Here is a 115,343-nt window from a genome sequence, read left to right on the forward strand (position 1 = left end):
GTCCGCGGCGAGATCACCTTCCCGGCCGGCTCGTTCAGCGACTTCGTCGTGGTGCGCCCCAACGGGCATCCGCTCTACCCCTTCGTCAACCCGGTCGACGACGCGTTGATGGGCGTCACCCACGTGCTGCGCGGCGAGGACCTGCTGTCCTCGACGCCCCGCCAGATCGCGCTGTACCACGCGCTGATCGAGATCGGCCTGACGACCTTCGTGCCGCGCTTCGGCCACCTGCCCTACGTGATGGGCGACAAGAACAAGAAGCTCTCCAAGCGCGACCCCGAGTCGAACCTGTTCCTGCACCGCGAGCGCGGCTTCATCCCCGAGGGGCTGCTCAACTACCTCTCACTGCTCGGCTGGTCACTCTCCAAGGACCAGGACGTCTTCAGCGTCGACGAGCTCGTCGCCGCCTTCGACGTGGAGAACGTCAACCCGAACCCGGCGCGCTTCGACCTCAAGAAGGCCGAGTCGATCAACGGTGACCACATCCGCCTGCTCGAGCCAGCTGACTTCGCCGCGCGTATCGTGCCCTACCTCGTCTCCGCCGGAGTCGTCGACCTGCCGCTGGGCGACGCCCGCCAGGCCGTGCTCACGGCCGCGGCGCCGCTGATCCAGGAGCGCATCGCGCTGCTCGGCGAGGCGCCGGGCATGCTCGGGTTCCTGTTCGTCACGAGCGACGCGCTCGTGCACGAGGCGGATGCCCTCGCGAGCCTCCCGAAGAATGCCGCCGAGATCCTCGCGGCGTCCGGCACGACCCTCGAGAGCATTCCCGAGGCCGAGTGGACCCACGACCGGGTGCACGAGGCGCTCACCGCTGCGCTCATCGAGGGGCTCGGGCTCAAGCCGCGGGTCGCCTTCGGGCCGTTGCGCGTCGCGATCTCGGGCCGGAAGGTGTCGCCGCCGCTGTTCGAGTCGATGGAGATCCTCGGCCGAGGCGAGTCGCTCGCCCGGCTCGGAGTGCTCTCTGCGGTCGTGGCCGCTGACGCGGCGAGCTCGCCGGTGGTCGCGAGCTGACGGGCGTGAACCGATGATTCGGGGCTCGCAACCCGCCGATGTGGCGCTCAGTTTGGCCAGCATCCGCTCTGTGGGTTAGAGTTACGAGTCGGCCGATCTTCGGAGAGGCCAACGGCCAATGGGGTATGGTGTAATTGGCAACACGACTGATTCTGGTTCAGTTGTTCTTGGTTCGAGTCCAGGTACCCCAGCTTAAAACCCCTGAGTTTCCGCGGAAACCAGGGGTTCTTTTGTTTCCAGGCACAGGTTTTTTCGCCACAAGTGCCGCTGTGGGTGCCACAACCTCTCGCCAGTCTGGGCTCGGCGACACGCCGGACAATCGGTGCCCGGATCATTGTTCGTCGCGCCCATAGGATCATGTCGATGACGACACGCTCCGGCCCGCTGCGGCCCGCACTTGTGGCACGACGAGCAGTCCTCGGCGGGATGATCGGTGTGCTCGCGCTTCTGGCCCTTTCGGGATGCGCGTGGCCGCAGTCATCTGCAGGGAGCAGCGGGGCGCCCGGTGCTCCCGATCTACACGGTTCTCTGGTCGTCGACACGGAACCGTTCAGCCAGCTCACGCCAGGACAGTGCACGGACATCTCCGCGAATACAGTCGTCTACGACACGGTCGACATCCTTGACTGCGGTTCCCCGCACGGCAGCGAGGTGTACAACACGTTCACCTTCCCTGCCGGCGACTACCCGTCGACGGCTCAGCTGAATTCGGTCGGTGAATCTCGCTGCGGTGCAGCTTTCGATTCCGGCGTGCCCAGCTGGCTGACGTACATCTGGTTCAATCCGACGGAGGAGGAGTGGGCCGTCGGAGACCGGTTTGTCGCCTGTCTCGCGATCGATGCGAACGATCGCGCGCTCTCGGCGCCGCTGGCCACGCTCGCGAGCCAGGGGCCTTTCAGCCGCTTCGATCTGGGCGCTCTCACACCGGCACTGGGCGTGGTCCTCACCGCGACCGCGGGAATCGTGTTCGTGTCGTTCCTCGCGGGCTACCTCCTCCTTGCTGCGTCGCTCGCGACACTGTTCCGCAAGACGGGAATACCCTCCTGGAAGGCGTGGGTTCCCTTCCTGCAGACGTGGACGCTGCTGCGGCTCGGCGGTCAGAGCGGCAATTGGGTGTGGCTGGGGCTTGTGCCCGGCGGCAATGTGGTTTCCTCCGTGTTCGTCTACATCGGCATGTACCGCATTGGGATCGCGTTCCGAAAAGACTCCGGGATGCTCGTGCTCGGCATGTTCCTGCCGTTCGTCTGGGCGATCATCCTTGGCGGCCGTGACGAGCAGTACGCGCCGGAGCTGCTCGCGATGCACGGCTACCCGCCTCCCCTCGAAGGCTATGGCTCGGCCTCTCGACCGGCCCAGTTCTAGCCCCTGGGCATCCCTGCAGACCCGTTTCCTGCGGCCAGAGCGCCAGACCACGGGATAGCGGTCGAATACAGCCTCCCGGCAGGGTCGCGTGTCAATGGGCCTTGGGGTGGCTCTTCTTCGTGGGCTTTGTGGCCGGCTTCGTGAGATGCACCGCTGCGGCGACTGCGGTCCAGAGGTCCTTGTAGGCGCGGGCGGCAGTCGTGTTCGGGGCGAAGGCTGCGACCGGGGCTCGTTCGGCACCCATCCGTTCGACCACGACGGTCGCGGGCACGCTGATCGCAAGCACCTCCGGTCGGGCGCCGTGCAATGATTCGGCTGCGACTCGGTGCCCGGTCTTGCGCCGATCGACCATCGTAAGGAACGCCAGGATGGGTGTGGACTTCGCGGACTCCGTGACGATCGAGACCACCTGGTCGAGCGACCGCAGGGAGAGCGGGGACGGAATCAGCGGAACGACCACGACATCGGCTGCGCGGAGGGCGTTCTCTGCGACGAGGGACGATCCCGGAGGGCAGTCGAGCACGACGACGTCATATTCTCTGGCGACCGACTCGAGTATGCGCCCGAGACGATGTGTCGATTTCTTCGCGGCGTCGAGCACGAGGTCGAGGTCACGGTAGCTGTCATCGGCGGGCAGCACGTCGAGTCGCTCGTATGCCGTGGCCCGAACGGATGCCGTTGCATCTGTCCTGCCCGTGACGAGCGAGTTCACGCCGCCCTTGACCTTGGGCTTGACGTTGAGAACGAAGGTCGCGGCTCCCTGCGGGTCGAGGTCCCAGAGCAGAACACGCGAGTTCCGGGATGCTTCCCATGCGAGGTTCACGGCCGTCGTTGTCTTGCCGACCCCACCCTTGGTGCTGTAGACCGCGATGACCTTCATTCTCCGATAGTACGACGTTGCCATTCGTGCTGACGTGAGGAGGGACGGTGCTCTAGACGCCCGCCCTGCCCCGGGTCTATGCTCTTGCCCAGATCAGTTCTCAGCTCCCGCAACGTCGCGCCACTTGACCACCCCCGGAACAACTGAATTCTCGCGATGCCCGCTGTGTTCGGGCGTCCTCCGCTCGCGCTTCGAGTCTGCACACTCGTCGTTCCGCGCCCGGAGCCGAAACGTCCGCAGCACTGCGGACGGACGCACGAAGCCAGGACTGCAGGCCAGCGCTGCTCCTGAACACAAAGTGGGACACGATGACCGACATCGGAACCGGATTCCTCAACGGGATCGAAGCTTTCGCCAATTCACGCCTCGGCGCCATGAGCGGCACGTCCTTCAAGGACACGGTGCCGTTCCTCGAGTCGATCGTCACCTTCGGCGCCGTCGGCGACGTCAAGCCGACCTTCGAGAAGCTCAAGGCCGACATCAAGGCCGCCGTCGCCCTGGTGGAACCGATTGCCGAGAAGATCAAGAAGCAGACCGAGCTCATCGCCAAGATGGTGAAGGAGTCGGCAGATGACATCGACAAGGACGACTTCAACGTCGATACCGCCGCGAGGGTCGCTGTGCGCATCGGCATGGCCCTCGCCGCGATGGACGAGGCGTTCAACATCGTCGCCAAGGAGCTGGCCAAGAAGGCGGACGGCACCGTCGACGAGACCATCCGTTCCGGCCTGATGGATCTCTGGAACCCGTGGGCGCAACCGTTCAAGAATCTCGGCGCCGGTTCCGGCAAGCTTCTGAACAGCTTCGGGAAGAACGTGCTCGGCGTCGATGACCTGGTGAAGAAGCTCGGCGACAACCTCGCCCTCGACCGCACCGACGGAAAGTTCCTCCTGGCTGCCACATTCCTCCGCTCCGGCCAGGTGAAGCTGGGCGCGATGACGCTCGACCAGGTCACGTTCGAGGCGTTCCTGCAGTTCAGCGACCGCGAGATCGCGAACCCGACGGCCGAGGAGAAGACCAGCCTGCTGGAGCGCGACGGCAAGTGGTTCATCGGCGATGTGGCGATCCTCGGTCTGCGCTTCCGCACGATCCTGCAGCCCGGCCTCACGAGCGACCCCCTGCTGGCGAAGGTCATGCCGGGCTCCGAAGACCCGAAGGCCACGACCCTCACGACGGTCTCGCTCGACACCGGACAGGGGTTCTACATCGGTGACGGCCGCGGTAATGAGAAGGCGGTTCTGCCCACGCGTTTCTCGTTCCCGGGGGTCGAACTGCGCGAGGTGGCGTTCGGGCTCGTGCGCAACCCGGCTCGGGAGGTCACCGGATTCGAACTCACCACGTCGATCGCCGCGAAGCTGGGGGATGTCATCGGGCTGCAGGTCGTCGGCTCCGGTTTCGTGGTGACACCCGAGGGTGAGGCCGAGCAGCAGGCCGTCTTCAACCTCCCCGTCTCGCCTCGCTGGCCGGATGCGATCGGCTTGCGAGTGAAGGCAGGCCCCGTCACGGGAGGCGGGTTCATCCAACGCGTCGAGCGCACCTACAAGGTCGGCGGGCAGGACGTGAAGCGGGTCGAGTTCGGCGGGGTCGTCCAGCTTCAGATCCTCAAGTTCGGCCTGTCGGCCATAGTCATCCTCTCGCCGGACCCGTTCTCCATCGTGCTCGTCATCGGCGTGCGTTTCCCCGTGGCGATCGACCTCAGCATGGGATTCACTCTGAACGGCATCGGTGGCATCCTGGCGCTCAACCGCGGTCTCGACCTCGAAGAGCTCCGCTCCGGGATGAAGGAGCACATCCTCGACAAGATGTTGTTCCCCGACAACCCCGTCGCCGAGGCGCCCAAGCTGCTCGAGAAGGTGGCGCACGTGTTCCCGCCGAAGGACGGCGGCTTCGTCTTCGGCCCGATCGTCGAACTCGGCTGGGGTTCGCAGGCGAAGTTCGTGGAGATGAAGCTCGGCGTGGTGCTCGCGCTATCCCGATCCGATGATCGTCATTCTCGGCTCCCTGCGGGTGCGAGTGCCGACAAAGGAGGCGCCGATCACCGACATCCGCGCCGACGTCTTCGTGGCGATCACCCCCGACTACCTGCTGCTGTTCGCGAGCATGCGCGACTCCACCGTGGCCGGCATCAAGATCTCGGGTGACCTCGGCCTCTACATCCAGTGGTCGGGCAACGGAGCGTTCGAGTTCTCGGTCGGCGGCTTTCACCCCGAGTACGAGAAGCTGACGGGCGGCAAGCCGAAGCTCGGTGACATGGACAGGGTCACCATCGACCTTTCGCCGTCCAAGGCGATCAGTTTTGTCATCAAGGCGTATTTCGCCATCACGGCGGGCTCGGTCATGCTCGGCGTCGATGGGCGCCTCAACGCCGACTTCTCCGTCATCGTGGCGAAGGCCTGGCTCACGCTCGACATGATCTTCATCTGGGCGCCGCGCTTCGCCTTCAAGATCACCATCGAGGTGGGCGTCGAGGTTGAGCTGCTCGGCTTCACGCTCTGCTCCATCGTCTTCCGCGGCTCGCTCGAGGGGACCAAACCGTTCCGCCTGGCTGGGCACATCAAGGTCGACGTCTGGTTCCTCCCCACCTTCGATGAGGATCTCGGTCCCGTCGAGTGGGGTGAGAAGCCGCCGCCGCTCATCGCCACGGTCGATGCCCTCCAGATCGCCGCAGCGGCGATGAACGAGCCCGACGCCTGGAAAGTACAGTTGCCCGACCACGCCGCGCAACTCGTCACCCTGGCCGAGGTCGACGACGTCGAGGGCCGAATCGGGCATCCGCTGGCCGGAGTCGAGGTGTCGCAGACCCAGGTGCCGTTGGGCGTCAAGATCGCGCGCATCGGCTCGGCATCGGTGAAGGCCGACATGGTGACCATCGGCACTCCGACGGCGACCCCAGACTCCGGGCTCGTCGGCGCCGTCAGCGAGCTCAGGACGGCATTCGCCCCCGGGCAGTTCTTCGCGCTCGAGGGCGAGTCCCTGCTCGCCCGCTCGGGCTTCGAGGACATGACCGGCGGATGCCGCATCGCCGCGGCGACCACCCCGAAGGTCGGAACCCCGACGTCGGCGACCGTGGCGTACCAGACCTACGTGCGCAATCCCGACGAGCCATCTGCGATGATCGAGTTCACGGGGACGTTCGCCACCATCGCGAACTCCTATGCCACGAAGACCAACGTGGGCAGGGCTGTGCGCGAGGTCGGCAATCCGTACACGCAGCCGGCTCCGCCGAACGCCGGTGTCACGGTCTCCGACAAGGGCTCGTCGAGGATCGCGGATGCCGCCACCGGTGCGGCGCTGCTCGCCGGCCTCGGAGAACTGAGCGCCACGCAGGCCGCGCTCGTGACAGCGGCAATCAACACCGAGAGCGCCGCAACTGCGACGCGCATGATCGTGAAGGGGTGACCTGATGGCCGACCTGGATGCCATCGCAGCGAGCGTCGTCGCGCCGCTCGACCGCACGGCCACTCATGTGGTGCGCGACGCCTTCGCCCTGGCGATCGCTCCTGAGGACGACTTCGATGAGAGCGCCGTTGCGATCGAGTCGCTCGAGTTCGCGTCGACGGTCGTCGGCGGCCTCTCCGCAGCGGCGAGCGCTCCGCCCCCGGCAAGGTGCGTTCCAGCTCCGAGGTGAAGGTTCCCCTGACCGACAGCGCCGGGGGATCGGCATCCGCAGACCTCTCGGTGACCCTGTACGGTCCGGGCGACGTGCGCGGCATCGACCCGGCGCAGATCGTGCGGCGCTTCCCCGCCCCGGGCGTTCGCACAGCCGAGGAGACGGTGCTGGCCCACATCGAATTCGATCGCCCCGAGCTGCCGTGGGCGTTCAGCGCCGCACAGCAGGCTCCGGTCATGCGTCCCTGGCTTACTCTCGTCGTGCTCGAGCGTTCGACGGTCATGCGCGAGCCGGCGTCCAGGACACTGCTCCCCGTGTTCCAGGTGGCGCTCGCGCAATTGCCGACGCTCACTCGCGCCGACCTGTGGGCGCATGCCCAGGTACCGGCCACGACGACAGGGCAGGACCTCTCCGCCCGGTTCTCACCAGCGCACGCTCCCGTCAACCTGTCCCGGGTCATCTCACCGCGCATCCTGAAACAGGACACCGACTACATCGCGGCCCTCGTGCCGACGACCGACGTGGGCGTGCGCGGAGGTCTCGGCCTCGCGGGCGGCACCCTCGACCCGGCCTGGACCAGTTCCTCACCAGACCCGGTGCGACTCCCGGTCTACGACAGCTGGGAGTTCCGCACCGGTCCCGACGGCGACTTCCGCTCGCTCGCGATCAAGCTGCAGGGGATCGCCGCACCCTACGAGGTCGGGCGCAAGTTCATCGACACGTCGCAGCCGGGCAAGCCACTGCGGGCCCTCGGTGCCGACGAGGTCGGGCGCAAGCAGGTGCTGCGTTGTGCCCTGTTCTCGCCGAGCGCGCCGTCAACTCCTGAGCAGCAGATCGCGGAGACGGCGGTCTGGCCCGCCGAAATGGTCGACGGCCTGCGCGCCGAACTCGATCTGCCTGCCGCCATCGAGGGCACGCAGGAGCAGACGGATGGCGTGCCCGACCTGCCCATCATCGGCCCGCGCATCTACGCCAAGCTGCATCGCGGGAGTGCCGTCATCGAGGGCTCCGACTGGTTCGCCGAGCTGAACCTCGCTCCGGTGAAGCGCATCGTGGGCGGGCTTGGAACCCGGGTGGTACAGAGGGACCAGGAGCGTCTGATGCAGTCGGCGTGGGCCCAGCTCGGAGAGGTGGAGGCGGCGAATCGCGCCATCCGCCTGGCACAGCTGGCAGAACTGCTCGCCACCAGGCTCCACGGCAGGATCAGTGAGCTGCAGGCCGGGCACCTGCTGCAGGTCGCCGCTCCTCTCGCCACCCGGATCTCGGTCGCTGCGGGCAGCACGCTGTTCGCCGATGTGGTCCTGAGCTCGACCCCGGTCGCAGCGACGACGAGCGCCTTTCGGCGGGTCACCCGCCCGGCCGGACCGATGATCAGGAGAACGGATGCCGCCTCCCGCGAACGCGCGGGCAACGTCGTGGGAACGGACGCGGGGCTCCGGGACTTCACCCGGGTATACGCGAACCCCGAGGGCATCGGGCGGCTCACGGCCGATGTCGTCGCCCACCTCGACCTGCAGCTCGTCAGTGCGGCGATCGGCGCTCCGATCGACACCATCGGCGGACTGTTGAAGGAGGCGAACGCACGCGTCGAGGGTACGGGCGGCTTCGCCACCTACCTCACCGAGCCGAGCCGCTGGAAGGCCGTCGACACCGGCTTCGACCTGCGCGCGGACCTCGCCACAAGGTGGAGCGAGCGGCTGCTGCGCTCGACATCCGTTCCCGCGATCGAGTCCATCCGTGCCCAGCGCATCGGCCCGCTCGCCGCCGAGCTCTCGCTCTCGAAGGCGACGATCGCCAGCCCGCTGCGCGAACGCCTGAAAGGTACGGCCGTGAACCTGAACGACCGGGTGCTGGTCGACCTCGGCATCGTCGACGTGCACCCTGTCGACGTGCACCCCGTTGACGTGCACCCCGTTGACGTGCACCCTGTCGACGTGCACCCTGTCGACGTGCACCCTGTCGACGTGCACCCTGTCGACGTGCACCCTGTCGACGTGCACCCTGTCGACGTGCACCCTGTCGACGTGCACCCCGTCGACGTGCACCCCGTCGACGTACACCCCGTTGACGTACACCCCGTTGACGTACACCCTGTCGACCTGCACCCGTTCGAGGTCGGCCCAATCGTCGCACCGTTGAACCCGCGCGCGCCGATCATCAGGAGATCACCCATCGGCGGCGCGGTGGGCCGCCTCCGGCAGGGCGGTGGCGCGGTGCGGGTTCCCCTCGGCGGCGGCGAATTCCGTCGCGTCCCGGTCGAAGGCCACGTGCTCATCGGCGGACGCGGCCTCAGGGTCATCGACGCGCAGCACCTCAAGAAACTCGGCGACATGAGGGACGTGGCCGAACTCGATGCCGGACTGGCCCAGTTCGCAGACCTGGCCGAGGTGAAGCTCACCCCCGCCCTTGATCGCATCAACGAGCTTCCGCTCGACGTGCTGCGCGCCGAGATGACGTCGCTCATCGATCCCGGGGCCCTGCTCACGATCGATGCCGTGCCGCACCGCGACGCCCTGGCCGTCGCATCCGCCGCCATCATCGGGGAGATCGATCCCCGGCACACCGTGCGCTCCTCCCTCGCCGGGAGACTTCACCTCAGCGTTGGCCTCGCGGATCGCTGGTTCGCCCAGCCGCGTATCGCACCGATCATGGCGGCGCCGCGTTTCGACCGGCCGATGTACCGCGCACTCGAGGAGTACGACCGTGAGTGGCTCGTCCCCGGGCTCGGCCTTCTGCCGGCAAACGACTTCGTCACTGTACTCTCCACCAACAGTGAGTTCATGGCGGCGTTCTTCGTCGGCCTGAGCGACGAAATGGGCCGGGAGCTGCTCTGGCGGGGCTACCCGACCGACCAGCGCGGCACCTACTTCCACCGTTTCTGGAACCCGACAGCCGACGAGCTGGCGACACCCATCCACCTGTTCCCGGCGACGCCTCTCGCGGCGCAGATCTCCCTCGGCGGTGGCGACGGCCGTGCCGTGATCGTGGTCAAGAGCGAGCTTGTGCGGCGTTTCCCTGATCTCATCATCCAGGCGGTGAAGAACCAGGGCACTGTGCGTGATCCGGTTTTTGAGAAGGTCGGCTCTCCGCAGCAGACCGCCCCCGTGCTCTTCTCCGAGGTGCTCGATCCCGACATCGCGCTCGTGGGCGTCGACCTCTCCGTCGACGAGCTCGACGGGGAGCAGTGGTGGATCACCATCGCCGAGCATCCCAGCGCCACCCGATTCCAGCGGCCGGCCGACGCCCAGCTGCCGGCCGACCAGAAGCACCTCACCGACACAGCACCGCATTCCGCCGCCTATGCCGAGAAGCACCTGCACCGTCCGGTGCGGGTCGCATTCCAGGCGACGGACCTCATCGTGAGAGAGGCGTAGACCATGCCCGTCGAGACCCCAGCCGTCCTGGCCAGAGTTCGCGAGCGCATCGCCACCCTTGCCGAGAAGCGCCGAACGCTCATCCGGCGGCCGGCCGACCACGTTCGGCGCGGCGAGATCCTCGCGCTCGACGACGACCTGCGCGAGATCATCGGCGGGTTGCGGGACCGCCTCGACCCGTGTGATGCGTCTCCCGAGGTTCCGCTGGTGCTGCTACCCGTCCGCATCGAGAGCAAGCTGACTCCGGGCACTTCGACGCTTCGGGTGCGCATCTCGCCCGACGAGGCGCACATCGACAGCCTGCTGCGCTCGGTGACGGATGCCGAGGTCGCCGCCGGAGCGGCGTACTGGTCGGCCGTCTGGACCGACGTCGCCGATGCGGTCGCCTGGCCCGCACTCAGCGCGGCCGTGGGAGAACGCCGTGCCGGGTGGGTGGCCGAAGTCACGACGCCCACCAACCTCGCCACCCGAGGACAGGGCGCCCCGATCTTCCCTGCATCACCGGAGGAGGTGGCCCACGGCGCCGTGGCCCGCTGCCTTCCCGACCAGTTCGTGGTGCGGGTGTTTCCGAACGGAGCAGCACCGATCACGGTGACCGGTTCGCCGGTGGCGACCGACGTGCCGCTCTCGCCGATCGCGTTCGGCGACGACGAGCTGAGCCAGGTAGCCGGCCTCACCGTGCCGGTCGGCTCGGAGTGGACAGTTGACTTCGAGGCGGCCAAGAAGGCGGGCCTGGGGGTGGAGGTGCAGCTGCCCGGCGGCACCACGCTCATCGACCGCATCGTGGTGGTCGGAACGCGCAACTCGGTCTCTGAGGAGGCCAACGCCGCCGACTTCGTCGACCTCCTCACCAGTCACCGGTTCAGCGACGGTGTCTCCCTGTTGGCCGCCGGAACCGCCACCAACAATGCGGATGCCGAACGCTCGCCCTATCGTCCGGCCGCGAGCGCCGGCGCCCCGCCAGTGGAATCGCGCACGCCGTCGCGGGACGCCATCCTGCTCGCGGCAGCTCTCGGTCTCGACGCCGCATCCGTCGAGCATCTCATCCCCGCCGGACCGGTCTCGACCCTGGACGAGGCTCAGGCCGCCGCCAATACCGCACTCTGGTTCGCGACCTGGGAGCCTGTGCTCGAGCGCCTTGACGACCTCGCCATCCCCGCGGTCACCCCGGGAAGCATCGAGTCGGCCCGGCGCCTGCACCGCGACTACGTGCGCGGAGCGGGGCGGCCCCCGCGCTGCGCATCGGCGCCCAGCCATACGGCGTGCTGCCGGTCACGGATCTCGACGCCTGGCAGCCGCGCTCCGGCGAGACCACGGCGCAGCTCGTACCTCTTATCCGGCGCACGCTCGCCCGTTGGGTGAGCCGATCACCCGTCGTTCCCCATGTGCGTCCCGGAGGCCAACTCGATGACCAGGACCTGCTCGACATGCTCGGCACCAGCCCTGTGTCCACCGGCGTGCGCGCCCGACCGGCGGTCGACGGCCCTCAGCTCGCGTCCTTCGCCGCCGCGACCGGAGCGGATCCCGCCCAACTGCAGGCCGAGGCTCACCTGCGCACGGCCGTGCTGGCGCAGTTCTCCGTCGATGCCGCCAAGATCCTGCAGACTCCGGCGCCGCACGACGACTCCCGCACCATCGGTCTGCCCCTCGTTTCGGAGCGCGATGCCGACGTCGTGGCCGAGATCCTGGCCGGGACAACACCGAAGGTCGACAGCGTGCTGCAGGCCCTGCTCGACATCGCATGGGACGGCGCCAAGCGACTGAGGTTCCGCGCCGCGCCCCAGGAGTTCGTCGGCCCGCTGATCGACTTCGTGGAGCTCGACCCCGAGATCAGGAGGATCATCACGGTGGCGGCATCCGCCGACGCCGCCGTCGACGATACGGCCCCTGAGCGTTTCTTCGCCGCCGCCGAGCGGGTCGCTGCCGTGCAGCACTTCGACGGCCAGCACGACCGAGCGTGTGAGCATCGCCGCCATCGAACCAGTGGCCGAGGCCCGCACCTCCCTGGCGCAGGTGGCGCTCGACCTCGGCGACACGGCGCAGGCGAGGTGGCTCGGCAGCAGCGCCATTACCGAACTGCTCTACGCCTTCGGCGTGGGCGGCGAGGTTCGCGCCGCCATGATCGCGCTCGCGGCGGCGCCGCTCGACGAGCGTCGCATCGCCGTCGCCTCTGCGCTCGATCTGGCGTCCCATCGAGTCGACGCGTGGGCGACGGGCATCGCGACGGCACGCCGGGCCACCCTGGCGGCCACCGCCCCCGTCGGAATGACCATCGGCGCGTTCGGCTACGTCGAGCAGATCCGTCTTGGAACGAACCGAAGCGATCCGGATGGCTGGATCCACGCGCCCAGCAGCTCGCACGCCGTCGCCGCCGGCGTCCTCGCGAGCGCTCACCGCTCCAACATCGGCGCACTGCCGGGGAAACAACCGTTCGCCATCGACCTGTCGAGTCGGCGCGGCGTCGAGCTCCGGCGCGTGCTCGAAGGGGTCGCGGCCGGGCAGTCGATCGGCGCCCTGCTCGGGTACCAGATCGAACGCGGCCTCGCCGGGACCTCGGCGGCCCGGTTCCAGTTGAGCCTGCGGCAGATCGCGCCTGCGGCCACCGATCAGCTCGGCAACGACGAGGCCCAGGAGGTCGCGGCAGCGCGCGTCGCCGCCGCCGATGTCGTCGACGGCGCAGAACTCCTGCGGCTGTTCCCGCTCGATACGCTCACCGTGGTCAACCCGCCGTTGCGCGCCCGCCTCAGCCGGAAGCCAGACAACGCCTTCGTCGAGAATTGGGACCCCGTGTCGAAGGCTGAGTGGGACCTTCTGGTCGCAGCCATGCGCGGAGCTGCGGCCACACTCGACGCCGTCTCGGATGCCCTTCTGAGTGAGAGCGTCCTGCAGTACTCTTCGGGCAACCCGTCGCGCGCCTCTGCCGCGATGGATGCCATGGCCAGCGGCGCCGCCGTCGATCCAGACCTCGGTATCCTGGGCGTGCGCCAGACCGGTCGCATCCTCACCCACGGCGTGTTCGCGGCCATCCCGGCCGGCGCGACCGGCTGGTCGAGCACCCGCCCGCGCGCGCTCGCCGAACCGAGGCTGGAAGCGTGGGCGGCGCGTCGCCTCGGTGATCCTGCCGGCATCACGGTGACCGAAGCCCCCAACAGTCACACCCTCGCCGAGGCAGGCTGGGCCGCCCTGGACCTGGTCTTCGCGGACGACGCGGCATCACTCGACCGGGAGCTGCGTGCGGCCATACCCGCTCTGGGCGACTCGCCGCTGGCCGACGGGCTGCTGCGCGCCGCCACTCTCGCCGGCAGCCTTCGCTCGCTCGCTGCCGGTGGAACGCCGCTCGGCCCCGACTCCCTCGTGCGCACCGGCGTTGCCCCGGAACGCCGGATCGACACCGACGAGCTGCTCGCGCGTGTGGGCGTTGTGCTCGACGCCCTCGCTGCTGTGCTCGCCTCCGGCCAGGCGGTCATCGCCGCCATCGACTCCGACGGCCTCGCGGTCGAAGAGGATGCCGTGGCCGACGTGATCGACGCCGTGCGCGGGCTCGCGGCCTTCGGCGTCCCCCTGATTCCGGATACTGCGATTCCCGCGAACGTCGCCTGGGCCGTCGGCGCGTGGCAGGCGGCGTTCGCACGCCTGGGTCAGGCACGGGCGACGCTCGTGGCCCTGCGCGACCCGGCGCGCGACGTCCCAGCGACCACCGGCGAGATCGTCGACGCCTGCCGCGCCGTGGCCGAGGGGATCCTCGGCGACGGTTTCCTGCTCCTGCCCCTGCTGACGGAGCCCGCCGGTACCGACTCATTCCACACCGCCATCGTCACGCCGGCCATGAAGAAACAGCCGGCCCATGCACACATCAACGCCTTCCTGCGTGATCACGCGACGGTCCAGGCCGGCGTCGGCCGCCTCGCCGAGGCGCAACTGCTCGGAGGGGCCCTCGGCATCCCGATCCCGCTCCGCATCGTGCAGCTCACCGAGCACGACGACGCCACCGGAGATCCGGCTGCGGGCACGGAGCGCTGGCTGGCCGGGTCTCTCCCCGACGACGTCCCCTGGCCGGCGGCATCCGCGAGCCACCTCGTCGTCGAACTCGTCGGCGGCCATGACGACTTCGCCGGCCCATTTGCCGGACTCGCGATCGACGGCTGGGCCGAGACACTGCCGTTTCAACCAGACCCCAAAGCATTCGATCCAGCTGCGCCGGACAACCCGCTGCGCGCGGCCAGGGCCACCACCGGGCTCGCCGTACACGCCAACCAGGCATCGGCCAGGGCGCCGCAGGTGCTGCTCTCCGCGGTGTCGCCAGACGGCACCAGGTGGACGACCGATTCCGTCGTGGCGACGGTTCTGGAAGCCGTGAAACTGGCCAAGGCCCGGCTGGTGACCTATGAGCACACGCCGGGGGACGCGGCCATCCTGCCCGCCATCTACGTGGCGAGCCCCTGGCTGCAGATCCGCACAGGGCTCCAGTTCACGGAGCTGGCCAAGGTGAAATGGTCCGGGGTCGGCATCCCGTTCCTGTCGGAGGTGAAGTGATGGCCGTCAAGATTCCCATCGACATGATGGTCAGCGCGGTGACCGACCAGAACCTGGCGGGGATCCTGAAGCTGCTGCAGGTTGCCGACCCGCCGGCCATGGTGCGGCTCGAGCCGGACTCGGTCACCGGCGACCCTGCCCCGGGTGCCGAGGCGCGCATCGGCGATGCCGCGTGGATGCTCGGTCGGCAGTGGCAGTTCGGCGAACTCAGCGGCGAGGATGCCGGATCCGTCGTGTCGGTGCACGTGGCGTCGAGCGCGCTGCCGATCACGGCCTGGGCCCCCCTGCCGGGCGCCGCGATCGATCTGGCAGACGCCGACTGGCGGCCGTGGCGCGAGGGGGCGCTTCTCGAGGAGCTCATCCAGGACGTGCCGGAGCTCGCGTTCGGCGACGGCCTGCGACAGCGCGCCGAGGCAGGAGCCCAGCTCGTGGACCTCCTTGCGGACGTCGGCGAAGAAGCGCTCGCACGCACGCTCACGGGTCGCCATCCACTCGCCCTCGACGACGACCCGAACGATCCACTCGGACTCGACGACCCGCAGGCCGCCCGCCTCTTCGTCGTACTCGGCGGCGCCGTTCCCGACGGGGGAACACTCGCCACCGAGCTGCGCGCCGGGGATCCCGGCTGGATCGACGAGGCGACGGATGCCGCGGCCGCACGTTCGGCGATCGCCGAGTGGCTGGCCTGGCTCGGCGGCGAGCCGGATTCCGGGGGCGCCTGGTCGACCGAACGCCTGGAGTACCGATTCGCGCTGCGCTTCGGTGACGAGGCTGACGCCGTGTTCGCCCGGGGCACCCAATTCGGCTCGGCATCCGTACGCTGGAGCGACCTCGAATGGGTCGAGGGCGCCAGCGCCGGGCTGCCGGACGAGGCACCGGCCGGCACCCCCGTCGGCAGCGAGGCGACTATGCTCGCCACTCCGCTGCGGTTCCCCGGCATGCCGGCCGACCGCTACTGGCAGCTCGAGGACGGCGCGGTCGACGTGGGCGCCATCGAGGCGCAGACGAATGACCTCGCACGGCTCTGCCTTGCCGAATTCGCATTGTCCTCGGGTGATGACTGGCTGGCCGTGCCTGTCGACGGCCTGCTCGGCGCGGTCAACAGGGTCGGAACCGTCACCCTGACCGACGACTTCGGCGACGTGGTGACGGTTCCGGAGCTCGCCGATCCCGCGTTCACCATGTTCGGCGTTGCCTCGGCGGCCGGACGGATGCTCCCCGGCATCGTGCTGCCTCCCGTGGCCGTCGGCACACTCGTGGGCGAGGCCCTCGAAGACGTGCTGTTCTTGCGCGACGAGATGGCCAACATGGCCTGGGCCATCGAGAACTCGGTACAGGGGCGAAGCGGGGATCCGCGGCGGCGCGCGAGCGAGCGTCCGCCCGTCCCCGATCCGTGGCCGGAGGGCCTCACCCAGGGGGAGCGGGCGTACAGGTTGCAATCCGTCGTGCCCGCGCACTGGATCCCGCTGGCACCCGTGGCGTTGACGCCCGGTCAGGTATCGCTGCGCAAAGCCGCACTGCTGCGCGACGGAGTTCCCGTCCTGCCGAGGGGAATCACCCTACGTCCAACGCCCCTGACGTTCCCGGGGGAAGAACTGCCGAGGGAGGGCGTGCACCTGCGTGCCGTGCCGGTGCTGGCGCGGCGGGCCGATGGGCGCTACGCGCGGTGGGCGGCTTATCGGGTGCGCACAGGTCGGGGAGAGGCCTCCAGTCGTCTCGCCTGGGACTCGGCTCTGTCGTTCACCGACATGACGCATCCGCCGACAGTGTAGGTTCCGGCCAGGCCTCAGAGCTGTGCCGATCTGATCCGCACCTCAGCGGCTACCGATGCGAGCGCAGCGGTGAACGCTTCGAGCTGCGCGGCGTCCAGTGTCGTGGTGGAGGCCGACAGCATGTCGGTGAAGTCGCGGTGGATCTCGCCCATGACGTCGTGTCCGTGGGGAGTCAGCTCCAGGTAGAGACTGCGGCGATCGCCGGGGTGGTCGATTCGATGAAGCAGGTCGATGTCGACCAGGCGGCGGGAGATCGCTGTCACGGCTCCCGTCGTCATTCCGAGGTGGGTTGCGAGGTCTTTCGGAGTGATGGACCCCATCCGTGCGATCCGGAAGAGCGCACGGAGTTCGGTTCCGGAGACGCCGGCGCGCTCGGCGATGCGGTGGCGGTTGCCGTCGAGGGCGCTCACGAATTCGGTAGCTGCGGCCGGAAAGCCACTGAGCGTGTGCGGGGGCCGTTCCGAGTGGTCCATGTTTCCTCCGGCCTGCGCTGGAGCGAGCCTTGTGTCGTCACGACTGGTGTACCTGATCCTAGCGAAATCGGGCCAAAAAGATGTTGACGATTTAGCTTACTTACTATGTAATTGAAACACTAAGTTATCTCGGGAACGCTGAACTTCTACGGAGTACGCCATGATTCCAGATATCCTCTCGCACGGACAGTACGAGACCGTCTACAACTTCCTGTCGCTCGTCATCGCGGCGCAGCTCTTCACCGCTGTCTTCCTCGTGATCGCCCTGCCTCGTATCCTGCCGCGGTACCGCCAGGCCATCACGGTGGCCATCGTGGTCTGCGGCATCGCCGCCTACCACTACTTCCGCATCTTCGACTCGTTCAAGGCGGCGTTCGTGACCGATGCCGTCGGCGGTACGGGCGACTACTCTCAGGCCGTCGGCGCCGGCTTCAACGAGGGCTACCGCTACGTCGACTGGCTCCTCACCGTTCCGTTGCTCCTCGTCGAGCTCGTCGCCGTACTCGCCCTCGTGCGGTCCGTCCAGTCGGCGCTCCTGCGGAGGCTCGTTCCCGCCGCGGCGCTCATGATCATCCTCGGTTATCCGGGGAGATCAGCGGCGACAATGGCCTTCGCGGACTGTTCGGTCTGCTGTCAACCATCCCGTTCGCCTACATCCTCTTCGTGCTCTTCGTCCAACTGAGCAAGTCCCTCGACCAGCAGCCGACCGGTGTCCGCAAGATCCTGAGCCAGCTGCGGTTCCTGCTCCTGCTCAGTTGGGGCGTCTACCCGATCGCGTACCTGCTGCCGCTGCTCAACATCTCCGGATCGGATGCCTGGGTCTACAAGCAGGTCGGCTATTCCGTCGCCGATATTCTCGCCAAGGCGGTCTATGCGTTGATCATCTACCAGGTGGCTCGCATCAAGTCCTTCGACGACGACCCCACATTCGCCGGAATCGAGCTTTCGCGGGATGAGGTCGCGACCCGCTCCTGACTCCGTCCTCGGCGATTCACCTGCGGGCATCGCTCGGTTGATGAGGGTGCCCGCACGGTCGCCACGGTGTTATTTGCCTTCGGCGAGGAGCGACACGGGGTTCCACTCGGCCAGCTCGGCGAGACGCTGGTTGAGCAGGTGGGGCACGGCCTGCGTGGCCATCTCGCCGAAGAACACCCGGCGCGGGGCGGTCTAAGCCCGTGGACGAACCGGTGACGAACCATGCGATGGAGCGCATCGTGCGGGGGAGCGCCCAGCTGAACGCTCGCTACCTCGAAAAGATGCAGCGGGTGCAGGAGCTGCTCGTCGGGCGAGTGGTCACCCGGCTCGCCGGGAGCGTGACTGCGAGCGACCCTCGACCTGCGGCCATCGTTCAGGCGGCACGCGTGGCGTGGCTTGAGTCGGATCAGCAGCGGCCATTCGGTGAGTTCCTCGACAACGCCATGGCGGCCTTCAGGATTACCTAGCGCGTGTGATCACGTCCACGTTCGCCTGCACGGCGTTGCGGGCGCCGGCGCCGTGAGCATCGTCAAGATGCGCCACCTCAAGACCCGCTAGCCGGAATCTGGGAGGATGAAAGGACGTCCGGTAGCACCGGCATCCATCTTCTGAGTCAGGAACCCCAATGACCTTCGGCCAAGCGATCTCGTCCGTGTTCAGCCAATACGGCCAGTTCACCGGAGTCGCCCGCCGCTCAGAGTACTGGTGGTGGGTGCTCTTCGTGACGATCGTCGACTTCGCGCTCAGCACCCTGGATTCGACGATCAATCCCACGTCGGCGTTCGGGTTGTTCTCCACGCTCTGGATCGTGGTCATCGTGCTGCCGTTCCTCGCAGTCGCGGTCCGGCGCCTGCGGGATGCGGGCTTCTCCTGGAAATGGCTCTGGTTCCTGTTGCTCCCGATCGTCGGTGTGATCATCCTGATCGTGCTGCTCTGCCGGCCGAGTAGATAGTCACAGGGCCCCGGGCGCTGGTGTCACCCCTGGGACAGCGGGGCGCGCTTCGACCGGACGACGAGCACGGGGCACGCGGCGTGATGCACGAGCTGGTTGGAGACCGACCCCATCAGCAGGCCCGTGAAGCCGCCGCGGCCCCGCGAGCCGACGACGAGGAGACTGGCGGATTCGGCGGCCTCCAGGAGCACGGTGACCGCACTACCGCGCACGATGCGGCCTGTCGCGGTGAGGCCGGCATCGGTCGCGGCTGTGAGAGCCTCGGCCTGGATGCGCTCACAGACCTCTTTGAAGGAGTCTTCTGGAACGATATCTCCCGGGGTCCCCGCCATGATCGGATACGACCACGTCGTGACGATGGTGAGCTCTGCGCTCCGCAGCTTCGCCTCGACGATCGCCCACTCGAGCGCCTTCACTGACGGCTCTGATCCATCCACGCCCACAACAATTTGAAACGCACCGGTGTCACTCATGGGATTCGTCCGCTCTCTCGGCAGGACGGCTCGCCCTGTGTGGCCATCATGCGGCCATTGCGTCGCGCGGTCAATGCGAGGTGCCACTGGGCGGTCGGTCAGTTGCGGAGAAAACACCTCGGTGGGGGTGGGAATGTGTTTTCTCCGCAACTCCGTGCGGAGGCGTGAGACTTACTTGCAACCCTTGTTGGTGAGGCCGCTTCCGGCACCGGAGGTCTTGCAATGCACCACGTTGCCCGCGGTCTTCGAGGCGTTGTTGACCTCGTAGCCGGGGACGCCGCCGGTGACCGTGTTGCCGGCGAAATCGTTCCCGCCGCCCCAGCCGGAGAGCACGGAGTGCACCTGGAACGCGTCCTCGAGGGTCGAGGATCCGGAGTTGCCCGAGACCGAATAGCCGTTACCCTTCACGTCGACCCAGGAATCGGCCGAGTTGTCGCCGGAGTAGCCGGAATGGCGGAAGGTGTTGCCGGTGATGCGTCCGCCGGTCGTGCCTTCCTTGATGTCGATCGCCTCCGCGGGGTTGTCCTCGATCCGGTTGTCCTGGATCAGCACGTTGTCGGACTTGTCCGGGCTGGACGAGGAGCCCATGACAGAACTCCAGTTGCTGTTCGCGCTGCCGACGTAGACGCCTTCGCCATAGCTCGCCGAGGTGAGTCCGGTGTCGTGCACGTAGGAGTTGCGCAGCACGACGTTCGTGCTGCTGTGGCGGACGTGCACACCCTCCTGGCCGATGTGTCCGACGTCGACGCTGGAAATGACCGTGTAGTCGGAATCGTCCAGAACGATGCCCTTGGCGGCCTTGTCGACCCGGAACCCCGTGAGGTTCCAGTGTCCTCCCGTGACGTGCAGAGCGTAACCGGAACCGGTCGACCCGGTGGTGAGCACGGCGGCTCGTGAACCGGTGAGGGTGATCGGCGCCGCACCTGTTCCGACGGAGGAGGCCTCGAATTTGCCGGTGTAGGTGCCGTCCGTGAGGTGGATGGTGTCGCCGGGCTTCGCGTTGCCGAGTGCGGTCTTCAACTGAGCGGATGTCGACACGTTCGTGACCGTGGCGGCGTGGGCCGGTCCGGGGGTGAGCACGACCCCCGCCACCGCGACGGCGCCGGTCAGGAGGGCGGCTGCGGCGATGCGAGCGCGGCGAAAGTCGCCGGGTGTCGGGGGAGAGTGGGAATGAGCGGGACGGGTGGGTGAATGAGTGGAGCACGAAATCAGCAGCTTCCTGTGGTGTGGAACAGGAAGAATGCCTAACCGGTCGAACCTCGGGTGGACCACGAGATCGACAACTCCCCGTCGGAGTGGACAGGGCACTACGGAACGTCGTCGACGGTACGAAAGCGTCGACAGAATAAGGCAAGTGACATCGGCAGCACCCTGTAATAAGACAGGAGCCGAACCGGTCGCGTGCACGATGGCAGAGGCGGGGCGGGGATCAACAGCAGCCTGCAGATTACGGCAAGAATGCTGCCGGAAACTTGGAACGTTTAGTTCACACGACGATACACGGTCCTGAGGAAAACTCAAATGAACATTTGGTTTTCCCGGGGGTCAACCGTCGGCGCACCGGACGTTCGAGGAACCCTCGCCGGCGTCGGCGGACGTGTTGCTGCACTCGACTACGTTGTTGTTGGCCGGCTTGAGCGCGTAGCCGTAGCCGGGGCCGTTCACCGTGGCCTCGTTGTTACGGAAGGTGTTGCCCACACCCCAGCCGTCGAGGATCTCATGCGTCTGGAACCCATCCATCGGCGAGTTGACGCCGGTGTTGCCATCGATGATCCAGCCGTTGCCCTTGACATCGACCCAGGAATCGGCGCTGGTGATTCCCGAACCGTCGAAGCTGTTCTGCTGGAGGATTCCGTTGCTTGTGCCCTCCTTGATGTCGACGCTTTCCGCGGTCGTCGCCGAGATTTTGTTGCCGATGATCGTGTTCCGGTCGCTCCGGTCCGGCTCGCACCCGCTCACGTCGCACCAGTTGCTCTCGGCCGTTCCGACATAGATGCCCTCACCGAACTTCGGCCGGCGGAGGCCGGTGTCGCTGATCTGGTTGTCGGCGACGCGGTTGTCTGTGCTGTTGTTGCGGAGGTGCACCGCCTCGTCGCCGATCTGGGATACCTGGAGGCCCTGGATGAGCGAGTTCCGGGTCTGGTCCGCCATCACGCCTTTCTGGCCGTTGCGTACGGCGAACCCGACCAGGTGCACGTAGGCGACCCGATCGAGGTGAAGCACGTATCCGCCCTGCACGCCGCCACCGTCGAGGATGCTCCCTGCCGTGCCGCAGAGCGCAACCGGCGCATCGGCGGTGCCTCCACTGCGGAGCGTGAAGGTGCCCTGGTAGACGCCGGGGGCCAGACCGATCACGGTCCCGGGATTCACAGCGTCGAGGGCCGCCTGAAGCTCGCGCGCGGTCGTCACCGTGACCGTGAACGGCGGGCAGCCGGCCACGGTCTCTGGTACCGGAGGAGCCTGTGCCGTCGACGGGGGTGAGGTGGGTTGGGTGATGTTCTGGGTCTGGCCGGTGATGGCGACGATGGCCATGACGGCGACGCCGATGATCGCAAGGCCGAGGATGCCGACGGTGAGCACCCACTGGAGGCGCGACGGCGTGCGGCGGCGCGCCGGGGCATCCGCCCGGTCGTCGCTATCGGGCATCAGGGGCGCCGCCGACGGACTCGCGCGAAACGATGCCGCGTGAGAGCGACGTGAGCGGTACACGCTCGGCGTACGGATGCCGGATCGCACCGAACTGGGGACCGCTGCGGGTGAGTGCCGTCACGAGAAGCAACAGCGCGAGCAACAGCCAGACCACGGTGAGTGGCTGGAACACGAACCGCGCAACGGTGATTGCCGTCGTCGCGCGCTGCCAGCCGGCGAGGTTGTTGCCTGCGACGACGGCCCCCGACGAGGTCTCGTCCCACACCGGAACGGCGCCGGAGCCCGAGAGCGCGTTGCTCACGACCCTCACCGACCTGGCGTCCCCGACGAGGCTCACGGCGTGGTTGGAGACGGCTCGGATGGTGTTGTCGGTGACACTGGCACCGGCGTTTCGAACGTACACGCCGGTCTGGCTGCCGCTGATCGCGTTGTTGCGCACACTCGTGTCGGTGACCCGGTCCCGGATCGCGATCGACTGGCGGGCCTGGTCCTTCAGGGTGTTTCCGGCCACGACGACACCCGATGCCCCGTCGTCGAGCACGATGCCCATATCGTTGCGTGCGATGAGACTCGAGTACACCCCGAGCGCCTGACCTCCGCTGAGTTCGATCCCGTACCTCCGGTTGTCTTCGACCGTGCTGCGGGTCACTGTACTCGAACCGAAGGATTCCACACCGGTTCCGATGGCACTCGGACCGTCGGCCAGCGAGCGGCCGTCGATCGACACTCCGTTACGCCCGTTGTCCGTTGCGGTGATCTGGTCGAACATGATCCCCGAGCTCGATCTGGCCACCGTGAATCCGTCGACGCCGCTGTTGACGGAGCTCGTCCGGGTTACCGTCGTGTCGGTAACGAACCGATGGAAGACGAGGCCGTCGACGAGGCTGTTCATGATCCGGGTGTCGGTGATGGTGACGCCGGCGGCGTGCGTGATGAAAAGACCGAAGGCGTTGCCGTCGATCGTGACGTCCTGGAACCCGGCGGACAGGGTCGCTGCGGAGGGCCCGCTCGAGGCGACGGATCCGGCGGGAGCACGCAGGAGTTCGGGAGGGAGCACGGGGGCGCCGGCGAGAGGGGCGCCTGCGAGCGGGCCTGCGCCGGCCGGGGCGGAGGTATCGGCCGTGCCGGAAGCATCCGCCGTGACCGAGCCGTCGGCTCCTGACGTGTCCGTACCGGAGGCATCCGTCCCTGAGAGCGCGAGCCCGCCCGTCTCCCCGCTCCAGAACCCGAGGTTCGCGATGCGCGCGTGCCCGACCGAGACCGTGCCGTCGATCATCCGGAGATAGGCGCGACCGTCGGACGTGTCGGTGTCGACCGCCCCGGTCCGGGTGTTCCAGCTCTCGATCGCCACGGGGGCCGTCGCCGTGCCGTTGATGAGGACGGAGCCGCCGAGTCCGATCACGGACACGAACGTGCTCGGGTCGCTGCGGAGCCGCAGGGTGAGCCCATCCGTCGCGGTCAGAGACAGGGTCGCGCCGGTCAGGACGACGATGTTCTCGGAGAGCAGATAACCGCCGTCCGGTTGCCGCACAAAGGTCGTCGGGGCGAGGGTGAGCAGGTCGGACACGAGGTAGGGCTGTGCACGGGCCGGCAGGACGAGAGTCACGGAACTGCCCGTGGTGAGTCGGTAGGGGCCCTGGATCCCGGCGACCCGCCACTGGGCGGATGCCGAGACGCTGCGGACATAACTGAGCCGGGCCTTCTCCGCGTTCACGAGGCTCGTCTCGCGGGTCGGGTCTCCGGGATAGAGCACGCCCTGGACATTTCCGTTGCGCGCGATCTCGGCCCGCCCGAAGGCGCTCGTGGGGGAGCGGAACACTCCCGTTGCGACGAGGATGAGCGCTGCCGCGAGTACCCCGGCGAGGATGCCGGCAAGCATGCCCAGCAGCACGAAACGTGCGCCGGGAGGACGCCCCGACTGGCGGTGCCTGCTCGCGATCACCGTCACCCTCGGTGTCCGGGTGCGGGGAACCCGGACCGGCGCAACCCTGGTCCGGGTCACGGGGCCACCGCCGCCTGGGTAAGGGTGCGCGCGTCCTGGCCGTCACCGCCGATGGTGTCGTTGTGGCGGGTGAGCCAGCCCTGCTTGTTCATGGTGACGAGGGCATACGTCTTGATCGGGAGGGCGACGAGGATGACGGCGAGGGCGAGCAGCGGCAGGAGCAACAGGTCCTTCGGGTGGCGGCGCAGGTGTGAGATCCCACGGATGCCGCGGCCGAGAAGCAGCCAGCCGATGGCTGCCGCGAACCCGGCGACGCTCAACTCGAGGCGACTGAAGACCAGGTAGAACAGGGTGATACCCATCGTGAGCGGGGTGAGGAGGATCTGCAGGACGGTCACCTTGGTGATGAACGGTACCCGCCAGAGCCAGCCCCTGGCCATGGCCGTGAGGTAGCACCGGTAGGAGTTGCGACTCCAGCGCACGCGTTGCTTCACGAACGCACGGAAGCCGGTCGGGAACATCGAGAGAGCGCGCGCGGATGCCTGGTGCACGGTCTTGTAGCCCGAGGCGAGCACGAGCCACGTCAGCCGGCCATCATCGCCGGAGATGCAGCGTCGGCCCAGGAAGAATTCGTTCTCGAGATGGTCGAGCACGGGCAGGACCGCGGCACGGCGGTACACCGCGGTCCGTCCGGACACGCAGGGCACAGCCCCTGCCCGTCCCATGGCGGGGACGTAGTCGAGGTAGCGCAGGTCGACCAGCCAGTCTGCGATCCGTCGCCAGACGCTCGTGCCGCTCTGGTAGACGTTCTGCCGGGTGCCGACCGCCCCGACCAAGGGGTCTTCAAAGGGCATTTGCACGTTCCGGAGCAGGTCAGGCTCCCACCAGGTGTCGGAGTCGGTCAGGACGAGCAGGGTGTGCCTCGCCTCCCTGATCCCGGCCCCGAGTGCTGACCTCTTGCCGACGTGGTGGAAGAGGATCGGCCGGACACGTGGATCGCCGATCCGGACGATGCGTTCGTAGGTGTCGACGTCCGCGACGTCGAGCACGATCAGGATCTCGTCGGGATTCTGGGCCCGCCACGTATCGAGACAGCTCAACAGGATGTCCGGATCCTCGTGGAATGAGGGCACGATCACGGAGGTCGACGTCCGGAAGTCGGTGACGATCGGCGGGGCCCGATGCGACAGAATGAAGCGGTAGAGCCAGAGTCCCCAGACGATGGTTCCCGCAATCGCCAGGGGAAAATAGGAAACCACGACTGCCGCGTCGTGCACAACCGCATTCCCGATGGCGCCCCAGTCGAACGCGTAGCCGGGGTCAGCGGACACTGTCGTTTCTGGTGGCATAGGGATCGGGTTCCTTGTGCTCGATTGTGCTGGTCAGCGTTACCACGGGCTGACTCGTCGAAGGTGTGCGGTGATTCAGTTGCGACATTCCGTTCGCACTCAGTAGCGCGGCGTGAGGTCTCTACTGAACCAAAGTAGACAATTCCTCACGTTTTGCAACCGCACTGTGTGGATACACAGGGAGCTCTTACCGTGAGCTAGTCTCTCCGAGGTTCACGGGCATCCGTTGTGAACGGATTGACCCCGGTGATGCGCTCGACGAGCCCGATGGCATGGCGCAGGATGGCACGGGGATCGGCGGAGTAGTCGGATTCCGATGCCTTGCGCATCGCGAAGCGGAGGATGCTGACCGCCAGACCGACGACCATGTGCGCCTCGTCGAGAATGTCCGGCGTGGTCGCCTCCGTGCGCCCGCGGGCCTCGAAACGCTGGAGGACGATGCCCGCGAGCCGGTCTTCGAGTTCGGCAAGACGGATGATCTCGCTTGAGAACAATTCGGGGGTGTTCTCGATGAGCGTGCGCCTGGCCCGGAGAACGTCGCGGTCCGGCTCGCTCGCGACAATCGCGGACTCGATCATCAGGACGAGTTCGGCGAGCACGGATCCACCGTTGCCCGTGATGAATCTCTTCACCGCGCCCTCGGACGGAATGGGAGGGGACGCTCCGAGGAAGGCGGCCTCCTTCGTCGCGAAGTAGTTGAAGAAGGTGCGCTGGGAGACCTGGGCTGCTTCGCAGATCATGTCGACGGTGACGTGGTGGTACCCGTGTTCACTGGCCTGGCTGATCGCGGCTGCTTCGAGCGCGGCCTGGGTGGCGGCGCGCTTGCGGGCGCGCAGCCCCTCGTCGGGCCCCGGGCCGGTGGGGGTGCTCTGCGTGGATGCCGCGGAGCTACTCATACCGCAGCGCGTCGATGGGGTTCTGACGTGCGGCGGCCCTCGCAGGCAGGGTGCCGGCGAGGAACGCGATCAGCATCACCACGCCGACGATGATGGCGATCGAGGCCGGAGCGAACTGCACGACCTGGAGACCGGGCAGGGCCGAGAATATCCCGTTCGCGAGGAGGTTGCTGATGAGCGAACCCACACCGATCGCCGCGATGACGCCGAGTGCGCTGCCGAGGAAGCCGATGAAGACCGCCTCCATGCTGAACAGGGCATAGACGCGGCCGCCGTTCATGCCCATGGCCTTCATCAGCCCGATTTCGCGGGTACGTTCCTGCACGCTCATCAGGAGAGTGTTGACGATGCCGAATCCCGCGGCGATCAGGGCGATCACTGCGAAAGCGTTGAGCACGCCGATGATGACGTTGATCACGGTCTCGAAGGCGCCGATCGTGTCGGCAACTGTCTGCGAGGAGTAGCCCTGCGCGCTGAGGTCATCCTTGATCGCGGTGATCTGTGCTTTCGTCGCCGAGACGTCGAAGTGCGCGACCGCGGTCGCATAGCCGGCGGACACTCCAGCGGGCTCACCGGTGGTTGCGACGGTGTGCAGGTGGGCGACGAGGCTCCGGTTGAGCCCGGCTCCGCTGCCGAGGAGCGTCTCGTTCTGCACGCCGACGACGGTGGCCGTGACGGTCTGCTGGGTTCCGGTGTAGTCGGTGATGCCGATGCTGACTGTTGTGCCGACGGCCGCCTTGGCGTCCGCGTAGCCGAGGTTGTCGAGGTAGGTCGTCGGCAGGAGGAGCTGGTCGCTCGAACTGCTGTTGTCGAGCTGAGCCCCCGCGGCGAGGTCTGCCGTCGTGATGGTCCCGGTCTGGCTGACCGTGAGCTCGAACTTTCCGTTTCCGGCATATTCGACGTAGTCCGGCGAAACCCGCACGGCGGGGTCGACGCTCAGGATGCCTGCGGTCGCCTTGATCTTCGCGAGGTCCGCCGTGGTCAGCGCCTGGATGGTCGAGCCGGGGCGCGACCCGTTGCCGAGGCTCACGGTCGTGGACTTGCTCGGGTCGTAGGCAGCCGGTCCGTCGCTGGCCGTGGCCGTCGCATCCGCTGCCTTGGTGATGGTGAGCACGTCGGCGGCGCCGATCGCCGAAACCTGTCCGTTGATGTAGGCGGTCACGCCGGTGCCGATGCCGCTCGTGATCGTCAGCGTGAAGGCGCCGATGAAGATGGCGACGACGGTGAGACCGGTGCGGAGCTTGTTGCGGAAGCTGTTCTGGATGGCGGAGCGGACGATATCGAGGAACTTCACGAGTGGGCCCCGCCTCTCTTGTGGGTTCCCGTGGGGGAGTCGGCGGTCTCTTCGAGGCCATCGCGGATGAAGATCTGGCGGTCGCAGCGGGCTGCGAGCTCTGTGTCGTGGGTCACGATGATGAGCGTGATGCCGTTCTCCTTGTTGAGCTTGAAGAGGATGTCTTCCACGACGGCTCCAGTGGCGGAGTCGAGGTTTCCGGTGGGCTCGTCGGCGAAGATGACCTTGGGGTTGTTCACGAGCGCGCGCGCGATGACCGCGCGCTGCTTCTGGCCACCGGAAAGGTTCTTCGCCTTGTTCTTGGCCTTGTCGGCCAGTTCGAGCTGTTCCAGTGCGGCCATGCCGCGGGACTTGCGCTCCTTGGCCCCGACGCCGGCGATCGTGAGGGGAAGGACGACGTTTTCCAGCACAGTCGCATTCGCGGTGAGGAAGAACTGCTGGAACACGAAACCGAAGTCCTGGTTGCGGAGCCGGTTGAGTTCCTTCGCCTTGAGCTTCTTGGCATCTGTGCCTTCGACGAGGAGAACGCCGGAGTCTGGATCGTCGAGGAGCGCGAGAAGGTGCATGAGCGTCGACTTGCCCGAGCCGCTCTTGCCGACGATGGCGACGGACTCGCCCGCCTGGATGTCGAGGGAAACGCCCTTGAGCGCATCAAAGCGGTTGGCTCCACTGCCATAGGACTTGCCTATGACCTGCGCGGACAGGACGGGAACACTCATGCTGGCTTTCCTTCGTTGGGTGGCTGGAGCGCTTCGCTCGACCCGCGGAAGCCGTCATGGCCAGCGGATGCTGGCGAAAACAGTGCGCAGACAATAAATTTACAGTAGCTGCACATTCACGGCGCTCGCTGGGAGACGACTGGGAACCAGCCGACATTCATCTCCCAGTCATCCCAGCGTACGACGTGCATTCCGGGTGTCACGCCAGCGGATGTCGGCCGGTGCGGTTCAGAGGTCGAGCGTCTCGTTCGGTTCGAGGGCGAAGAACTCCCCACCGACCTGTTCGGTCGCCGCGGTGATACGCAGATTGGAGAGGTCCTTGCCTGCGCGCGACAGCAGCATTTCGTGGGTCGGGAAGGTGCGGCGCGGCTTCACGGCGAGCACGTAGTCGATCACTTCACTGATCTTCAACCAGGGCGCGCCGGCCGGAACGGCGAGCGTGTCGACATCCACTCCTGCCGGGACCGTGAAGGAATCGCCGGCGTAGTACAACCGGTCGTTGACGAGCACGCCCACGTTGTCGATCACGGGGATCGAGGAGTGGATGACGGCGTGGGTGCGCCCGAAGAAGCGAAGGGTGAACTCGCCGACCGTCACGGTGTCGCCGTCGTGGACGACTTCGACGGGGTATCCCGATGCCGCTGCGACGACCCCCGCCGGTCCGAAGATCCGCACATCGGGGCTGAAGGCGATGATGCGGTCGAGCTGTTCGGGGGTCCAGTGGTCCGGGTGCTCGTGTGTGATGACGACGGCATCCGCCCGTGCCGTGTCGGTCACTGCCGTCGTGTAGGAACCCGGATCGATGTAGAGCTTGCGTCCCGCTACTTCGACGATCAGGGCCGCGTGCTCGAGCTTGGTCAGTTTCATTTCGGTCCGTTCTGTCGGGTGTCTGGACCGAGCTAATACCCAGATGGCCGGGTGATGCAAGCCGACGACGTGCCGTGTCGTCTGCTCGGTTTGGAGCGGACCCGATCCGTGTGGCATACTCGGTAAGTTGCAAAAACGGCCCCATCGTTTAGCGGCCTAGGACATCGCCCTCTCACGGCGGTAACGCGGGTTCGAATCCCGCTGGGGTCACAATTGCCCGGTTCCCTTGAAAATAGAGGGAACCGGGCTTTCTTGTTTAAGCGCCCCGGAAGGGTCGTTTTCGGGTTTGGCAATATTCTGGCAATATCCGATTTGCAGGCCATCTGATCGAGGGCCGTTGCGACACTGTCAGGCGCCCCAAGCCCAGCACGGGCGTGCAAGGCCTTGTGCCCGGCCGCAAACGAGTTCAGCGTGGGAGCATGAGACGAATTATGTTCGGTGGCGCCTCGTTCTTGACGGCAGATCGAATCGGTGACGCACTCGTTGCCCTTTTGGTCGTCCTCAATGTCAAGAGCTGCTCCGCGGTCGCGCGCATTCCCGTTGTTCTCATCAACGGCACGATCGTGACTGCAACGTTGCTCCTCGCACCGGCAAGCCCGTTCCTGGTCATTCCAGAAGAATCACCGTGGCCTGAACCCGATGCGTCGGAGACCGTCACTCACCTCTCGAATCTCGAAGTGCTGGCTTCCGCCCCGAGCCAGAACGGGTACCTGGAAACGATCGCAGTCCCGGACTGCGAATGGAGTGACCCGGACCTGGACGATCTCTGATGATGACGAAGTAGGTGCCAGACCGCGAACGGCACGTCTCCCTGGTGTAGCCAACGGGGGTCGGGATCGTGACGATGCGAATCTGTTTGTGCCGATTGATGTTATTCCGAAGTCGGTGGAGTACGTTGCGGATATGCAACGGAGGCGCGTGAACCAAGCAGGTAGTAAGAATCGCGGGTGCGATGTCGATGCCTGACCGACTAGCCGCGACGGAGGACTCGTTGAACGCTCTGACGGGTGACGAATCGCGCCTGTATGAGCCCCTTCTGGCTCTGTTGCCTGTCGACGGGCTGTCCATCTCCACGTTCGGCCACATTCTCGCCGCTGAAACAATTTCCGCGAGCGACGCGCAATCGTTCCGGCTCGACGAGCTGCAATTCGATCTTGGTGAGGGCCCGTGCTGGGACGCGCTGGAGACTGCGGCGCCAGTCCTGGAGCCGGACATCCGTGAACGGCCCAACCACGTGTGGCCGGCCTTTTCGGAAGCAATCATCGCCGAAGATTTCGGTGCGCTCTTTGCTTTTCCATTGATGCTGGGCCCGCTGCGCATCGGGGCGATCGACCTGTACACGAACCACCCGTTTCGCCTCGGTGAGCAAGACATCCGGCACATCGAGATCCTCGCAACCGTGGTGAGCCGGATGGTTCTCTCTCGAGCTCTCCGGCTGTCCGAAAGTGACCTCGTGGGTGAGGCCGACACGGCCACCCGGCGGGCATTCTCTCGTCGGGAGATCCATCAGGCCACGGGCATGGTCCTGGCGCAGCTGGGCATTCCCGCCACGGATGCCTTCCTCGTGATCCAGGGACATGCGTTCGCCGCCGGACGATCCATGCTCGACATTTCAGCCGAGATCATCGACCGTCGATTGAGCTTTGCCGTGAACGAAAAGCAGATCGAAGGGTCTCATGATTGACAGCACCCGCGAGGATCGCTTGATCGACACGTTCGCGACCCTCGCCGACACCCTCGTGGCCGACTATGACGTGGTCGATCTTCTGCAGACGCTGGTCGAGAGTTGCGCGGATCTCTTCGACATCTCGGCGGCGGGCATCCTCCTGGCGGATGCCGACGGCGAGTTGGAGGTGATCGCCTCGACCAGTGAGGCGAGCAGGCTCGTCGAAGTCATGCAATTGAGTGCCCGTGCGGGCCCCTGCGTGGAATCCTTCACGACAGGCTCTGTCGTATCGCTGCCGGACGTTGAGGACAGCCCTCCCGAGTGGCAACGTTTTCGGGACAGCGCCCGGGAACAGGGATTCGCTGCCGTCTTCGCCATACCACTGCGGTTGCGCGAGACCACGATCGGTGCACTCAACCTGCTGTCCAGCGTTCCCGGAGCCTTGCCGCCCCGAGACGTTCGAGCCGCACAGGCGCTAGCCGACGTGGCCACGATTGGAATCCTGCAGGAACGCACGCTTCGGGAAAGCATGTCCGTTCGCGAACAGCTCACCAACGCACTGACGTCCCGAGTGGTGATCGAACAGGCCAAAGGCGTGCTTGCGCACTCTCGCGGCATCTCCATGGAGGAAGCGTTCATCCTGCTGCGGACGTACGCCCGAACCAACCGCTTGCTGTTGTCGAGAGTGGCCCAAGGTCTCGTTGACCAGACCCTTGTGATCTGAGGCCTCCGGCCCGAGTTCGCCTCGGTGGCTCGCGCGCGGTGAGGGGCCGGACGCATATCGCCTGAAGGGGTCCAGGCGATGCTGTGCTCCTGGTTGGCGAGCCGAACCCGATGTGTGTCGCTCGGAAGACAATCGAGCGGGATCCGGATCGCGTTGGGTCAGGACACTTTGCCGGGACCGTCAAGGCCGACGGTGCAGGGCGAACCCGGTTCCGGAGCGGTTGTGGCCCCGCGGTACTGGGCAATGAATGCCGCGAGCCGGGGGTCGGAAGGGTCGCTGATGTCGAGCTGCGCGCCCCATGCCGATGCGACGATCGACGACGGGAGACCGGAGAACGGAGAGAGGATCGCGTATGTGGAGGGGATCACCTTGCGCAGCGCTGCGAGTTGATCACCCGTCACCGTTGAAGCGTCGTAGGCGACCCAGACGGCGCCGTGCTCGAGAGAGTGCACCGCATTCTCATTGGGGACGTTCTCGGAATACACGCCACAGTTCAGGAGAGTGACGGAGTGGTCTCCACCCACCGGTGGCAGCGGGTCGTATTTCACGGTCCCGGTGACGTGCTCGGATGTCTGGTTTGGAAAGGTCTGCACGCCGTCAACGGATGTCGGTGCCGCGGCGTTCTTGGGGGCGCCGGTGGTTGTGACGACGAGGACGATGACGATGACGACGATCCCTGCAGCGGACCAGGCTGCGGCGATTCCGATCTTCCGGTTCCGTTTCGCTTTGGATTGTTCGCGCCGTAGTGTCTCCACTTTTTCTGCCCGGCGAACGGCTCGTTGCTGTTCGACAGTCGCGGGCGCAGATTCGTGACCTTCATTGGCTGAGTGATCGTCAGAGTGGTCGGATATTTCACGAGGCATGTCAGCTGTCCTTCGGGTCAGGTGAAATATACCCGATGGTGTCCTGTAGCGCCTTGATCACGCGGTCGGTCCGGTGCCGGGGTGGCGTTCATCGAATGCCGCGGCGTGTGGACGGAGGGCGGCGACTTCGGCGCGCAGGCGGGCGAGTTCTTGTTCTTCGGGACCGTCGACGGTTTTACCGTGGCCGTGGCCGTGGCCGCGTCCGCGCATCATTAACCACATCATCAGGCCCATGCCGACGGGGCAGATCAGGGCGGGGAGGATGTACAGGAATTGCTGCATGTCAGGATCCTTCTGGTTGGGTTGGTTGGGTGGTCTTGACCATGGTGGTGAATTTCCGCCGGAGGGCGCGGGTCGACAGGCGCCCGTGCGCGATCAGCCGGCCGTCGGCTATGAGCCCGGGGGTGAAGGCCAGGCGCTGCTCGCGGGCGATCGAGCGGCCGGTGTCGCTGTTCACGTCGACCTCGTCGATCTGGAGGGCGAATTCGGCGGACAATTCGGCAAGTACTCTCTTTCCTGCGATGCAGGAGGGGCAGTCGCTTTGAGTGAGTAGGGTCAGGGTGATCATGACGTCGTATCGGTCTTCAGGTCGAGGAGAAGCTGGTCGACGGGCACGAACATGGTGTACTTCGGAGCTCCGCCGTAGTCGGCGCGCCATTTGATGGTGCCGTCGGGTCCCACGAGGATGAAGCTGTGGCCATCGGTGCTGGTGCCCATCATGCCGAATTCGTTGGCGTGGTACTTTTTCGAAGTGACCAGGTCGGGGTCGGACAGGACCGGGGTTTTCAGGCCCATGTCGGTGGTTTTCCGAGCGATTTGCTGGGCCGGGTCGGTTGTGATGGACACGACGGCGTCGATTCCCGCGGCCTGGAGCTTCGCGGCGTCCGTTTCCAGGCTGGTGATCTGCGTCCAGCATGGTTCGCAGGCCAGGCCTTCCTGAAAGAAGAGCAGCACATTCTTGCCGGAGTAGTCGGCCAGGGACACCTGGCCGCCGGAGTTGTCGGCGAGCGTGAAGCCTGGTGCGACCTGACCGATGCCGGGGGTTCCGACGTCGTACGACGACTGCGTCGTCGTACCGGCGGCTGCCGTCTTCGGGGCGTTCGCGCTGGCGAAGACGCTGTAGAGGCCGGCGAGGACGATGCCGGCGATCAGGAGCCCGGTGATCCAGCCGAACCAGCCGGGGCGGCGGGACCGGATGCTGGGGGACTGTTGCGTGTTTTTGGGGGCGGAACTCATTTGGTGGTGTCCTGTCCTGTGCGTGCGGGGGTTTCGAGGGCTGCATCGCTGCAGCAGCTGGATTCAGAGTCGGCGGACTGAGCCGGCCCGTCGGGTGTTGCCCGGGTTGGTTCCGGGGGCTTCGGCTCCGCGTGGCGGGTGGCGCGCCACACGAAATAGCCGCCGGAGGCAACCAGCACGATCGCCACGGCCCAGCCGGGAAGCCAGGCGAGCGCCTTGGTCGCGACGGAGACACTGTGTTGGAGGTCGGCGCCGAACTGGGCGAGCCAGCCGCCTGAGGTCATGCCGGGTCCGACGGCGGCCTGGATATAGGTGAGGATGGCCATCACGATGAGTAGGACGGCGGAGGCGGCACTGCCGACGGCGAGGCTACGGCTGAACCGACCCACACGCAGGGTGATCTGGCGTCCCTGAAGCCACTTGCTTGAGCCCCAGTCCCTGCGGTCCCAGATCAGCGCCAGGACGGCGAGGGGGCGACCATTCCGGCCACATACGTGAGGCCAACGGCCAGGGCGGCGGGGAACGAAGCCGTTGCGCCGGAGAGGACCGCTACGCCGATCAGTACCGGAGCGCAGCATGAGCTGGCCGCTCCGGAGAACACGCCGAGTCCGTAGACCGAGGCGAGGCCGTGACCGGCGGGAACGCGGCGGGCGAGCATCGGAAGCTGCAGCTTCCAGCCGAACAGCATTGCGATTCCTCCGATCAGCATTGCCGTGGCGGCGATCGTGAAGACGATGGCGTGCTGGCCGGAGATCAGGCCGATCAGGGCTGTTGCTCCCAACCCGATCGGCACGATGATGGTCGCGACCCCGGCAGCGAAGACCAGGGTCGCTCCCACGATGCCGGAACGCCGACGCATGCCCGACGCCAAGTAGGCGGGCAACATCACCGACACGCAACAGGGCGCGAGCAGGGCAACCAGGCCGCCCAGGAAGGCGGCGAGCAGGGTGCCGCCGAACAGTAGATTTTCCATATATTCGTCGCCTTCACTCGGGCCGCGTCTTGCGCGGACATTCACCTATCCTCCTAAGGAGATTAGGTGATGGTGATGCAGTTGTCTAGCTGGCGTGCCGAAGCTGAAAGTCAGCTGGAGAAGCGACCCTCGTCCATGCTGTCGACGGCACACGGGGCATGCGCGGCGGGCGCGGGCGCAGGCGCGCTGCCGGAAGAAGAAAGGGACGCCGACAGGCTGGTTTCCGGCTCGGCGGGGCACAACGCGTGGTCCGCGCTCGTCACGGCCGGCCAGCCGAGGGCGAGTCCAGGCGCGACCAGCAGCAGCGCGATCGCGGCCGCTGCAACGCACGCGGGGACGCGACCCAGAGACTGGCGTGGAGGGAGGAGTCGGCGAACGCGGGCCGCAGCCCCGGTTCCAGTGGCTCCGAGTGCGACGGCCGGCACTGCATGCGGCGGCACGGCTACGACGGCCAGGAGCGCCGCCGCGACCGTGAGCCGGTGAGTTCGTGCGGCAGCGACATCGTCGGCACGAAGTTCAACCAGGCGAGAAGTCTCCCGCGCAGCCAGCCGGAAAGGCGGGAGCCCGTGAAAGGCCTGCGACAGTGCCACGGAGAATGCCAGGGCGAGGTCATGCCGTTCAGTGAGGTGTGCGCGCTCATGGGCCAAAACCGCGATGAGCTCCTCGTCCGTCAAAGCGTGAAGCGCGGCCGTGGTGACTACAGTGCGCCGGTGGATTCCCGGCATGCAGTAGACCGCCGCTTCCGTGGAATCGAGGATGACGATATCGCGATCGAAATCCGGGCGACCAACCATGTCCAGAACTCGACGATGTGCATTGCGCTCCCGTGACATCCGGGCGCCCGTTGATGCCAGGCCCCAGAAGGATCGAGTGATGACGGCGCCGGCCAGCAGCGCCCCACCAATACCGACGGCGGCACCGGCCGGCGTCGAATACTGCTGTTGCAGCGCCATTGCACAAGCCTGGAGGTCGTCGATGATGCCCTGTCCGCCAAGGCCGGCGATGGGAATCGCGAAGGACAGGCCAGCGAGGGCCAGCGAGCCCACGACCGCGACCGTCAGGGCCTGCCAGGACGCGATAGCGAGCCGAGGCGCGCGATCGACCCAGTTCGCGCGCAACAGGAGCTGGGGGACGGCAAGGGAGAGCGCTATCGCGTACACGGTCAGGATGATTGCGACAATCATGACTCCGGCTCGTTGTCCTGTGCGGCGGAAAGCAAACGGCGGAGTTCGGCTGCTTCGTCGTCGGGCATTTCGTCGACGAAGCCCACGAGTGCTGCCGCCCGATCGTCGGCGAAGGACAGCGCCTCGCGGATGAGTCCGGACACATAATCGTCCCGGGTGGCCGCGGGACCATAGCGGAATGCGCGGCCGTCCCGTTCCTTGCTGAGCCAGCCCTTGCGATTGAGGATCTCGGTGACCGTCTGCACGGTGTTGTAGGCGAGCCCGCGATCGAGCCTGTCGAGGAGTTCCCGCACCAGGAGCGGGTTCTCGGCCTGCCAGACCTCGTTCATGATCGCGTTTTCCAGATCACCGAACTTTGCCATGGTCGAGCCCTTTCGAAAATTGGTGTCCCTCGCGAACCGACCGGAAATGGGAGTTCACGTCAATCGTAGTCACCTAAGGTGATTAGGCGGCCAGGAGCCGCGGAGTGCCATTGACGCTCCGCGGCCTGTCAGTGGGTCGGCTACAGGGTGGCGAGGATGTCCTGCATTTGTCTGATCTGCGCCGTCTGGTCGGCAATGATCTTCGTGGCCAATGCCTGTGCTTCCGGGTTCTGCCCGTCCTTGAGCTCGACGTCGGCCATGTCGATCGCGCCCTGATGGTGCTGGATCATCTGCTGGAGGAACAGTTTGTCCGCGGCCGGACCGGTCGCAGCGTCGAGCGCGGCCATGTCCCCATCGGTCATGGAGCCTGAGCTCATGTCCATTCCGGGCATGCTGGTGGCGGTCGCACCCCAGGCTGTGACCCAGGAGCTCATCATCGTGATCTCCGGCCCCTGGGCCGCCTTGATCTGCTCGGCGAGAGCGGTGACGCGTGGATCGACCCCGGTCTTGTCGAGCATGGTCTGGGCCATGGTGATCGCCTGCTGGTGGTGGTCGACCATCGGCATGGCGAACGAGACGTCGGCATCGTTGAACACCGCTGTCGATGCGGCGGGGGCGGAGGATGCGGATGCACTGGCGCCGCCGGCCGTGGTGGCACCGGCCGAACAGGCGGACAGGGCGATGGCTGCGGCTAGCGCGGTGGCGGTCAGGAGGGGAATGCGTAGGGAAATCAAGGGGAGTCCAATCTGTCAAACAAGGGTCGTGATTGTCGTCAGCGGAAGAAGATCCGGAGACGGCGAGTGTGCTCGCGGATGCAGCGAGACACGGAAATTGCTGGAATGGGGAGAGTCCGCCGCACCAGGTGGAGGCTCACAGCCGGTTATTGATCAGACGCGGCTAATCGACAGGGCCGTCAGCGAGGGCGGTCGTTGTGGAGGGAGGCGCAGCGGGAGAGTGGGTGCTGCGCGCACGGCGGAGCGGTCGGCAACGAGGGCAATTGCGTGCTGGGCTACAGGATTGGGGGAGTGCGCGATGAGTCCGGCGGCACACGCGGACCCTGTCATAAGGCAATCGGTGGAACACATGCCGAGACAAGTCGACGGCAGGTGCGACCTTCCAGATGCAGATGCCATGGAAATCGAGGCGGACGGCAGTTCGAAGTCCGACCCCCCTGCGCTGAGGACTGACATGTTCGAATGCGGGTCAGACATCGCGTGGGAATGCGGTGAGGCTTCGGATTCTGCCGCCATCCCTGCATGCATCGCTACCATTCCGAAAACGATGGCTGCAAGCGAGAGGATTCCGAGGAGCGAAAGACGCAGTTGCGCGGCGGCTGTGAACGCGCGACTGCACGGCTGAGCTTCCACCATGGCGTTCCCTTCCTTCCCGTGCCGTCCGGAGGCGGCAATGCTCACACTGTAGTCAACGGATGCTCCGCGCGGTCTGAGAGGGCCCACCTGATTCCGCGAAGAGACAGCCCGAGGTCACCATGGGGCTCATACCTATGGGGGGTATATGCTGATGATGTAGGCACCGAGAAAAACAGTGTCGAGTACCAGCAAATTCCTCGAGAGGATCGTTCATATGAGCCCATCGGCCGAGACCAGGATCATGCATGCGCATGCGGCAGCCACGACCACGACGAGGCAAGACGCCATGGGGCACGGCGGCGGCCATGGCACCATGACGATGAGCAGCATGATCCGGGATATGCGCAACCGGTTCCTGGTGGCCGCGATCCTCTCCGTTCCGATCACGCTTTTATCGCCGATCGGCCGCGAGGTCATCGGGTTCACTTTTCAGGCACCGTTCGGGCTCCGTGACGACATAACAGCGCTGATCCTTTCACTGCCGGTGATCTTCTACTCTGCATGGATCTTCTTCGACGGCGCCTACCGGGCGCTTCGGGCGAGAACGCTCGACATGATGGTGCTTGTGGCCGTCGGCGTCGGATCGGGCTGGCTCTACAGCGTCGTGGTCACCCTGACCGGCGGCGGCGACGTCTTCTACGAGGCCGCCACTGTCCTGGCCAGTTTTGTGCTGCTGGGGCACTGGGTCGAAATGCGGGCACGGGGCGGCGCCAATGACGCCGTCCGCACCCTGCTCGAGCTGGCCCCCGCGCAGGCCTTCGTGATTCGCGAGGGCGAACCCGTTGAAATTCCCACCGCGGACATTGTTCCGGGCGACCTGATGCTCGTGCGCCCGGGATCCAAGGTCCCCACCGACGGCGTTGTCGAGTCCGGTGATTCCGATATCGATGAATCCATGGTCACCGGTGAGAGTCTTCCCGTGGCCAAGACGGCCGGCTCCACGGTGATCGGCGCCACCGTGAACACCACGGGCACCCTCCGGGTCCGGGCGACGAAGGTGGGCGCGGACACCGCACTCGCCCAGATCGTCGCGCTCGTGCAGGAGGCCCAGAATTCCAAGGCTCCCGGCCAGCGCCTGGCCGACCGGGCGGCGTTCTGGCTCGTGCTGGTCGCCCTGATCGGCGGAATCGCCACCCTCCTTGTCTGGCTGCTCTCGGGCGCAACCGGTCCCACGGCCATGCTGTTCGCGATCACCGTGGTCGTCATCACGTGCCCGGACGCGCTCGGGCTGGCGACCCCGACGGCGATCATGGTCGGGACCGGACTTGGCGCCAGGCGCGGCGTCTTGTTCAAGACCGCGACCGCGCTGGAAACGGCCGCACGGATCGACACCGTCGTGATGGACAAGACCGGCACCCTCACCCAGGGCAAGCCGGAAGTCACCGACTTCGTCGCAATCGGCATGGACGAAGACGAGCTGCTCGGACTCGTTGCCGCCGTGGAGCGCGAGTCGGAGCATCCGCTCGCCGCTGCGGTGGTCAGCTACGCTGCGGGACGGGGTGTGACCGTTGGCGACGCCGTCGGCTTCGAGAACGTACCCGGGCACGGGGCGGGGGCGACGGTGAGCGGGCACCACGTGCTCGTCGGCAACCGCAAATTGATGCTCGCTCGAGGCGTCGATATCCAGCCGGTGAGCGCGCGGCGTGAGGCCCTGGCGTCGACTGGACATACCGCTGTCCTGCTGGCCGTGGACGGCAACGTGGCCGGAGTAGTGGCTTTGGCGGATGCTGTGCGCCCGACCGCTGCGGCAGCCGTCGCGGCCATGCACGACGCGGGAATCCAGGTCGTCATGCTCACCGGAGACAACGAAGCCACCGCCGCACGCATCGCCTCCCAGCTCGGGATCGATACCGTGATCGCGGAGGTCCTGCCCGAAGACAAGTCGGCGAAGATCACGGAACTCCAGGCTGCAGGCAAGAGGGTTGCCATGGTCGGCGACGGTGTCAATGACGCCCCGGCGCTGGCGCAGGCAGATCTCGGGATCGCGATCGGTGCCGGCACCGACGTCGCCATTGAGACGGCGGATGTCGTGTTGATGCGGTCCGATCCGTTGGACGTCCTCGTCGCGCTGCGGATCGGGAAGGGAACCGGTCGGAAGATGCGGCAGAACCTCGGCTGGGCGATCGGATACAACGCCATCGCCCTGCCGATCGCGGCCGGCGTCTTCTTCCCCGCATTCGGAATCCGGCTCAGCCCCGAGATCGCGGCGATCTCGATGTCCGGCTCCAGCGTGATCGTCGCCGTCAACGCGCTGATGCTCAAGCGCCTACGCCTGCCGCGGCCTGCAGGGAATCCCTGAGGATGAACCATCCCATCACCAGGACTTGGCTCCAACCATGAGGCCGGATAGCCGGACAACATCCCAACGCTCGCCTTCCAGCAAGTAAGCCCCCGAGTCAATCCTCCATACAGTCTCCACACGCTCGCCAACGGTCCTGCATACGGGGCGCGCAGAGTGGACACCCTCAACGAAATCGTCAGAGGAGAAGCAAAATGCGCATGAACGCACTCGTCGTAACGGCGATCGCTGGAGCTGTCGCGACAATCGTCGGCCTGACTGGGCTGTCCGTCGGTGTCGTCACCGCCACGAACGGGAGCGCGCCAGTCTTTGGTAACTCGGCCGGATCGTCGTGCGTGCAGCCGCCACTAGCGGGATCCATTGTGAATGTGTCGCTGCGGAGCATGGGCGGCCCCATGATGGGCAACAACTCGAGGATGGGCGCTGACAACGGGATGACGGGTAAGAGTACGGGGAATCGAACGATGCCACGCGGGACCATGAGTCTCAGCATCGATCGATCCCGTGTCGGCTCAGGAGTCGTTTCCTTCCTGGCCACTAATGAGGGCAGCATCCGCCACGAACTGGTCATCCTTCCGCTGACGGATTCGCAGGTCGCGGGCAGCAGGCCGACCTCCAGCGAAAATAAAGTCGACGAGACCGAGAGTCTCGGCGAGGCCTCCGCAACGTGCAACGCCGGTGAAGGCTCCGGAATCGCTCCCGGGAGCGCCGGCTGGGTGACGCTCAACCTGGCGCCGGGACGATACGAGATCGTCTGCAACCTGCCAGGCCACTATGCCGCGGGGATGTACCAGGAACTGATCGTGTTCTGACTCGACGAACACGCGAATTCTTGAGCTATCGAAACAGAACAGAGCAAGGGAGAAAAATATGATGTGGGGAAACGGGTCTTACATGGCGTGGGGATGGCCCTTCGGGTTGTTGGTCGTCGTCGGCATCGTGCTGTTGGCCATTTGGGCGGTCCGATCCTTTGGCGGTTCGGTACAGCACCACGATCAGCGGGCGGCAACGTCGCGCGATGAAGGGGCCGTGCAGCCGAGCAAGGCTCGCCAGATTCTGGACGAGCGCTTCGCAGCCGGCGATCTGAGCGCCGATCAATATCGAGAACAGCTGAAAGTGCTTGGCATTCCATCGTCCGGTGCCGACGGCGGCGATGGAAAGCGCTAGACAAGGATCAGGAATCTTAGGGACCGTTCGTAATCTGACAAGATCATTGATGTAATCCGATACCCCCGGGGTATACTGGTACTTCCGTTTCATCAATGAAGGAGAAACCCATGTGTAGTCCCGTCCGCTGCGACCGTTGCAACAAGATCACCTGGGCTGGATGCGGCGAGCATGTGGCCAGCGTGATGGCCGATGTTCCGCCCGCCCAACGCTGCACCTGCAACTAACCAGCACCGTCCCGTCTTCGCGAGGGGTTTCGAACGAGTGTTGACGAGCAGGGAGGCACTCATCGTCTCCGCACTCAGGCTTCAGAGCGAGACACATCAGCGACTGGTTGCCGTCTCCGGTGGCCAGTCGCTCTGCACTCTTTCGCGCGGCGCTGACCGCTTGCAGAGCCTGAAGTATTTCGAAGGAATGGCTGCGGCCCTTGCCGAGGTGCGTCGGGCAATCCGTCTCCTTTCGTATTCTCCCGACGAGGATACCCACGAGGCGCTTCGCGACATCCGCGATCGACGGGCCACCCAGTCCGGTGCGCCGGGTCGCACCGGTTGGGCGTGGGCGGACTACCTTGCTGGCGGGGTCGACGCGGTAGAGCGCCTGCTCGCCGAGTATCCCTGGCTAGCGCACGGAAGGCGCGGTTGCCCCGCCGACGCGACCCGCGCATCTGGTGACAGTCAGTCGTGATGTTTGGCGAGTCGGTACATCGTCCAGTTCAGGCCGAGGAAGCGGATGAACTGCAGGACGGGGTTGCTTCGTCGTCGCAATTCGCCCGTCCCGGGCAGCGGCGCTGCATCGATTCGTGCCTGTGCGTCGTCCACGCTGATCTCCCTTGGTCGGTGAAGCAGGTTATTCGGGGATGAGGTACCAAAGCGGGTAGGCCTTGGCCTTGTAGATGAACAGGGTGTGCAGCATCCGCTTTACCCAGTGCGCGGCGAGCCCGATGTCGCCGGTTGTCTCCTTGGGATCTCGGCCGGCCGTGTTCGGGTGCCGGGAGTAGTCCGGCACGATGGGTGACATCGACATGGCCGCCGCGGTGCCGGAGAGCATTCCCGTTCCCGTCGAGGCGATGCAGGCTGCCGCCATGTCGCCCATCGACGCCGTGTGGGTCGGCTCGGTGGAGCCGCTCAGGACCATGTCGGAAATGGTCATCGCCACGGCCTTTCCCATGGAGCCTGAGGGCATGCCCGTGCGTGGCGGCGCCGGGGCGACCAGGACGCCGTCGGGGGTCGCATAGGGGCGGGAAATCGCGTGCGGCGGGGCAAACGCGATCCCGATCCCGAACACGTTGTGGTGCAACGGGGTCTGGTATGTCTTGGGCCAGTCCTGCGCCGTCCACTGGTCGAAGGGTTTGGCTTCGTAGTTCGCGTCTACCCGCATGAACCCGCTGGGAGCGAAGATCGAACCCGTGATATCGGCTCCATCCCTATCGAAGGCCTCAAGGCCCACGCCACGGAACGGTGGGAGAAGCATGGCGAAATCGAACGGCTGGGTGTTCTCCGTGCCGTCGATCTGCCGGTAGTGGATCAGGCCGGGTTCGATCTCGGTGACCGCGGCCTGGGTGATCGCCTTCATCGCCCGTTCGCGGAAGAGCGACTCCATCCAGGCCTCGCTCGTGATCCTGCGGTCGCCCTGGCTGAAGGTCATTCCGCCGACGCCGAAATCGCCCAGCTCATGCTCGTTGGTCAGGTAGATGACCTCTGCCCGTTCCCGGACCCCTGCCGCGCGGAGCTCATGTTCGACATTGAAGGCATACTCGAACGCCGCACCCTCGCAGGTGCAGGTCCCATGGCCCACTCCGATCACCAGGGTCTGCCGGCGACCGGTCTTCAACGTTCCGATGACCGCAGCCAGGCGTTTAGCTGCCTCGACGGCGTGGCTGGGCGTGCAGACCGACACGGTGTGACCGGCGTCCGGACCGAGGCCCGGAGTTGCCTCGAAGTTCAGGCGGGGGCCTGTCGCATTGATGAGGTAGTCGTAACGGATGCGTTCCGTCTGGCCGGCCCGCTTCGGGTCCGTGTACACCACATCCACGGCTCCGCGGGGGCTGACGGCATCCCCGTCCGGTCGCAGTGCGACGGCCCGGGCCTGGCGGAAGACGATTCTCTTCCGCCGGTAGATCGGCGCGAGCGGGAACACCACCTTGTCGGGGCGCATCTTGCCGACACCGACCCAGATGTTCGAGGGGATCCAGTTCCAGTTCGAGTTCGGTGACACCACGACCACTTCGTGCTTCCTGCCCAGTCTCCGCTTGAGGAACAGCGCAGCGGTGTGGCCGGAAACCCCGGCTCCCAGAATGACGACTCGTGCCATGTCAGACCCTCTCAATCCCAGCCTCGATGCTGTTGATCTGAACCATACTCCTATACCTAAGGGGGTATCGCTTATATCTAATGGGGTATTGCTTTCGCGCTGTCGGTCCATCGCAGGGAGGGAAGAGGGGCGCCCACGGTCTATGGACGCCCCTCCACCGTCTGTTCGTGTCAGCCGCCGAAGGCGGACAGGTGGTGCTGCGAGGCGGTGAGCAGGTGCTCGTAAACGGCCAGAACGTCGGGAGCGGTGACTCCGGCCGAAGCCGCCGTCAGGTCGGCGATGTCGGTCGTCTCGACCGTGCGGGCCGTTTCCCTGGCCGCGTCCACGCTCGCTGAGCCCTGGGAAAGCAGGGTGTCGTAGAGCTTTTGGCTGGCGTCGGTCGGGAACCTTCCGACCTCGAGGCCGATGGTCGGGTCGGTGATGCTGTAGCGCTCCAGAAGAGTGCGAACGGCATCCAGGTGCATCGTCTCAGACCGGGCGATCCGGCTGAAGACCGCCACGTCATACTTCTCGGCGAAGGCGACATACAGGTCATGGGCTACCTTCTCCTCGGCCGCCAGCGCAGTGAGGCTGGCCTTTTGCTCATCGTTCATCGTGCCGCTGGCCACGTCGGCGAGGCCGGCGCCCATGCCCATACCCTTGCTGGTGTCGCCCTGCATGCCGGCACGGTTTCCTGCGCCCATGCCTGCGCCCATCTCGGAGGCGGAGCCCATGCCGTCGCCCATGCGGTTCATGTGCTCAGTTTGGGCGTATGGCTGGATGCTGGATGCTGTTGGTCCGGTACCCTGCGGATCCCCGCCGCGGTTCATGGCGGCGATGCTCGGTGTGGCGATGAGGGCGGTGATGACGACTCCGCTGGCGATCGCCGTGGTGATGATGATTCCCTTGCGCATGATGTGCTCCTTCAGATTGTGGGTTGTTGCTACCTACAAACTCCCTCCCCGCGGTGCAGGGGGTCTGCCGGGTGTGTGGAGATCGCGTGGAGAACTGAAGGCGCCGCCACCGCGGACGGGGGCGGCGGATAGGGTGAAGTTATGCCAACAGTGCTGGTCGTCGAGGACGAACGTGACATCCGGGACGTGCTCCGTCGGTATCTGGAACGGGCTGGATTCTCGGTGCTGACGACCGCGTCGGGAGCGGAGGCGCTGCGTCTGCTCGACTCGGCAGACCTCGTACTCCTCGACCTCGGCCTTCCCGACATCGATGGCACCGAGATCCTCCGCGAGGCCCACGGAATGCAGAACCTTCCCGTGATCGTGCTGACGGCCCGCAGCAGCACGGACGACCGGATTCACGGCCTCGAGCTGGGCGCCGATGACTACGTGACCAAGCCGTTCAGTCCCGCCGAGGTGGTGCTTCGGGTGCAGGCCGTGCTCCACCGATACAGCGGACTGCCCGGGGAGGCCGGCCCTGTCGCCTACGGCAACGGGCGGCTCCGCATCGATGAGGCCTCGCACAAAGCGTGGCTGGACGAAGCCCTCCTCGATCTGACCCCTACCGAATGGGGGCTTCTGGCCGCGGTCGCGGCCGCGCCCGGGCGGGCGTACTCGCGTTACGAGCTGGTCAACCGGGTGCGCGGCTACGAGTATGCCGGCTACGAGCGCACCATCGACTCCCACATCAAGAACCTCCGGCGCAAGCTCGGGGCCTCGGGAGCGGAAGTTTTGGAGACGGTTCTCGGCGTCGGTTACCGGCTTGCTCTCCGGCGGGACGATGCGTCATGACGACCCGTGGTCTTGGGCTCGGCCCACTCGGACGTCGGTTCCTGCTCGCGTTCATCCTGGTCGCGGTCTCGTCGGTGGCCGTGCTCACCGGCGCGGCCCTGGTGGGTGTGGATCGCGGAGTGCAGGTTTCGCAGCAGGCCGACCGCGAACGGGTTGTTGCGGCCGCCGCGGCGGCGGCTGCCGACGCCTACCGTTCTGGTGGTGGTTGGGAACAGGCCGATCTGGGCCGCGTCTTCGCGATCGGCGAGGCGGCGTCGGCCCGACTCGCCATTCTCGACGTGAACGGTACCACCCTTCAATCCAGTGCTGACAACAGCGGAAGTGCCAACAATCAGGGAATGGGCCAGGGTATGGGCCAGGGAATGGGGCAGGGCTCCGGGATGGGCCAGACGGTGGTGTCGGCGCCGATCGTGAGCGAGGGTAGCCAGATCGGCACCGTTCGAATGAACTTCGGCACCATGGTTGCGACGCAGGTCGTCGACGTGGCCTGGCCCTGGATCGCCGTGGCCGCCATCGTGGCACTTGTCATGGCACTCGGCGCGAGCTTCCTGGTCACGCGGCTCCTCGTTCGGCCCATCCAGGCGATCACGGGGGCCGCACGGTCGTTCACGGCCGGCGATCGGAACTCCCGTGCCACGGGTCCCGGCCCGGGGAGCTCGGCGAGCTGGCCGTCGCCTTCAACGGCATGGCGGATGCCGTGGTTCGGTCCGATCGCGACCGGCGCAACCTCACGGCCGATGTGGCCCACGAACTGAGAACCCCGCTGGCGGCGTTGCAGGCCGGACTGGAGGAGTTGCGCGACGGACTCGTGCAGCCCACGCCGGAGGGCCTCGCCGGCCTGCACGACCAGTCGCTGCGCCTGGGCCGGGTGGTGACCGATCTGGCCGAATTGTCGGCGGTGGAAACCGCTGGACTCTCCCTGCACCTCGCATCCGTCGACCTGGCGCAGGTCGCCCGGAACGAGTGTGCCCTCCGGGAACCCCAACTGCGCGCTGCCGAGCTCACCCTGACACTCGAGCCCGGGGGACCCGCATTCGTGCGGGCGGATGCCGACCGCCTGCACCAGGCCATCGGCAATCTCCTCGCCAATGCAGCCCGATATTGCCGGCCGGGTGACAGAGTGACCGTCACGATCTCCGTCGACCACGGACAGGCGGTGCTCTCGGTCGCCGATACCGGGCCGGGCATCCCGCCGGAAGAACTCCCACACATCTTCGACCGCTTGTGGCGGGGCAGTGCGGCGGAACAGGTCGCCGGTTCGGGCATCGGGCTCGCTGTCGCGCGCGAAATCGTCAGCAGCCACGGCGGGACTATCCAGGCGACGTCCGCACCAGGTGAGGGAACCAGAATCACTATCCGGCTGCCCGCCACGGGCTAGGGCCGGCGAGTTCGAACCATGCGCCGTTGGCAGGTCAGGCCGTCGTTTGCCGCGCGGAGATGCTCGCGCGCACCGCATCCATGTCCAAAGCCTGCACGCCGGCGATCACCTCGTCGAGGGACGAGGCGTTGAGCGCTCCGGGCTGGGAGAAGACGAGGATCTTGTCCCGGAATGCCATCAGGGTGGGAATGGAGCGGATGCCGGCCGCGGCAGCCAGGCCCTGTTCTGCCTCAGTGTCGACCTTCGCGAAGATGATCTCGGGGTGCTTCTCCGACGCGGCCGCGAAAGTTGGCGCGAACATGCGGCACGGGCCGCACCAGCCGGCCCAGAAGTCCACCAGCACGACGCTGTTGTCGGTGATGGTCTCGTCGAAAGTCTTTTCGGTGATGTCAGTGGTAACCATGGTCCGATAATCTACCCCCTAGGGTATTTCCTGCAAGGTAGCCATGCGCTCGACATGTCTGTGCCCGGACGTGCCCTCTCTTGCGAACAAATACCCCCGGGGGTATTGTGATGCGATAGAGCCGATCCGCATCGAGACCTGGAGGACCACGGACCATGGACGTCATCGTCATCGAAACCCCGCAACTGGGAGATCGCAGCTACCTGGTGCATGACGGCGTCGTGGCGCTTGTCATCGACCCGCAACGCGACACCGACCGAGTGGAGGCCGCTGCCCTCGAAGCGGGGGTCACGATCACCCACGTTGCCGAGACCCATCTGCACAATGACTATGTGACCGGTGGGTACGATCTTGCCCAGGCGCACGGCGCCAAGTACCTGGTCAACGCGGCCGACCCCGTTTTGTTTGAACGAGAACCGGTCACGGACGGCCAGATCATCCAGATCGGCGCCTTCAGCGTCGCCGTCGTCGCCACCCCGGGGCATACGCACACCCACGTTTCCTACATCGTCAGCGATGGCACTACTGACGCCGTCTTCTCCGGTGGAAGCCTGTTGTACGGTTCCGTCGGACGTACCGACCTGGTTGCCGCCATCGACACCGTCGGACTCACCCATGACCAGTACGCGTCCGTGCGCAAGCTCGTGCACGAAGCCCAGCACGACGCGGGGCTCTTCCCGACACACGGGTTCGGCTCGTTCTGCTCCAGCGGCCCCGCCACCGGATCCGGCTCATCCACCATCGGCGAGCAGATCACGACCAACCACGCCCTGATCGACGCCGATGAGGAGCACTTCGTCGCCACGTTGATCGCCAACCTCACCGCGTACCCGTCGTATTACGCGCACATGGCACCGGCCAACATGCAGGGTCCCGGTCCGGCTGACCTCGAGGTGCCCGAGTCTCTGGATGCCGCAGAGCTCGCCCGCAGGCTCGCCGACGGTGAATGGGTCGTCGACCTGCGTAATCGCGTCGCGTTCTCCAGTGGCCACCTGCAGGGGGCCGTGAGCTTCGAGTATGGCAATGGTTCCAACTTCACGACCTATCTCGGTTGGGTTCTGCCCTGGGACGAGAAACTCACCCTCGTCGGCACACACGCCGACGTCGAAGACGCAATCCGTGACCTGTCGCGGATCGGCATCGATTCCCCGGATGCCGCCATCGGCACCGAGCCGCACGCGCTCGCCCCGGATGCCCCGGTTGATTCCTATCCCCGCGTCGGCTGGGCGGAACTCGCGCGCGACCACGCCGCAGGCGACGTGCTTCTGGACGCGCGACGCACCGACGAGTTCGCCGACGGGCACCTGATCGGCGCGGTCAACGTGCCACTGCACGAGATCCTTTCCCGGATGGACGAGATCCCGGCGGGCACCATCTGGGTGCACTGCGGATCGGGTTACCGTGCCGGCGTTGCCGCGAGTTTGCTTCAGCGTGCGGGCCGGGACATCGTGCACGTGGACGCCTCCTTCGCCGATGTCGAATCGGCCGGCATGCCGATGGCTGAGAAGGCCGTCTAGCACCGTGACCGTGCTCCGAACGGCAGGACACTCGGCCGAGAGGCGAAGCCTTCCAGGCTTGTCGATACTCCCTGGAAGATGTTCCCAATCGGAGTGCTTTTCGGGTTGGGGTTGGATACGGCTGCGTCAATCAGCCTGCTCGTCGTCGCCGGGGTGCTCACGCCCGACCTGCCGTGGTACGCGGCATTGGCTCTCCCCGTCGTTTTCATGGCCGGAATGGCGTTGTTCTACAGCGCCGACGGAATCCTGATGAATCGTGTCTACCAGTGCGCGTCCACGGACCCGCTTCGGAAGGTGTATCACAACCTCATCGTGACCGGGGTATCCGTATTCGTCGCATTCTTCGTTGGGGGAATGGGCCTGTTATCCCTCTTCACCGATCTCGGCATCGGCTGGGGAACTCTTGACCTCATTGCGACCATCGGCCCCGACGCCGTGGGCCCAATCCTGGTCGGCGGCTTCACGCTCGTCCTGCTCTCCGCGGTTTTGTGGTCGAGATACCGTACCGACACCTCACTAGAAAGGCGCCTTTAATGGAACTCACTCCCCAGCAGGTATTCACCCCACGTGGCGAGGCCCAGATCATCGACGTTCGAGAAAGCGATGAACTGGTTGACGGGATGATCTCCGGCGCGCAGCACATCCCGCTGGGTGCGATTCGTGGCAGCCACGCGACCCTGGACCCGACCCCTCCCGTCATCATTGTGTGTCGGAGTGGGCGTCGGAGCGCTGTCGCCGCCGAGCATCTGACCGAGGCCGGTTTTGACGCGCACACTATGCCGGGAGGCATGCTCGAATGGGCGGCTGCCGGCCTCCCACTGGTTATGCCCCAGCTTCCGTGATCGTCATTGCCCTCGTCCTGGGCGTGATCGTCGGGGCGCTGCTAGGCCTGGTCGGCGGGGGCGGGTCGATACTCGCGGTCCCCGCCCTTGTCTACGGGCTAGGCCTGCCCCTCGCCGAGGCCATTCCGAGCTCCCTGATCGTAGTCGGAGCAGCCTCCGCCGTTGCCGTGCTCCCACGGCTTCGCCGCGGCGTGCATTGGCGCCTCGCCTTCATCATCGGCGTGGCCGGAGTGGCCACCGCCTACCTGGGCACGACGGTCAACCGGATGCTCGACCAGCGCGTGCTTCTCGGCGCCTTCTCGGTGATCATGGTGATCGCCGGCGTGAGAATGTTCCTCCCAACCCGGTCGGCCGGTGGCCCCTGTGCTCTTCCCGGGGGACGTGTCAACTGGCGCAGTTGCCTGCCCAGGGCTCTTGCCGCCGGTGCCGTGGTCGGATTTCTCACCGGACTGCTCGGCGTCGGCGGGGGATTCCTCATCGTGCCGGCACTCACGCTGGTCCTCGGCCTGCCGATGGGCGTGACGGTGGGCACCTCGCTGGTCATCATCGTCATTAATTCCGTCGCCGGATTTGCAGCGCACCTCGACGAGGTCCAGATCGACTGGGCGGTCACTGGCGCGTTCGCCGCGTCTGCCATGGGTTCATCCCTGGTAGCGGGCCGGCTCGGACGAGGCCTGTCCGACACTGTCCTCAAGCGGGGGTTCGCTGTCCTGGTTCTCGGTGTCGCGGCCTATGTAGCGATCACGGCACTGATCGGCTGAACGCACGTCAGCCGCACGTGCCTAGGACAACGCCAGGAAGAGCTTCTCGAGTTCTTCCACCCGGAGCGGCGTCCTTGCCGAGTCGGTGTTTGTTTCGCTGAGGCATTCTTTCATCGCCGTTGAGATGATCGTGAACCCAGCACGGTCGATCGCGCTGGATACCGCTGCGAGCTGCGTGACAACCGTTCGGCAATCCGCGCCTGACTCAACAGCGGCAATGACGGCGGCCAACTGCCCTTGGGCGCGTTTGAGCCTGTTGACGGTCTTGCGTAGGTCGTCGGATGTGGTCGGTGCGGGGGAGGCGGCGACCGGTTCGTCGCGGCGAGACGCTGAAGGGATCTGCAGGTTTGGCGCAGATTCTGGGGATGATGCCATTCGGTGCTCCTGTGCTGGCGCGAGGTGTCCATGTGCTCGGGTGAGGTTGACCCTCAAAAGAATACCCCGTACCGTATAAAAATACCCCTATGGGTATATACGCTTTCGCGGATATCCCTTCCTATGTGTGATGAGGCCAGCTATGCAGAACGGACGAACTGTCGGAGTCGACTCAGAGCGAGGGATGGCGAGACGGCTGGTGGATTCCATCCTGAATGCGGGCGCATCCCTCCGGCGATGGCCGGCCCGCCGCTGGTGGATCGCGCTCGCTGCTGCGGTCGGCACCTACCTGGTCATCGCGATTCCGACCGACTTGATCGACACGCCGTTCTTCGCACGCGCAGTCGCCCCGACGTCCTGGTCCTGGCCGGTGCTCGCCGCGAGCGCGATACTCGCCGGGCTCGTGTCCGCCACATACGTCGCGTACCCGGAGGGTGCAGCGCCCCGTCGCGCAGAGGGACGACTCGGTATGGCCGGATGGATGATCACCTTCTTCGCGGTCGGTTGCCCCGTATGCAACAAGATCGTTCGCCTCGCCCTCGGTGCAAGCGGAGCGCTGCAGTTCTTCGAGCCGGTGCAGCCGTACCTGGCCGGGGCATCCATCCTTCTGCTGGGCTGGGCGTTGCATGCCCGCCTCACTCGGGAGAGCTCATGCACTTTGGCGTCTGCTGCGCCGAGTCCCATCGTTGTACCGAGCCGGGAGGCATTGACCAGATGAGAATTCCGGGCATGATTCGTGAACTGCGGTCCTGGCCGACACGTCGTCGGCTGATCATCGTTACCGTCGCCGCGATGGCCCTGACCGGACTGACGCTCGCATCCGGAACCGTCGCGATCGTTCGCGGGTCCCTGGTGTTCCCCGGTCCCTGGTGGGCGGATGCGGTCACGGTAGGGGGTGCTTGCCTGATCGGTCTGGTCGTGGCCAGCTACGTCGATGCACCGATCGGTGCGGATGCCACCCTGTGTGATCTTCGCTGGCCGGCGCTCGGCCTGATCTCGCTCTATCTGTCGACCGATCTGCGCACTGCAGTGCCTCTGCTCGAGCCGAGCATTCGTCCTGTCGTCGGCGTCGCGGCGATCGCGTTGTTGGTGTGGGCATTGCTGGCACGGCTGAATAGCGAATACAAGGCAACGCGTAGCCAGCGTCGGTCAGGTACGTCAGGCGACATCGACGGCACCGAAGACGGCGAAGTATGCACGACGTGCCGCCCGTTGTTCCCGAGAGTCGGCGGCCGTCCGTGACGGAGGTCGGGACAGCCTACGACACGGAGCCTGACGGTGGCGGGCGCGGTCAAGCAGTGACCGGTGCCGGGCTCCTCCTGCACGTCAGCGGCGCCGATGCGCCACTGATCCAGGCCGGCATCCGATCCGCGCTCAATGCCAGCGCCCAACTCCCGACGCTCACGATCGAGATCGTGGTCCAGGGGTCGGTCGTGTTGTTCCTGCGCGCGCGATCGGACCTGGAAAACGCCCTGACCGAGCTCGCTGCAACGCCCGTGCGGGTGCTGTCCTGCCAGAACAGCATGCGGTCCGTCGGGCTGGACGCCGCTGATTTGCTGCCGAGTGTGTCAGTCGTCCCTGCGGCTGTCGCCCATCTGACCGCTCGGCAGTTCGAGGGCTGGGCTTACATCCGCGTGTGAGCCGGACGGGGCATCCGTCGCGGTCAGGCCGTCGGCCGGGGGCTCCTCCGGATTCCGGTAGATCGACAGTTCCGGTCCGGGGTGGCGCCGGGTTTGGACGATGATGAGGACGATCCCGGCGATGGCGGCGAGGAGCGCGATGTCCACGTTGATCTTGAGGCCGAAGAGGAAATACTCGGTCGGGTCCAGGCGGAGCGACTCGAGGAACGCCCGTCCGGCGCCGTACCAGAGCAGGTAGAAGCCGAGGGCCTTGCCCCAGCGGAGGTTGAACCGGCGCTCGAGCACGAAGATGATCAGCACGACACCGATCGCGTTCCAGATCATTTCGTAGAGGAAGAGCGGCTGGAAGAGCGTCCCGGCCGGCAGCCCCGTGGGGAAGGCCGCGTTCGTCGACTCGATCTCGAGTCCCCAGGGGAGGGTCGTCGGGCCACCATAGAGCTCGTGGTTGAAGTAGTTCCCGAAGCGGCCGAACGCCTGCGCGAGGAGCAGGCCGGGGGCGAGGGCGTCAGCGAACGAGAAGAATCTGATGCCGGCCCGACGGCAGCCGATATAAGCTCCGATGCTGCCGAAGAGGATCGAACCGAAGATCGCGAGTCCGCCCTCCCAGACGAACAGCACCTTCCAGAGATCCGCGCCGGGGAAGAAATAATCGGTCGGATGAGTGACGACGTGGTACAGGCGACCGCCGACGATTCCGATCGGGACCGTCCACGTGGCGATGTCCATCACCATGCCCGGCTTGCCGCCACGAGCCGTCAACCGCGCCGAGGACAACCAGACGGCGATGACGATGCCGGTCAGGATGCAGAGCGCATAGAAGTGAACACGCAGGGGTCCCAGATCGAAAAAACTGATGGATGGGCTCGGAATGCTGGTGTGAAGCACCGTGTTCACCTTTCGATCGTCGGTCTCGGCGCAGCTGGCGGACGAAGGTCTCCCAGAGGTTCCGGAGGGGTCCGATGTCTCGAACCGCCCAAAGCTTATTCGGGTCCGCTGGGTGCCCCGCACCAGTGCAGCCGCATAGGCGGATGCTGGGAAGGTTCTCATAGAGGGGCGACCCGTGAGGGAGCGGTGCACCCAATGGAGCGATCCCCGAACGCTACGATCGAAACGTGAGGCCCGTCCCGAATTCGGTTACTCCGTCGTGGGTCGCCCGAATCGTCGTGGTCACGGCGCTCGTCGGTGTCGGGGCAGGTTTGGGCGGGCTCGCGGTGAGCGTCCTCCTTCGAGCGATTCAACACCTCGCCTACGGCTACTCCGAAGGTACCTATCTCGACGGGCTGGCCAGGTCCGCACCGCAGACGCGCGTGATCGCCTTGTGCGTTGCGGGCGTGATCGGTGCCGTCGGCTGGTGGGCCGTGCGTCGCTGGGGGCGACCCATCGTCCCGGTGAACCGAAGCGTTGCCGGCGAGCGGATGCCCGTGCTCGCGACCCTGGTGAACTCGGCCTTGCAGATCGTGATCGTCGGGTTGGGCGCGTCGATCGGCCGCGAGATGGCCCCCGCGAGCTGGGCGCACTGGCGGCGGGCTGGCTCAGCGAGAAGGCAGGCGTCACTGCCCGCGAACGTCGTGTTCTGGTCGCGTGCGGCGCCGGGGCAGGGCTCGCCGCGGTCTATAACGTGCCGCTCGGGGGTGCGCTCTTCACCGTCGAGATCCTGCTCGCCGAGCTGACTCTGGCCACGGTGCTGCCGGCCCTCGCCACGTCCGCGATCGCGACACTGGTCGCGCAAATCGTTGTGCCCACGACCCCGCTGTACTCCGTGCCGCAGTTCACTCAGACCCCATCGCTCCTGGTCTGGTCTCTTCTTGCCGGACCCGTGATCGGGTTCGCTGCGGTCGGTTTCGTGCGACTGGCCGCCGGGGCCGAGAAACGGCGTCCGCAGGGCTGGCTGATTCTGGTCGTCATGCCGCTGGTGTTCTCGGCCATTGGACTACTGTCGCTCCTACTTCCAGAAATTCTCGGCAATGGACGTTCACTCGGCCAGACCGCGTTCGACGCCGTCGTGCCGATCGGGCTGGTGGCGGTGCTCCTCGTTGCCAAGGTAGGAGTCACGATCGCCACGATCGGCAGCGGTGCCGCCGGAGGAACTCTGACGCCCTCGCTCGCGATCGGTGCCGCGTTCGGCATCGTGACCGGAGGGCTCTGGGGCACGTTGTGGCCCGGTACTCCGGTGGCGGCCTTCGCTCTGGTGGGCGCGGCCGCATTCCTCGGCGCTGCCATGCGCGCACCCCTGACAGCTCTGGTCCTGGTGCTCGAATTCACCGGGCAGGGACCGGCACTGCTGATCCCCATGACGCTTGCGGTTGCGGGTGCTGTCGTCGTGGAATACCTCCTCGGGCGGAGACGGTTCCTCGGCATTGACTAACGCGGATCATGTGCTGATGGAGTCCGGTCAGTGGCTCGCGGCAGTCAGGAGTGTACGCACTTCGGCGAGGGTCGGTACACGGCCGGAGACGACGACTTTCTCGTTGATGACGAGGGCAGGGGTGCTCATCACGCCATATCCGAGGATAGCGGTGTAGTCCTCGACTTTTTCGATGCTGGCCTCGAGGCCGAGTTCGGCGACGGCGGTGGTGGCAGCCTTGGTGAGGTTGACGCAATTGCGGCAGCCGGGGCCGAGGATCTTGATGTTCATGAGGGGATTCCTTTCGGGTGCGGTGATCAAGCCAGGATGGCGTTGAAGAGGTAGCCGACGGCGACGATACCGAGGCCGGTGGTCGTGATGAAGATCGCGAGGAGCTGGGGCTTGAGCACCCGGCGGAGCAGGATCATCTCTGGCAGGGACAGTGCGACGACGGCCATCATGAACGCGAGCAGGGTGCCCATCGGCAGGCCCTTGTCGTAGAGGGCTGCGACCAAGGGCATTACCCCGGCGGCGTTGGAGTAGAGCGGGACGCCGATGAGAACGGCGATCAGCACGCCGAAGGGGTTGCCAGGGCCGGCGTAGGTGGCGAAGAAGTCGGTCGGTGCCCAACCGTGAATCAGGGCTCCGAGACCGATGCCGACGAGGAGGTAGACCCAGATCTTTGCGATCAGGCTCCTGACCTCTTCGACACCCATCTGCATCCGCTGCCCAAAGGTCAGGCCGAGGGAGGGATCAATGATCTGGCCGCCGAGCTTTACATCGAAGACGAAGGGTTCGACCCAGCGTTCGACGTGCAGGCGACCCAGGATGTAACCGGACACGACTGCGATGGTCAGACCGGAGACTACGTAGAGGGCGGTGATCTGCCACCCGAAAAGGGTCAAGAGCAGGCCGATGGCGATCTCGTTTACGAGGGGGCTCGCGATCAGGAAGCTCGTCGTGACGCCGATCGGTACGCCCGCAGCGACGAAGCCTATGAAGGCGGGCACGGCGCTGCAAGAGCAGAACGGGGTGATGACGCCCAGGGCCGCCGCGAGGAGGTTCCCGACGCCCTCGCGTTTGCCGCCGAGGAAGGCCCGCGTGCGCTCCACGCTCATGAAGGAGCGGAGCACGGTGGAGGCGAAGATGATGATGACGAGCAGGAGCAGGATCTTCAGCGAGTCGTAGAGGAAGAAGTGGATGGTCTCGGTGATCTGGTTCTTCGGGTCGAGGCCGAACGCATCGTAGAGGATGACGTTCCAGAGCCACTCGTTGGCCCAGTAGGCCAGCGCCCACACGCCGATCCCCGCAATCAGGACGCCGACCCGGCCGCGGGTCGTGGTCGGTATCCGTTCGGCGATGTTCACGAGGACTCCTTGACTAGGAACGCATACGTATTCGACGTGCGTCTAATCATTAGTGTGCCACCTCTTTGATATATGTCAAGAAGGTGGGATGATGGACCCATGCCCAAGACCCTTCCCCTCCTGGAGGACGCCTCGCCGATCTGTTGCGATCCCCTGGGCGCTAGCGCCACGCTGGCCTTGGACGATGCGATGGCACTCGCGGTCCGCCTCAAGGCTCTGGCTGATCCCACCCGCCTGCAGCTCCTGGCCTACCTTCTGGCCCAGCCGGACCAGGAAGCGTGTACGTGCGACCTGGCCCCCGTTGTCAAGCTTTCTGAGCCAACGGTCAGTCACCACCTCAAGAAACTCGAAACCAGCGGCATCCTCACCAAGGAACGACACGGGATGAGTGTGCACTACCGCGTCGTTCCAGAGGCCATTCACGCCATCGCGCGCACGCTCGACACGGCTACCCGCGAACTGACCCAGGTAGTCTGAGCCGACCCGAGCGCAATCCTCACGTGAACGCCTGCGGTGCCCGTTCTATCGGCTCCTAGGTGCTCAGGGGCGCCAACTCTATCTGTGTCGCGAGCGCATAAGCGGTAGGTGCCGTTGAGAATCGCCGCACCAGCGTTCGCCCCATCCCATCCCTGGTCGTCGTCCAATAGGCGGCCTCTTCGCAAGCGTTCACGACCGGTAGGGCTTTCGAGCAGGCCGCTCGGACGAGGATCCCGTTTCCGGGCTGGCCGCACTCGTGGATGCTTCTCCAACCCTTGACGCTCGCTCGGTTCCCGACAGCGAACCGTGCGACAATCGCCACGCCGGATGCCGGATTGATCGAAGGGACCTCACAGTGGACGCGAACGAGTGGGATAGTCGTTACCGGCAGGCACGGGACGGCGACCACGCCAGGCTCTGGTCGGCCGTACCAGCAAAGCTCGTGCAGGACATTGTTTCGCCCTGGACCCCGGGGCTCGCCCTCGACATGGCCTCAGGTGACGGGCGTAACGCGATCTGGCTGGCCAGCCGCGGCTGGAACGTTACCGGGCTCGACTTCTCCGCCGAGGCAATTGGCCAGGCCCGGGAGCACGCGCGGGCGGCCGGCGTCGATGTGGACTGGCTGGTCGCAGATGCCACGACCTGGCAAACCGAAGAACGCTTTGACCTGGTAACAGTGATGTACCTGCACCTGCCGGAGGAACTGTTTCGAATCGTATTGGCCAGGGCGATTGGCTCGCTCGCTCCGGGCGGGCACCTCCTTGTCCTTGGTCACGACCGAGGCAACATCGACGCAGGCGGCCCTGGCCCTGGCAATCCCGACATTCTCTATACGCCCGAGCTCCTATCTTCGATCGTCGGACCAAAGCGGATCCTGCGCTGCGAGACCGTCAGCCGCGACCTGGCCACCGACCCCGAGTCCCCGGCTGAAACAGGTGGAGTCGCCCTCGACACGGTCCTCGTCGCCATCTGCTGAGGCGAGAGGGCAATTACCCTCCGAGGGCCCGCTTTTCGGAAGAGCTTTTCGTCCTGAGCCTGGGCCAGCATCGCGACCGCTTCCCGACCGGTCGCGCCGTCCAGCACAGTTCCTGATCGCCGCCGTGAGGTGCCGACGGCAAGATCGTCATGCGGGTTCGAATCCCGTTGAGGCCACAATTACCCGGTTCCCTCGAAATCAAGGGAACCGGGCTTTCTTGATTAAGTGGCGTCGCCAGCGTCCACGCAGCTCCTCGGCACGGGCCTGAGACCTTCATGGTGTTAGGCTGTGAATGTTCTTACGAACCTCATCAGGACGCGAGCGCGCAGCCCCAGCAAGACTGGAAGAGCCGCGGTCGTATGGTGAGGCCAGACGGATGCGGCCCCATGGTCGCTCCAGCTCACGCCGCTCAGCGGCGTCAGGGCCGGTCTCGGCCTACCCGCCCGATACAGCTAGCCCCCGACGTGCCGGCTGCGAAGCCGGTTTCGTCGTCGCGCTCGGAGAATCCGTGACCCAGATCGTTGCCGAACACGCACAGGAATTCGCCGCCTCGGCGGAGCACACAGCCTCGACATCCCCAGCACCCGAAATCGCCGTCAAGGCGGACCACCTGTACAAGGCATTCGGTCGCCGACCGCATGACATCGTCAAGAAACTCGAGGGCGGCGCGAGTCGTGAAGACCTCGCGCACCTCGGAACAGCCGCCGTGATCGATGCCTCTTTCGAGGTCCGGCGCGGCGAGATCTTCGTGGTGATGGGACTGTCCGGTTCGGGCAAGTCCACCCTGATTCGCATGCTCAACGGCCTGCTCGAGGCGACCTCCGGGACAGTGACCGTCGGTGACACCCGGATTACTGGACTCCCGGCCGCCAAGCTGCGCGATGTGCGTCGCCGGAGCGTGTCCATGGTCTTCCAGCACTTCGCCCTGCTACCCCACCGCAGCGTGATCGACAATGTGGCGTACGGCCTCGAGGTCCAGGGCATGCCTCGCGCGGAGCGCCTCGCGAAGGCCCGCACCATCATCCGCCTGGTGGGCCTGGACGGCTGGGCCGACAGCATGCCGTCCGAGTTGTCCGGCGGGATGCAGCAGAGGGTCGGCCTCGGTCGGGCGCTCGCCGCCGATACCGACGTTCTCCTGATGGACGAGGCGTTCTCGGCACTCGACCCGCTGATCCGCCGCGAGATGCAGGAACAGCTCATCGAGCTGCAGGCCGAACTCGGCAAGACCATCATTTTCATCACCCACGACCTCAACGAGGCGATGTTCCTGGGGGACCGGATCGCGGTCATGCGCGACGGTCGCATCGTGCAGATCGGCACCCCGGAAGACATCCTCACCGACCCGGCCAACGACTACGTCGCCCAGTTCGTTCAGGACGTCGACCGGGCCCGGGTGCTCACGGCCGGGAGCGTGATGGAGCCGGTGCGATCCATGGTCACCGTGACGTCCGGCCCGCGTGCCGCCCTGCGTACGATGCGCGACCTGCAGACCTCCGCCACGTTCGTGGTCGGGCGTGACCTCGGCTTCGTCGGGGTCGTACGTGACCGCGATGTGCTCAAGCAGGTCAAGGCCAGCCACCCGGACCTTCGCCCCATCATCAAGGAAGCAACGGCCGTTTCAGCGGATACCGCACTGGTCGACCTCGTCGAGCTGGCGGTGGAGAGCGACTTGCCGATCGCCGTCGTCGATGCGCGAAACCGTCTGCTCGGTGTCATCCCGCGAGTCACCCTGCTCGCCGCTTTCGGTAACGTCACCACCGCGACGGGGGAGGTGCCGGTCACCGAACCGCCATCGACCATCTCGCACCGCGTGATCACCGAAACCCTGCGCGAGACCGCGCTGGAAGGAGCACAGCTGTGAACGACTTCCGCATCCCGCTCGGCAGCTGGGCCGACGACTTCATCGCCTTCGTCACCGACAATTTCAGCTTTCTCTTCGATTTCGTGCGCACCATTTTCAACGGCGCCTACGAGTTCGTCGACCTCGTCCTTGCCTCACCGCCGTTCTGGGTGATCATCCTCGTGGCCGCTGCACTGGGCCTGATGGTCCGTGGCTGGAAATTCGCCGTGGGCGCCGTCATCGGCCTCATCGTCATCGTGGGTGTCGACCAGTGGCAGAACGCGATGGACTCGCTCGCCCTGGTCCTCGTGGCGAGCGTCCTCGCCATCCTGGTGAGCATCCCCCTGGGGATCCTGGCCGCCAAGTCCGCCCTGGCCTCCAAGATCATCCGGCCGATTCTCGACTTCATGCAGACCATGCCCGCGTTCGTCTACCTGATTCCCGCGCTGATCCTCTTCCGGGTGGGAGTCGTGCCCGGTATCGTGGCGACGATCATTTTCGCGATGGCACCGGGCGTCCGCCTGACCGAGCTCGGCATCCGCAGCGTTGATCACGAGGTCGTCGAGGCGGGCGAGGCATTCGGTGCATCCCCGGCGAGAATCCTGCGCCAGATCCAGCTCCCGTTGGCGATGCCGACCGTCATGGCCGGAATCAATCAGGTCATCATGCTTTCCCTGTCGATGGTCGTCATCGCGGGAATGGTCGGCGCCGGCGGTCTCGGCCAGCAGGTCGTGGCGAGTCTCAGCCGCATCGACGTGTCGCTGGGATTCGAAGCCGGACTGGCGGTCGTGATCCTGGCGATCTTCCTCGACCGGATGACCGCATCGCTCGGCACGGGAATCACACCGATCGGTCGTCTCCTTGCCGGGCGCAAGCACCGTCGGCAGGCCGCCGCAGTGGCGGCCGAGAGCCCGATCAGCGCGCCCGTCGCAGACGTGAAGACGCCGCAGCCCGCCGGAGTCTGACCTGCACCTGGCGGGGGTACCTCACACGGCACTCCGCGATTCCAGCCGGTCGAGTTCGTCCTGACCGGCACCCCCAATACTCACGGAGACACCTGTCTCCGTGTCGCACCCGGCCGCCTCGGCCGCCCGGCGCATCCGTCAACCCCGGTCACCCACAGCAGGTGACAAGACAGGAAGACACATGAAGAACCGTTCCCTCAGCATCATCGCCCTCGGAGCCGTCGGGCTTCTCGCTTTCACGGGCTGTGCAGCAACACCCGCGCAGACCGTCGGCAACGGCAACTCCGACAACAAAGACCTCACGATCGCCGTGTTCAACGGTTGGGACGAGGGTGTCGCGGCGTCCGAGCTCTGGAAGGCCATTCTGGACAAGCAGGGCTACAACGTCGAACTCGAGTACGCCGACGTCGCCGCGGTCTACGCGGGGCTGTCCACCGGCGACTACGACGTGAACCTCGACGTCTGGCTTCCGAACACCCACGCCACGTACCTCAAGCAATACGGTGACAAGATCACCGAACTCGCGGCCTGGAACACCGAGGCGAAGAACACCATCGCCGTGAACGCGGATGCACCGATCAACTCGATCGCGGAACTGGCCGCCAACGCCGACCTGTTCGGCAACAAGATCGTGGGAATCGAACCGGGGGCCGGCCTGACCGAGGCCGTCACGAACAAGACGATTCCGACCTACGGACTCGAGAACATGGACTACCAGACCTCGTCGACCGCCGCGATGCTCACCGAGCTCACGGCGGCCGCGAAGACCGGCGAGAACATCGCCGTGACCCTCTGGGAGCCGCACTGGGCGTATGGCTCCTTCGACCTGAAGAACCTCGAAGACCCCGAAGGCACCCTGGGGGCCACGGAGACCATCCACGCCTACGGCAAGAAGGACTTCGGCACTGACTTCCCGCAGGCCACCAAGTGGCTGTCCGGGTACAAGATGGACCTCGATCAGCTGTACTCGCTCGAGACCGCGATGTTCGTCGACTACGACGGCCAGGACTACGGCCCCATCGTTGCGAAGTGGATCGCGGACAATCAGGGCTACGTGGACTCGCTCACCAAGTAAGCCACTGTTGTGACGAACGGCCCGTGCTCCGGCACGGGCCGTTCGTGCGTTCGGGTGCGGAAGCCTGCCGTCTCAGGGCCTGGCCGTGACAGTTCGGAGAACGGCATTGAGCGTGAGCCAGCCGCGGAGCATTCCGGACGAATCGACGACGGGCAGGCCATCGCTCTCGCTGGCCGCAAGCACCCGATCCAGCACACTGTCCAGCGTGTCATCGGGGCTCGCGGAAGTGGGCGTCTCGATCAGGGCACTGAGGGTGATCGCGCTACTGTCGTCATCGTTGCCCAGGGAGTCGGATATGGCAGCGACGGTCACGATTCCGATGAACGTTCCGTCGCTATGAAGAACCGGCAGGGCGCGTTTGCCTGAATCGATGAGTATCCGCGCTCCTGCGGCGGGCGTGAGCCGGGAACTCACCGCATCGGGAGCATCCGTCATGACCTCACGCACGAGCGTGGAATGCAGCAGGATGCCACCGGGACCACCGTCGACGCTCACGCCGCGGCGACGAAGTTTGAGGGTGTAGATCGTGTCCCTGCTGAGAAGCCGGGACACGCCCGTCGCGATCACGATCGCGAGCAGCAAGGGAAGGATGATCGAGTATTCCCCGGTCAGTTCGAACAGGATGATGGCTGCCGTGATCGGGGCCCGCGTTGCCCCGGCGAAGACCGCGCCCATGCCGACCAGGGCAAACGTTCCGGTTTGCCCGGCGAACACGGGGAACACCATGCCGGCGACGTCGCCGAATGCGGCACCGAGCATCGCTCCGATGAAGAGTGACGGTGCGAACACTCCTCCGGAGCCGCCGATGCCGATGGTCAGGCTCGTCGCAACGACCTTGCCGACGAGCAACAGCGCAACGAAGCCTAGGGCATAGCCGCCCTGGACGCCCTTCTCCAGGACCGGGTAACCGACCCCGTACATCTGGGGCAAGGCAAAGAGCACCAGGCCGAGCACGAGGCCGCCGGAGACCGGCCGCAACCACTCCGGTTTGCCCCGCCAGGCCCAGTCGCAGAGGTCTTCCACGGCGTACAGGACCTTCGTGAACCCGACTCCGGTCAGGCCTGCCGCGAGTCCAAGCACTGCGAAGAGCGTGAACTCAGACGGGTTGACGATGGTGAACGTCGGCAGGCTGAGGAAGGGGTGATCGCCGAGGATCGAGCGGCCGACGATCGATGCGGTCACTGAGGCAAGGACGACCACGCCGAAGGAACGGGCGGCGAAATCCCTGAGCAGCAGTTCGAGGGCGAAAAAGACTCCGGCGATCGGAGCATTGAACGTGGCTGCGATCGCGCCTGCGGCGCCGCACGCGACGAGGGTTCTGAGCTGGGATTCGGGCAGCCGGACTGCCCGGCCAAGTGTGGAACCGAGTGCTGACCCGATTTGGACGATAGGGCCCTCGCGACCCACCGACCCACCGGAACCGATTGTGATGGCCGAAGCGAGCGACTTGACGATCGCAACTTTGCCGGGAATCCGGCCGCCCCGTTTGGTGATGGCGTACATGACCTCTGGAACGCCATGCCCCCGGGCTTCCGGTGCGAACTTGTTCACCAAGGGGCCGTAGAGGAGACCGCCAATGGCCGGAGCGACGATCACGAATGCGCCCCCCAACCACGGAACCCAGGGATTTGCCGGATGGCCGACGGAGGCTGAGTAATCGACCGTTCCCGTGAAAATCAGAGTCGCGGTGGCCACCAGCCAACGGAACGCAACTGCGCCGAAACCGACACCTGCGCCAACCACGACAGACATGAAAATGAGTCGTCCGGAGCCGGTGAGGATCCGGTTGAACCACGTGTGCAAGGGCTCCAACAAGAGGGATCTCATTCGTCCCCGCAGGCTCAGAGTGGGCTGTGCCATCAGGCTCCGTAATGTGCAATTAGACAATTGTTGCATGTGTGCAATAATCACGGTATCACTTGCCTGGAACGGGGTTTGACCGATGGACGTCCTCACTGAAGCCGACGCACGAGCGGCCGACGCGACCCTTGCCGCCTCCCGTGCCTTGCTCGGCGTCGTTGCCCGCTCGGTTGTGGCAACGCTGGACGTCGTTTCCCTGCCGCAGTTCCGGGTCCTGGTCTTGCTCAGTTCGACCGGCCCAACCCGGATGGGCGCTGTGGCGGAGCGAATGGGAGTCATCCCATCGACATTCAGCCGCTTCGTCGATCGCATGGTCGCCGGAGGCTGGGTGGAGCGGGCGGCCAGCCCCGACAGCCGGCGCGAGGTCCTCCTCGAACTCACCGAGAGTGGCAGGCGACTCGTAGACGACGCCACCGGACGACGCCGGTCGGATATCTCCACCATCCTGTCGAGAATGACGCCGGATCGACGGACCGTGCTTCAACACGCACTGCAAGCATTCGCGGATGCGGCAGGGGAGCCCCAGGCCGCGGATCTGCTGACCCTGGGGCTCTGAACGCTTCCAACTCAAGACAGATCGGTGTCAAGTTCTCCCCGTCTGGGACTCTTTTGTTTCCTCGGTTCCTGATATGGTGCTGCCGGCACGAGCGAGCGACTGGGGATCCGACCAGCCGTTCCGCACGATGAACAGTTGTGAGATGGGGGAAGAGTATGGCCTTGGCCGGGTTCGGTGTGGCGTGGTGAGCGAGTCGAACGCTGCGAACACGAGCGAGCCGGTTCGGCTGGCCAGGTCGACGCTGGACGCGGGCGACAAAGACCTGCGCGCGGTGGCCGACCATGCTTTCCAGGTGAACGGGAACACCCAGGCGGCCCTGCGACTGGCGATCACGCTCGGCGTTCGGCTCGACGGGGCGGGACCGGGCTCCGGGGGAACCGAACGGCTCTTCGACACGCTGGCCACGGTCGCGGCGGCAGACCTGACCGCTGCCCGCGTCGTGGAGGCGCACCTGGATGCGCTCTCGATCCTGGAACAGGCCGCTGAGTCCGGCAGTGGAATCCACGTCGAATCCGGGAACGGTCGGACGTGGGGTGTGTTCGCGGCGGAAGGACGCGGCACGCGCCTCGAGGCGCGCCAGACCGAGTCCGGCTGGCGGCTCGACGGTGTCAAGCCGTGGTGCTCGCTCGCCGGCGCCCTCAGCCACGCGCTCGTCACCGCGCACACCTCGGAGACCACGCGTCGCTTGTTCGCCGTCGACCTCCGCGTGCCGGGAATCACGGCGTCGGACGGCTCCTGGGTGGCCAGAGGACTCGCATCGCTTCCGAGTGGTCCGGTCGACTTTCGCGGCGTTCCGGCAGTGCCGGTCGGCGCAGACGGATGGTACCTCGATCGACCGGGCTTCGCGTGGGGAGGGATCGGGGTCGCAGCCTGCTGGTGGGGCGGGGCCGTCGGCGTCGCCAGACGCGTCTACCGGGAGGCCGGGGAACGCACGCCGGATCAGGTCAGTCTTGCTCATCTTGGCGCGATTGACATGCTGCTGACGGCATCGGGGCAGGCACTCGCGGCCGCTGCGAGCGCGATCGACGACGGGACCGCGACCGGCACACTCGGGGCCGTGCGTGCGGCGCGCGTGCGGGGGATCGTCGCGCGCACCGCAGAGCGGGTGATCGAGCGGGCCGGGCATGCCCTGGGGCCGGAACCCCTGGCCTTCGACGCGCGCCACGCCCAGCGTGTCGCCGATCTGCAGTTGTACATTCGACAGCATCACGCTGAGCGCGACGAGGCCAGGCTTGGAGCTCTGCTGCTCGATGGTGCTCGCGGAGTCTCACCGTGGTGATCTTCAGCCACCGGGACCTCGGCACTGCCGAGCAGGCCTGGGCCGGCGCTCCCTGGATCACGGCTGCGGCGCCGCTTGACCTCGACGACCTCGCCCGGCTGATCATCGTCGCGGCGCATCCCGACGACGAGACCCTCGGTGCCGGCGGGCTCCTCTCCGGTGCGACGCGACGCGGGATCCCGGTCGATGTCCTTGTCCTCAGCGACGGTGAAGCGTCCCACCCGGAATCCCCGACGCATAGCCAGGGTCGCCTTTCACGTGTGCGCAGGACAGAGGTGACGGATGCGGTGGCGCACCTGGCGCCATCCGCTCGCCTGCACTTCGCCGGACTGCCGGACGGCGACCTCGAGAGGAACAGGGAGGCGGCGGCGCGGGCGCTGGCATCCGTGCTCGGGCCGCCGTCTTCCGGCGCGGAGACGATCACGGAAGGCTCAGCCGCGGGCACCTGGATTGTCGCACCGTGGCGGGCCGACGGGCATCCCGACCACGCGCTCGCCGGCGACGTGGCAGCGGCCGGAGCGGCATGGTCGGGCGCCCGCCTGCTCGAAGTACCGATCTGGGCCTGGCACTGGGCGACAACCGGACGGGGAATGGCCGCTGGGCCTCATCCGCAGGTTCGATCTCTCTCCCGAGGACCACGCGCGGAAGCTGCAGGCGCTCGCGCTGCACCGCAGCCAGGTGCTGCCGTTGTCCGACGAACCCGGAGACGAGGCCGTCGTGCCGCCGGCGATGGCCGCCCATTTCGCGAGGGGTTCGAGATCTTCGTCGACGGCACCGCAGCGGAGGCACCGTCCCCGGATGCGAGCGGGACGGCGAGCCTGGCGAGATCTTTCTTCGACGAGTTCTACCGGGAGGCGCGAGACCCGTGGGGCTTCGAGACGCGCTGGTACGAACGTCGGAAACGCGCGCTGACCCTCGCTGCGCTGCCGCGCGAACGATTCGGTGCCGCCCTGGAGCTCGGCTGCTCGATCGGAGTACTCACGGCCGACCTCGCCGCCCGGTGCGACACCGTGATGGCCGTCGATATCGCGGAGCAACCGCTCTCGATTGCCCGCGAACGGCTCGCCGGGCGCCCCGGCGTCCGCTTCGCACGGATGACCCTGCCCGGTGAATGGCCCTCCGGAGTCTTCGACCTCATCGTCGTATCCGAAGTCGGCTACTACCTGGCGACCGCAGACCTGGAACGGTTCTTCCAGCGCTGCCGGGGCAGCCTCGCCCCCGGCGGAGTCCTCCTCGCCTGCCATTGGAGGCATCCGGTTCCCGAGTATCCGCTCAGCGGCGACCGGGTCCACGACATGCTCGCGACGGTGCCCGGCCTCGTGCGAACCGTCGAGCATCGCGAAAGTGACTTCCTGCTCGAGGTGTGGCAGCCCGAGCCGGCACGATCCGTGGCCCAGCACGAGGGACTCGTCCCATGATCGGGCCCGGTGAAATCGACCACCTGGTCATCGTCATCCCCGCGCACAACGAGGAGGAACTGCTTCCTCGGTGCCTCGCCGCGGTGGGGGCCGCGATCGAGCCAGTGGTCGCGACCCTCGATCCGGCGCCGCCGATCGTGTCGGTCGTGATCGTGCTCGACCGCTGTACGGACGGGACCGAGACCATTGCCGCGGGTTTTCCGGGCGTGCATCTGGTCCGCAGTAACACGGGAGGCGTCGGTGCGGCACGGCGTGCGGGCGTCCGCGGCGTCCTGAAGACCCCGGCGGACTTCACGGGTCGTACCTGGATCGCGTCGACGGATGCCGATTCAGCCGTCCCGGAGAACTGGCTCGCGAGCCAGCTTGCCTTCGCCAGGAACGATGTGCATCTTGTTCTCGGCACCGTCGAGCCGGACGAGTGCCTCGACGGCGAAATGCGCGCTCGCTGGGCGGCAGAGCAGTGGCTCGTCGAGGGACATCCGCACGTGCACGGGGCCAATCTCGGTGTGCGGGCAGACCGGTACCTCGCTGCCGGGGAATTCCCCGGTATCGACACCGACGAGGACATTGCACTCGTCGCGGCACTGCGGAGGCTGCGGGTGTGCGAGATCCGCACGGCACGCATCCCGGTTCGTACGAGTGGGCGACTCGTCGGACGCACGCCCGGGGGTTTCGCCGGCTACCTGCGCGCTCAGACCGCTCGCCTCCCCGTCATCATGGAGACGGGTGTTCTGCAGGTCGACGACGCCGGCGGCCTCCCGTGAGCGAATCACTCAGCCTGATATGTGGCCCAGAGCGCTTCCATCCAACGCTCTCGCGCCGATCCAGTCTTCCAGCTCGGCCGCAGGCACAGGGTGGGACATCAGGAAGCCCTGAGCGACATCGCAGCCGTAGCCGATGAGCTCCGAGTATGCCGTAGCGTCCTCCACGCCCTCGGCCACCATGCGCAGGCCGAGGCTGTGTGCCATGTCGATGGTCGAGACGACGAGGGCCGTTGCGCGAGGATCGTCCTTCATCGGGATGATGAAGGACTTGTCGAGTTTGAGCTCGTCGATCGGCAGGTCACGCAGGTACGCCAGGGAGCTGTACCCGGTCCCGAAGTCATCGATGGAGATCCGAATTCCCGTCGCCTGCAACCGGGTGAGGATGCTGCGCGCGCGTTCCCGGTCGGAGAGGAGGAAATCTTCGGTGATCTCCAGGACCAGCACTGTGGGGGACAGACCACGCGACGACAGCATCGCGCTGATCCGTTCGGGCAGCACCGTGTCGATCAGGGAACTCGGGGACATGTTGACCGCCATCGTCAGCGTCCGGCCCTGGCCAGACCAGGTTGCGGCCTGGTCAAGGGCCTCACGCAGCACGATCTCGGTCATCGCATGCATCAGCCCTGACTCCTCGACGAGATCGAGGAAATCGTCGGGTTGCAACAAACCCCTCGTCGGGTGGTTCCAGCGGACCAGGGCCTCGACCCCGCAGACGTCCCCGGTTTTGAGGTCGATCTTGGGCTGGTAGTGCAGCACCAGCTGGTCATCGACGAGCGCGAAGCGCAACTCCTCGAGCAGGTGCAGCCGATCCTCCCCGTGATTGTCGTCGGTGCCCCGGTAGACGTGGTGGCCGCTGTGGGTCGCCTTCGCCGTGTACATCGCCATGTCCGCCTTGCGGAGCAGCATGGTCAGGTCCTCGCCCTGGTCGGGGTACCCGGCGATCCCGATACTGGCGCTGGCCTGAACCGAGATGCCCGCGAGGATGAACGGCTGGGCCAGGGTCGCGCGCAGCTTCAAGGCCACCGCTTCCGCCCTGACCGAATCCGAACCGTCGAGAAAGATCACGAACTCGTCGCCGCCTACGCGCGCGAAGAGATCCTCGGTGCGCAGCTGACCGGAAATCCGGCCGGCGACCTGGAACAGGAGCAGGTCACCGACATCGTGACCGAGACTGTCGTTGACCTCCTTGAACTTGTCGAGGTCGAGAAGGAGGAGCGCGCTCGTCCGGTGCGGATTCGCGGCCAGCCGGGCGGGCACATCGGCGTAGAGGGCGCGGCGGTTGGGCAACCCCGTGAGCTCATCGGTCCGCGCCTGGCGATGCGCATCCGCAATACGGATGCGCTGGCGAAAGATCAGGGGCAGTGCCGCCACGGTGAGGGTCAGGGCCGCCAGGACGACGGCGAGCGGAGAGATCTTCAGCTGGGTTCCCATGATCAGGACCAGGAGACCCGCGGCCGTGGCGATCGCGGGAACCGTCTGTTCGGGGATCGCCCACGTCGACTGGCGAGGGTGCGAGCCGAGGCGGGCCTCCCTGTCGACCGAAGACGCGATCAGGGCGAGGCTCAGGGGCCAGCCGATGTCGAGGGGACTGCCGATGACGTAGAGGCCGTTCAGGTGCAGGGACACGCTGATGATGTCGGCGGCCGTGAAGACAGCGAGACCGAGAACAAGGAGGGTCCAGCCCGGGCCGATGGAGGTGCCGTGGGAGGCTGCAATCCCGACGAAGAAGGCCACCAGCAGGACATCTCCGAGCGGATACGCAAATGCGACGGTCGTGGCGAACGATCCCGGGGTCGCGAGGGCCGCCTTGAGGATCGGATCGAGCAGCACGGCCAACAGGGCGGCCGCACCGAGAGACCCGACGGCGCTGTCCAGGACGATCGGAGACGCGAGACCCCGGATTGTGCGCCTCGCGAGAACGACGAGTGCCGCGAACATGAGCGGGTAGAAGCCGAGGAAGCCGACATCCGCCCAGGACGGACGCGGCAGGGATTCGCCTCCGGTCGTCGCCAGTGCGAAGAACGTGTCTCCGGCCGCCAGGACCGTCACGGCGGCGGTCATCAGGTGCAGGTCCCTGCGCCGGGACCGTGTCCGGCCGATCGCAATCCAGCACACGACGACGGGAATCCACAACGCGAAGAATCCGAGTACGAGCGAACTCACGTCGCCTGCGGTACCGAAGATCGTGGCGACAGCGAAGGCAGCCACAATCAGCCCGAGGGTCCAGTTCGGCCATCGGCCGAATCGGCTCGTCCCTCGAGACGCGCTGACGCGCTCCGTGCTGGTATCGGCTGGCATAGATCTCCCTCTCGATAAACCTAGCTGCGTCGGTCGCCTTCGAAATGAACCCCGGCGTGCGGCATCTTCGGGATAGATTGGTCCCGGGGGAGCCAGTGCGGCAGCGAATTTGCCGCATGGCCGGGCATAAAATTGGGGGATACGTGTACGGAAAACCAAATACCAGGCGGAATTTTGAAGCGGTCGGCGGATTGCTGGGTTTTGTCGGGATGAGTGTCGTTGCCGGTGTTCTCGTGGCGGCCGCGGTTACTCCCGCCCTGGGCCTCTCCGGCCTTGCTGCGACAAACGCGATCACTGTTTTCGAGAACCTGCCCGATTACCTGAAGATCGACCAGCTCTCGCAGAAGAGCAACATCTACGCGACCACGAGCACCGGCGTCCCCTATCTCCTGGCCTCGTTCTACGACCAGAACCGCGTCGAGGTCGCCTCGGATGCGATCAACCAGTTCGTCAAGGATGCCGCGACCTCCGGTGAAGACCCCCGGTTCTACGACCACGGCGGCATCGACCTGCAGGGCACAGTGACCGGGATCGTCACGACTGTCGCCACCGGTGATGTTCGCGGTGGGTCTTCGATCACCCAGCAGTACGTGAAGAACGTGCTCGTGCAGAAGTGCGAAGTGCTCACGGATACGCAGAAGAAGTCGGACTGTTATGACGCCGCGATCGCCAAGACTCCTGATCGCAAGCTCAAGGAGATGCGCCTCGCGATCGGCGTGGAGAAGAAGTACGCGAAGGACGACATCCTCCGCCAGTACCTGAACATCACCGGCTTCGGCGGCACCGTCTACGGCATCGAGTCCGCCGCGGAGTACTACTTCGGTTCGACGGCGGCGACGCTGACGCTCCCGCAGGCCGCGAGCCTCGTCGCGATCGTGAACAACCCGGTCAAGTTTCAGCTCGACCAGCCCGACAGCGAGACCAACGGCGCCGCGAACGGCTACGCCGCGAACAAGGACCGCCGCGACTACATCCTCGACCAGATGCTCAAGTACGGCAAGATCAACCAGGCCGACCACGATGCCGCGATCGCCACGGCCATCGAGCCCAGCATCCACGTGCCCTCGACCGGCTGCCAGACCGCCGGCGGCAGTGCCTTCTTCTGCGACCTCGTCGTGAATACCCTGCAGAACGACCCGACCTTCGGAGCCGACGACACCACCCGGATGGCCAACTTCCGCCGCGGCGGGTTCAACGTCTACACGACCCTCGACCTCGACATGCAGCAGGCCGCCGAGGCCACGATGAAGGCCAACGTTCCTGACACCTACCCCGGCTGGGACGTCGGTGGCGTGATCGTCAGCGTCGGAGTCGGCACCGGCAAGGTTCTCGCCATGACGCAGAACAAGGACTACAGCCAGGACCCGGATGTGCCGATCACCGGGTCGAACCTGACCGGGATCAACTACAACACCAACGTCGACCAGGGCGGTTCCCACGGGTTCCAGCCCGGATCGACGTACAAGGTGTTCACCCTCGCCGAGTGGCTGACCGAGGGCCACTCGCTCAACGAGCGGGTCGACTCCCGGCGCAAGGCCAACTGGGGCACCTTCCGCGACAGCTGCGCGACCGGCGGCACCGTGAGCTTCCCCGGCTACAACCCCAAGAACGACTCGAACGAATCCGGCGCCAACTACAGCGCCCTGCAGTCGACGATCGGGTCCATCAACACCGGCTTCATCGGCATGGCCAAGAAACTCGACCTGTGCGGCATCCGCAAGACCGCCGAGGCCTTCGACGTCACGCGCGCCGACGGCGCCCCGCTCGAGCAGGGTGCCTCAGCGGTGCTCGGCACCAACGAGGTCGCGCCCCTGAGCATGGCGGTCGCCTTCGCCGGCATCGCCAACAAGGGCACCACCTGCAGCCCGATCGTGATCGACCACATCACCGGCTCCGACGGAACGGCGCTTGCCGTGCCGCAGTCGGCGTGCCACCAGTCGGTCGATCCGAACGTCGCCGCCGGCATGACGACCGCGATGCAGCAGGTCATGGCGAGCGGAACCGGATCCGCCTCGTTCAAGGCGACCAGTCCGAAGTCGCCGATGATCGGCAAGACCGGGACCACAGACGGCAACAAGGACACCTGGATGAGCGGGGCGAGCACGACCGTCGCCACCGTCGCCGGCGTGATGAGCGTCACGGGTGACAGGGATCAGCGCACCACCTCCTTCAACGGCCAGCAGGCCGCGACGGCACGGCATCGGATGTGGCCGGACGTGATGAGCGTCGCGAATGCGAAGTATCCCGGCGTTGCCTTTCCCGCGGCCTCCGGCGCGGTGATCAACGCCGCCCAGGTGTCCATTCCTGACCTCCGCGGCAAGAGCCTCAGCCAGGCGCAGTCGACCCTGGAATCCGCAGGCTTCCTCTTCGTGAATGGCGGAACCATCGACTCCGAGCTGCCTGCCGGCGTTGTCGCGAACACCGAGCCCGGTGGGGGAGCAAGCGCGGCCCGCGGCGCTGCCGTGACGGTGCGCACGAGCAACGCCGCGCTCGTCGTCGTACCGGACGTCTCGGGCAAACGTGAAGTCGAAGCCCGCGCCGCCCTGTCGAACTTCACCGTGGTGAAGAACGAAACCGATGTGAAAGACCCCGCTCTCGTCGGCACGGTCGTCACGACGTCGCCACCGGCCGGCAGCGCCGCCAGACCTGGGGATGCCGTCACGATCGTCGTCGGCCGGCTGGCCGCCGCGGGAGGCTGAGCCGGCGCACTGTCTGCGCTCACTTCGGCGCGAGGAGAAGATCAGCTGCTGGGCCCGCGAGGCTCCCGGCCGGACAGGACCCCGGCGAACAGCAGGGTGAGCACACCGGCCACAGGCACGACGAGCAGGCCGAGCCGGAGCGAGGACGCGTCGGCGATCGCGCCGACCACGGGCGGCGAGACGAGGAAACCGACCCTGAGAAGCCAGGCGAGGATCGTCAGCCCGGAGCCAGGGCGGAAGCCAGGAAGCTCGTCCGCCGCATGCATGGCCGCCGGGATCAGGGTCGCGACCCCGAGTCCTGCGAGGCCGAATCCGACCACGGTGCCCAGGACCGACGGGACCAGGAGGGCGCTTCCCATGCCGACACAGACGATCACCCCGCCCGTTCTCGCGACCGCGCGCTGGCCGAACCGGTCGACGAGCCGATCGCCGAGCATCCGCCCGATGAACTGCATGCCCTGGAGCGCGATGAAGCCGAGGCCCGCGACGAAGGCTGATGCGCCGAGGTCGACGGAGAGGTAAATGGCCGACCAGGAGCTGCCGGCGTCCTCGACGATGGCCCCGACGCCGCGATGAGCACGAGGGCGAGGAGCACCGCGTATTTCGCCAACACGCCCACCGCTCGTCCGGTGCGCGTCTGCACGCCGGCCGAAACATTGGCGGCACGCGTCTCGTCCGGTTCGGGGCCGGACAGGAGCATGCGGTACGACAGCGCGGCCAGGATGCTGAACAGCACGGCGGAGAGCGTGAGGTGCACGGCCAGGGGAATGCCGAGCCCGGCGGCGAGGGACCCGAGTGCGCCGCCGGATACCGCACCGATGCTCCAGACAGCGTGGAACGAGTTGAGGATGGAGCGTTTGTACAGTCGCTGCACCCTCAGCGCGTGTGAGTTCTGGGCGACGTCGGTGATCGAGTCCATCGCGCCGGCCAGGAACAATCCGGCCGCGAGCGGAAGCCAGGCCGGGGCCACCCCGGCAAGCAGGATGCCGACCGCGGTGAACACCGTGGCGACGATCGCCACCCGGGAGGAGCGGAACCGGCGCACGAGCATCCCGGCCGTCAACCCGGCGATGAGCGCGCCGAGCGGGTATGCGGCGACCGCGAAGCCGAATTCCGCGTTCGTGAGGCCGAGGTCGGCCTTGATCTGGGGATAGCGCGGCAACAGGTTCGCAAAGATCGCACCGTTGGTGAAGAAGAGCACGCCGACCGCTATGCGGGCACGGCGGGCCGCTACCGGCGGCCGCGAGACCGAGGCAGGGGAGGAGCCGCCCGGACCTGAGGTCTCCGCGGTGGTCTCGCTCGTGGTCTCGCCCGTGGTCTCATCCGTGCTCTCAACGTTCACGGTCGAAGGCTACAGGCTTGCGGCAACGCCATCCGCTGGCGGGCGCTGGAGGAGCTCGATCAGCAGGATCGCGACGAGGGCGGTGACGGCGGTGCCGATGATCACGCCCGGCGACAGCGGGCGGACGAACAGCACGACGGCCCCGGCCACAAGCGCAACGACGACCCGCGCGTATCGCCGCACGGAGTACAGCCAGACCCCGAACGGTCCCGTGGTTCCTCCTCGACGTTCCGCCGACGAGCGGATGCTCCTGGCAGAGTCCACGGTCAGCCGGCGGACCACGATCGCGCCGCGGAAGGGCCCGGCCAGGTACGCCACCACGGCGACGGTCACGCCTGCGGTCCCCACAGCCAGCGCTGTCGCGCTGATGAACGGCACGATCGCGTCGTAGGTGGCGAGTGCGGCATCCCGGGGCAGGTACTGCGGCGAGACGGAGCCTGCGAAGAGGATGCGCCCGACGGAGATTCCCGTCGCCAGCACGGCCATCGAGAGCGCGAGCAGGAGACCCGCCCAGATCAGCGCCCGTGCCTTCCGCCTGGCCACGACGACACCGGCCGCCAGGAGGACCAGGCTCACCCACGGCAGCACGAACCCCAGGACGTCGAGGAGCTGATAGGCGACCCGTGCCTGGACAAGGGAGTCGGACTGGGCGACCTGGATGGTGCGGTTGATCTCCGGGATCCGATCGGCGAGAGCGAAGCCCTGGGCGACAAGGGCGCTCTTCACCGCGGCGATGAGCGGCGCCAGCTGGATGCCGACCTCACCCTGGGTTCCGATGGTGAGCGGCCCGCCCGTATCGCCCTGAAGCGCCGCGATGACCTGGGAATGACTGACCCGCAGGGTCTGCTCCCAGATGTTCGCGAAGGCGTCCGAAGCGATCAGCCGCTGTGTCGCCGTGCGGACCAGCGACCGCGCACCCTCGATGGCCGGCTGCTTGAGCAGGCCGAGGGCTGTCTGGGCCCTCGGCGGCAGGTTGAGCTGGGCGATTCCGTCGAACAGGTCCGTTGCGATGCTCTCGAAGTCGACCTGGTCGTCGATCACCGTGGAGATCTGGTCAACGAGGAACGCCTGGAATGCCGGGTCATCCGCAAGAGGCGACAGGGTGGCCACGAATCGGCCGGTGTCGGTGACCTCGGTTTTGGTCCACGCGGCGACGACGGCGACCGGGGCGAGAATGACGCCGACGGCGATCAGGAGCGCGGCAAAGAATGCGCGCAGCCGGAGCGATGCCTTGGTGGGTTCAGACACGCCGGGAGTGCTCGGCGGTGCGGGCTGCAGCCGGGCCTGCAAGTGCGCGACCTGGGCCGAAAGTCGTTCGATTTGCTGCTCGGGGGTTTCGATCTGCGCCATCGGGTCCGTGCCTCTCGAGAGTGCGCGCCACTCTCCGGCGCAGGCACATTATGGCGCGGTCCGTCGGATTCGGCACGGAAATCCGCTAGGCTTACCCCCGTGAAGGGGAGTATCCCTCAAAGCCCACTGGGTTTAGTGATCTGATCGTCAACACGGACCGCGGTGCAGGGGTTCCGGTCGGATCGGCGGCATCTTTTGTCGCGGGAGAGACTTTCAGGTTCTCTGCCTGCCCTCCCTCTCCTCGAAAGGCCCCTCCGTGGATCTCGCCCTTCCCCTCTGGTTCGAAATCGGCTCCCTGGTCATCCTGACCCTGGTCCTGGTCGGCGACCTGCTGATCGTGTACAAGCGCCCGCACGTGCCCTCGATGCGCGAGGCCAGCCTGTGGGTCGTCTTCTACGTCGTGCTCGCCCTGCTGTTCGCGCTTGCGATGCTGCTCCTGGCCGATGCCGAACACGCCGGTCAGTTCCTCGCCGGCTGGCTCACCGAGTACAGCCTCAGCATCGACAATCTCTTCGTCTTCGTCATCATCATGGCGAGATTCTCCGTGCCGCGGAAATACCAGCAGGAAGTACTGATGGTGGGCATCATCATCGCGCTCGTCCTGCGCCTGATCTTCATCCTTCTCGGGGCGTCCCTCATCGAGAACTTCAGTTGGATCTTCTACATCTTCGGCGCTTTCCTTCTCTATACGGCCGTGCATCAGGCCGTCGCCAAGGAACCGGACGCGAACGAGGCCGACAACGCGTTCGTGAAGATGATCCGTCGCCGCCTGCGGATCTCCCCGACCTTCGACGGGTCGAAGATCCGCACCACCGTCAAGGGACGCCGGGTCTTCACCCCGATGCTGATCGTCTTCATCGCAATCGGCACGACGGACCTCGTGTTCGCCCTCGACTCGATCCCCGCCATCTTCGGTATCACGACGAGCCCGTTCATCGTGTTCACGGCCAACGTCTTCGCCCTGATGGGACTCCGGCAGCTCTACTTCCTGCTCGGCGGCCTGCTCGAACGGCTCGTGTACCTCAAGTACGGCATCGCCTTCATCCTGTTCTTCATCGGAGTCAAGCTCGTCTCGCACGCGCTCCACACCAATGAGGTCGCGTTCATCAACGGCGGCCATGGTGTGGGCTGGGCGCCGGAGATCGACACCTGGACGTCGCTCGGCGTGATCGTGGTCTCGATGGCCGTCGCCACGGTCGCGAGCCTGATCAAGGCGAACCGGGACGCCCGCGCCCGCGGCCACAGTCTCGGCGAGGAACTGTCGCTCACCACGAAAGAATAGCGCGGGCGCGACGTGTCCTGGCGGCGCGAAAAGTCCCCCCGAATTGGTACCGTGGGTCTCTGACGCCTTGTCGAGGCGCGATCGGGTCGGCTCGGAACACGCGCCGCAGCACGAGGGAGTACCGGCTTGGTCCAGAGCGCAGACACGATGACCCTCCCAACGGTGACGGTCTCGTTCACCGTCGGCGCACGCAGCGAGGTCGGCCAGGTCCGGCAGCTCAATGAGGACAGCTTCATGGCGCACTCTCCGGTCTTTCTCGTGGCCGACGGGATGGGCGGGCACGCCCACGGCGACGAGGCGAGCCAGACCGTCCTGAGAGTCTTCGAAGAACACATCGAGGCTGGCCGTCCTTCAACCCCCGAGCGCATCCTCGACGCCATCCACTCGTCCAACGACGCGGTGCGCGACCTGAGCGGCGCGGAGGACTTCGGAACCGCGGTGAGCGGCACGACGCTGGCCGGGGTTGCCTTCGTCGATGCCGGTGCGGACATCGGCCTGCACTGGATGGCCTTCAACGTGGGCGACTCCCGCATCTACACGTGGGACGGGGTTCACCTCGCCCAGCTGTCCGTCGACCACTCCGCGGTGCAGGAACTCGTCGACGCGGGACTGATCACGCCTCGGTCCGCCGAACTGCACCCCGAACGGAACATCATCACGAGGGCGATCGGAACCGATGAGTTCGTCGACGCTGATGTCTGGCTCGTGCCGGCATCCGGTCACCGTGCCTTCCTGATCTGTTCCGACGGCCTCACCAAGGAGCTCGAGCCTGACGACATCTCGAGGCTCCTCGCCGAGCAGCAGGCCAACGGCCAGCAGGCCGTTGTGGACGCCCTCGTCGACGAGGCGCTCGCGCGCGGCGGGCACGACAATGTCACGGTCGTCTTCGTCGAATCGGTCGTGTCACCGTCGTGACCTTCGGCGAAGACTCGGCGCGAAGTGTTAGCCTGTCCGGGTGCTGTTCGGTCGACTCCTTCTTATCTGCCGCGACGAGTCCCAATTCTGAGGCCTCCCTCGTCGCGGAGACTGTCGTTGGCTGCCATCAAATCTTGAGGAAGACGCACACACATGACTAACGCATCGATGTCCGGCGAACGCCCGCGGACCCTGGCCGAGAAGGTCTGGGACAAACACCTGGTCAGCAAGGGTTCCGACGGCACCCCGGATCTCATCTACATCGACCTGCACCTCGTGCACGAGGTCACGAGCCCGCAAGCGTTCGATGGGCTGCGCCTCGCCGGGCGCCCGCTGCGCCGACCGGACCTGACGATCGCGACCGAGGATCACAACACTCCGACGCTCGCCATCGACCGGCCGATCAAGGACCTGACGAGCCGCACCCAGATCGAGACGCTCCGCCGCAATTGCGAGGAATTCGGTGTGCGGCTGCACTCGCTCGGCGACATCGAGCAGGGCATCGTGCACGTCGTCGGACCCCAGCTCGGGCTCACCCAACCGGGCATCACCGTCGTCTGCGGCGACTCGCACACCTCCACGCACGGCGCCTTCGGGGCGATGGCCCTCGGCATCGGCACGAGCGAGGTCGAACACGTCATGGCCACCCAGACCCTGCCCCTGCAGCCGTTCAAGACCATGGCCATCACCGTCGAAGGCGCCCTGCGCCCCGGCGTCACCGCCAAGGACGTGATCCTCGCCGTGATCGGCGAAGATCGGCACCGGCGGGCGGACAGTGGCTACGTGCTATCGAATACCGCAGGCAGCGCGATCCGCGACCTGTCTCGATCGAAGGGCGTATGACCATCTGCAACATGTCCATCGAAGCCGGCGCTCGCGTGGGCCTGGTCGCACCGGATGCGACGACGTACGCCTACCTGAAGGGTCGCGCCCACGCGCCGGCCGGTCAGGACTGGGACGACGCGGTCGCGTACTGGGAGACCCTCGCGACCGATGAGGGCGCCGTGTTCGACGCGGAGGTCGTTCTCGACGCCGACACCCTCGAGCCCTTCGTGACCTGGGGCACCAACCCCGGCCAGGGCGTCTCGCTGAGCGAGACCGTGCCTGACCCGGCCGACGTCGCCGACGCCAACGAGCGCGCCGCCGCCGAGCGCGCCCTCGAATACATGGACCTCGCGGCCGGCACTCGTATGAAGGACATCCGGGTCGACACCGTGTTCCTCGGCTCGTGCACCAACAGCCGCGTCGAAGACCTGCGTGCCGCCGCCGACATCGTGCGCGGGCAGACGCTCGCCCCCGGCGCTGCGGATGCTGGTGGTCCCCGGGTCCGCCCGGGTTCGCATCGAAGCGGAGGCGGAAGGCCTCGACAAGGTCTTCACCGATTTCGGTGCCGAATGGCGATTCGCGGGCTGCTCGATGTGCCTGGCATGAACCCGGACCAGCTGGCCCCCGGCGAACGCTGCGCCTCGACGGCAACCGCAACTTCGAGGGCCGCCAGGGCAAGGGCGGCCGCACCCACCTGGTCTCCCCGCTCGTGGCGGCGGCCACCGCCATCCGCGGCACGCTGTCGAGCCCGTGGGACCTCGTCGCGGACGGCCTCGTCCCCGCCGACGCGATCCCGGCCGAACTGGCCCCTGCTGCGGCACCGGCACTGGATGGAGCACTCTGACCATGGACAAGTTCACAACCGTCACGGGCATCGCCCTGCCGCTGCGCCGCTCCAACGTCGACACGGACCAGATCATCCCCGCCGTCTACCTCAAACGCGTCACCAAGACCGGTTTCGAGGACGCGCTCTTCGCCGCCTGGCGAACGGACCCCGAATTCGTGCTGAACCGGCCGGAGTACGCGGGCGCGCGCATTCTCGTCGCCGGCGCGGACTTCGGCACGGGATCGTCTCGCGAACACGCCGTCTGGGCGCTGCGCGACTACGGCTTCGACGTGGTGCTCTGCCCCCGGTTCGGCGATATCTTCCGCGGCAATGCCGGCAAACAGGGCCTCCTTGCCGCGCAGATCACCGAGGACGATGCCCAGAAGCTCTGGAGCATCATCGAGGCCGACCCGGGAATAGAACTCACCGTCGATCTGGTTGCGCGTACAGCACGCGTCGGCGATTTCACAGTGCCATTCCAGGTCGACGACTACACCCGTTGGCGCCTGCTCGAAGGCCTCGACGACATTGGCCTGACCCTGCGTGATGAAGCGCGGATCGCAGAATTCGAATCCCATCGGGAGCCGTGGCGGCCCCGTACTCTCCCCGCAAGGCAGGTAAATTTGTGAGTACCATCAGCGAGATCGCCCAGAATCGTGAAGACGCAGCCGTGAAGGCGCAGCTCCTCGAAGACGAACAAAACCGTGAGAACGCACAGAGCTGGGGGGCCGCTGTGGGGCTGAAAGGCGACAAGATCACGATTCGCGGCGGCATCCCGCTGATCGGCCGGATCGAACTCAAGGGCGCGAAGAACCTGGTCACCAAGGCCATGGTCGCCTCCCTGCTCGGCGAGAGCCCGAGCATCCTGAAGAACGTGCCCAACATCAGCGACGTGCGCATCGTGCGCGAGCTGCTCGCGGTGCACGGCGTCAAGGTGACCGACGGGCCAGAGCCCGGAGAACTCCTGCTCGACCCCGTCGACGTCGAGAGCGCGCACTTCGCCGCGATCGACGCGCACGCGGGGTCCTCCCGCATCCCGATCCTGTTCTGCGGACCGCTGCTGCACCGCCTCGGCGAGGCGTTCATCCCCGACCTCGGCGGCTGCCGCATCGGCGACCGGCCGATCGACTACCACCTCGAGGTGCTGCGCAAGTTCGGCGCCGTCGTCGACAAGCAGCCCAACGGCATCCGCATGTCGGCCCCGAACGGCCTGCACGGGGCCAAGGTCTCCTCCCGTACCCGAGCGTCGGGGCGACGGAGCAGGTCCTGCTCACCGCCGTACGCGCCGAGGGCATCACCGAGCTCAAGGGCGCGGCGATCGAGCCCGAGATCATGGACCTGATCAACATCCTGCAGAAGATGGGTGCGATCATCACGGTCGACACCGACCGGGTCATCCGCATCGAGGGCGTCGAACGACTCGAGGGCTTCAACCACCGGGCGCTCTTCGACCGGAACGAGGCCGCGAGCTGGGCGGCAGCCGCGCTCGCGACCGACGGTGACATCTTCGTCGGCGGCGCACGCCAGTCCGAGATGCTGACCTTCCTCAACGTGTTCCGTAAGGTCGGAGGCGCCTTCGAGATCCACGACGACGGCATCCGCTTCTATCACCCGGGCGGCGACCTCAAGCCCGTCGTCATCGAAACGGATGTGCACCCCGGCTTCATGACCGACTGGCAGCAGCCGCTCGTGATCGCCCTCACCCACGCCCACGGCGTGTCGATCGTGCACGAAACCGTCTACGAACAACGCTTCGGCTTCGTCGACGCCCTCGTCGAGATGGGCGCGACGATCCAGATCCACCGCGAATGCCTCGGCGGCCACCCGTGCCGCTTCGGACAGCGCAACTTCAACCACTCCGCCGTCATCGCGGGGCCGACGAAGCTGCACGGCGCCGACATCGAGGTTCCCGACCTGCGCGGCGGCTTCAGCCACCTGATCGCGGCGCTCACCGCCGAGGGCACCTCGACGGTCAGCAACGTGGGAATCATCAGCCGTGGCTACGAAAACTTCATCACGAAGCTGCGGCTGTTGGGGGCGGACTTCGATCTCGAAGGATAATGGCCCTGTGCCAGTCAATGGAGCAAGTCCGTCATCCGAACCGTCCGTCGAACCCGATCCGTCCGCGAAACCGGTGAGGGTGCGCAAGGAAACCACACAGCCGTCGGTGTTCTGGATCCTCGCGACGATCGTGCTCCCTGCGGTCAACCTTGCGGTGCGGTACCGGGTGACCGACGTCCGGAAGTTCCCGCAGACCGGGGCGTTCGTGCTGTCGCCGAATCACTTCAGTGAAATCGACCCGATCGTCGTCGGCGCACTCGCGTGGAAGCTCGGGCGTGCTCCCCGGTTCATGGCGAAGGCATCCGTCTTCAAGATCCCCGTACTCGGCTGGCTGCTGCGCAAGTCCGGCCAGATCCCCGTCGAACGGGGCGGGGTCGCGCGTGGCAACGAACCGGTCAAGGCCGCCAGGCGGCTCGTCGAGCGCGGCCAGATGGTCATCGTGTACCCCGAGGGTTCGCTCACCCGCGACCCCGAGCTCTGGCCGATGCGCGGGAAGACCGGTGCCGTGCGGATCGCACTCGAGCAGGGCATCCCGATCGTGCCGATCGCCCACTGGGGCACCCAGGACCTGATGCCGCGGTATTCGAAACGGATCAGCCCGTTTCCCCGCAAGACCATCCACGTGAAAATCGGCGATCCGCTGTCCTTCGACGAGTTCAAGGGACGCAGCCTCGACACGGCGACCCTGAACGAGGCCACGGCCATCCTGATGGATGCCATCACCGGGCTCCTCGAGGACCTCCGCGGCGAGAAGGCCCCGGCGAAACGCTGGAACCCCTCCGAGCACGACCAGAAGGAGACCGGCCGTTTTGAAGGCTAAACAACGGCAGGGTGTCCCTGTCGGTACGCGCGTCGCCGTGCTCGGAGCGGGAAGCTGGGGGACGACCTTCGCCAAGATCCTGAGCGACGGCGGCGCCGACGTCGTGCTCTGGGCCCGCCGGCCGGAACTGGCCCGCGAGATCACGGAGGGCCGGAGGAACAGCGACTACCTTCCCGGCATCAACCTCCCGATCGGCCTCCGCGCGACCCCGCACCTCGACCAGGCCCTCGCAGGAGCCGAGCAGGTCTTCATCTCGGTCCCGAGCCAGTCGCTGCGGGAGAACCTCGTCCTGATGGAACCGTTCCTCGAGCCCGACGCGATCCTGGTGTCGCTCATGAAGGGCGTCGAACGCGGCTCCGGCCAGCGGATGAGCCAGATCATCGAAGAGATGCTGCCCGTCGACCCGCACCACATCGCCGCGATCTCCGGACCCAACCTCGCCCTCGAAATCGCCAGGGAGCAGCCGACGGCCGCCGTGGTGTCCTCGACGAGCCTCGAGACCGCCCAGGCCGTCGCGATCCTCGCGACCAACAGCTACTTCCGCTCCTACGTCAACACCGACGTGATCGGCACCGAATTCGGCGGCGTGCTGAAGAACCTCATCGCCGTCGCGATCGGCATCGTCGACGGTGTCGGCTACGGCGAGAACACCAAGGCCTCGATCATCACCCGCGGCCTCGTCGAGATGACCGACTTCGCCGTCGCATACGGCGCCCAGCCGGAGACCCTCGCCGGCCTCGCCGGCCTCGGCGACCTCATCGCCACCTGCCAGTCCCCGCTCTCCCGCAACAACACGGCCGGGCGGCTCCTCGGCCAGGGCTACAGCATCGCGGATGTCGTCAAGCAGATGCAGCAGACCACGGAAGGCCTCGCCTCCGTCGGACCGATCCTCGATCTCGCCAGGGCCAAGGGTGTCGACATGCCCATCGTCGAACAGGTGCGGCAGGTGCTGGCCGGTACGCTGAAACCGCGGGACATCGCCCCTCACCTCACCACGGATTCGGCGGAACCGCAGGGCGAAAGGACAATTGATGACGGACAAGCTCACGGTAGCGCTGCTCTTTGGGGGTCGGTCAAGCGAACACTCGATCAGCTGCGCCACGGCCGGCGGAGTCCTGGCGGCAATTGACCGGTCGCGTTACGACGTGATCCCGATCGGGATCACCCGCGACGGCGCGTTCGTGCTCGAAGCGGATGACCCGGCGCACTTCGCGCTCGGATCCTCGGCAGCGGAGCTTCCCGTCGTCACCGACAACGGCAGCCGGGTGCACTGGCCGGAATCGTCCCTCGACCGCACGCTCCGTGTCGTCGACGCCCCCGGCGCCGCAGCCTGCGCGTGCTCGGCAGCGTCGACCTCGTCTTCCCGATCCTGCACGGCCCGTACGGTGAGGACGGCACCATCCAGGGTCTCCTCGAACTCCTCGGCCTGCCGTTCGTCGGATCCGGCGTGCTCGCCTCGGCGCTCGGGATGGACAAGCACTTCACCAAGACCGTTTTTCAGCAGGCCTCCCTTCCGGTCGCACCGTGGCGCACGATCACTGCGGCCGACTGGGCCGAAGCGCCGGGAATGGCCTACGCGGCCCTCGCCGAACTCGGGCTGCCCGCCTTCGTCAAGCCGGCCCGCGCCGGGTCGAGCGTCGGCGTGAGCCGGGTCACAGACCCCGCCGAGCTGGTCCGTGCCATGGAGACCGCCCTCGCGGAGGACGACAAGGTCCTGATCGAGGCGGGCCTCGTGGGCCGCGAACTCGAGGTGGCCGTGCTGCAGGGCCGTCCGGGGGAGCCGTCGCGGGCATCCGTCGCCGGAGAAGTACTCGTCACCGGGCGTGACTTCTACGACTTCGACGCCAAGTACCTGGGGGCAGCGGGCATCGAACTGGTGTGCCCTGCGGCCCTGACCCCGGCCGAGCTCGCCGAGATGCAGCGGATGGCGATCCGGGCGTTCGACGCCATCGACGGCGCCGGGCTGGCGCGGGTCGACTTCTTCCTGACTGACACCGGCTGGGTCATCAACGAGATCAATACCATGCCCGGCTTCACGCCGATCTCGATGTTCCCGACGTGCTGGCTTCAGAGCGGCTACACCTATCCCGCGCTCATCGACGAATTGATCTCAGTCGCGCTCGCCCGCCGCGGCGTCCCGGCGCGGGACCCGCTTCCTGCCTGATCAGGGGCGGCAGGCGTCGTTCAGGGCGCGAGGGTTCCGCCGTCGGTCGGCAGGGTCACGTCGGCGGCCCCGAGGCACTTGGCCGTCGCGGGGATGACCGCCATCACGGCGGCCAGGTCGACGAGCACCGTCGAGCCGCTGACCTTGCCAGAGTCGATGACGACCTCACTCGCCGGGGTGCGGCCGTAGGTCGTGTACCGGTAGAGCGGAGCGGCGGAGTCGTCTTCGATCCAGTCGATGCCGTTGACGTTGAGGCACGGCAGCGTCGTGGGGGCAGGCACCGCGACGCCGCAGTGCAGCAGCACGGCGGCCGGGCTGCCCCACGCACCCGTCGCCTGGGCGTTCGTTTCGCGTTCGGCCTGGTCGGCGACGAGCGTCGGCAGGTGAACGACGACGTCTGCACAACCGGGGTTCACTGCGTCCGCCGCGGGTTCGAGGGCGACGCTCGCCGTGCATCCGCTCAGGAGCACGACGCCGGCCAGGGCGAGCGTCGACGTGGCGAGACTGCGGCGGGTACGGGAGCGGAGAGACATTCCATTCAGGCTACCGTTTGAAGATGACCACTGCTGCGAGAACCCCTGCCGCGAACGCATCCCCGGCGGCTGCGTCGGAATCGCGGGCTGTGCGAGACACCGGTGCCGCTGCGATGAACGCCGGACCGGCGACCGAGACCCTCGCCGAGCTCAGCGAGGGCGAGGTGCTCGCCCGCATCTTCCCGCGGCTGCCGGATGCTGCGACTCAGCTGCTCGGCCCCGGCGACGATGCCGCCGTGCTCCGCGCCCCCGACGGGCGATACGTCGTCACGACCGACATGATGATCCAGGGGCCGGACTTCCGGATGGCCTGGTCGACCCCGCACGACCTCGGCTGGAAGGCCGCGGCCACCAACCTGTCCGACGTCGCGGCCATGGGCGCGCGCCCGACGGCGCTCGTCGTCGCGATCGCGGCCCCGCCGTCGACCCCCATCTCCGTGATCGAGGGCATCGCCGACGGGCTCCGGGACTGCTGCGCTGCGCTCGCGCCGGGGTGTGGCGTCGTCGGCGGCGACCTGTCCGCCTCTGACGCCCTCACGCTGGCCGTGACGGCCTTCGGAGACCTGGAGGGACGGGAACCGGTTCTGCGCTCCGGAGCGCGTGCAGGCGACGTCGTGGCCCTCGCCGGGGGGCTCGGTGAGGCAGGGGCCGGCCTCGCACTGCTCTTCCGGCACGGAGTCGACACGAACGGTGTTCCGGATGCCGCGCTCGCCGCGGCCGTCCGGGAGCGCTACCCGGTCGAGGTGGGCGCCCAGCTCGCCCCGACACCGCCGATCGACCGCGGCCCTGCCGCGTCCCTCGCGGGGGCGACCGCAATGATGGACCTCTCCGACGGCCTCTTCATCGATGCCGGGCGCCTGGCCAAGGCGAGCGGGGTCGGAATCGACTTCGCGGCGGACTCCCTCGGCGACAGCGTCGGGCTCGCGCTCGGCGGCGGCGAGGACCACGGCCTGCTCGCGACCTTCCCTGCCGGCGCCGTGCTGCCGGAGGGCTTCCGTGTGATCGGCACGGCGACGGATGCCGCGGGCACGGTCCTCGTCGACGGCCGCACACACGAGCAGGGCGGCTGGGACCCGTACCGCGGCTGGGACGGCGCCCTCGGCTGACCGCGCCTGCGGCGGCTACGGGCCGGCGAGCACCGGGGCGGCGTACCAGACGGTCGTGTCGCCGTAGTCCTTGCGGCGCTCGGAAGCGAGGCCAGGACCCCAGGACGGCTCGGGGGAGCGGGAGCTGCGCTCGACGACGACGAGGGCGTCCGGGTCGAGCAGGGGGTCAGGGCGAGCAGGTTGTGCCCGAGTTCGACGTCGGAGAGCTCATACGGCGGGTCGAGGAAGACGAGTTCGAACCCGTCGCCCGTCGCCGCGAGAAATGACTGCACGGCCTGCGCGGAGACGCGGATCGACGGGGCGTCCTTCTTCGGGGCGGCCTTGAGCACCGCGTCGGTGTTCTTCCGGCACATCTGAGCGGCCCCGTAGCTGTTCTCGACAAGGGTCACGATGCGGGCACCCCTGCTCGCGGCCTCGAGCCCGAGGGAACCGGAGCCCGCGTAGAGGTCGAGCACCCGGGCGCCCCGGATGATGTCACGGGCGTCGAGGGCGGAGAAGATCGCCTCGCGCACCCGGTCGCTCGTGGGGCGTGTGCCCGACTTGGGAACAGCGAGGGGCAGGGAACCGGCGAACCCGGAGATGATGCGCGTCATGTCCGTTCGAGCCTAGCCGGACCGCAGTGTCGGCGGCCGCGCCTACGATCGAAGGATGACGGATGCGACCGCGGCGGACGGCGAGAAGCTCACCGGCGCCCTGACCCTGGATACCCCGCTCACGGCACACGGAACGATAACGGCCGCCGAAGCGAAATCGCTCGCCAAGGCGTTCGACATGCGCACCGTCGGCGACCTGCTCAGTCATTACCCTCGCCGCTACGCCAGGCGCGGAGAGCTCAGCGCGATCAGCGAACTGCCGCTCGACGAACAGGTCACGATCTTCGCCGAGGTGCGTTCGATCTCCACCCACGACATGAAGACCCGCAAGGGCTCGATCACGACCGTCAAGATCTCCGACGGCCGCGGCATCCTCACCCTCACGTTCTTCAACCAGGCCTGGCGCGAGAAGCTGCTCGCACCGGGCACCCGCGGCATGTTCACCGGCAAGGTCACCTCGTTCAAGAACCAGCTGCAGCTGGCGCATCCGCACTACAAGCTCTTCGTCGCCGGGAGCGACGAGGAACAGGAACACGAGATTCCCACGGAAGGCGAGGCCTGGCTCGTCGAGCCCGTCCCGGTCTACCCGGCGACCGCCGCGGTCGCGAGCTGGGACTTCCAGACGATCGTCGGAAAGATACTCAAGCACCTCGGCCCCGTCGAGGACCCGCTCCCGCCTGCGCTCCGCTCCGAACGCGGCCTGCTGCCGCACCGGAAGGCCCTCGAGCTCATCCACCAACCCGCCGTCGACGCCGACTGGATCAGGGCCCGCGACACCCTTCGGTTCACCGAGGCATTCGTGCTGCAGAGCGCGCTCGTGCAGCAGCGAAACGTCGCCAGGGCGACGAAGTCGACCGCACGGGTGCCCGTCCCCGGCGGGTACCTCGAACGCTTCGACGCCCGCCTTCCGTTCACCCTCACCGGCGACCAGCTGACCGTCGGCGCCGAGATCGCGAGGGACCTCGCCGACACCGCACCGATGAACCGGCTCCTGCAGGGCGAGGTCGGTTCAGGCAAGACGCTCGTCGCGCTGCGGGCGATGCTCGCCGTCGCCGACACCGGGGGCAGGCCGCCCTGCTTGCGCCGACGGAGGTGCTCGCGGCCCAGCATCTGCGGTCGATCGTGCAGATCCTCGGCCCCGACCTGGCCGCAGAACTTGTGCCCGTGCTGCTGACCGGCAAACTGCCCGTCGCCCTTCGACGCAAGGCGTTGCTGCGAGCGGTCTCCGGCCAGGCCAGGATCGTGATCGGCACGCACGTCCTCCTGGCCGAATCGGTGTCGTTCTTCGACCTCGGACTCGTGGTCATCGACGAACAGCACCGCTTCGGCGTCGATCAGCGGGAGGCACTCCGCCTCAAGGGTGCTGTGCCACCACACCTCCTCGTGCTGACGGCGACACCGATCCCGCGCACGGTGGCCATGACGGTCTTCGGCGACCTCGACGTGTCGACGATCGCGATGCTCCCGGCAGGCAGGCAGGGCATCCAGACCTATGTTGTGGCGCTCGCCGAAAAGCCGCAGACCTTCTCGCGCGTCTGGACCAGGCTGGCCGAGGAGCTCGCCCTCGGCCGGCAGGGTTTCGTCGTGTGCCCTGCGATCGCGCCGAAGGAACTTGAGGAGGGCGAGGAATTCGAACAGCCGGCGACAGAGAAGGGCGCCGCCGACGCCGCGCCGGCCGTGCCCCCGGAATCCGTCGAGGTCGTGCTCGAGAGGTTGCGCTCCCGGCCGGAGCTCGCAGCGGCCAGGATCGAACCGCTGCACGGCCGGATGACCGCGGACCAGAAGGACCAGACCATGCTCGCCTTCGCCGCGGGCCAGATCGATGTGCTCGTGGCCACCACGGTGATCGAGGTCGGCGTCGACGTGCCGAACGCTTCGGTGATGGTGGTGCTCGACGCCGACAGGTTCGGCGTCTCGCAGCTCCACCAGTTGCGCGGGAGGGTCGGCCGCGGCGGGGTGCCGGGGCTCTGCCTGCTCGTCACCCGTGCGGAAGTCGACTCTCTCGCCCGGTCGAGGGTCGAGGCCGTCGCCGCAACCCTCGACGGTTTCGAGCTCGCCGAGATCGACCTCGAGCTGCGCAGGGAAGGCGATGTGCTCGGCAGCACGCAGTCCGGCGGGCGTTCCTCGCTGCGGCTGCTCCGGGTCGCGACCGACGGCGAACTCATCCTCGAGGCGCGCACCCACGCACAGGAGCTCGCGGCGGATGACCCCGAGTTCGCGAGCGTGCCTGCCCTGCGCGATGCGGTGCGCCGGCGACTCGACGACGCGGAACGGGCCTCGCTCACCAAGGGCTGAACTCCGCGCCGCCGAATGAGACCTGGCCGACGCCATCGCCACCGGTCTGGGTCGTTTCGGGCACCCGGCGACCCGCGAAGTGGGGGTGATTCCCGGCCTATCCCGTCCCGCGAGCGCGGTGCTACGGTGCCTCAACAATCAAACAGGTCCTTCCCCCGGGTTGCGCACCAGCGCGATCGGGGACGATTTGGGAGTCTATCCGGGCTCGGTGAAGAGCTTCATCGACCCGGGTGCCGTCCACCGGGAATCGTCGACCACACAGCGCTGGAACACACCCGGCCCACGCACTCGCCCACCATTCGATTCCCGACGCCCGAACGGAAGTTGACATGTCCCAGTCCGAACCCGCTTACACAAGCGACTCGCTGCGAGTGACCTTGCGTAGTCCCCTCCGGCGGCGGCCCAGGTGGCGCGCCTTCGGAACAGCGTCCGTGATGCTGCTGTCCCTCGGTTCCGTTCTGGGGACGGCCCTCCCGTCCCAGGCCGCGACCACCGACCCGGTGACCGTCGTGAGCCTCACGTTCGACGACGGCGACGCCGACCAGAGTGCGGCCGTTTCGATCCTCGACGCGGCGGGACTTAAGGGAACCTTCTTCATCACGACCGGCTGGATCGGCGCATCCAACTATCTGACCGTCCCGCAACTGACCGCGATGGCAGCAAGCGGGCACGAGATCGGGGGCCACACCGTGAGCCACCCCGACCTGACGACCCTGCCCGCCGCCGAGGTCACCAAGCAGATCTGCCAGGGCCGGAATACCCTCGACGACTGGGGATTCAAGACCACGACGGACTTCGCCTACCCGTTCGCGACCGTGAGCCCCGCAGTCGCGGCGGCCGTGAGTGCGTGCGGCTTCAACAGCGGACGCATGCTCGGCGACGTCGGCGGCACGACCGGTGTGTTCGCCGAGACGATTCCGCCGGCCGACGCGTTCCAGACCCGGGCTCCCGAGGAAGTCGACTCGACCTGGACCCTCGCCACCCTGCAGAAGACCGTGACGGATGCCGAGACCCACGGCGGAGGCTGGGTCCAGCTGACCTTCCACCACGTCTGCGACACCGCACCGGGGGTGTGCGACCCGCTGAACCTGACCATCACGCCAACGCTCTTCCAGCAGTTCGTCGACTGGCTCAAGGTCCGCACGCCCACATCCCCCTTTCAACCACCAACACGATCGTCAAAACCGTTCACGAGGTCCTCGGCGGAACGGGGAAGCCTCTGGTGGCGTCCACGAACAGCTTCCGGGCAGCTCCGGCCGCCGGTGAGAACGGCGTGCTGAACCCCAGCCTCGAGACGGCGAGCACGGTGGTGCCGCCGGCCGGAACCACGCTGCCGCCGGAGTGCTGGCAGCAGGGCGGGTTTGGAGTGAGCACCGCGACATTCACGACGCTCACCACAGCCGCAGAAGCGCATACCGGTACGAAAGCAGAACAGCTCGTGGTGACGGGCCTGACCAGCGGCGATGCGAAACTCGCCCTGATGCAGGACCTCGGAACCTGTGCACCGACGGCGACCCCCGGTCACACCTATTCCCTGAGAGCCTGGTACAAATCGACCGTGCCCACCCAATTCGACCTCTACTATCGCAACGCGGACGGTGGCTGGATCTACCAGACCTCTGGCCCGTTGTATAACGCGGCGACCGCGTACACCCAGGTGGCCTGGACGACGCCGGTCGTGCCTGCCGGCGTCACCGGGATCAGCTTCGGACTCAACCTGATCAGCAACGGCACGCTCGTGACTGACGACTACGCCCTGTACGACACCGTCGGGGCCCCTGCGACCCTCGTGACGCCGGCCGTCCCGACCATCACAGGTGTTGCCGCGGTCCGACAGGTCCTCACCGCCGTTCCCGGAGCCTGGACCCCGGTTCCGATCGTTTTCACCTACCAGTGGTCGGTTGGAGGGGTCGCCGTTCCCGGTGCAACAGCCGTGACGTATACACCCGTCCTCGCCGACCAGGGGAAGACCGTCACCGTGACGGTCACCGGCACGGCCACCGGCCTTCCCGCGGTTTCCGCGACGAGCGTCGCGAGCGCCGCAGTGGCTGCGCCCGCCGCGGCGACGGCCACGCGGTTGTGGGGTCAGGATGCCTATGGCACGTCGGCCGCGATCTCCGCTGGGACGTTCCCGACGCCGGGTGTGCCTGTCGCGTACGTTGCGACGGGTGAGACGTACCAGGATGCATTGTCCGGTGCCGGTGCTGCCGGGGTGAACAAGGGTCCGGTGCTGCTCGTCCAGCCCAATGGGATCCCGGGTGTCATCGCGGCAGAGCTTGCCCGGTTGAAGCCGGCCAGGATCGTGGTGCTCGGCGGCAATCTGGCTGTCTCGGATGGTGTCTTCGCGAGCCTCTCCGGGATCGCGCCGACGACGCGGTTGTGGGGTCAGGATGCCTATGGCACGTCGGCCGCGATCTCCGCTGGGACGTTCCCGACGCCGGGTGTGCCTGTCGCGTACGTTGCGACGGGTGAGACGTACCAGGATGCATTGTCCGGTGCCGGTGCTGCCGGGGTGAACAAGGGTCCGGTGCTGCTCGTCCAGCCCAATGGGATCCCGGGTGTCATCGCGGCAGAGCTTGCCCGGTTGAAGCCGGCCAGGATCGTGGTGCTCGGCGGCAATCTGGCTGTCTCGGATGGTGTCTTCGCGAGCCTCTCCGGGATCGCGCCGACGACGCGGTTGTGGGGTCAGGATGCCTATGGCACGTCGGCCGCGATCTCCGCTGGGACGTTCCCGACACCGGGTGTGCCGGTGGTCTATCTGGCCACGGGCGAGACTTACCAGGATGCATTGTCCGGTGCAGGTGCCGCCGGCGTGAACCAGGGACCGGTGCTCCTCGTCCAGCCCAACGGCATTCCCGCCGTCATCGCGGCGGAGCTCGCCCGGTTGAAGCCGGGCCGGATCGTGATTCTCGGCGGAAACCTCGCGGTGTCCGACGCGGTCATGGCCCAGTCGCTGGCCCTGGTCGGCTAGATCGCGCACGAAGGCCAGGCGGGAGACTCCGCCTGGCCTTTCGCGCGCGATCGCTGGCCGGCGAATTTGGCCTCCCAGCAGGGCGAATGCCGAGAGTGTGCCGCCCGGGGAGGCGCGAGACGTGCTCGCGCGTTAGGGTATTGCGTATGCGCAGGATCGCCGTTGTCCCTGGTTCATTCGACCCCGTCACGCTGGGTCACCTCGACGTGATCGAACGGGCGGCGGGCCTCTTCGATGAAGTGCACGTGCTCGTCGTGCACAACCCCGACAAGACGGCCCTCCTGCCGATCAGCCAGCGCGTCTCCCTTCTGCAGCGGGCGATCGCAGACGCCGGCCTCCCGGACACCATCATCGTCGCGTCCTGGAGCATGGGACTGCTCGTCGACTACTGCCTCGAGGTCGGGGCAAGCGTGCTCATCAAGGGCATCCGTTCCCAGGTCGACGTCGCATACGAGACACCGATGGCGATCGTGAACCGCAACCTCGCGGGCGTCGAGACCATCTTCATGCTGCCTGACCCTGCGAATGCCCACGTGTCCAGCTCCCTCGTGCGACAGGTCGCCGCGCTCGGCGGCGACATCTCGCCATACGTGCCCCGCGTCGTCGCGCAGTACCTGCAAAAGGCACCCGTGTGACCGCCCCGCCCGCCGGCGCGACAACGGATGTCCCCGCGGGCGTCCCGACGCAGCGCGCCCCGGGCATCCGACCGGTACCGGCGGCCGCGCCGGGGGCGGACCCCCGCCCGACGCAGACCTCGACCTCGACCTCGTGGCCGAGGCCGGCCGGGCCATCGTCCGCAACGTCGAAACGGTCATCGCAGGCAAGCACCCCGCCGTCGTCACGGCCCTGACCGTGCTCCTCGCCGAGGGCCACCTCCTCATCGAGGACGTGCCCGGCGTCGGCAAGACCATGCTGGCCAAGGCCCTCGCCCGCTCAGTCGACTGCTCGGTCAGCCGCATCCAGTTCACACCGGACCTGCTCCCTTCCGACGTCACGGGCGTGAGCGTCTTCAACCAGGTCGACCGCAGGTTCGAGTTCAAGCCGGGGGCCATCTTCGCGAACATCGTGATCGGCGACGAGATCAACCGGGCGAGCCCGAAGACCCAGTCGGCCCTCCTCGAGTGCATGGAGGAACGCCAGGTCACCGTCGACGGAGCGACCTACCTCCTTCCGCTCCCGTTCACGGTCGTCGCGACCCAGAATCCGATCGAGATGGAGGGCACATACGCCCTCCCCGAGGCCCAGCGGGACCGTTTCATGGCCCGGATCTCGATGGGCTACCCCGACACGACCTCCGAGCTCGCGATGCTCGACTCCCGAGACACCTCGAGCCCGCTCGCCGGAATCGACGCCGTCGTCACCGGCGCCCAGTTGCGGGCCATGATGACGGCGGCCCGCGGTGTCTTCGCCTCCAGCGCCGTCAAGCAGTACGCCGTCGACATCGTGCGGGCCACCCGTTCGGACAAGGACCTCCGCCTCGGTGCAAGCCCGCGGGCAACCCTGCAGCTCATCCGTGCCGCCAAGGCGCAATCCGCTCTGCAGGGCCGTGACTTCGTGCTCCCCGACGACATCGATGCGCTTGCCGTCGCCGTCCTCGGCCACCGGCTGGTGGCGAGCAGCCGGGTGCTCGGGCACCAGCATCAGGACTCGAGCCCGCTGCTCGAGGACATCGTGCGCCGGATCCTCGCGGCGACCCCGGTGCCGCTCGGCGCCTCCGGTCGCCCGTAGCCGCCATGTCTGCGCGGCGACCTCCCTCGCGGCCGGTTCGGTTTCCCCGGCTCACCCTCCGGGGTGGCGCCTTCCTCAGCGGGGGAGCGGTGCTGACGGTGGTGTCATTCTCGGAGAACCGGCGGGACCTGCTGTTCATCGCCCTCCTGCTGGTCTCGGTGCCGATCGTCGCCGGGCTGTCGGTGGCCCTCCGACCCGTCCGGGTGCGCGTCGGCCGTGACTTCCGCCCCAACCTCGTCTCCGCGGGCGGGCAGACGACTGAGCTGCTCACCGTCGAGAACGTCGGGGTGCAGCCGCTTTCCGGGGTGCGCTGGCGCGAGACCGGCCCGATGGGAACGACACCGATGCCCAGGGATCTCCCGTTGCCGCCGCTCTCCGGGCTCGGCGGCGCGTGGGGCCGCAGCGGCGGCTGGGACGGTTTCGGCGAGGGCCCTGACGCGGCAGCCCGGACCGTGCGCCTCGAGTTCCCGCTCGCACCGCACGCGCGGGGACGGTACGAGTACGGGCCGGTCGTGCTCGCCCGGTCCGACCCGTTCGGACTGGTGATGGCGCGCTGGGCGGTCGGCGGCCGGCATGAACTGGTCGTGACTCCCCGGGTGACGCCCCTTCCCGGCCGGGGGCACGCGAGCATGCTCGGTGGGGAGAAGCCCTCGAACGGCAGCGACTGCTCAACCAGAATTCGGACGAGCTGATCGCTCGCGAGTACCGGCCAGGGGATTCGCTGCGCCGGGTGAATTGGCCGGCCACCGCACGCCACGGCGAGATCATGGTGCGGCAGGAGGAACACCGGAGCGACTCAGGGGTGCGGTTCGTGCTCGACACGCTCGCGCCCGCCGAATCGGGCGCTCGCGAGGTCGACCGGGCGCGGCGAGCGAGTGCGTTCGAGCTCGGGGTGGAAGTGGCGGCATCCGTCTGCACGCACCTGCTCGCAGCCGGTTACCGGGTCGATGTCGTCGAGCTCGGCCCTGCCCAACTCGGAACTGCCCGGCTCGGCCGTGCCTCGAACGGTGCCACGGCCGCAACCGATGCCGCCCCGCTCGGCGCGACCGGGCTCGGCGGCTCTCCCGTGGCCGGGAACGGTGCGGGAGGTACGGCCGGGTCGGGAGATCCGGTCTCCTATCGCGGATCAGGCGGCATTTCGCACCTGCTCGAGGACCTCGCGGGCATCCTCCAGGTCCCTGCTGAAGCCAGGGACGCCGGCACCGGCGAACCCAATGGGCCCCTCGCGCCCCCGCGCTCACGCGTCCCCCGCGGGGCGCTTCCGACCTTCGCTGTACTCGGCGCCGGGGCAGCCCTCGACCTCGCCGTTCTCGCCGCGCTCGCGGCAAGTGCCCGGCCGGCGATTGCATTCGTACTCGAACCTGTGCCGACGGATGCCTCTGAGCGGCTCAGGGAGGCCGGCTGGCGGTGCATACCGGTGCGTTCGGCTATCGCACTGCCCGAGGCATGGCTCGACTCCGTCGGCGGGAGAGGGGCGCTGCATGAGCCTGCGTGAACGGATCCTGCCAGAGCAGACGATGACGGCCAGGCCGTCGCCGTCACCGGAAACGCCTGGTGGCCGGAGAACAGGGAAGCGCTCCTCCGGCTCCCGCTGGCCCGTGACCGGTGCGCTCGCGCTGCTCCTGCTCGTCGGGATGACCGCGCTGGGTCCTCTCCTGCAGGGCACCGGCTGGTGGTGGCTGATGGCGGTCGAAGCGGGAGCCGTCTTCGTCGTCTCCGCGGGCATCCGCTCGCTCGGCCCCAAGCCCTGGGTCGTCCCACTCGCCGGTGCCGGCGTGATCGTCGGGAGCGTCACCCTGCTCTTCGGCGGCGGAACAGGGCTGCTCTGGCTCGTGCCGACCGGCGATACGATCGACCGGTTCCGTACCCTCGTCGAATCGGGGATCGCCTCGGTGCAGTCCCAGGGCACCCCGGCCGATCCCGTGACCGGCATCCTGTTCCTGCTCTGCATCGGGGCCGGTGTGATCGCCGTGCTGATGGACGCCCTCGCGATCACCCTGCGGGCGCCGGCGCTCGCTGGGCTGCCCGTACTGGTGCCTGTCGGCGTCCCCGGCCTCATCCTCGACAACGGTGCGGAGAAACTGACCCTCGTGCTCACGGCCGCGGCATTCCTGCTGTTGCTGCGGATCGACGTCCTCGGCCGGCGCGGCGGGGTCACAGCGGGAACGGGCGAGGGTATCGGGATCGCCGGCTCTCGTGGGCCTGCCGGGCGGAGCTGGTCCGTCACCGGGGCCTTCCTGATCGGCGGGCTCGGCATCATCACAGCGCTCGTGCTCAGCATCGCGGTTCCCAACCTGCCCGGCGACGGGCGCGTCGGCGGCCGGGCCACCGGACCGCTGCTCTTCGGCGACGGCGTGAGCGCCATGGTCAACCTCGGGCAGGATCTCCGGAGTTCGCAGGCCGGCGCCGCGCTGCACTACCGGACGAGTGCCGCTCAGCCGCCCTACCTCAAGCTGCTCACCTTGGACCGGTTCGTCGGGCCGAGCTGGACCGCCCGCCTCGAGCCGACCAACACCGGGAACACCGTCGACGCAATCGACCGGCCGCCGGGGCTCTCCGCCCAGGTCGCCACGACGGAGGAGTCCACCCAGGTCGTCATCGACGGGGTCGCCTCGGCCTGGCTGCCCACCCCTGGCGCGGCCACGAAGGTATCCGGGCTCGTCGGCGACTGGTACTGGAACGGGCCCACCGGGACGATTGCGAGCACGAACAGCAGCACCCGGGGCCAGGAATACACCGTCACCTCGCTCGCCCTCGAGCCCACTCCCGAGCAGCTTCGCGCGGCGACGGGCCGGTACCCGGTCAGCGTCGAGTCGAGCCTTCGCCTGCCCCGGAGCAGCCCCCTGATCATCGAACAGACCGCGCGCGCGGTGACATCGGGAACGACGACCCCGTATGACGCTGCCGTCGCCCTGCAGGAGTACCTGCGGGGGAGCGAATTCACCTACGACACCACCGCACCGGTCGAGGACGGCTATGACGGCGGCGGGGTCGACGTTGTCGGTACCTTCCTCGAGGTCAAGCGCGGTTACTGCGTGCATTTCGCCTCCGCGATGGCGGTGATGGCCCGGTCGCTCGGCATCCCGGCGCGCATCGCGATCGGCTATCTGCCCGGTTCCCGCTCCTCGGACTTCATCGAGGGCAGGGACCGTTTCAACGTCGACGCCCATGACCTGCACTCGTGGCCGGAGCTGTACTTCACCGGCATCGGCTGGTTGCCGTTCGAACCCACCCCCGGGCGCGGGACCGTTCCGAGCTACACCCAGCCGGCCGGTCAGTCCACCCCACTCGGCGGCACGGTGGCCGGTGTGCCGTCGTCCGCGCCGCGCCCGTTCGACGACCCCGGCCAGGCCCTGTCGACGGGAAGCGGAGCCGCGAAGACGCCCGGGAACGATGCAGGCACGCCCGGACGCGTTGCGCTCATCCTCGGAGCGCTCGTCGTCGTACTCGCCGCTCCGGGTGGCATCCGCCTGCTTCGGAGCAGACGACGGCGCAGGGACCTCGCCAGGGGCACGGCAGGGGGCGCCGATGCCTGGCGGGAGCTCGTCGACACGGCCGTCGACTTCGGGGTCAGCATGCGCGCCACGGAGACGCCCCGGGAATTCGCGGCGCGGATCGGCGCCCTGCCCGGCCTCACGGGCACCGGTGGGGCGGCAGCCGGTGCAGCACTTGCCCGGTTGCTGGCCGCGGCCGAGCGACACCGGTACGGCCGCCCGGTCGCCGGGGCGCCGCAACCGGCGCTCCTCGGCGACCTCGACACGGTCTCGACGAGGATCAGCATGGGTGCGAGCACGGCTGTGCGCTGGCGTGCGCGCCTCCTTCCCGCGTCCCTATGGCTCTTCCTCGGCGAACGGGGGCGCGCACCCGTCACGGACGCGTAGAATCTCCCCCGTGACCAAGTTTCAGAAGACCCCGTACAAGGTCGACGTGCGTGACCTCATCAACCGCCCCGGCACCATGCGTGAGCGCCACATCGACCTCATCGTTCCCGACGACCTCGGCGAGGGACTCGTTGCCGTCAAGGCCGGGTCGACGCTCGACGTCAACATCCGCCTCGAAACCCTGCACGAGAGCCTTCTGGTGTCCGCGCAGATCTCCGGAATCGCGTCCGGCGAGTGCGGAAGATGCCTGATTGACATCGACTTGCCTGTCCGAGTCGAGTTTCACGAGGTTTTCGCGTACTCTCTTGATGAAGCTTATGAGTGTGCGGTTGTCGAGGACCATGTGGATCTTGAACCGCTCATCAGGGATGCAGTGGTTCTGTCACTGCCTTTCCAGCCGGTCTGCCGGCAGGATTGCCCGGGTCTCGACCCCGAGACCGGGCAGCGGCTTGCCGTTTCCCTGAATTCGAACCAGAACAGATGCGCGATCCCCGGTGGGCAGCGCTTGTGAATTTCCAGGCTTCCGAAAGCATCGGCACGGATGAAGACATCCGCGCTGAAACGGATAGAAGAGAAGAGAAGTAGTCATGGCAGTCCCGAAGCGCAAGCAATCACGCTCCAACACCCGCTCACGTCGTTCCTGCTGGAAGGCCGAAGCCCCCACCCTGGTCAAGACCATGGAAAACGGCAAGGTCGTCTACAGCCTCCCGCACCGCGCCAAGGTCGTCACCGACACCGCCGGAACCGCGATGTTCATGGAATACAAGGGCCGCAAGGTCGCCGACATTTAATTCGGCGATGTACACGCCCCAGGTACCGCTCCTCCGACGGATGCCGCGTCTTCTGACCCGGAACATCCGCTCGTCGCGTCGCGGTACCGTCGGGGCGGTCGCCGTATGACCGGGCACGCCGCAGCCGGTCACCCGATGACCGGCGCGGAAGCCGACCCCTCGGCCCTCGTGTCCGCGCTCGGCGTGCAGATCGACGAGAGCCTGCTTCGGCTGGCGCTCACCCATCGGTCCTTCGCGTACGAGAACGGCGGAGTGCCCACGAACGAGCGCCTGGAATTCCTCGGCGACTCGATCCTGGGCCAGGCCGTCACGGTCATGCTCTACCGCACGTATCCGCTGCTCGACGAGGGCGACCTGGCCAAGCGCCGGGCCAGCCTGGTCTCGAGTGTCGCCCTCGCTGAAATCGCCAGGGGCCTCGGCCTCGGCGCCTACGTTCGGCTCGGGCGGGGCGAGATCCTCACGGGTGGTCGTGACAAGTCATCGATCCTCGCCGACACCGTCGAGGCGCTCATCGGTGCCGTCTACCTCGACACGGGTCCGGACGCCGCCACGGCTTTCGTGCTGCGGCTGATCGCGCCGATGCTCAACGACCCTGGTCACTTCGGAGTCTCGATGGATCCGAAGACGAGCCTGCAGGAAGCGGCGGCCCGGCTCGACGCCGGCGTACCCGTCTATGCGATCGCCGAGAGCGGCCCCGACCACTCCAAGGTGTTCATCGCGACCGTGACCGTCGGCATCGTCGTCGCAACGGGAGAAGGCACCAGCAAGAAGCACGCCGAGATGGCCGCCGCCCTCGAGGCGTGGAACCGGCTCGTCCCGCGCTGACCTGGCCGATGTCCGCTCGACTCATTCCCGCGCATCCGACGGCACCGCCACCATCGTCTGGACGCTTCCTTGCCAGAACTTCCTGAGGTCGAGGTGGTGCGCGCGGGCGTCGAACCCGCCGTGACCGGTGCTCGCGTCACCGCCGTTGAGGTTTTCGAGCCACGCTCCCTCCGCAGGCACGACCCCCTGACCGGCCCGTTCGCCCCGCAGCTCGAGGGGCATCGCCTGCTCGGCGCCGTCCGCCGCGGCAAATTCCTCTGGCTGCCGATCGACACCGGACGCGCCCTCGTGATCCACCTCGGCATGAGCGGCCAGGTCCTGCTCCGGGAACCGGGCTCGGAGGCAGACCGTCAGTTGCGCATCCGCCTGCACCTCGAACACCCCGACCACGGGGAACTGTGGCTCAACTTCGCCGACCAGCGGATCTTCGGCAGCATGGCGATAGACCGGATGCAGCCCACCGGCGACGGACTGCCAGGAGGGTATGCCGGGGCGGGCACGGGTGCGTGGAGCGGGCTGATCCCCGACCAGGTCGCCCACATCGCCCGTGACCTCATCGACCCCGACTTCGGAACGGATGCCGCCCTCGCCGCCCTGGCCCGGCGCGGCTCAGGGATCAAGCGGGTGCTGCTCGACCAGACCTGGGTCAGCGGCATCGGGAACATCTACGCCGACGAAGCCCTGTTCGCGGCCGGACTGCACTACGAGCAGCCGGCGTCGTCCCTGTCACGCACCGAAGGCATCCGGTTGCTCGACGCCGTGCGCACGGTGCTGATGCGCGCCCTCGCCGAGGGCGGCACGAGCTTCGATGCGCAGTATGTGAACGTCAACGGCCAGTCCGGTTACTTCTCGCACAGCCTCGCCGTCTACGGCAGGCAGGGCACCGCGTGCCCGCGGTGCGGAACCCTCCTCGTGCGCGAGCAGTTCATGAACAGGTCCTCGCACCTCTGCCCGGTCTGCCAGCGCCTCCACTGACCGAGTCAACCAGGGTTCACGCGTCCGTAAGGGGCGTGCGCCGCCGCCAGGCGCCCTCGTAGCCGATCGGCAGGAAGCCGAGCTCCTCGTTGATGTCGAGCATGTGCCGGTTCTCCTCCGCGTTGAAGGTGATCACCGACGGATGTCCTGGCTCGTTCCGGAGGATGCTCTCCAGGTTCCAGGCCTTGAGCAGCAGGCCGAGCCGGTGCCCGCGATGTTCCCGCACCACGAGGGTGTCCTCCTGGTTGACCGGCCTGTCGGTCTCAGCGGGAACGGAGAGTTCGGTGAACCCGACCAGTGCGCGGGACGGGCGGTGCACGACGGCTGTGGTGTAGACGGTCCGTGGTCCGTCCGCGAGCCGGGCCTGCCTGTCGAGGAACCGATCGAGGGGCCAGGACTCTGCGGGTTCCTCGAGGCCGGCGGTGGGAGCGTCCGTGCTCATTCTTTCGTAGAGCATCGCCATGTCCGGCTGCCACCGGATCGGCGTGAAGCCGTCCCACTGAATGATCTCGTATTCCTTTCCCGCGCGCTTCTCTGCCGCGCGCAGCAGCCGGTCCAGCCGCTCGCGGTCGTAGGGAAGTGCGAGGCGGTTGCCTCGCTCGACCTGCTCGAGACGGTAGCCGCGCCGGAGCAGGAAGCGCACCTCGGGGTTCCGCAACGGCAGTGAGCCGAAACCGGTCGGGGCGACCAGGCGTTCGCCCGGTGAGTCCGGCGAGGCCGCGTAGACGATCTGATTCACGCACCCGTCGGCCTCGGCGACCGACTCGAGCAACGCGAACAGGGCGGTACCGATGCCGCGGTTGCGGTATCCCGGCAGGACATCGGCGCGAAGCCACGCAGTCTCCGAGCCGGGGCCCTGAAACTCACACACACCGCGCGCGACGATGTGGGTCACGTCGGCCGCGGCGGGGTCGTCCGCCGGGGCGTCAGCCGCAGCCTCGTCGCTCCCGCCGGCAGGAGCTGAACCGTCCGCGGCCCGCACCACGAACAGCCTCCTCGGCTCCCAATCCTGGTCGAGCCACTCCGGGAGTGCCTCCTCCGCCGTCACGGTCAGCTCGTGGGTCCCGTAGGCATCCGCTTCGACCGTGTTGTGCACCTCGGCGGCGGCGACGAAGTCGTCCCAGCCCTCTGCACCCGGCTCCTCCGGGATCGAGAGCTCCTCGATCCTAGGCACGAGGTCGTCCATGCAGGCAGAGTAGCGTCCGGTCGGCACTGCCGAAACCCCCGCGGGCAGCGCCGCGCCTCCCGGGCCCGGGAGGCTGCGTCCGGTACCGTGGGAGAGCCGATATCTACTCACGGGAAGGGCGCAACGGTGTACTTGAAGAGCCTCACCCTCAAGGGGTTCAAATCGTTCGCGCAGCCCACGACCTTCGCTTTCGAGCCCGGCGTCACCTGCGTCGTCGGCCCGAACGGCTCCGGCAAGTCCAACGTCGTCGACGCTCTCGCCTGGGTGATGGGGGAGCAGGGCGTCAAGACGCTCCGCGGCGGCAAGATGGAAGACGTCATCTTCGCGGGCACCTCGACGAAGGGCCCGCTCGGCCGCGCCGAGGTGACGCTCACGATCGACAACACGGATGGCGCGTTGCCGATCGACTACACCGAGGTCACCATCTCGCGCACCCTGTTCCGCAACGGCGGAAGCGAGTACGCGATCAACGGCCAGGGCTGCCGGCTGCTCGACGTGCAGGAGCTCCTGAGCGACTCCGGCCTCGGGCGGGAGATGCACGTGATCGTCGGCCAGGGCCAGCTTGACGCGGTCCTGCGCGCAAGCCCAGAGGACCGGCGCGGTTTCATCGAGGAGGCCGCCGGAATCCTCAAGCACCGCCGCCGCAAGGAGAAGACCCTGCGCAAGCTCGACGCGATGCAGGCCAACCTGACCCGGCTGAGCGACCTCGCCGGGGAGATCCGCCGCCAGCTCAAGCCGCTCGGGCGCCAGGCCGAGATCGCCCGCGAGGCCCAGACCATCGCCGCCGTCGTGCGTGATGCCCGCGCCCGCCTGCTCGCCGACGACGTCGTCGGCCTGCGCAGGACCCTCGACGCCCACGGCCGCAGCGAGAGCGAACGGCACTCCGAACGCATCGTGCTCCAGGAACAGCTCGACCAGAAGCAGTTGCGCCTGCACCGCCTCGAGGAGGCCCAGATCGGCGACGCCGTCGACGCCGCCCGGCGCACGAGCTTCGGCCTCGAATCCGTGCAGGAACGCCTCCGCGGGCTGTACACGCTCGCGAACCAGCGCCTCGCCCTTCTCGGTTCCCAGTCCGAATCGGTCGACGCCGGCCCGAGTGTGACCCCGGCGATGCTCACGGACGCCGCGGCGGAGATCGTGCGGCTCACCGAACGCATCGCCGTCGCCGAGTCCGCCTGGGCCGCCGCGCGGGCGGCCACGTCGACCGCGCGCCGCGATCTCGACGCCGTCGACGAGGACATCGCCGCACAGACCGCGCTCATCTCCCGCCACGACCTCGAAGCGTCCAAGCTGCGCGGCCAGGCCGAAACCGCCGCCTCCCGCCTCGCCTCTGTCCGCAGCGACGTGCTCCGCCAACAGAACACCCGGAAGGCCGCGGCCGGACGCGTGCAGGAAGCAGAGGCCCTCCTCGCCACCCTGGAAGCGGAGACCGAGCAGGCGAACGCGGAGAACGCAGGGACCGGCGCGGTGAACGGCGATCCGGGCGACACCGGCGCGGCCGACGGGAACACCCGGCTGTCCGAAGACTACGAGGCGGCCCAGGCCGTCGTGTCCGCCGCGGAGGGCGAAGTCGAACGCCTCCGCGAAGAACTCCACCTCCTCGAACGCGAACGTGACGCCCTCGCCGCGCGCGCGAGCGCCCTGTCCCTGGCCCTCGACCAGAAGGACGGATCCTCAGCCCTCCTCGGCGCCCGGCTGGACGGCATCCGCGGGCTCGTCGCAGAACACGTGCGGGTGCATCCCGGTTACGAGGCGGCGATCGCCGCCGCGCTCGGCTCCCTCGCCGATGCCGTGCTCGCGGATGACAGCGCAGCCGGCTTCGCCGCACTCGACCGGGTCAGGGCGGACGACCTCGGCCGGGTCGAGCTCATCCTCGCCACGCCAGCGACTCCCGACGCTGACGGCGCCCCAGCTGATGCTGCCGGCGGAACCCCCGATTTGCGCGCGTCGGGCGCGCACGCACGCCCGAGCCTCGCCGAACGGGCAGGCCTGGTCTGGGCTTCCTCGGTCCTCGATGCCCCTGCCGGTGTCCTCGGACTCCTCGAGAACACCGTCATCGCCGAAGACCTCGACTCCGCCCTGGCCGCGGCAGACCTGCTCACGTCCGGCCATTCCACCCCGGGGACGGCTACCGGCCCCGCGCGGCGAGCATTCCGCTGACGATCATCACCCGGGCCGGCGACGTGCTGAGCGAGTTCGTGCTCCGCGGCGGATCCGGGGCCCGGCGCAGCAAGCTCGAACTCGTCGCGGACCGCGAGACCGCGGCAGACCGTCTCGGCGAAGTCCGATCCCGCATCGAGCAGGTCAGCGGCGACCTCGCTGAGCAGCGCAGCCTGCTCCGCCTCGGCAAGGACCAGTCCGTCGCGGCGCTCGCCGCGCTTCGCGCCTTCGACGCCCGCCTCGCGGCCCAGGCAGAGAAGACGAACCGGGCAACGGTGCGGCTCGAGGCCGCAACGGCGGAGCTCGAGCGCATCTCCGCCGGCGTCCTTGTCGCCGAACAGGCCGTCGCCGGTGCGGAAGCAGAGGCCGAGCGCACCAAGGCCGGTCTCGTCACCCTGCTGTCCCGCCCCCGCCCGATCCTCGACGTTTCGGTTCGTGACGCGCTCCACGCCGAACTCGAAGCTGCGCGCGAACACGAGGTCGAGGCGCGGCTCCGCGTCGAGACCGCGCGCGAGCGCGTGCGCTCGGGTGAGGCCCGCGCCGCAGGCCTCGCGAGGCAGTTCGAGCGCGACCAGGCCGCAGCCGAGGCCGCCGCCCGGCGTGCGGTCATCCGCCGTCGCCAGGTGGATGCCGCGACCCGCGTCGCCGAAGCGCTCCCCGCCGTGCTCGCCGCGGTCGACGTCTCCGTCAGCGAGGCACGCCTCCGCCTCGCCACCGCCGAGGCCGAGCGCCTGAGCCAGAATGAGGAACTCGCGGCCCTGCGCCGCGAGGACGGTGCCCTCCGCAGCCGACTGCAGGCCGTGACCGAGAGCGTGCACGGCCTCGAACTGCAGATCTACGAGAAGAAGCTGCACCTCTCCGGCCTCCTCGAACGCGCCGGCAGCGAACTGGGCCTCGTCGAAGATATCCTCGTCGCGGAATACGGTCCGGACCAGCCGGTGCCGCCCGATGACGACCCGGATGGCGAGCCGGTGGCCTACGACCGCGAGCAGCAGCAGCGCCGCCACGCCTCCGCCGAGCGCCGGTTCGCCCAACTCGGCAGGATCAACCCGCTCGCCCTCGAGGAATTCGCCGCGCTCGAGCAGCGGCACAAATTCCTCACCGAGCAGCTCACCGACCTGACCAACACCCGGGCCGACCTGCTGACGATCATCGACGACCTCGACGTCACGATGGGCGCCATCTTCGGAAGCGCCTTCGAGGACACCCGCCTGGCCTTCGCCGAGGTCTTCCCCGTCCTGTTCCCCGGCGGGTCTGGCAGCATCCGCCTGACCGATCCCGACGACCTGCTCACGACCGGCATCGAGATCAGCGTCAAGCCGGCAGGAAAGAAGATCGAGCGGCTCTCACTGCTGTCCGGCGGGGAGCGTTCCCTCGCCGCAGTCGCGCTGCTGATCGCGATCTTCAAGGCCCGCCCGAGCCCGTTCTACATCATGGACGAGGTCGAGGCTGCCCTCGACGACGCCAACCTCGGCCGGCTGCTCACGATCTTCCAGGGCCTCCGCGAGGCCAGCCAGCTCATCATCATCACGCATCAGAAACGCACGATGGAAATCGCCGACGCCCTCTACGGTGTCTCGATGCGCCAGGACGGGGTATCGGCGGTCGTCGGCCAGCGGATCGTGCGCGAGGAGGAACGGGCGTCCTGAACCGCGGACAGGCCGGGACAGTGGCCCCCGCGTCACGGCCGGGTCACAGCAGGGCGAGTACCTCCGCACAGGCGTCGGTGACCCTGCGGCACTCGGGGGCGCAGCTCGTCCAGTCCGGCCGGTGCTGCAGCATCCGCTCGCAGGCGATGGACGAGGAGCGGCACGCCTCCATGCAGGTGTCGAGCATGGAGGCGGCGGTCGTCCCGTCTGTCCGGGTGTGCCAGGACAGCACCCGGCTCGTCGTGGTGCAGATTTCGATGCAGTCGAGGTCGGCGAGGAAGCACGCGGTGACATCGCCGTCGCCGGACTGGGCCAGGCAGGCGTCAGCGCAGTCCTCGCTCGCGGCGATGAGCGCGTCGCAGGCGGCGACGCACGCCGCGGTCCGTGCCGAGAGCGCGTTGAACTCGCTCCCACCGAACCCGCCACCGAACATGCCACCACTGTAGCCCGGTCGGTGGCGCCCGGTCAGGCCTGCGGGGGCAGCGCCGCGATCAGCGGGTGGTCGAACGTCAGCACACCGGTCTTGGCCGCGCCTCCCGGCGACCCGATCTCCTCGAAGAAGTCCACGTTCGCGCGGTAGTACTCGCTCCACTGCTCCGGAAGGTCGTCTTCGTAGTAGACCGCCTCGACCGGGCAGACCGGCTCGCAGGCACCGCAGTCGACACATTCGTCGGGGTGAATGTACAGGGACCGTTCGCCTTCATAGATGCAGTCGACCGGGCACTCGTCGACGCAGGCGCGGTCCTTGACATCCACGCACGGCAGCGCGATGACGTACGTCACGAGGCGACGAGTTCCACGGACCGGCTGATGTCGACCTGCTCGTCCCGCGGAACGACCTTGACCCGCTCACGATCGGCCGCCGAGCCGTCCGCGGCTCCGAGGGCACGTTCGTGGGCATCGAGCACGAGCCAGCCGTCCCATTCGGTGAAGCGGATGCCGCGGGCGGAGAGCACGGCCAGGATCGCGTCCGCGTCGTCTTCGACCGGCTCCGGCAGGAGGCCGTTGCCGAGGTCTTCGACGTAGCCGCGTGACGGTCTCGAGCGCGTCGCTCTTGGTGTGGCCGATCAGGCCGACGGGGCCACGCTTGATCCAGCCGGTGGCGTACAGGCCGGGAATGGGCCGCGCGGCCGGGTCGAGGACCCGACCGCCGTCGTTCGGGATCACGCCGCGCGTCTGGTCGAAAGGCACCTCGGCGAGGGCGCTGCCGCGGTAACCGACGGCGCGGTAGACCGCCTGGAGCGGGTAGTCGAGGATCTCACCTGTCCCGGTGACACCGCCGGGGTTGGCGGGATCGGGCGCGGTGCGCTCGAAGCGCATGCCTTCGACACTCTCGGTGCCGTAGACCTCGAGGGGAGAATGCAGGAAATGCAGGTGCAGGCGGCGCGAGGCCCCGCTCGGTTCCTTCGTGAGCCATCCGTTCAGGGTGCGGCTCATCACCTTGACCTGGTTGTTGGACGCGGCGAGGAACTGCTCGGAGGCCTCGTCCCTCGGGAAGTCCTCCTCGTAGACGATCACGTCGACGTCCGGCACCGCGCCGAGCTCCCGGAGCTCGATCGGGGTGAACTTCACCTGGGCAGGCCCGCGTCGACCGAAGATGTGCACGTCGGTGACTGCCGAGGCGGCCAGGCCGGAATAGACGTTCTCGGGGATGTCGGTGGGCAGCAGGTCGTCCGCATGCTTTGCGAGCATCCTGGCGACGTCGAGGGCGACGTTGCCGTTGCCGATCACGGCGACCTGGTGGGCGTCGAGCGGCCAGTCGCGCGGGGCGTCCGGGTGTCCGTCGAACCAGGAGACGAAGTCGGCGGCCCCGAAGCAGCCGGGCAGCTCGGTGCCGGGGATCGGCAGCTTCGCGTCGCGGATCGCCCCGGTCGCGAAGATGACTGCGTGGTAGTGGGCCCGCAGGTCGTCCAGGCCCAGATCGGTCCCGTAGCCGACGTTGCCGAGGAACCGGATGGTGCCGGCATCGAGCATCTCGTGCAGGCTTGTGACGATGCCCTTGATCCGCGGGTGGTCGGGGGCGACGCCGTATCGAATCAGGCCGTATGGAGCGGGGAGGGTGTCGAAGAGGTCGATGCCGATCGTGCCGCCGGCGTCGCGCACGGCCTTGCCGAGGATGTTGCCGGCGTAGATTCCCGCGGGACCGGCGCCGATGATGGCGACGCGGAGAGTATGGGGGTCATGAAAAAGCCTTTCGGGATGGTTCTGGGATGAGCCGGCCGGAACGGGGTTCGTCGGACGCGAGCTGGTTGCTGTACCGGGGGTGGAGCGGGCTCAGGGTGACGACGTCCCCCACCACGACGACGGCGGGGGAGCGGACGCCGCGTTCGGCGGCGAGTCCGGCGATGGTTGCGAGACTTCCGAAGGTGACCCGCTGGTTCGAGCCGTAGCCGTCCTCGATGATGGCGACCGGGCAGTCTCCGCCGCGGGGTCCGTCCGCGAGCATCGCCGCGGAGGCGGCGATGCCGGAGATGCCCATCAGGAGCAGGACGGTGTGGTCGCTGCCCCCTGGCAGGGACGGAAGCAGCTCGTGGCCCGTCACGACGGTGAACCCGTTCGCCACCCCGCGATGGGTGACCGGGATGCCGGCCGCAGCAGGCACCGAGATGGCGCTCGTGACGCCGGGGATGACCTCGACGGGGATACCGTTGCTGCGGCAGTACGCTGCTTCCTCGCCGCCGCGACCGAGCACGTACGGGTCGCCGCCCTTGAGGCGCACGACCCGGCGGCCGGCACGGGCGTGCTCGACGAGGAGTGCGTTGATCTCGTCCTGGGGCACAGGGTGGTGGCCGGGCAGCTTGCCGACGTCGATCACGAGAACGCCGGGATCGAGCTCGCCGAGCAGGGAGCGCGGGCCGAGCCGGTCGGCGATGACGACATCCGCTTCGTCGAGCAGCCGGCGGCCGAGCACGGTGATCAGGCCGGGATCGCCGGGTCCGCCACCGACCAGGTGCACGGTGCCGGGGCGCACGGTGTCGGGGCTCACCGGCCGGCCGTCAGGTAGAGGCCGCGGCGGCGGAGCAACCGGCGTTCTGCCGGGGCGAAGAGCACGAGCTCGACGAGGATGCCGACGAACAGGATCACCAGGATCGTCGCGAGCACCCCGGGCAGGTCGGCGAGCTCGCGGCTCTGCGTGCAGCATCGAACCGAGGCTCGAAACCGATCGAGCCGCCGACGGCGATGATCTCCGCTGCCATCAGGGACCGCCAGGAGAAGGCCCAGCCCTGCTTGAGGCCCGCGAGGTAGCCGGGCATCGCGGCGGGCAGCACGACGAGGGTGGCCATCTCGAAGCGGTTCGCGCCGAGCACGGTGCCCACGCGGCGCAGCTGCGGCGGGATCTGGTCGACGCCGGCGACCAGCCCGTTGGCGATCGAGGGGACGGCGCCCATCAGCACGACGAAGTACACGGTCGCATCGCTCAGGCCAAACCAGAGGATCGCAGCGGGCACCCAGGCGACGGAAGGAAGCACCTGCAGCCCGGAGAGTAGCGGTCCGAGCGCGCGGCGGAGCAGCCGCCACTCCGCAAGGAGAAGGCCGAGCGGGGTTCCGATCGCGACGGCGATCAGGAACCCGATCCCGCCGCGGGAGAGGCTCGTGACCACAGCCGTCTGCAGGTGACCGGTCGACCAGAGGTCGGTGATCGAGGTGAGCACGTCGAGTGGACCGGGAGTGAGGTCGGGGCGCGGCTTGGCGATCACGATATAGAACTGCCACGCCGCGATGAGGGCGAGCAGGAGCACGACCGGCGGCAGGACGCCGTCGGCGAACCGGCGCCACGGGCCCTTCTCGACGAGGGGGACGTCTGCAGGGCGTCGAGCCCGGCTTCGAGCGTACGGAAGTCCGCCCGGGTGCTCACCGAGGAGCCGGACGCGGCGTCGGGCTCCAGGGAGCCGGGGGTGATGGTCTCGGAACGGGTCTCAGGCGGCATTACGGCGGATCTCCTCTCGGAGGTGGTTGGTGATCTCGATGGAGAGGCGGGAAACCTCCGGGGATTCGATCCGGCGCGGACCGTTGTCCTCGATGCGCCACTCGTTCCTGATCCGGCCGGGACGGCTCGACATCAGCAGCACCCGCTGCCCGAGCCGTGCGGCCTCGCGCACGTTGTGCGTGACGAACACGATCGTGCGGCCGGTTTCATGCCAGACCCGTTCGAGTTCCTCGTGGAGCAGATCGCGGGTGATCGCGTCGAGGGCGGCGAAGGGCTCGTCCATCAGCAGGACCTTGCGGTCCTGCGCGAGTGACCTGGCGAGGGCGACACGCTGCCGCATGCCCCCGGAGAGCTCGTGCGGGCGCTTGTTCGCGGCATCCGCGAGGTTGACCAGGTCGAGGAGCTCGAGTGCCTCGCCGCGACGCCGGCCGCGCGGGACCCCGCGCAGCTTGAGGGCGAGTTCCACGTTGCGGCTCGCGGTCAGCCAGGGGAACAGGGCCGACTCCTGGAACATGACGGCGCTCTTCCCGCTCGCGACCGTGACGGTGCCCTCCGACGGGTGTTCGAGGCCGGCGATGATGTTGAGCAGGGTCGACTTGCCGCATCCGGATGCGCCGAGCAGGCAGACGAATTCGCCCGGCTTGATCGTGAGGTTGATGTTGTCGAGCACCACGGGTCCGGCCTTGCCGAACCGCTTGGACAGTCCCTCGACCCGGATCGCGGTCTCGACGTCCGCTGCGACGACCGCGGCAGGCGCGGTGTTTGTGCTGACGCTGATGCCCTGCGGCCGGTTCCCTGAACCGTCGGTGCGGTCGCGCTCTGTCACGGACACGGCGCTCACCGTGCTCCAGAGCCGGTGACGATCCCTGCGGCGAGGGTGGCACCGTCCTGCGCGTTGATCACGAGGAACGCGCCGGAACGGCGGTTCTCGGTGAAGGTCTCGATCGGCAGCGGAGCCGCGAGGCGCAGGCCGACCTCGCCGATGTCGTTGACCTCGAGGCTGCCGGCCGGTTCGAGTTCGAGCGTGTCGAGGTTGAGGCGCCCGGTGACGGCGGCTACGAGGGCCTGGACGGTGTTCGTGCCGAACTTGACCAGGGTGCGGTCGCCCGGCCTGAGTGCCCGCGGGTCCAGCCAGAACAACGCGGCGGTGAGTTCCCTGGTCGATTCGGGCAGGGTGCCCGCTGCGCCGATGACCGCACCGCGGGCGATGTCGAGGTCGTCGGAGAGGCGCACGGCGATCGACATCGGTGCGAACGCCTCGGTGAGTTCGATGCCGGCGAAGTCGATGCCGGTCACGACGGTCGTCGCCCCGCCCGGGGCGACGCTCACGCTGTCGCCGACCCGGACGGTGCCCGAAGCGACCTGCCCGGCGTACGCCCGGTAGTCGCGGAAGGAGTCCGCATCCTCCGGTGCGACGGCGACGGCGCCCTGGGGCCGGAGCACGAGTTGAACGGGCAGCCGGAACGCCTCGATCGCGGTCTCGACCTCGTCGACGACCGGGAGGCTCTCGAGCAGTTCGAGCAGGCTCGGCCCGTCGTACCAGGGGGTCCGTGGCGAACGGTCGACGACGTTGTCTCCGACGAGCGCAGAGACGGGCAGCACGTGCACGGCACCGAGGCCGAGATCGGCCGTGACGGCGCGCACCGATGCTGCGACCGCTGCGAACGCGGACTCGTCGTAGTCGAGGAGGTCGATCTTGTTGACCGCGATGATCACATGCGGCACGCGCAGCAGGGACACCACGGAGAGGTGCCGCCTGGTCTGCTCGAGCACGCCCTTGCGCGCGTCGATGAGCATGATCACGGCGTCGGCCGTCGTAGCGCCGGTGACCATGTTGCGGGTGTACTGCACGTGCCCGGGGCAGTCGGCGAGTATGAAGGAGCGGCGCGCTGTCGCGAAGTAGCGGTACGCGACGTCGATCGTGATGCCCTGCTCGCGTTCGGCGCGGAGGCCGTCGGTGAGCAGCGCGAAGTCGATGCCGCCGTCGTCGCCGCCGAAGCCGCGCTCCGTGGACGTTCGGGTGACGGACTCGAGCTGGTCGGCGAGGATCGCCTTCGAGTCGTGCAGGAGACGCCCGACGAGGGTCGACTTGCCGTCGTCGACGGAGCCGGCGGTCGCGAACCGGAACAGGGTTCCCGGGGCGTCTGCGCCGTCGTGGGTGCCGGCATCCGCCGGGCTGAGGAGTGCCTGAGTCATCAGAAGTACCCGTCCTTCTTGCGGTCTTCCATGGCCGCTTCGGAGATGCGGTCGTCGGCGCGCGTCGCGCCGCGTTCGGTGATGGTGGAGAGGGCGACCTCGCGCACGACGGCGGCGACGGATGCGGCGTCCGATTCGACGGCGCCGGTGCAGCTCATGTCGCCGACCGTGCGGTAGCGGACGGTGCGGGTCTCGACTGCTTCGCCCGGGCGCGGCTCTGAGACGGGGCCGATCGCCCGCCACATGCCGTCGCGGCGGAAGACCTCGCGCTCGTGGGCGTAGTACAGCGGCGGCAGTTCGATGCCCTCGCGTTCGATGTAGCGCCAGACGTTGTACTCCGTCCAGTTGCTGATCGGGAACGCGCGCACGTGCTGGCCGACCGTGTGACGGCCGTTGTAGAGGTTCCAGAGTTCGGGGCGCTGGTTGCGGGGATCCCACTGGCCGAATTCGTCGCGGAGCGAGAGGATGCGCTCCTTCGCGCGGGCCTTGTCCTCGTCGCGGCGGGCGCCGCCGAAGACCGCGTCGTGGCGGCCTGCGGCGATCCCGTCGAGGAGCGGGAGCGTCTGAAGCGGGTTGCGGGTGCCGTCGGCGCGCTCCTGCAGGCGGCCGTCGTCGATGTAGTCCTGGACCTTCGCGACGGTGAGGCGGAGGCCGAGGCGCGCGACCGTCGCGTCCCGGAACGCGAGGACCTCTGGGAAGTTGTGGCCGGTGTCCACGTGCAACAGCCCGAACGGCACCTTGCCGGGCCAGAAGGCCTTCGCGGCGAGGTGCAGCACGACGACGGAGTCCTTGCCGCCGGAGAACAGCAGGACGGGACGTTCGAATTCTGCGACGACCTCACGGATGATGTGGATCGCCTCGCTCTCGAGCACGTCGAGCTGGGAAAGCCGGTGGCTCCCGGCCGCCTGCACGGGCGGCGCGGATGTCATGGCGGTCGTGGTGGTCGTGGTGGTCGTGGCTGTCGTGACGGCGTTCACTCGTGGAGCCCGCATTCTGTCTTGGCCAGGTTCGCCCAGCGTCCGGATCGGGGATCGTCGCCAGCGGCGACGGGCTTCGTGCACGGCGCGCAGCCGATGGAGGGGTACCCCTGCTCGAGCAGCGGGTTCACCGGAACCTGGTGGTAGCCGGCGTAGTCGAGGATGTCGTCGAAGCTCCACGCCGCGAGCGGGTTGACCTTGACGAGGCCGTTGCGCTCGTCCCAGGTCACGAGCGGGGTGTTCGCCCGGGTCGGTGCCTCGTCGCGTCGCACGCCGGTGAACCAGAGTTCGTAGCCCGTGAGCGAGCGCTGCAGGGGTTCGACCTTGCGCATCGCGCAGCAGAGGTTCGGGTCGCGGCTGAAGAGTTCCGCGCCGTGCTCGGCGTCCTGTTCCGGGACGGTCTTCGCGGGGAGCACGTCGACGATCCGCACCGGGAGAAGCCGGGCGACGGTGTCGCGGGTCTCGTAGGTCTCGGCGAAGTGGTACCCGGTGTCGAGGAAGAGCACGTCCACGCCGGGCAGCTGCGCGGCGACGACGTGCGGGAGGACGGCGTCGGCCATCGAGCACGCGACGGCGACGTGGGCGACGGGGAAGTTCGCCGCGACCCAGGCGACGACCTCGGCGTAGCCGGCCTCGCCGAGCTCAGCGGCTCCGCGGGCGGCGAGCGCCTTGAGTTCCTCGGCGCTCCGCCGGGGAGCGACGGCCGTCGTGGTGACGGTCGTGGGTCCGGTTCCGGTTCCGGTTGTGGTGTCGCTCATTGCAGGGCCTCCTCGTCGGCTCGGTGCGCCCAGACGGCGAAGGTCTCTGTCTCGCCGCGGTCGGCGAGGAAGCGGAGCACAATGCGTTCGACGTAGTCGGCGATGTCGTCAGCGGTCACCTTGAGGCCGCGGACGGTTCGGCCGAGACCGGCCTCTTCGCGGTCCTGCGAGGCGAGGCCGCCGCCGAGGTGCACCTGGAAGCCGGGGACCTGACCGCCGTTCCCGTCGGGGAGGAGCTGGCCCTTGAGCCCGATGTCCGCCGTCTGGATACGGGCGCAGGAGTTCGGGCAGCCGTTGACGTGCAGGCTGATCGGCTGGGGGACGTCGATGGACGCGAGCCGCTTCTCGAGCTCGAGCACGGCATCCGTCGCAGACTTCTTGGTCTCGACGATCGCGAGCTTGCAATACTCGATGCCCGTGCAGGCGATCGTCGACCGGCGGAACAGGCTCGGGCGCGCGGCGAGGCCGATCTCGTCGAGGGCCACGATCAGGGATTCGACGTTCTCCTCCGGGATGTCGAGGAGCACGAGCTTCTGGTGCGGGGTCGTGCGCAACCGGGTCGAGCCGTTCGCCTCGAGCAGGTCGGCGAGGCTGAGCAGGGTCGGGCCGGAGACGCGGCCGACGAACGGGGTGACACCGATGTAGTAGCGGCCGTCGGTCTGCTTGTGCACGCCGACGTGGTCGCCTGCGCGGGTGGGCGGCGGGGCGGCCGGGCCGTCGGGCAGCGATGAATCGAGGAACTCGTCTTCGAGGATCTGCCGGAACTTCTCGGGTCCCCAGTCGGCGAGCAGGAACTTGAGGCGGGCTTTGTTGCGCAGGCGCCGGTAGCCGTAATCGCGGAACAGGCTCGCGACGCCGTGCCAGACCTCGGCGACCCGGTCGGGAGTGATGAAGACGCCGAGCCGTTCGGCGAGGCGTGGGGCGGTGGAAAGGCCGCCGCCGACCCAGAGATCGAAGCCGACGCCGAGTTCGGGGTGCTCGACCGCGACGTAGGAGATGTCGTTGATCTCGTGCACGACGTCCTGGCTGGGACTTCCGGTGATGGCCGTCTTGAACTTCCGCGGCAGGTTCGCGAGGCTCTCGTCGCCGATGTAGCGTGCGGTGATGTCGGTGATCAGCCCGCTCGGGTCGATCAGTTCGTCCGCGGCGATGCCGGCGACGGGGGAGCCGAGGATGACGCGGGGTACGTCGCCGCAGGCCTCCGTGGTCTGCAGCCCGACCGCTTCGAGGCGGGTCCAGATCTCGGGGACGTCCTCGATCCGGATCCAGTGCAGCTGGATGTTCTGCCGGTCGGTGAGGTCGGCGGAGTCGCGGCCGAATTCATGGGAGATCTCGCCGATGACCCGGAGCTGGGTGGTCGTGAGCTGGCCGCCGTCGATGCGCACCCGCAACATGAAGTACTTGTCTTCGAGCTCGTGCGGCTCGAGGGTCGCGGTCTTGCCGCCGTCGATACCGGGCTTCCGCTGCGTGTAGAGGCCCCACCAGCGCATCCGGCCGTGCAGGTCGGTCCCCTCGATCGAATCGAAACCCTGCTTCGAGTAGATGTTCTCGACTCGCTCGCGGACGCTCAGGCCGCCGTCCTCCTGCTTCCAGGCTTCGTTGCCGTTGAGGGGGCGGTTCCGTCCACCTTCCACTGGCCGTTGGGACGGCCGGCCTGGCGGTGGGGCCTGGCCGGCGTGGCCGCTTCGGTCTGGTTCGGTGACACGGGATCCTCCTTCGGCGCCGGCACAGCGCGAGCCATAGAGCAGCGTGAGCCGGGGTGCGTTGAAAGAATCTATCGAGAATGAGGTGGAATCACTCGTGTGCGTCGTAACGACCAGTCATGCACCGTAGCAGAGCGTCACACGGATGCGTCGGGCGGCATCCGCTTCTATAGTGTCGGTCGTTGCCGTAACGGCCCCTGTCCTGTTCTGGTCCCTGTCCGCTGTCGGAGGGTGGGCATAGTCTCGCCCCATGACCCAGGTGATCTACAACACGGCGACCTCGTTCACCGGCTTCATCGCGGACGAGTCGAATTCGCTGAGCTGGCTCTTCGCCGTCGACACGGCGGGACTCGAAGACCAGGACCTCTTTCTCGCCGGCATCGGCGTTGTCGTGGAGGGCTCCACGACATACGAGTGGGTGCTGCGTGAGGAGGAGCTGCTCGCCAATCCGCACAAGTGGCGGGAGTTCTACGGCGACCGTCCCACGTTCGTCTTCACCTCGCGCGACCTGCCAACGCCGGACGGGGCAGACGTGCGTTTTGTGCGCGGGAACGTCGCTGCGGCACTGCCGGCGATTCTCGCCGCTGCGGGGGAGAAAGACGTGTGGGTGGTCGGTGGGGGCGACCTGGCCGGCCAGTTCCTCGATGCCGACGCCCTCGACACGATCATGCTCTCGGTGGCGCCGGTCGCCCTGCCCGGTGGGGCACCGCTGCTGCCCAGGAGGGTGGAGTCCGACCGCCTCGAGCTCGTGAGTGCGACGGCCCAGGGCCAGTTCGCGATCGTCACCTATCGCGTGCGCCGTTAGCCGCGTCTCGCCGGCGCCGCCACTGTTCCGTGCCGCCGACCGCCGCGTCTGTCTTCGCAGGCCGCACCCTAAGCGGCGGGCGCGGGCTGCGAAAACGGGCGCGGTTCCATCTCCCGGAAGACCGGGATGCCGAGCGGCAGGAGGGTGACGACCACATAGAGCACGCCGATGATGAAGAAGGAGGCCTGCAGACCGACGGTGTCGGCGCCGATTCCGCCGAGCAGGGCCCCTGCAGGTACGCCGGCCCAGGCCCCGGCGTTGATCAGCCCGAACACCCGTGCGCGCATGCCCTCGGGCACTCGTTCCAACTCGACCGTGCCGAGAATCGGGTTGACGGCACCCGCGGCGACGCCGGAGAGGGCTGTCGCCGCGATCAGCCACGGGAAGGGGAGTCCGGCCGCGAACGCGAAGAGAGACGGACCTCCGGCGAGGGCGAAGCAAACCGAGAACGTGACCCGTCGCGGCAGCCGGTGCGCGAAGAACCCGAAGACGACGGTTCCGAGCAGCGCGCCTCCGCCCATCACGGCCACGAGTACCCCGAATGCCGCGGCGCCGCCCAACGAATCGTGGGCGTAGAGCGGAAGCAGGGAGGAGCCGCGGGCGGCGTCGAACACGTTGGTGACGAGAACCAGGAGCACGACCGCACGCAGGAGCGGATCGCGCGTGACGAACCGGAAACCCCCAGCGAGTGCCGACCAGTAGCCATCGTTTGCCGGGAGCTCGGCCGCGGCGGGCATCCGCTCGCCGGTGAGGGGACGCGCGACGAACAGCCAGGTGATGATCGCCGAGAGCGCGAAGGTGCCCGCGTTGACGAAGAGGGCGTTCAGGGGGCCGATGCCGGCGATCAGGATGCCG

Annotated in this window: 100 protein-coding genes, 2 tRNA genes and 12 pseudogenes (2 of these 114 only partly in view); 67 read left to right on the forward strand and 47 right to left on the reverse strand. The window is 67.3% G+C overall.

The features are described 5' to 3' along the window. From gltX to RGU41_RS03875, 3 genes and pseudogenes are all read left to right on the forward strand, one after another. Window positions 1–1,011: pseudogene (gene gltX / locus RGU41_RS03865) on the forward strand (glutamate--tRNA ligase) (it extends 539 nt beyond the left edge of the window). A 119-nt stretch (window positions 1,012–1,130) separates the two neighbouring features. Next, window positions 1,131–1,202 (forward strand) — tRNA-Gln (locus RGU41_RS03870). Window positions 1,203–1,374: 172 nt separating this feature from the next. After that, a complete protein-coding gene (locus tag RGU41_RS03875; protein WP_322135594.1) occupies window positions 1,375–2,373 on the forward strand; it encodes a DUF5684 domain-containing protein in 999 nt (332 codons plus the stop codon). A gap of 91 nt (window positions 2,374–2,464) precedes the next feature. Here RGU41_RS03875 and RGU41_RS03880 read toward each other — a convergent pair whose 3' ends face one another. Beyond that, on the reverse strand, window positions 2,465–3,253 hold the full coding sequence (locus tag RGU41_RS03880) for a ParA family protein (protein WP_134447403.1): 789 nt from the start codon (window positions 3,251–3,253) through the stop codon (window positions 2,465–2,467). Between the two features lie 1,133 nt (window positions 3,254–4,386). Here RGU41_RS03880 and RGU41_RS03885 point away from each other — a divergent pair. The 4 genes and pseudogenes from RGU41_RS03885 to RGU41_RS03900 all read left to right on the forward strand — a co-directional run bounded on the left by RGU41_RS03885 (window position 4,387) and on the right by RGU41_RS03900 (window position 11,599). Then, window positions 4,387–6,652, forward strand: a pseudogene (locus tag RGU41_RS03885) (DUF6603 domain-containing protein). 4 nt (window positions 6,653–6,656) lie between these two features. Then, a complete protein-coding gene (locus RGU41_RS03890; protein ID WP_322135595.1) occupies window positions 6,657–6,881 on the forward strand; it encodes a hypothetical protein in 225 nt (74 codons plus the stop codon). Further along, window positions 6,878–10,237: a hypothetical protein gene (locus RGU41_RS03895; RefSeq protein ID WP_322135596.1), complete on the forward strand. Its 3,360-nt coding sequence runs from the start codon at window positions 6,878–6,880 to the stop codon at window positions 10,235–10,237. Before RGU41_RS03890 ends, RGU41_RS03895 begins: the two co-directional genes overlap by 4 nt. 3 nt (window positions 10,238–10,240) lie before the next feature. After that, on the forward strand, window positions 10,241–11,599 hold the full coding sequence (locus RGU41_RS03900) for a hypothetical protein (RefSeq protein ID WP_322135597.1): 1,359 nt from the start codon (window positions 10,241–10,243) through the stop codon (window positions 11,597–11,599). 5 nt (window positions 11,600–11,604) lie between these two features. On the opposite strand, the gene RGU41_RS03905 is transcribed toward RGU41_RS03900, so the two are convergent. Further along, a complete protein-coding gene (locus tag RGU41_RS03905) occupies window positions 11,605–12,213 on the reverse strand; it encodes a hypothetical protein (RefSeq protein ID WP_322135598.1) in 609 nt (202 codons plus the stop codon). Here RGU41_RS03905 and RGU41_RS03910 point away from each other — a divergent pair. Both RGU41_RS03910 and RGU41_RS03915 read left to right on the forward strand, forming a co-directional pair. Next, window positions 12,197–14,770, forward strand: coding sequence for a hypothetical protein (locus tag RGU41_RS03910; RefSeq protein WP_322135599.1), 2,574 nt, complete (start codon window positions 12,197–12,199; stop codon window positions 14,768–14,770). The two genes, RGU41_RS03905 and RGU41_RS03910, sit on opposite strands and share 17 nt — an antisense overlap. Then, window positions 14,770–16,542 (forward strand): hypothetical protein, encoded by a 1,773-nt coding sequence (locus tag RGU41_RS03915; protein ID WP_134447410.1) that lies wholly within the window; start codon window positions 14,770–14,772, stop codon window positions 16,540–16,542. Before RGU41_RS03910 ends, RGU41_RS03915 begins: the two co-directional genes overlap by 1 nt. Window positions 16,543–16,556: 14 nt before the next feature. Here the strand turns inward: RGU41_RS03915 and RGU41_RS03920 are convergent, their stop codons facing one another. Beyond that, window positions 16,557–17,015, reverse strand: a complete 459-nt coding sequence (locus RGU41_RS03920) for a MarR family winged helix-turn-helix transcriptional regulator (protein WP_134447412.1) — start codon at window positions 17,013–17,015, stop codon at window positions 16,557–16,559. A 160-nt stretch (window positions 17,016–17,175) separates the two neighbouring features. On the opposite strand from RGU41_RS03920, the gene RGU41_RS20725 reads away from it, so the two are divergent. From RGU41_RS20725 to RGU41_RS03935, 4 genes are all read left to right on the forward strand, one after another. Then, window positions 17,176–17,697, forward strand: a complete 522-nt coding sequence (locus RGU41_RS20725) for a bacteriorhodopsin (protein ID WP_416173134.1) — start codon at window positions 17,176–17,178, stop codon at window positions 17,695–17,697. Next, window positions 17,670–17,990: a bacteriorhodopsin gene (locus RGU41_RS20730; RefSeq protein WP_416173176.1), complete on the forward strand. Its 321-nt coding sequence runs from the start codon at window positions 17,670–17,672 to the stop codon at window positions 17,988–17,990. Before RGU41_RS20725 ends, RGU41_RS20730 begins: the two co-directional genes overlap by 28 nt. A 200-nt stretch (window positions 17,991–18,190) precedes the next feature. Further along, a complete protein-coding gene (locus tag RGU41_RS03930; RefSeq protein WP_134447415.1) occupies window positions 18,191–18,457 on the forward strand; it encodes a hypothetical protein in 267 nt (88 codons plus the stop codon). A gap of 158 nt (window positions 18,458–18,615) precedes the next feature. Continuing rightward, window positions 18,616–18,942: a DUF805 domain-containing protein gene (locus RGU41_RS03935; RefSeq protein WP_134559367.1), complete on the forward strand. Its 327-nt coding sequence runs from the start codon at window positions 18,616–18,618 to the stop codon at window positions 18,940–18,942. Between the two features lie 23 nt (window positions 18,943–18,965). Here the strand turns inward: RGU41_RS03935 and RGU41_RS03940 are convergent, their stop codons facing one another. The 9 genes from RGU41_RS03940 to RGU41_RS03980 all read right to left on the reverse strand — a co-directional run bounded on the left by RGU41_RS03940 (window position 18,966) and on the right by RGU41_RS03980 (window position 29,131). Beyond that, the gene (locus RGU41_RS03940; RefSeq protein WP_134447419.1) at window positions 18,966–19,415 is read right to left on the reverse strand and encodes a universal stress protein; all 450 of its coding nucleotides are present in this window, start codon (window positions 19,413–19,415) and stop codon (window positions 18,966–18,968) included. A gap of 171 nt (window positions 19,416–19,586) precedes the next feature. After that, on the reverse strand, window positions 19,587–20,495 hold the full coding sequence (locus tag RGU41_RS03945) for a right-handed parallel beta-helix repeat-containing protein (RefSeq protein ID WP_322135600.1): 909 nt from the start codon (window positions 20,493–20,495) through the stop codon (window positions 19,587–19,589). 465 nt (window positions 20,496–20,960) lie between these two features. Next, the gene (locus RGU41_RS03950; RefSeq protein ID WP_134559363.1) at window positions 20,961–22,061 is read right to left on the reverse strand and encodes a right-handed parallel beta-helix repeat-containing protein; all 1,101 of its coding nucleotides are present in this window, start codon (window positions 22,059–22,061) and stop codon (window positions 20,961–20,963) included. Further along, window positions 22,051–24,066, reverse strand: coding sequence for a right-handed parallel beta-helix repeat-containing protein (locus RGU41_RS03955; protein WP_322135601.1), 2,016 nt, complete (start codon window positions 24,064–24,066; stop codon window positions 22,051–22,053). Before RGU41_RS03955 ends, RGU41_RS03950 begins: the two co-directional genes overlap by 11 nt. Continuing rightward, complete coding sequence (locus tag RGU41_RS03960) at window positions 24,063–25,355, reverse strand: glycosyltransferase (protein WP_322135602.1); 1,293 nt, start codon at window positions 25,353–25,355, stop codon at window positions 24,063–24,065. The genes RGU41_RS03955 and RGU41_RS03960 overlap by 4 nt, the downstream gene beginning before the upstream one ends. Window positions 25,356–25,552: 197 nt before the next feature. Further along, window positions 25,553–26,251 (reverse strand): TetR/AcrR family transcriptional regulator, encoded by a 699-nt coding sequence (locus tag RGU41_RS03965; protein WP_134447429.1) that lies wholly within the window; start codon window positions 26,249–26,251, stop codon window positions 25,553–25,555. Then, entirely contained in the window at window positions 26,244–27,545 is a 1,302-nt protein-coding gene (locus tag RGU41_RS03970) for an ABC transporter permease (RefSeq protein WP_134447431.1), read from the reverse strand. Before RGU41_RS03970 ends, RGU41_RS03965 begins: the two co-directional genes overlap by 8 nt. Continuing rightward, window positions 27,542–28,264 (reverse strand): ABC transporter ATP-binding protein, encoded by a 723-nt coding sequence (locus RGU41_RS03975; RefSeq protein ID WP_134447432.1) that lies wholly within the window; start codon window positions 28,262–28,264, stop codon window positions 27,542–27,544. Before RGU41_RS03975 ends, RGU41_RS03970 begins: the two co-directional genes overlap by 4 nt. Window positions 28,265–28,492: 228 nt before the next feature. Further along, window positions 28,493–29,131, reverse strand: a complete 639-nt coding sequence (locus RGU41_RS03980; RefSeq protein WP_134447433.1) for an MBL fold metallo-hydrolase — start codon at window positions 29,129–29,131, stop codon at window positions 28,493–28,495. 137 nt (window positions 29,132–29,268) lie between these two features. Here RGU41_RS03980 and RGU41_RS03985 point away from each other — a divergent pair. The 4 genes from RGU41_RS03985 (at window position 29,269) to RGU41_RS04000 (ending at window position 31,521) form a co-directional block, all read left to right on the forward strand. Continuing rightward, window positions 29,269–29,341: transfer RNA gene (locus RGU41_RS03985), tRNA-Glu, on the forward strand. Window positions 29,342–29,562: 221 nt separating this feature from the next. Continuing rightward, window positions 29,563–29,901 carry a hypothetical protein gene (locus RGU41_RS03990; protein WP_134559357.1) on the forward strand — a complete coding sequence of 113 codons (339 nt, stop codon included), beginning with the start codon at window positions 29,563–29,565 and terminating at the stop codon, window positions 29,899–29,901. 221 nt (window positions 29,902–30,122) lie between these two features. Beyond that, window positions 30,123–30,815 (forward strand): GAF and ANTAR domain-containing protein, encoded by a 693-nt coding sequence (locus RGU41_RS03995; protein WP_134560796.1) that lies wholly within the window; start codon window positions 30,123–30,125, stop codon window positions 30,813–30,815. Next, a complete protein-coding gene (locus tag RGU41_RS04000; protein WP_134447439.1) occupies window positions 30,808–31,521 on the forward strand; it encodes a GAF and ANTAR domain-containing protein in 714 nt (237 codons plus the stop codon). The genes RGU41_RS03995 and RGU41_RS04000 overlap by 8 nt, the downstream gene beginning before the upstream one ends. A 158-nt stretch (window positions 31,522–31,679) precedes the next feature. On the opposite strand, the gene RGU41_RS04005 is transcribed toward RGU41_RS04000, so the two are convergent. The 9 genes from RGU41_RS04005 to RGU41_RS04045 all read right to left on the reverse strand — a co-directional run bounded on the left by RGU41_RS04005 (window position 31,680) and on the right by RGU41_RS04045 (window position 36,873). Then, window positions 31,680–32,276, reverse strand: coding sequence for a DUF3105 domain-containing protein (locus tag RGU41_RS04005; protein ID WP_322135603.1), 597 nt, complete (start codon window positions 32,274–32,276; stop codon window positions 31,680–31,682). Between the two features lie 165 nt (window positions 32,277–32,441). Continuing rightward, a complete protein-coding gene (locus RGU41_RS04010) occupies window positions 32,442–32,666 on the reverse strand; it encodes a hypothetical protein (RefSeq protein ID WP_322135604.1) in 225 nt (74 codons plus the stop codon). 1 nt (window position 32,667) lies between these two features. Continuing rightward, window positions 32,668–32,952: a hypothetical protein gene (locus RGU41_RS04015; protein WP_322135605.1), complete on the reverse strand. Its 285-nt coding sequence runs from the start codon at window positions 32,950–32,952 to the stop codon at window positions 32,668–32,670. Further along, the gene (locus tag RGU41_RS04020; protein ID WP_322135606.1) at window positions 32,949–33,620 is read right to left on the reverse strand and encodes a peroxiredoxin family protein; all 672 of its coding nucleotides are present in this window, start codon (window positions 33,618–33,620) and stop codon (window positions 32,949–32,951) included. The genes RGU41_RS04015 and RGU41_RS04020 overlap by 4 nt, the downstream gene beginning before the upstream one ends. Further along, window positions 33,617–34,009, reverse strand: coding sequence for a hypothetical protein (locus RGU41_RS04025; RefSeq protein WP_322135607.1), 393 nt, complete (start codon window positions 34,007–34,009; stop codon window positions 33,617–33,619). Before RGU41_RS04025 ends, RGU41_RS04020 begins: the two co-directional genes overlap by 4 nt. A 62-nt stretch (window positions 34,010–34,071) precedes the next feature. Continuing rightward, window positions 34,072–34,593 (reverse strand): cytochrome c biogenesis CcdA family protein, encoded by a 522-nt coding sequence (locus RGU41_RS04030; protein ID WP_322135608.1) that lies wholly within the window; start codon window positions 34,591–34,593, stop codon window positions 34,072–34,074. Between the two features lie 110 nt (window positions 34,594–34,703). Next, window positions 34,704–35,777 (reverse strand): M56 family metallopeptidase, encoded by a 1,074-nt coding sequence (locus RGU41_RS04035; protein ID WP_322135609.1) that lies wholly within the window; start codon window positions 35,775–35,777, stop codon window positions 34,704–34,706. After that, entirely contained in the window at window positions 35,774–36,139 is a 366-nt protein-coding gene (locus tag RGU41_RS04040) for a BlaI/MecI/CopY family transcriptional regulator (protein ID WP_322135610.1), read from the reverse strand. The genes RGU41_RS04035 and RGU41_RS04040 overlap by 4 nt, the downstream gene beginning before the upstream one ends. A 140-nt stretch (window positions 36,140–36,279) precedes the next feature. After that, window positions 36,280–36,873 carry a DUF305 domain-containing protein gene (locus RGU41_RS04045; RefSeq protein ID WP_322135611.1) on the reverse strand — a complete coding sequence of 198 codons (594 nt, stop codon included), beginning with the start codon at window positions 36,871–36,873 and terminating at the stop codon, window positions 36,280–36,282. Between the two features lie 850 nt (window positions 36,874–37,723). On the opposite strand from RGU41_RS04045, the gene RGU41_RS04050 reads away from it, so the two are divergent. From RGU41_RS04050 to RGU41_RS04060, 3 genes are all read left to right on the forward strand, one after another. Further along, complete coding sequence (locus tag RGU41_RS04050) at window positions 37,724–39,808, forward strand: copper-translocating P-type ATPase (protein WP_322135612.1); 2,085 nt, start codon at window positions 37,724–37,726, stop codon at window positions 39,806–39,808. Between the two features lie 479 nt (window positions 39,809–40,287). Then, complete coding sequence (locus tag RGU41_RS04055; RefSeq protein ID WP_322135613.1) at window positions 40,288–40,620, forward strand: sulfocyanin-like copper-binding protein; 333 nt, start codon at window positions 40,288–40,290, stop codon at window positions 40,618–40,620. 58 nt (window positions 40,621–40,678) lie between these two features. After that, window positions 40,679–40,975, forward strand: a complete 297-nt coding sequence (locus RGU41_RS04060) for an SHOCT domain-containing protein (RefSeq protein ID WP_134447456.1) — start codon at window positions 40,679–40,681, stop codon at window positions 40,973–40,975. Between the two features lie 674 nt (window positions 40,976–41,649). Here RGU41_RS04060 and RGU41_RS04065 read toward each other — a convergent pair. The 3 genes from RGU41_RS04065 to RGU41_RS04075 form a co-directional block, all read right to left on the reverse strand. After that, window positions 41,650–41,793: a hypothetical protein gene (locus RGU41_RS04065; protein WP_166787303.1), complete on the reverse strand. Its 144-nt coding sequence runs from the start codon at window positions 41,791–41,793 to the stop codon at window positions 41,650–41,652. 28 nt (window positions 41,794–41,821) lie between these two features. Next, window positions 41,822–43,285 carry an FAD/NAD(P)-binding oxidoreductase gene (locus RGU41_RS04070; RefSeq protein ID WP_322135614.1) on the reverse strand — a complete coding sequence of 488 codons (1,464 nt, stop codon included), beginning with the start codon at window positions 43,283–43,285 and terminating at the stop codon, window positions 41,822–41,824. 170 nt (window positions 43,286–43,455) lie between these two features. Beyond that, window positions 43,456–44,178 carry a DUF2202 domain-containing protein gene (locus RGU41_RS04075; protein ID WP_322135615.1) on the reverse strand — a complete coding sequence of 241 codons (723 nt, stop codon included), beginning with the start codon at window positions 44,176–44,178 and terminating at the stop codon, window positions 43,456–43,458. A 141-nt stretch (window positions 44,179–44,319) separates the two neighbouring features. On the opposite strand from RGU41_RS04075, the gene RGU41_RS04080 reads away from it, so the two are divergent. Genes RGU41_RS04080 through RGU41_RS04090 form a run of 3 tightly spaced genes read left to right on the forward strand, consistent with a single transcriptional unit; the run spans window position 44,320 to window position 46,387 of the window. Beyond that, window positions 44,320–45,009 (forward strand): response regulator transcription factor, encoded by a 690-nt coding sequence (locus RGU41_RS04080; RefSeq protein WP_322135616.1) that lies wholly within the window; start codon window positions 44,320–44,322, stop codon window positions 45,007–45,009. After that, window positions 45,006–45,764, forward strand: a complete 759-nt coding sequence (locus RGU41_RS04085; RefSeq protein WP_322135617.1) for a hypothetical protein — start codon at window positions 45,006–45,008, stop codon at window positions 45,762–45,764. The genes RGU41_RS04080 and RGU41_RS04085 overlap by 4 nt, the downstream gene beginning before the upstream one ends. Then, window positions 45,707–46,387 (forward strand): HAMP domain-containing sensor histidine kinase, encoded by a 681-nt coding sequence (locus RGU41_RS04090; RefSeq protein ID WP_322135618.1) that lies wholly within the window; start codon window positions 45,707–45,709, stop codon window positions 46,385–46,387. The genes RGU41_RS04085 and RGU41_RS04090 overlap by 58 nt, the downstream gene beginning before the upstream one ends. Before the next feature lie 34 nt (window positions 46,388–46,421). Here the strand turns inward: RGU41_RS04090 and trxA are convergent, their stop codons facing one another. Further along, window positions 46,422–46,790 carry a thioredoxin gene (gene trxA, locus RGU41_RS04095; RefSeq protein ID WP_322135619.1) on the reverse strand — a complete coding sequence of 123 codons (369 nt, stop codon included), beginning with the start codon at window positions 46,788–46,790 and terminating at the stop codon, window positions 46,422–46,424. Between the two features lie 155 nt (window positions 46,791–46,945). On the opposite strand from trxA, the gene RGU41_RS04100 reads away from it, so the two are divergent. The 4 genes and pseudogenes from RGU41_RS04100 (at window position 46,946) to RGU41_RS04115 (ending at window position 49,910) form a co-directional block, all read left to right on the forward strand. Then, window positions 46,946–48,307 (forward strand): MBL fold metallo-hydrolase, encoded by a 1,362-nt coding sequence (locus RGU41_RS04100; RefSeq protein ID WP_322135620.1) that lies wholly within the window; start codon window positions 46,946–46,948, stop codon window positions 48,305–48,307. Window positions 48,308–48,343: 36 nt separating this feature from the next. Beyond that, window positions 48,344–48,841, forward strand: a pseudogene (locus RGU41_RS04105) (HoxN/HupN/NixA family nickel/cobalt transporter); the annotation flags it as partial. Continuing rightward, window positions 48,841–49,149, forward strand: a complete 309-nt coding sequence (locus RGU41_RS04110; protein ID WP_322135621.1) for a rhodanese-like domain-containing protein — start codon at window positions 48,841–48,843, stop codon at window positions 49,147–49,149. The pseudogene RGU41_RS04105 and the gene RGU41_RS04110, both read left to right, overlap by 1 nt. Continuing rightward, the gene (locus RGU41_RS04115) at window positions 49,146–49,910 is read left to right on the forward strand and encodes a sulfite exporter TauE/SafE family protein (RefSeq protein WP_322135622.1); all 765 of its coding nucleotides are present in this window, start codon (window positions 49,146–49,148) and stop codon (window positions 49,908–49,910) included. Before RGU41_RS04110 ends, RGU41_RS04115 begins: the two co-directional genes overlap by 4 nt. A 21-nt stretch (window positions 49,911–49,931) precedes the next feature. Here the strand turns inward: RGU41_RS04115 and RGU41_RS04120 are convergent, their stop codons facing one another. After that, window positions 49,932–50,249 carry a metal-sensitive transcriptional regulator gene (locus RGU41_RS04120; RefSeq protein WP_322137294.1) on the reverse strand — a complete coding sequence of 106 codons (318 nt, stop codon included), beginning with the start codon at window positions 50,247–50,249 and terminating at the stop codon, window positions 49,932–49,934. 235 nt (window positions 50,250–50,484) lie between these two features. Between RGU41_RS04120 and RGU41_RS04125 the strand changes: the two genes are divergently transcribed. From RGU41_RS04125 to RGU41_RS04135, 3 genes are read left to right on the forward strand one after another with little or no spacing between them, the layout of a single operon-like run. Beyond that, a complete protein-coding gene (locus RGU41_RS04125; RefSeq protein ID WP_322135623.1) occupies window positions 50,485–51,003 on the forward strand; it encodes a hypothetical protein in 519 nt (172 codons plus the stop codon). Then, a complete protein-coding gene (locus RGU41_RS04130; protein ID WP_322135624.1) occupies window positions 50,937–51,527 on the forward strand; it encodes a hypothetical protein in 591 nt (196 codons plus the stop codon). Before RGU41_RS04125 ends, RGU41_RS04130 begins: the two co-directional genes overlap by 67 nt. A gap of 56 nt (window positions 51,528–51,583) precedes the next feature. Further along, entirely contained in the window at window positions 51,584–51,925 is a 342-nt protein-coding gene (locus RGU41_RS04135) for a DsrE family protein (RefSeq protein WP_322135625.1), read from the forward strand. Here RGU41_RS04135 and lgt read toward each other — a convergent pair. Beyond that, the gene (gene lgt, locus RGU41_RS04140; protein ID WP_322135626.1) at window positions 51,854–52,810 is read right to left on the reverse strand and encodes a prolipoprotein diacylglyceryl transferase; all 957 of its coding nucleotides are present in this window, start codon (window positions 52,808–52,810) and stop codon (window positions 51,854–51,856) included. The two genes, RGU41_RS04135 and lgt, sit on opposite strands and share 72 nt — an antisense overlap. A gap of 466 nt (window positions 52,811–53,276) precedes the next feature. Here lgt and RGU41_RS04145 point away from each other — a divergent pair, with 466 nt between their 5' ends. Then, entirely contained in the window at window positions 53,277–54,290 is a 1,014-nt protein-coding gene (locus tag RGU41_RS04145) for a chloride channel protein (protein ID WP_322135627.1), read from the forward strand. 27 nt (window positions 54,291–54,317) lie between these two features. Here RGU41_RS04145 and RGU41_RS04150 read toward each other — a convergent pair whose 3' ends face one another. Together RGU41_RS04150 and RGU41_RS04155 are read right to left on the reverse strand one after the other, a co-directional pair. Then, the gene (locus RGU41_RS04150) at window positions 54,318–54,560 is read right to left on the reverse strand and encodes a thioredoxin family protein (protein ID WP_134447483.1); all 243 of its coding nucleotides are present in this window, start codon (window positions 54,558–54,560) and stop codon (window positions 54,318–54,320) included. 26 nt (window positions 54,561–54,586) lie between these two features. Continuing rightward, entirely contained in the window at window positions 54,587–55,636 is a 1,050-nt protein-coding gene (locus tag RGU41_RS04155; protein ID WP_322135628.1) for a permease, read from the reverse strand. 189 nt (window positions 55,637–55,825) lie between these two features. Here RGU41_RS04155 and RGU41_RS04160 point away from each other — a divergent pair, with 189 nt between their 5' ends. From RGU41_RS04160 to RGU41_RS04180, 5 genes are all read left to right on the forward strand, one after another. Then, a complete protein-coding gene (locus RGU41_RS04160) occupies window positions 55,826–56,113 on the forward strand; it encodes a metalloregulator ArsR/SmtB family transcription factor (RefSeq protein WP_322135629.1) in 288 nt (95 codons plus the stop codon). Between the two features lie 355 nt (window positions 56,114–56,468). After that, window positions 56,469–57,089, forward strand: coding sequence for a class I SAM-dependent methyltransferase (locus tag RGU41_RS04165; protein WP_322135630.1), 621 nt, complete (start codon window positions 56,469–56,471; stop codon window positions 57,087–57,089). 589 nt (window positions 57,090–57,678) lie between these two features. Continuing rightward, window positions 57,679–58,950 (forward strand): glycine betaine/L-proline ABC transporter ATP-binding protein, encoded by a 1,272-nt coding sequence (locus tag RGU41_RS04170; RefSeq protein ID WP_322137295.1) that lies wholly within the window; start codon window positions 57,679–57,681, stop codon window positions 58,948–58,950. Continuing rightward, window positions 58,947–59,894 (forward strand): ABC transporter permease, encoded by a 948-nt coding sequence (locus RGU41_RS04175; RefSeq protein WP_134447490.1) that lies wholly within the window; start codon window positions 58,947–58,949, stop codon window positions 59,892–59,894. The genes RGU41_RS04170 and RGU41_RS04175 overlap by 4 nt, the downstream gene beginning before the upstream one ends. Before the next feature lie 181 nt (window positions 59,895–60,075). Beyond that, window positions 60,076–60,969, forward strand: coding sequence for a glycine betaine ABC transporter substrate-binding protein (locus tag RGU41_RS04180; protein WP_134447492.1), 894 nt, complete (start codon window positions 60,076–60,078; stop codon window positions 60,967–60,969). 72 nt (window positions 60,970–61,041) lie between these two features. On the opposite strand, the gene RGU41_RS04185 is transcribed toward RGU41_RS04180, so the two are convergent. After that, window positions 61,042–62,565, reverse strand: coding sequence for a chloride channel protein (locus RGU41_RS04185; RefSeq protein ID WP_322135631.1), 1,524 nt, complete (start codon window positions 62,563–62,565; stop codon window positions 61,042–61,044). Between the two features lie 346 nt (window positions 62,566–62,911). Here RGU41_RS04185 and RGU41_RS04190 point away from each other — a divergent pair, with 346 nt between their 5' ends. From RGU41_RS04190 to RGU41_RS04205, 4 genes are all read left to right on the forward strand, one after another. Then, on the forward strand, window positions 62,912–63,385 hold the full coding sequence (locus tag RGU41_RS04190) for a MarR family winged helix-turn-helix transcriptional regulator (RefSeq protein ID WP_134447496.1): 474 nt from the start codon (window positions 62,912–62,914) through the stop codon (window positions 63,383–63,385). A 184-nt stretch (window positions 63,386–63,569) separates the two neighbouring features. Further along, window positions 63,570–64,664 carry an acyl-CoA dehydrogenase gene (locus RGU41_RS04195; RefSeq protein WP_322135632.1) on the forward strand — a complete coding sequence of 365 codons (1,095 nt, stop codon included), beginning with the start codon at window positions 63,570–63,572 and terminating at the stop codon, window positions 64,662–64,664. After that, complete coding sequence (locus RGU41_RS04200) at window positions 64,658–66,082, forward strand: bifunctional PIG-L family deacetylase/class I SAM-dependent methyltransferase (protein WP_322135633.1); 1,425 nt, start codon at window positions 64,658–64,660, stop codon at window positions 66,080–66,082. Before RGU41_RS04195 ends, RGU41_RS04200 begins: the two co-directional genes overlap by 7 nt. Then, the gene (locus tag RGU41_RS04205) at window positions 66,079–66,846 is read left to right on the forward strand and encodes a glycosyltransferase (RefSeq protein WP_322135634.1); all 768 of its coding nucleotides are present in this window, start codon (window positions 66,079–66,081) and stop codon (window positions 66,844–66,846) included. The genes RGU41_RS04200 and RGU41_RS04205 overlap by 4 nt, the downstream gene beginning before the upstream one ends. Window positions 66,847–66,855: 9 nt before the next feature. Here the strand turns inward: RGU41_RS04205 and RGU41_RS04210 are convergent, their stop codons facing one another. Continuing rightward, complete coding sequence (locus RGU41_RS04210; RefSeq protein ID WP_322135635.1) at window positions 66,856–69,144, reverse strand: putative bifunctional diguanylate cyclase/phosphodiesterase; 2,289 nt, start codon at window positions 69,142–69,144, stop codon at window positions 66,856–66,858. A gap of 209 nt (window positions 69,145–69,353) precedes the next feature. Here RGU41_RS04210 and RGU41_RS04215 point away from each other — a divergent pair, with 209 nt between their 5' ends. Further along, the gene (locus RGU41_RS04215; protein ID WP_322135636.1) at window positions 69,354–71,843 is read left to right on the forward strand and encodes a transglycosylase domain-containing protein; all 2,490 of its coding nucleotides are present in this window, start codon (window positions 69,354–69,356) and stop codon (window positions 71,841–71,843) included. A gap of 41 nt (window positions 71,844–71,884) precedes the next feature. On the opposite strand, the pseudogene RGU41_RS04220 reads toward RGU41_RS04215, so the two are convergent. Further along, a pseudogene (locus tag RGU41_RS04220) lies at window positions 71,885–73,056 on the reverse strand (MFS transporter). Between the two features lie 138 nt (window positions 73,057–73,194). Next, window positions 73,195–74,535 carry a hypothetical protein gene (locus RGU41_RS04225; RefSeq protein WP_134447522.1) on the reverse strand — a complete coding sequence of 447 codons (1,341 nt, stop codon included), beginning with the start codon at window positions 74,533–74,535 and terminating at the stop codon, window positions 73,195–73,197. A 256-nt stretch (window positions 74,536–74,791) separates the two neighbouring features. Here RGU41_RS04225 and RGU41_RS04230 point away from each other — a divergent pair, with 256 nt between their 5' ends. The 10 genes and pseudogenes from RGU41_RS04230 (at window position 74,792) to RGU41_RS04265 (ending at window position 83,428) form a co-directional block, all read left to right on the forward strand. Further along, window positions 74,792–75,817, forward strand: coding sequence for a TerC family protein (locus RGU41_RS04230; protein WP_134447524.1), 1,026 nt, complete (start codon window positions 74,792–74,794; stop codon window positions 75,815–75,817). A 126-nt stretch (window positions 75,818–75,943) separates the two neighbouring features. Further along, window positions 75,944–76,732 carry a PP2C family protein-serine/threonine phosphatase gene (locus RGU41_RS04235; RefSeq protein ID WP_241975532.1) on the forward strand — a complete coding sequence of 263 codons (789 nt, stop codon included), beginning with the start codon at window positions 75,944–75,946 and terminating at the stop codon, window positions 76,730–76,732. 153 nt (window positions 76,733–76,885) lie between these two features. Continuing rightward, entirely contained in the window at window positions 76,886–77,575 is a 690-nt protein-coding gene (locus tag RGU41_RS20735; protein ID WP_416173135.1) for an aconitase family protein, read from the forward strand. Between the two features lie 11 nt (window positions 77,576–77,586). Continuing rightward, a pseudogene (locus tag RGU41_RS20740) lies at window positions 77,587–78,163 on the forward strand (aconitase family protein). Further along, a complete protein-coding gene (locus tag RGU41_RS20745) occupies window positions 78,120–78,401 on the forward strand; it encodes an aconitase family protein (RefSeq protein WP_416173136.1) in 282 nt (93 codons plus the stop codon). The pseudogene RGU41_RS20740 and the gene RGU41_RS20745 overlap by 44 nt, the downstream one beginning before the upstream one ends. Window positions 78,402–78,403: 2 nt before the next feature. Beyond that, a complete protein-coding gene (gene leuD, locus RGU41_RS04245; protein ID WP_134560776.1) occupies window positions 78,404–79,012 on the forward strand; it encodes a 3-isopropylmalate dehydratase small subunit in 609 nt (202 codons plus the stop codon). A gap of 104 nt (window positions 79,013–79,116) precedes the next feature. Further along, a pseudogene (gene murA, locus RGU41_RS04250) lies at window positions 79,117–80,444 on the forward strand (UDP-N-acetylglucosamine 1-carboxyvinyltransferase). A gap of 79 nt (window positions 80,445–80,523) precedes the next feature. After that, on the forward strand, window positions 80,524–81,264 hold the full coding sequence (locus tag RGU41_RS04255) for a lysophospholipid acyltransferase family protein (protein ID WP_241975531.1): 741 nt from the start codon (window positions 80,524–80,526) through the stop codon (window positions 81,262–81,264). A gap of 37 nt (window positions 81,265–81,301) precedes the next feature. Then, a complete protein-coding gene (locus RGU41_RS04260) occupies window positions 81,302–82,393 on the forward strand; it encodes an NAD(P)H-dependent glycerol-3-phosphate dehydrogenase (RefSeq protein ID WP_370294842.1) in 1,092 nt (363 codons plus the stop codon). Beyond that, window positions 82,296–83,428: pseudogene (locus tag RGU41_RS04265) on the forward strand (D-alanine--D-alanine ligase family protein). The gene RGU41_RS04260 and the pseudogene RGU41_RS04265 overlap by 98 nt, the downstream one beginning before the upstream one ends. A 20-nt stretch (window positions 83,429–83,448) precedes the next feature. Here RGU41_RS04265 and RGU41_RS04270 read toward each other — a convergent pair. After that, complete coding sequence (locus RGU41_RS04270; RefSeq protein ID WP_134447532.1) at window positions 83,449–83,961, reverse strand: DUF3515 family protein; 513 nt, start codon at window positions 83,959–83,961, stop codon at window positions 83,449–83,451. Window positions 83,962–84,074: 113 nt separating this feature from the next. Between RGU41_RS04270 and thiL the strand changes: the two genes are divergently transcribed. Then, window positions 84,075–85,067, forward strand: coding sequence for a thiamine-phosphate kinase (gene thiL, locus RGU41_RS04275; protein WP_241975542.1), 993 nt, complete (start codon window positions 84,075–84,077; stop codon window positions 85,065–85,067). Between the two features lie 15 nt (window positions 85,068–85,082). On the opposite strand, the pseudogene rsmD reads toward thiL, so the two are convergent. Further along, a pseudogene (rsmD, locus tag RGU41_RS04280) lies at window positions 85,083–85,660 on the reverse strand (16S rRNA (guanine(966)-N(2))-methyltransferase RsmD). Window positions 85,661–85,715: 55 nt separating this feature from the next. Between rsmD and RGU41_RS04285 the strand changes: the two are divergent. The 12 genes and pseudogenes from RGU41_RS04285 (at window position 85,716) to mutM (ending at window position 99,126) form a co-directional block, all read left to right on the forward strand. Further along, window positions 85,716–87,955: pseudogene (locus RGU41_RS04285) on the forward strand (ATP-dependent DNA helicase RecG). Window positions 87,956–88,389: 434 nt separating this feature from the next. Then, window positions 88,390–89,235 carry a polysaccharide deacetylase family protein gene (locus tag RGU41_RS04290; protein WP_322137296.1) on the forward strand — a complete coding sequence of 282 codons (846 nt, stop codon included), beginning with the start codon at window positions 88,390–88,392 and terminating at the stop codon, window positions 89,233–89,235. Continuing rightward, window positions 89,178–90,926 carry a cell wall-binding repeat-containing protein gene (locus tag RGU41_RS04295; RefSeq protein WP_322135637.1) on the forward strand — a complete coding sequence of 583 codons (1,749 nt, stop codon included), beginning with the start codon at window positions 89,178–89,180 and terminating at the stop codon, window positions 90,924–90,926. The genes RGU41_RS04290 and RGU41_RS04295 overlap by 58 nt, the downstream gene beginning before the upstream one ends. A gap of 146 nt (window positions 90,927–91,072) precedes the next feature. Continuing rightward, complete coding sequence (gene coaD, locus RGU41_RS04300; protein ID WP_134447540.1) at window positions 91,073–91,561, forward strand: pantetheine-phosphate adenylyltransferase; 489 nt, start codon at window positions 91,073–91,075, stop codon at window positions 91,559–91,561. Window positions 91,562–91,694: 133 nt separating this feature from the next. After that, on the forward strand, window positions 91,695–92,654 hold the full coding sequence (locus tag RGU41_RS04305; protein ID WP_241975540.1) for an AAA family ATPase: 960 nt from the start codon (window positions 91,695–91,697) through the stop codon (window positions 92,652–92,654). Window positions 92,655–92,752: 98 nt separating this feature from the next. Beyond that, window positions 92,753–93,346: a hypothetical protein gene (locus RGU41_RS04310; protein WP_322135638.1), complete on the forward strand. Its 594-nt coding sequence runs from the start codon at window positions 92,753–92,755 to the stop codon at window positions 93,344–93,346. Next, entirely contained in the window at window positions 93,346–94,149 is an 804-nt protein-coding gene (locus tag RGU41_RS04315) for a DUF58 domain-containing protein (protein ID WP_322137297.1), read from the forward strand. The genes RGU41_RS04310 and RGU41_RS04315 overlap by 1 nt, the downstream gene beginning before the upstream one ends. Continuing rightward, entirely contained in the window at window positions 94,136–96,535 is a 2,400-nt protein-coding gene (locus RGU41_RS04320; protein ID WP_322135639.1) for a DUF3488 and transglutaminase-like domain-containing protein, read from the forward strand. The genes RGU41_RS04315 and RGU41_RS04320 overlap by 14 nt, the downstream gene beginning before the upstream one ends. Window positions 96,536–96,545: 10 nt before the next feature. Next, window positions 96,546–97,046, forward strand: coding sequence for a YceD family protein (locus RGU41_RS04325; RefSeq protein WP_322135640.1), 501 nt, complete (start codon window positions 96,546–96,548; stop codon window positions 97,044–97,046). Window positions 97,047–97,122: 76 nt separating this feature from the next. Then, window positions 97,123–97,326, forward strand: a complete 204-nt coding sequence (gene rpmF / locus RGU41_RS04330; protein WP_134447547.1) for a 50S ribosomal protein L32 — start codon at window positions 97,123–97,125, stop codon at window positions 97,324–97,326. 135 nt (window positions 97,327–97,461) lie between these two features. Continuing rightward, entirely contained in the window at window positions 97,462–98,151 is a 690-nt protein-coding gene (gene rnc, locus RGU41_RS04335; RefSeq protein WP_134448065.1) for a ribonuclease III, read from the forward strand. A gap of 69 nt (window positions 98,152–98,220) precedes the next feature. After that, complete coding sequence (gene mutM, locus RGU41_RS04340; RefSeq protein ID WP_134447549.1) at window positions 98,221–99,126, forward strand: bifunctional DNA-formamidopyrimidine glycosylase/DNA-(apurinic or apyrimidinic site) lyase; 906 nt, start codon at window positions 98,221–98,223, stop codon at window positions 99,124–99,126. A 16-nt stretch (window positions 99,127–99,142) separates the two neighbouring features. Here the strand turns inward: mutM and RGU41_RS04345 are convergent, their stop codons facing one another. After that, window positions 99,143–100,312 carry a GNAT family N-acetyltransferase gene (locus RGU41_RS04345; RefSeq protein ID WP_322135641.1) on the reverse strand — a complete coding sequence of 390 codons (1,170 nt, stop codon included), beginning with the start codon at window positions 100,310–100,312 and terminating at the stop codon, window positions 99,143–99,145. Between the two features lie 126 nt (window positions 100,313–100,438). Here RGU41_RS04345 and RGU41_RS04350 point away from each other — a divergent pair, with 126 nt between their 5' ends. Both RGU41_RS04350 and RGU41_RS04355 read left to right on the forward strand, forming a co-directional pair. Beyond that, complete coding sequence (locus tag RGU41_RS04350; protein WP_322135642.1) at window positions 100,439–102,472, forward strand: chromosome segregation SMC family protein; 2,034 nt, start codon at window positions 100,439–100,441, stop codon at window positions 102,470–102,472. A 23-nt stretch (window positions 102,473–102,495) separates the two neighbouring features. Beyond that, a complete protein-coding gene (locus tag RGU41_RS04355; protein WP_322135643.1) occupies window positions 102,496–104,121 on the forward strand; it encodes an AAA family ATPase in 1,626 nt (541 codons plus the stop codon). Between the two features lie 43 nt (window positions 104,122–104,164). On the opposite strand, the gene RGU41_RS04360 is transcribed toward RGU41_RS04355, so the two are convergent. The 10 genes and pseudogenes from RGU41_RS04360 to RGU41_RS04405 all read right to left on the reverse strand — a co-directional run bounded on the left by RGU41_RS04360 (window position 104,165) and on the right by RGU41_RS04405 (window position 113,721). Further along, window positions 104,165–104,554, reverse strand: coding sequence for a four-helix bundle copper-binding protein (locus RGU41_RS04360; protein ID WP_134447555.1), 390 nt, complete (start codon window positions 104,552–104,554; stop codon window positions 104,165–104,167). A 32-nt stretch (window positions 104,555–104,586) separates the two neighbouring features. Continuing rightward, window positions 104,587–104,904: a ferredoxin gene (gene fdxA / locus RGU41_RS04365; RefSeq protein WP_134447557.1), complete on the reverse strand. Its 318-nt coding sequence runs from the start codon at window positions 104,902–104,904 to the stop codon at window positions 104,587–104,589. After that, window positions 104,901–106,278: pseudogene (locus RGU41_RS04370) on the reverse strand (FAD-dependent oxidoreductase). Before RGU41_RS04370 ends, fdxA begins: the two are co-directional and overlap by 4 nt. A gap of 22 nt (window positions 106,279–106,300) precedes the next feature. Continuing rightward, window positions 106,301–107,107 (reverse strand): uroporphyrinogen-III C-methyltransferase, encoded by an 807-nt coding sequence (cobA, locus tag RGU41_RS04375; RefSeq protein WP_416173137.1) that lies wholly within the window; start codon window positions 107,105–107,107, stop codon window positions 106,301–106,303. Continuing rightward, window positions 107,104–108,049, reverse strand: a pseudogene (locus tag RGU41_RS04380) (ABC transporter permease). Before RGU41_RS04380 ends, cobA begins: the two are co-directional and overlap by 4 nt. Beyond that, window positions 108,039–108,767, reverse strand: coding sequence for an ABC transporter ATP-binding protein (locus RGU41_RS04385; protein WP_198413428.1), 729 nt, complete (start codon window positions 108,765–108,767; stop codon window positions 108,039–108,041). Before RGU41_RS04385 ends, RGU41_RS04380 begins: the two are co-directional and overlap by 11 nt. Window positions 108,768–108,886: 119 nt before the next feature. After that, window positions 108,887–110,245: a sulfate adenylyltransferase subunit 1 gene (locus RGU41_RS04390; RefSeq protein WP_134447565.1), complete on the reverse strand. Its 1,359-nt coding sequence runs from the start codon at window positions 110,243–110,245 to the stop codon at window positions 108,887–108,889. Then, window positions 110,245–111,174: a sulfate adenylyltransferase subunit CysD gene (cysD, locus tag RGU41_RS04395; RefSeq protein ID WP_134448069.1), complete on the reverse strand. Its 930-nt coding sequence runs from the start codon at window positions 111,172–111,174 to the stop codon at window positions 110,245–110,247. Before cysD ends, RGU41_RS04390 begins: the two co-directional genes overlap by 1 nt. Before the next feature lie 44 nt (window positions 111,175–111,218). Next, window positions 111,219–111,980: a phosphoadenylyl-sulfate reductase gene (locus RGU41_RS04400; RefSeq protein WP_322135644.1), complete on the reverse strand. Its 762-nt coding sequence runs from the start codon at window positions 111,978–111,980 to the stop codon at window positions 111,219–111,221. Then, window positions 111,977–113,721 (reverse strand): annotated as a pseudogene (locus tag RGU41_RS04405) (nitrite/sulfite reductase). Before RGU41_RS04405 ends, RGU41_RS04400 begins: the two are co-directional and overlap by 4 nt. Window positions 113,722–113,933: 212 nt before the next feature. On the opposite strand from RGU41_RS04405, the gene RGU41_RS04410 reads away from it, so the two are divergent. Further along, the gene (locus tag RGU41_RS04410; protein WP_322135645.1) at window positions 113,934–114,488 is read left to right on the forward strand and encodes a dihydrofolate reductase family protein; all 555 of its coding nucleotides are present in this window, start codon (window positions 113,934–113,936) and stop codon (window positions 114,486–114,488) included. Between the two features lie 68 nt (window positions 114,489–114,556). Here the strand turns inward: RGU41_RS04410 and RGU41_RS04415 are convergent, their stop codons facing one another. Next, on the reverse strand, window positions 114,557–115,343 hold the 3' portion of the coding sequence (locus RGU41_RS04415; RefSeq protein ID WP_322135646.1) for an MFS transporter. Its footprint extends 488 nt past the window's final position; only the last 787 of its 1,275 coding nucleotides appear in the window; its start codon lies off the right edge, out of view; its stop codon occupies window positions 114,557–114,559.

Origin of the sequence: Cryobacterium sp. 10C3 (assembly GCF_034314285.1) — a bacterium.
Lineage (GTDB): Bacteria > Actinomycetota > Actinomycetes > Actinomycetales > Microbacteriaceae > Cryobacterium > Cryobacterium glucosi.

What these genes read in the sequence shown, in the direction of transcription:
- RGU41_RS04225 (WP_134447522.1), bottom strand. Translation starts at nt 74,535, where the DNA reads ATGGCGCAGATCGAAACCCCCGAGCAGCAAATCGAACGACTTTCGGCC.
- RGU41_RS03950 (WP_134559363.1), bottom strand. Translation starts at nt 22,061, where the DNA reads ATGCCCGATAGCGACGACCGGGCGGATGCCCCGGCGCGCCGCCGCACG.
- RGU41_RS04320 (WP_322135639.1), top strand. Translation starts at nt 94,136, where the DNA reads ATGAGCCTGCGTGAACGGATCCTGCCAGAGCAGACGATGACGGCCAGG.
- RGU41_RS03905 (WP_322135598.1), bottom strand. Translation starts at nt 12,213, where the DNA reads ATGGCGGCGATGCTCACACGCTCGGTCGTGCTGGCCGTCGAAGTGCTG.
- RGU41_RS03880 (WP_134447403.1), bottom strand. Translation starts at nt 3,253, where the DNA reads ATGAAGGTCATCGCGGTCTACAGCACCAAGGGTGGGGTCGGCAAGACA.
- rnc (WP_134448065.1), top strand. Translation starts at nt 97,462, where the DNA reads ATGACCGGCGCGGAAGCCGACCCCTCGGCCCTCGTGTCCGCGCTCGGC.
- RGU41_RS04085 (WP_322135617.1), top strand. Translation starts at nt 45,006, where the DNA reads ATGACGACCCGTGGTCTTGGGCTCGGCCCACTCGGACGTCGGTTCCTG.
- RGU41_RS04055 (WP_322135613.1), top strand. Translation starts at nt 40,288, where the DNA reads ATGAGTCTCAGCATCGATCGATCCCGTGTCGGCTCAGGAGTCGTTTCC.
- RGU41_RS20725 (WP_416173134.1), top strand. Translation starts at nt 17,176, where the DNA reads ATGATTCCAGATATCCTCTCGCACGGACAGTACGAGACCGTCTACAAC.
- RGU41_RS04100 (WP_322135620.1), top strand. Translation starts at nt 46,946, where the DNA reads ATGGACGTCATCGTCATCGAAACCCCGCAACTGGGAGATCGCAGCTAC.
- RGU41_RS04410 (WP_322135645.1), top strand. Translation starts at nt 113,934, where the DNA reads ATGACCCAGGTGATCTACAACACGGCGACCTCGTTCACCGGCTTCATC.
- RGU41_RS04015 (WP_322135605.1), bottom strand. Translation starts at nt 32,952, where the DNA reads ATGATCACCCTGACCCTACTCACTCAAAGCGACTGCCCCTCCTGCATC.
- RGU41_RS04190 (WP_134447496.1), top strand. Translation starts at nt 62,912, where the DNA reads ATGGACGTCCTCACTGAAGCCGACGCACGAGCGGCCGACGCGACCCTT.
- RGU41_RS03875 (WP_322135594.1), top strand. Translation starts at nt 1,375, where the DNA reads ATGACGACACGCTCCGGCCCGCTGCGGCCCGCACTTGTGGCACGACGA.
- RGU41_RS03935 (WP_134559367.1), top strand. Translation starts at nt 18,616, where the DNA reads ATGACCTTCGGCCAAGCGATCTCGTCCGTGTTCAGCCAATACGGCCAG.
- RGU41_RS04040 (WP_322135610.1), bottom strand. Translation starts at nt 36,139, where the DNA reads ATGGCAAAGTTCGGTGATCTGGAAAACGCGATCATGAACGAGGTCTGG.
- RGU41_RS04160 (WP_322135629.1), top strand. Translation starts at nt 55,826, where the DNA reads ATGGCACTCGCGGTCCGCCTCAAGGCTCTGGCTGATCCCACCCGCCTG.
- RGU41_RS04180 (WP_134447492.1), top strand. Translation starts at nt 60,076, where the DNA reads ATGAAGAACCGTTCCCTCAGCATCATCGCCCTCGGAGCCGTCGGGCTT.
- RGU41_RS03975 (WP_134447432.1), bottom strand. Translation starts at nt 28,264, where the DNA reads ATGAGTGTTCCCGTCCTGTCCGCGCAGGTCATAGGCAAGTCCTATGGC.
- RGU41_RS03940 (WP_134447419.1), bottom strand. Translation starts at nt 19,415, where the DNA reads ATGAGTGACACCGGTGCGTTTCAAATTGTTGTGGGCGTGGATGGATCA.
- RGU41_RS04075 (WP_322135615.1), bottom strand. Translation starts at nt 44,178, where the DNA reads ATGCGCAAGGGAATCATCATCACCACGGCGATCGCCAGCGGAGTCGTC.
- RGU41_RS04030 (WP_322135608.1), bottom strand. Translation starts at nt 34,593, where the DNA reads ATGGAAAATCTACTGTTCGGCGGCACCCTGCTCGCCGCCTTCCTGGGC.
- RGU41_RS04400 (WP_322135644.1), bottom strand. Translation starts at nt 111,980, where the DNA reads ATGAGCGACACCACAACCGGAACCGGAACCGGACCCACGACCGTCACC.
- RGU41_RS04215 (WP_322135636.1), top strand. Translation starts at nt 69,354, where the DNA reads ATGAGTGTCGTTGCCGGTGTTCTCGTGGCGGCCGCGGTTACTCCCGCC.
- RGU41_RS04210 (WP_322135635.1), bottom strand. Translation starts at nt 69,144, where the DNA reads ATGCCAGCCGATACCAGCACGGAGCGCGTCAGCGCGTCTCGAGGGACG.
- RGU41_RS03965 (WP_134447429.1), bottom strand. Translation starts at nt 26,251, where the DNA reads ATGAGTAGCTCCGCGGCATCCACGCAGAGCACCCCCACCGGCCCGGGG.
- RGU41_RS04020 (WP_322135606.1), bottom strand. Translation starts at nt 33,620, where the DNA reads ATGAGTTCCGCCCCCAAAAACACGCAACAGTCCCCCAGCATCCGGTCC.
- trxA (WP_322135619.1), bottom strand. Translation starts at nt 46,790, where the DNA reads ATGGTTACCACTGACATCACCGAAAAGACTTTCGACGAGACCATCACC.
- RGU41_RS04035 (WP_322135609.1), bottom strand. Translation starts at nt 35,777, where the DNA reads ATGATTGTCGCAATCATCCTGACCGTGTACGCGATAGCGCTCTCCCTT.
- RGU41_RS04290 (WP_322137296.1), top strand. Translation starts at nt 88,390, where the DNA reads ATGCTGCTGTCCCTCGGTTCCGTTCTGGGGACGGCCCTCCCGTCCCAG.
- rpmF (WP_134447547.1), top strand. Translation starts at nt 97,123, where the DNA reads ATGGCAGTCCCGAAGCGCAAGCAATCACGCTCCAACACCCGCTCACGT.
- RGU41_RS03890 (WP_322135595.1), top strand. Translation starts at nt 6,657, where the DNA reads ATGGCCGACCTGGATGCCATCGCAGCGAGCGTCGTCGCGCCGCTCGAC.
- RGU41_RS04345 (WP_322135641.1), bottom strand. Translation starts at nt 100,312, where the DNA reads ATGGACGACCTCGTGCCTAGGATCGAGGAGCTCTCGATCCCGGAGGAG.
- RGU41_RS03920 (WP_134447412.1), bottom strand. Translation starts at nt 17,015, where the DNA reads ATGGACCACTCGGAACGGCCCCCGCACACGCTCAGTGGCTTTCCGGCC.
- RGU41_RS04205 (WP_322135634.1), top strand. Translation starts at nt 66,079, where the DNA reads ATGATCGGGCCCGGTGAAATCGACCACCTGGTCATCGTCATCCCCGCG.
- leuD (WP_134560776.1), top strand. Translation starts at nt 78,404, where the DNA reads ATGGACAAGTTCACAACCGTCACGGGCATCGCCCTGCCGCTGCGCCGC.
- RGU41_RS03960 (WP_322135602.1), bottom strand. Translation starts at nt 25,355, where the DNA reads ATGCCACCAGAAACGACAGTGTCCGCTGACCCCGGCTACGCGTTCGAC.
- RGU41_RS04010 (WP_322135604.1), bottom strand. Translation starts at nt 32,666, where the DNA reads ATGCAGCAATTCCTGTACATCCTCCCCGCCCTGATCTGCCCCGTCGGC.
- RGU41_RS03990 (WP_134559357.1), top strand. Translation starts at nt 29,563, where the DNA reads ATGTTCGGTGGCGCCTCGTTCTTGACGGCAGATCGAATCGGTGACGCA.
- RGU41_RS04000 (WP_134447439.1), top strand. Translation starts at nt 30,808, where the DNA reads ATGATTGACAGCACCCGCGAGGATCGCTTGATCGACACGTTCGCGACC.
- RGU41_RS04110 (WP_322135621.1), top strand. Translation starts at nt 48,841, where the DNA reads ATGGAACTCACTCCCCAGCAGGTATTCACCCCACGTGGCGAGGCCCAG.
- thiL (WP_241975542.1), top strand. Translation starts at nt 84,075, where the DNA reads ATGAACGCCGGACCGGCGACCGAGACCCTCGCCGAGCTCAGCGAGGGC.
- RGU41_RS04060 (WP_134447456.1), top strand. Translation starts at nt 40,679, where the DNA reads ATGATGTGGGGAAACGGGTCTTACATGGCGTGGGGATGGCCCTTCGGG.
- RGU41_RS20735 (WP_416173135.1), top strand. Translation starts at nt 76,886, where the DNA reads ATGACTAACGCATCGATGTCCGGCGAACGCCCGCGGACCCTGGCCGAG.
- RGU41_RS04080 (WP_322135616.1), top strand. Translation starts at nt 44,320, where the DNA reads ATGCCAACAGTGCTGGTCGTCGAGGACGAACGTGACATCCGGGACGTG.
- RGU41_RS04390 (WP_134447565.1), bottom strand. Translation starts at nt 110,245, where the DNA reads ATGACTCAGGCACTCCTCAGCCCGGCGGATGCCGGCACCCACGACGGC.
- RGU41_RS03900 (WP_322135597.1), top strand. Translation starts at nt 10,241, where the DNA reads ATGCCCGTCGAGACCCCAGCCGTCCTGGCCAGAGTTCGCGAGCGCATC.
- RGU41_RS03980 (WP_134447433.1), bottom strand. Translation starts at nt 29,131, where the DNA reads ATGAAACTGACCAAGCTCGAGCACGCGGCCCTGATCGTCGAAGTAGCG.
- RGU41_RS04070 (WP_322135614.1), bottom strand. Translation starts at nt 43,285, where the DNA reads ATGGCACGAGTCGTCATTCTGGGAGCCGGGGTTTCCGGCCACACCGCT.
- RGU41_RS04130 (WP_322135624.1), top strand. Translation starts at nt 50,937, where the DNA reads ATGCACTTTGGCGTCTGCTGCGCCGAGTCCCATCGTTGTACCGAGCCG.
- cysD (WP_134448069.1), bottom strand. Translation starts at nt 111,174, where the DNA reads ATGACATCCGCGCCGCCCGTGCAGGCGGCCGGGAGCCACCGGCTTTCC.
- RGU41_RS04150 (WP_134447483.1), bottom strand. Translation starts at nt 54,560, where the DNA reads ATGAACATCAAGATCCTCGGCCCCGGCTGCCGCAATTGCGTCAACCTC.
- RGU41_RS04360 (WP_134447555.1), bottom strand. Translation starts at nt 104,554, where the DNA reads ATGTTCGGTGGCGGGTTCGGTGGGAGCGAGTTCAACGCGCTCTCGGCA.
- RGU41_RS03915 (WP_134447410.1), top strand. Translation starts at nt 14,770, where the DNA reads ATGGCCGTCAAGATTCCCATCGACATGATGGTCAGCGCGGTGACCGAC.
- RGU41_RS04270 (WP_134447532.1), bottom strand. Translation starts at nt 83,961, where the DNA reads ATGTCTCTCCGCTCCCGTACCCGCCGCAGTCTCGCCACGTCGACGCTC.
- coaD (WP_134447540.1), top strand. Translation starts at nt 91,073, where the DNA reads ATGCGCAGGATCGCCGTTGTCCCTGGTTCATTCGACCCCGTCACGCTG.
- RGU41_RS04050 (WP_322135612.1), top strand. Translation starts at nt 37,724, where the DNA reads ATGAGCCCATCGGCCGAGACCAGGATCATGCATGCGCATGCGGCAGCC.